This window comes from Streptomyces phaeolivaceus (genome assembly GCF_009184865.1).
GTDB classification, from domain to species: domain Bacteria; phylum Actinomycetota; class Actinomycetes; order Streptomycetales; family Streptomycetaceae; genus Streptomyces; species Streptomyces phaeolivaceus.
Genome location: NZ_CP045096.1, coordinates 740,289 through 854,897, shown reverse-complemented (window position 1 = coordinate 854,897; position 114,609 = coordinate 740,289). Strand labels below are relative to the sequence as shown.

The 114,609-nt window shown below is 72.4% G+C and carries 95 protein-coding genes and 5 pseudogenes (1 of these 100 cut by a window edge); 46 read left to right on the top strand and 54 right to left on the bottom strand.

The genetic code is table 11. The annotated features are described in order from the left end of the window. Nucleotides 1-31: 31 nt before the first annotated feature. From F9278_RS04220 to F9278_RS04200, 5 genes are all read right to left on the bottom strand, one after another. Nucleotides 32-235 (bottom strand): hypothetical protein, encoded by a 204-nt coding sequence (locus tag F9278_RS04220; RefSeq protein ID WP_152167057.1) that lies wholly within the window; start codon nt 233-235, stop codon nt 32-34. Nucleotides 236-308: 73 nt separating this feature from the next. Further along, nucleotides 309-1,643 (bottom strand): Gfo/Idh/MocA family protein, encoded by a 1,335-nt coding sequence (locus F9278_RS04215; protein ID WP_226966625.1) that lies wholly within the window; start codon nt 1,641-1,643, stop codon nt 309-311. A 3-nt stretch (nt 1,644-1,646) separates the two neighbouring features. Then, the gene (locus tag F9278_RS04210) at nt 1,647-2,228 is read right to left on the bottom strand and encodes a hypothetical protein (RefSeq protein WP_152167056.1); all 582 of its coding nucleotides are present in this window, start codon (nt 2,226-2,228) and stop codon (nt 1,647-1,649) included. Between the two features lie 10 nt (nt 2,229-2,238). Next, on the bottom strand, nt 2,239-3,126 hold the full coding sequence (locus tag F9278_RS04205; protein ID WP_226966624.1) for a carbohydrate ABC transporter permease: 888 nt from the start codon (nt 3,124-3,126) through the stop codon (nt 2,239-2,241). After that, nucleotides 3,123-4,088: a carbohydrate ABC transporter permease gene (locus F9278_RS04200; RefSeq protein ID WP_152167054.1), complete on the bottom strand. Its 966-nt coding sequence runs from the start codon at nt 4,086-4,088 to the stop codon at nt 3,123-3,125. The genes F9278_RS04205 and F9278_RS04200 overlap by 4 nt, the downstream gene beginning before the upstream one ends. A gap of 226 nt (nt 4,089-4,314) precedes the next feature. On the opposite strand from F9278_RS04200, the gene F9278_RS04195 reads away from it, so the two are divergent. Further along, nucleotides 4,315-5,616 (top strand): ABC transporter substrate-binding protein, encoded by a 1,302-nt coding sequence (locus F9278_RS04195; RefSeq protein WP_193241363.1) that lies wholly within the window; start codon nt 4,315-4,317, stop codon nt 5,614-5,616. A 35-nt stretch (nt 5,617-5,651) separates the two neighbouring features. Next, nucleotides 5,652-7,010, top strand: a complete 1,359-nt coding sequence (locus F9278_RS04190; RefSeq protein WP_152167052.1) for an enolase C-terminal domain-like protein — start codon at nt 5,652-5,654, stop codon at nt 7,008-7,010. Nucleotides 7,011-7,050: 40 nt separating this feature from the next. On the opposite strand, the gene F9278_RS04185 is transcribed toward F9278_RS04190, so the two are convergent. Both F9278_RS04185 and F9278_RS04180 read right to left on the bottom strand, forming a co-directional pair. After that, entirely contained in the window at nt 7,051-8,049 is a 999-nt protein-coding gene (locus F9278_RS04185) for a LacI family DNA-binding transcriptional regulator (protein WP_226967261.1), read from the bottom strand. Between the two features lie 121 nt (nt 8,050-8,170). Then, on the bottom strand, nt 8,171-8,650 hold the full coding sequence (locus tag F9278_RS04180; RefSeq protein WP_193241362.1) for a hypothetical protein: 480 nt from the start codon (nt 8,648-8,650) through the stop codon (nt 8,171-8,173). 90 nt (nt 8,651-8,740) lie between these two features. On the opposite strand from F9278_RS04180, the gene F9278_RS04175 reads away from it, so the two are divergent. The 5 genes from F9278_RS04175 (at nt 8,741) to F9278_RS04155 (ending at nt 12,992) form a co-directional block, all read left to right on the top strand. Next, complete coding sequence (locus F9278_RS04175; RefSeq protein WP_152167050.1) at nt 8,741-9,313, top strand: substrate-binding domain-containing protein; 573 nt, start codon at nt 8,741-8,743, stop codon at nt 9,311-9,313. Between the two features lie 138 nt (nt 9,314-9,451). Next, nucleotides 9,452-10,174 carry a dienelactone hydrolase family protein gene (locus F9278_RS04170; protein ID WP_152167049.1) on the top strand — a complete coding sequence of 241 codons (723 nt, stop codon included), beginning with the start codon at nt 9,452-9,454 and terminating at the stop codon, nt 10,172-10,174. 189 nt (nt 10,175-10,363) lie between these two features. Beyond that, nucleotides 10,364-12,049, top strand: coding sequence for an MFS transporter (locus F9278_RS04165; RefSeq protein ID WP_152167048.1), 1,686 nt, complete (start codon nt 10,364-10,366; stop codon nt 12,047-12,049). Nucleotides 12,050-12,122: 73 nt separating this feature from the next. Next, a complete protein-coding gene (locus F9278_RS04160) occupies nt 12,123-12,674 on the top strand; it encodes a hypothetical protein (protein WP_226966623.1) in 552 nt (183 codons plus the stop codon). Between the two features lie 120 nt (nt 12,675-12,794). Continuing rightward, nucleotides 12,795-12,992: a hypothetical protein gene (locus tag F9278_RS04155; protein ID WP_152167047.1), complete on the top strand. Its 198-nt coding sequence runs from the start codon at nt 12,795-12,797 to the stop codon at nt 12,990-12,992. Nucleotides 12,993-13,038: 46 nt separating this feature from the next. On the opposite strand, the gene F9278_RS04150 is transcribed toward F9278_RS04155, so the two are convergent. Continuing rightward, nucleotides 13,039-14,454, bottom strand: coding sequence for a DUF2252 domain-containing protein (locus tag F9278_RS04150; protein ID WP_152167046.1), 1,416 nt, complete (start codon nt 14,452-14,454; stop codon nt 13,039-13,041). 195 nt (nt 14,455-14,649) lie between these two features. On the opposite strand from F9278_RS04150, the gene F9278_RS04145 reads away from it, so the two are divergent. The 4 genes from F9278_RS04145 to F9278_RS04130 all read left to right on the top strand — a co-directional run bounded on the left by F9278_RS04145 (nt 14,650) and on the right by F9278_RS04130 (nt 17,728). Beyond that, entirely contained in the window at nt 14,650-15,282 is a 633-nt protein-coding gene (locus F9278_RS04145; RefSeq protein ID WP_152167045.1) for an HdeD family acid-resistance protein, read from the top strand. Between the two features lie 26 nt (nt 15,283-15,308). Beyond that, nucleotides 15,309-16,718, top strand: a complete 1,410-nt coding sequence (locus F9278_RS04140; RefSeq protein WP_152167044.1) for a hypothetical protein — start codon at nt 15,309-15,311, stop codon at nt 16,716-16,718. A 115-nt stretch (nt 16,719-16,833) separates the two neighbouring features. Next, a complete protein-coding gene (locus F9278_RS04135) occupies nt 16,834-17,289 on the top strand; it encodes an SHOCT domain-containing protein (RefSeq protein ID WP_152167043.1) in 456 nt (151 codons plus the stop codon). A gap of 4 nt (nt 17,290-17,293) precedes the next feature. After that, nucleotides 17,294-17,728: a DUF7144 family membrane protein gene (locus F9278_RS04130; RefSeq protein WP_152167042.1), complete on the top strand. Its 435-nt coding sequence runs from the start codon at nt 17,294-17,296 to the stop codon at nt 17,726-17,728. On the opposite strand, the gene F9278_RS04125 is transcribed toward F9278_RS04130, so the two are convergent. Together F9278_RS04125 and F9278_RS04120 are read right to left on the bottom strand one after the other, a co-directional pair. Further along, complete coding sequence (locus F9278_RS04125; protein WP_152167041.1) at nt 17,694-18,401, bottom strand: hypothetical protein; 708 nt, start codon at nt 18,399-18,401, stop codon at nt 17,694-17,696. The two genes, F9278_RS04130 and F9278_RS04125, sit on opposite strands and share 35 nt — an antisense overlap. 9 nt (nt 18,402-18,410) lie before the next feature. Beyond that, entirely contained in the window at nt 18,411-18,986 is a 576-nt protein-coding gene (locus F9278_RS04120; protein ID WP_152167040.1) for a TerD family protein, read from the bottom strand. Between the two features lie 218 nt (nt 18,987-19,204). Here F9278_RS04120 and F9278_RS04110 point away from each other — a divergent pair, with 218 nt between their 5' ends. The 3 genes and pseudogenes from F9278_RS04110 (at nt 19,205) to F9278_RS04100 (ending at nt 22,087) form a co-directional block, all read left to right on the top strand. Continuing rightward, nucleotides 19,205-19,591 (top strand): BlaI/MecI/CopY family transcriptional regulator, encoded by a 387-nt coding sequence (locus tag F9278_RS04110; RefSeq protein ID WP_152167039.1) that lies wholly within the window; start codon nt 19,205-19,207, stop codon nt 19,589-19,591. A gap of 6 nt (nt 19,592-19,597) precedes the next feature. Further along, nucleotides 19,598-20,529, top strand: a pseudogene (locus F9278_RS04105) (M56 family metallopeptidase). A gap of 172 nt (nt 20,530-20,701) precedes the next feature. Continuing rightward, nucleotides 20,702-22,087, top strand: a complete 1,386-nt coding sequence (locus F9278_RS04100; protein WP_193241361.1) for an LCP family protein — start codon at nt 20,702-20,704, stop codon at nt 22,085-22,087. A 261-nt stretch (nt 22,088-22,348) separates the two neighbouring features. Here F9278_RS04100 and F9278_RS04095 read toward each other — a convergent pair. Together F9278_RS04095 and F9278_RS04090 are read right to left on the bottom strand one after the other, a co-directional pair. Then, nucleotides 22,349-22,634: pseudogene (locus tag F9278_RS04095) on the bottom strand (sporulation protein); the annotation flags it as partial. 158 nt (nt 22,635-22,792) lie between these two features. Continuing rightward, a complete protein-coding gene (locus tag F9278_RS04090; RefSeq protein ID WP_152167037.1) occupies nt 22,793-23,656 on the bottom strand; it encodes a DUF4394 domain-containing protein in 864 nt (287 codons plus the stop codon). A gap of 325 nt (nt 23,657-23,981) precedes the next feature. On the opposite strand from F9278_RS04090, the gene F9278_RS04085 reads away from it, so the two are divergent. The 4 genes from F9278_RS04085 (at nt 23,982) to F9278_RS04070 (ending at nt 31,213) form a co-directional block, all read left to right on the top strand. Further along, nucleotides 23,982-25,226, top strand: coding sequence for a PucR family transcriptional regulator (locus tag F9278_RS04085; RefSeq protein ID WP_193241360.1), 1,245 nt, complete (start codon nt 23,982-23,984; stop codon nt 25,224-25,226). A 71-nt stretch (nt 25,227-25,297) separates the two neighbouring features. Continuing rightward, nucleotides 25,298-25,942, top strand: coding sequence for a phosphoribosylanthranilate isomerase (locus F9278_RS04080; RefSeq protein WP_152173686.1), 645 nt, complete (start codon nt 25,298-25,300; stop codon nt 25,940-25,942). A gap of 162 nt (nt 25,943-26,104) precedes the next feature. Further along, nucleotides 26,105-27,535 (top strand): cytochrome P450, encoded by a 1,431-nt coding sequence (locus F9278_RS04075; protein ID WP_152167035.1) that lies wholly within the window; start codon nt 26,105-26,107, stop codon nt 27,533-27,535. A 270-nt stretch (nt 27,536-27,805) separates the two neighbouring features. Beyond that, nucleotides 27,806-31,213 (top strand): S8 family serine peptidase, encoded by a 3,408-nt coding sequence (locus F9278_RS04070; RefSeq protein WP_152167034.1) that lies wholly within the window; start codon nt 27,806-27,808, stop codon nt 31,211-31,213. Nucleotides 31,214-31,278: 65 nt separating this feature from the next. Here the strand turns inward: F9278_RS04070 and F9278_RS04065 are convergent, their stop codons facing one another. The 3 genes from F9278_RS04065 to F9278_RS04055 are packed head-to-tail and all read right to left on the bottom strand — an operon-like array spanning nt 31,279 to nt 34,744. Further along, a complete protein-coding gene (locus F9278_RS04065) occupies nt 31,279-32,184 on the bottom strand; it encodes an amidohydrolase family protein (protein ID WP_152167033.1) in 906 nt (301 codons plus the stop codon). Beyond that, complete coding sequence (locus tag F9278_RS04060) at nt 32,181-33,746, bottom strand: aromatic amino acid ammonia-lyase (RefSeq protein ID WP_152167032.1); 1,566 nt, start codon at nt 33,744-33,746, stop codon at nt 32,181-32,183. Before F9278_RS04060 ends, F9278_RS04065 begins: the two co-directional genes overlap by 4 nt. Continuing rightward, a complete protein-coding gene (locus F9278_RS04055; RefSeq protein WP_152167031.1) occupies nt 33,743-34,744 on the bottom strand; it encodes an ornithine cyclodeaminase family protein in 1,002 nt (333 codons plus the stop codon). The genes F9278_RS04060 and F9278_RS04055 overlap by 4 nt, the downstream gene beginning before the upstream one ends. Before the next feature lie 184 nt (nt 34,745-34,928). Between F9278_RS04055 and F9278_RS04050 the strand changes: the two genes are divergently transcribed. From F9278_RS04050 to F9278_RS04030, 5 genes are all read left to right on the top strand, one after another. Continuing rightward, on the top strand, nt 34,929-36,233 hold the full coding sequence (locus F9278_RS04050) for an ABC transporter ATP-binding protein (protein WP_152167030.1): 1,305 nt from the start codon (nt 34,929-34,931) through the stop codon (nt 36,231-36,233). Beyond that, nucleotides 36,230-36,895, top strand: a complete 666-nt coding sequence (locus F9278_RS04045; protein ID WP_152167029.1) for an ABC transporter permease — start codon at nt 36,230-36,232, stop codon at nt 36,893-36,895. The genes F9278_RS04050 and F9278_RS04045 overlap by 4 nt, the downstream gene beginning before the upstream one ends. Beyond that, nucleotides 36,892-37,581, top strand: a complete 690-nt coding sequence (locus F9278_RS04040) for an ABC transporter permease (protein WP_152167028.1) — start codon at nt 36,892-36,894, stop codon at nt 37,579-37,581. The genes F9278_RS04045 and F9278_RS04040 overlap by 4 nt, the downstream gene beginning before the upstream one ends. A gap of 86 nt (nt 37,582-37,667) precedes the next feature. Further along, nucleotides 37,668-38,594 (top strand): glycine betaine ABC transporter substrate-binding protein, encoded by a 927-nt coding sequence (locus F9278_RS04035; RefSeq protein ID WP_152173685.1) that lies wholly within the window; start codon nt 37,668-37,670, stop codon nt 38,592-38,594. Nucleotides 38,595-38,717: 123 nt separating this feature from the next. Further along, nucleotides 38,718-39,560 carry a MurR/RpiR family transcriptional regulator gene (locus tag F9278_RS04030; RefSeq protein ID WP_152167027.1) on the top strand — a complete coding sequence of 281 codons (843 nt, stop codon included), beginning with the start codon at nt 38,718-38,720 and terminating at the stop codon, nt 39,558-39,560. Between the two features lie 27 nt (nt 39,561-39,587). Here the strand turns inward: F9278_RS04030 and F9278_RS04025 are convergent, their stop codons facing one another. Then, nucleotides 39,588-41,450, bottom strand: coding sequence for a serine/threonine-protein kinase (locus F9278_RS04025; RefSeq protein WP_152167026.1), 1,863 nt, complete (start codon nt 41,448-41,450; stop codon nt 39,588-39,590). Nucleotides 41,451-41,564: 114 nt separating this feature from the next. Continuing rightward, nucleotides 41,565-44,777: a family 78 glycoside hydrolase catalytic domain gene (locus tag F9278_RS04020; RefSeq protein WP_152167025.1), complete on the bottom strand. Its 3,213-nt coding sequence runs from the start codon at nt 44,775-44,777 to the stop codon at nt 41,565-41,567. A gap of 248 nt (nt 44,778-45,025) precedes the next feature. Here F9278_RS04020 and F9278_RS04015 point away from each other — a divergent pair, with 248 nt between their 5' ends. After that, nucleotides 45,026-46,720 (top strand): serine/threonine-protein kinase, encoded by a 1,695-nt coding sequence (locus tag F9278_RS04015; RefSeq protein ID WP_152167024.1) that lies wholly within the window; start codon nt 45,026-45,028, stop codon nt 46,718-46,720. A gap of 233 nt (nt 46,721-46,953) precedes the next feature. After that, nucleotides 46,954-50,328 (top strand): pyruvate carboxylase, encoded by a 3,375-nt coding sequence (locus tag F9278_RS04010; protein WP_152167023.1) that lies wholly within the window; start codon nt 46,954-46,956, stop codon nt 50,326-50,328. Here F9278_RS04010 and F9278_RS04005 read toward each other — a convergent pair. The 15 genes from F9278_RS04005 to F9278_RS03935 all read right to left on the bottom strand — a co-directional run bounded on the left by F9278_RS04005 (nt 50,276) and on the right by F9278_RS03935 (nt 67,938). Further along, nucleotides 50,276-51,472, bottom strand: coding sequence for a C45 family autoproteolytic acyltransferase/hydolase (locus F9278_RS04005; RefSeq protein WP_152167022.1), 1,197 nt, complete (start codon nt 51,470-51,472; stop codon nt 50,276-50,278). The two genes, F9278_RS04010 and F9278_RS04005, sit on opposite strands and share 53 nt — an antisense overlap. Nucleotides 51,473-51,520: 48 nt before the next feature. Beyond that, complete coding sequence (locus tag F9278_RS04000; protein WP_152167021.1) at nt 51,521-52,066, bottom strand: hypothetical protein; 546 nt, start codon at nt 52,064-52,066, stop codon at nt 51,521-51,523. 46 nt (nt 52,067-52,112) lie between these two features. Continuing rightward, on the bottom strand, nt 52,113-53,780 hold the full coding sequence (locus F9278_RS03995; RefSeq protein ID WP_226966622.1) for an ABC transporter ATP-binding protein: 1,668 nt from the start codon (nt 53,778-53,780) through the stop codon (nt 52,113-52,115). Further along, the gene (locus F9278_RS03990) at nt 53,777-54,568 is read right to left on the bottom strand and encodes an ABC transporter permease (RefSeq protein ID WP_152173683.1); all 792 of its coding nucleotides are present in this window, start codon (nt 54,566-54,568) and stop codon (nt 53,777-53,779) included. The genes F9278_RS03995 and F9278_RS03990 overlap by 4 nt, the downstream gene beginning before the upstream one ends. Before the next feature lie 110 nt (nt 54,569-54,678). After that, nucleotides 54,679-55,638 carry an ABC transporter permease gene (locus F9278_RS03985; protein WP_152167020.1) on the bottom strand — a complete coding sequence of 320 codons (960 nt, stop codon included), beginning with the start codon at nt 55,636-55,638 and terminating at the stop codon, nt 54,679-54,681. After that, the gene (locus F9278_RS03980; RefSeq protein ID WP_152167019.1) at nt 55,635-57,227 is read right to left on the bottom strand and encodes an ABC transporter substrate-binding protein; all 1,593 of its coding nucleotides are present in this window, start codon (nt 57,225-57,227) and stop codon (nt 55,635-55,637) included. The genes F9278_RS03985 and F9278_RS03980 overlap by 4 nt, the downstream gene beginning before the upstream one ends. A gap of 29 nt (nt 57,228-57,256) precedes the next feature. Beyond that, entirely contained in the window at nt 57,257-58,048 is a 792-nt protein-coding gene (locus F9278_RS03975) for a class I SAM-dependent DNA methyltransferase (RefSeq protein WP_152167018.1), read from the bottom strand. Then, entirely contained in the window at nt 58,045-59,307 is a 1,263-nt protein-coding gene (locus F9278_RS03970) for an MFS transporter (RefSeq protein WP_152167017.1), read from the bottom strand. Before F9278_RS03970 ends, F9278_RS03975 begins: the two co-directional genes overlap by 4 nt. Continuing rightward, nucleotides 59,291-60,373: an enolase C-terminal domain-like protein gene (locus F9278_RS03965; RefSeq protein ID WP_152167016.1), complete on the bottom strand. Its 1,083-nt coding sequence runs from the start codon at nt 60,371-60,373 to the stop codon at nt 59,291-59,293. The genes F9278_RS03970 and F9278_RS03965 overlap by 17 nt, the downstream gene beginning before the upstream one ends. After that, nucleotides 60,370-61,497 (bottom strand): PLP-dependent cysteine synthase family protein, encoded by a 1,128-nt coding sequence (locus F9278_RS03960; protein ID WP_152167015.1) that lies wholly within the window; start codon nt 61,495-61,497, stop codon nt 60,370-60,372. The genes F9278_RS03965 and F9278_RS03960 overlap by 4 nt, the downstream gene beginning before the upstream one ends. Continuing rightward, a complete protein-coding gene (locus F9278_RS03955; protein ID WP_404818853.1) occupies nt 61,494-62,393 on the bottom strand; it encodes a Rossmann-like domain-containing protein in 900 nt (299 codons plus the stop codon). Before F9278_RS03955 ends, F9278_RS03960 begins: the two co-directional genes overlap by 4 nt. After that, the gene (locus F9278_RS03950) at nt 62,390-63,646 is read right to left on the bottom strand and encodes an ATP-grasp domain-containing protein (protein ID WP_193241359.1); all 1,257 of its coding nucleotides are present in this window, start codon (nt 63,644-63,646) and stop codon (nt 62,390-62,392) included. Before F9278_RS03950 ends, F9278_RS03955 begins: the two co-directional genes overlap by 4 nt. A 144-nt stretch (nt 63,647-63,790) precedes the next feature. After that, a complete protein-coding gene (locus tag F9278_RS03945) occupies nt 63,791-65,023 on the bottom strand; it encodes a vWA domain-containing protein (RefSeq protein WP_152167014.1) in 1,233 nt (410 codons plus the stop codon). After that, a complete protein-coding gene (locus F9278_RS03940; protein WP_152167013.1) occupies nt 65,020-66,306 on the bottom strand; it encodes an AAA family ATPase in 1,287 nt (428 codons plus the stop codon). Before F9278_RS03940 ends, F9278_RS03945 begins: the two co-directional genes overlap by 4 nt. A 189-nt stretch (nt 66,307-66,495) precedes the next feature. Further along, the gene (locus F9278_RS03935; protein ID WP_193241358.1) at nt 66,496-67,938 is read right to left on the bottom strand and encodes a hypothetical protein; all 1,443 of its coding nucleotides are present in this window, start codon (nt 67,936-67,938) and stop codon (nt 66,496-66,498) included. 107 nt (nt 67,939-68,045) lie between these two features. Between F9278_RS03935 and F9278_RS03930 the strand changes: the two genes are divergently transcribed. The 4 genes and pseudogenes from F9278_RS03930 (at nt 68,046) to F9278_RS03915 (ending at nt 70,861) form a co-directional block, all read left to right on the top strand. Further along, nucleotides 68,046-68,237, top strand: coding sequence for a hypothetical protein (locus F9278_RS03930; RefSeq protein WP_226966621.1), 192 nt, complete (start codon nt 68,046-68,048; stop codon nt 68,235-68,237). 187 nt (nt 68,238-68,424) lie between these two features. Beyond that, nucleotides 68,425-69,906, top strand: coding sequence for an MFS transporter (locus F9278_RS03925; RefSeq protein ID WP_152167012.1), 1,482 nt, complete (start codon nt 68,425-68,427; stop codon nt 69,904-69,906). 36 nt (nt 69,907-69,942) lie between these two features. Beyond that, a pseudogene (locus F9278_RS03920) lies at nt 69,943-70,437 on the top strand (XdhC family protein); the annotation flags it as partial. A gap of 70 nt (nt 70,438-70,507) precedes the next feature. After that, complete coding sequence (locus tag F9278_RS03915; protein WP_152167011.1) at nt 70,508-70,861, top strand: hypothetical protein; 354 nt, start codon at nt 70,508-70,510, stop codon at nt 70,859-70,861. On the opposite strand, the gene F9278_RS03910 is transcribed toward F9278_RS03915, so the two are convergent. Continuing rightward, nucleotides 70,805-72,190 carry an RICIN domain-containing protein gene (locus F9278_RS03910; RefSeq protein WP_152167010.1) on the bottom strand — a complete coding sequence of 462 codons (1,386 nt, stop codon included), beginning with the start codon at nt 72,188-72,190 and terminating at the stop codon, nt 70,805-70,807. The two genes, F9278_RS03915 and F9278_RS03910, sit on opposite strands and share 57 nt — an antisense overlap. Before the next feature lie 230 nt (nt 72,191-72,420). On the opposite strand from F9278_RS03910, the gene F9278_RS03905 reads away from it, so the two are divergent. Continuing rightward, complete coding sequence (locus F9278_RS03905; RefSeq protein WP_152167009.1) at nt 72,421-73,395, top strand: peptidoglycan-binding domain-containing protein; 975 nt, start codon at nt 72,421-72,423, stop codon at nt 73,393-73,395. 64 nt (nt 73,396-73,459) lie between these two features. Here the strand turns inward: F9278_RS03905 and F9278_RS03900 are convergent, their stop codons facing one another. The 10 genes from F9278_RS03900 to F9278_RS46830 form a co-directional block, all read right to left on the bottom strand. After that, nucleotides 73,460-74,524 carry a family 2 encapsulin nanocompartment cargo protein terpene cyclase gene (locus tag F9278_RS03900; RefSeq protein WP_152167008.1) on the bottom strand — a complete coding sequence of 355 codons (1,065 nt, stop codon included), beginning with the start codon at nt 74,522-74,524 and terminating at the stop codon, nt 73,460-73,462. Continuing rightward, nucleotides 74,521-75,948 (bottom strand): family 2B encapsulin nanocompartment shell protein, encoded by a 1,428-nt coding sequence (locus F9278_RS03895; RefSeq protein ID WP_152167007.1) that lies wholly within the window; start codon nt 75,946-75,948, stop codon nt 74,521-74,523. The genes F9278_RS03900 and F9278_RS03895 overlap by 4 nt, the downstream gene beginning before the upstream one ends. 468 nt (nt 75,949-76,416) lie before the next feature. Then, entirely contained in the window at nt 76,417-77,652 is a 1,236-nt protein-coding gene (locus F9278_RS03890) for an enolase C-terminal domain-like protein (RefSeq protein ID WP_193241959.1), read from the bottom strand. Nucleotides 77,653-77,720: 68 nt separating this feature from the next. Next, nucleotides 77,721-78,629 carry a 5-dehydro-4-deoxyglucarate dehydratase gene (locus F9278_RS03885; protein WP_152167005.1) on the bottom strand — a complete coding sequence of 303 codons (909 nt, stop codon included), beginning with the start codon at nt 78,627-78,629 and terminating at the stop codon, nt 77,721-77,723. A gap of 40 nt (nt 78,630-78,669) precedes the next feature. Then, entirely contained in the window at nt 78,670-79,644 is a 975-nt protein-coding gene (locus F9278_RS03880; RefSeq protein ID WP_152167004.1) for a carbohydrate ABC transporter permease, read from the bottom strand. Further along, nucleotides 79,641-80,582, bottom strand: a complete 942-nt coding sequence (locus F9278_RS03875) for a carbohydrate ABC transporter permease (protein ID WP_226966620.1) — start codon at nt 80,580-80,582, stop codon at nt 79,641-79,643. Before F9278_RS03875 ends, F9278_RS03880 begins: the two co-directional genes overlap by 4 nt. Next, a complete protein-coding gene (locus tag F9278_RS03870; RefSeq protein WP_152167003.1) occupies nt 80,579-81,904 on the bottom strand; it encodes an ABC transporter substrate-binding protein in 1,326 nt (441 codons plus the stop codon). Before F9278_RS03870 ends, F9278_RS03875 begins: the two co-directional genes overlap by 4 nt. Nucleotides 81,905-82,172: 268 nt before the next feature. Next, nucleotides 82,173-82,412, bottom strand: a complete 240-nt coding sequence (locus F9278_RS03865; protein ID WP_152167002.1) for a hypothetical protein — start codon at nt 82,410-82,412, stop codon at nt 82,173-82,175. Nucleotides 82,413-82,891: 479 nt separating this feature from the next. Next, entirely contained in the window at nt 82,892-85,063 is a 2,172-nt protein-coding gene (locus F9278_RS03855; protein WP_152167001.1) for a TerD family protein, read from the bottom strand. 76 nt (nt 85,064-85,139) lie between these two features. Further along, nucleotides 85,140-85,742: a hypothetical protein gene (locus tag F9278_RS46830; protein ID WP_226966619.1), complete on the bottom strand. Its 603-nt coding sequence runs from the start codon at nt 85,740-85,742 to the stop codon at nt 85,140-85,142. Between F9278_RS46830 and F9278_RS03840 the strand changes: the two are divergent. Further along, nucleotides 85,659-87,267: pseudogene (locus tag F9278_RS03840) on the top strand (amidohydrolase); the annotation flags it as partial. The gene F9278_RS46830 and the pseudogene F9278_RS03840 overlap by 84 nt on opposite strands. Nucleotides 87,268-87,296: 29 nt before the next feature. Here the strand turns inward: F9278_RS03840 and paaK are convergent. Then, nucleotides 87,297-88,616, bottom strand: coding sequence for a phenylacetate--CoA ligase PaaK (paaK, locus tag F9278_RS03835; protein WP_152166999.1), 1,320 nt, complete (start codon nt 88,614-88,616; stop codon nt 87,297-87,299). A 223-nt stretch (nt 88,617-88,839) separates the two neighbouring features. Between paaK and paaA the strand changes: the two genes are divergently transcribed. The 5 genes from paaA to paaE are packed head-to-tail and all read left to right on the top strand — an operon-like array spanning nt 88,840 to nt 92,638. Further along, the gene (gene paaA / locus F9278_RS03830; protein ID WP_152166998.1) at nt 88,840-89,847 is read left to right on the top strand and encodes a 1,2-phenylacetyl-CoA epoxidase subunit PaaA; all 1,008 of its coding nucleotides are present in this window, start codon (nt 88,840-88,842) and stop codon (nt 89,845-89,847) included. Then, the gene (gene paaB / locus F9278_RS03825; protein WP_152166997.1) at nt 89,844-90,140 is read left to right on the top strand and encodes a 1,2-phenylacetyl-CoA epoxidase subunit PaaB; all 297 of its coding nucleotides are present in this window, start codon (nt 89,844-89,846) and stop codon (nt 90,138-90,140) included. The genes paaA and paaB overlap by 4 nt, the downstream gene beginning before the upstream one ends. 16 nt (nt 90,141-90,156) lie before the next feature. Continuing rightward, a complete protein-coding gene (gene paaC, locus F9278_RS03820) occupies nt 90,157-90,984 on the top strand; it encodes a 1,2-phenylacetyl-CoA epoxidase subunit PaaC (RefSeq protein ID WP_152166996.1) in 828 nt (275 codons plus the stop codon). After that, complete coding sequence (paaD, locus tag F9278_RS03815; protein WP_152166995.1) at nt 90,978-91,493, top strand: 1,2-phenylacetyl-CoA epoxidase subunit PaaD; 516 nt, start codon at nt 90,978-90,980, stop codon at nt 91,491-91,493. The genes paaC and paaD overlap by 7 nt, the downstream gene beginning before the upstream one ends. After that, the gene (gene paaE / locus F9278_RS03810) at nt 91,493-92,638 is read left to right on the top strand and encodes a 1,2-phenylacetyl-CoA epoxidase subunit PaaE (protein WP_152166994.1); all 1,146 of its coding nucleotides are present in this window, start codon (nt 91,493-91,495) and stop codon (nt 92,636-92,638) included. Before paaD ends, paaE begins: the two co-directional genes overlap by 1 nt. A 197-nt stretch (nt 92,639-92,835) precedes the next feature. On the opposite strand, the gene F9278_RS03805 is transcribed toward paaE, so the two are convergent. After that, nucleotides 92,836-93,894, bottom strand: coding sequence for a heme/hemin ABC transporter substrate-binding protein (locus F9278_RS03805; protein ID WP_226966618.1), 1,059 nt, complete (start codon nt 93,892-93,894; stop codon nt 92,836-92,838). Nucleotides 93,895-93,986: 92 nt separating this feature from the next. On the opposite strand from F9278_RS03805, the gene F9278_RS03800 reads away from it, so the two are divergent. From F9278_RS03800 to F9278_RS48085, 5 genes are all read left to right on the top strand, one after another. After that, nucleotides 93,987-94,790 carry an LPXTG cell wall anchor domain-containing protein gene (locus F9278_RS03800; protein ID WP_152166992.1) on the top strand — a complete coding sequence of 268 codons (804 nt, stop codon included), beginning with the start codon at nt 93,987-93,989 and terminating at the stop codon, nt 94,788-94,790. A gap of 96 nt (nt 94,791-94,886) precedes the next feature. Beyond that, the gene (locus F9278_RS03795) at nt 94,887-95,876 is read left to right on the top strand and encodes an HtaA domain-containing protein (protein WP_152166991.1); all 990 of its coding nucleotides are present in this window, start codon (nt 94,887-94,889) and stop codon (nt 95,874-95,876) included. Nucleotides 95,877-96,000: 124 nt separating this feature from the next. Further along, on the top strand, nt 96,001-96,540 hold the full coding sequence (locus F9278_RS03790) for a hypothetical protein (RefSeq protein WP_152166990.1): 540 nt from the start codon (nt 96,001-96,003) through the stop codon (nt 96,538-96,540). A gap of 101 nt (nt 96,541-96,641) precedes the next feature. Next, complete coding sequence (locus F9278_RS03785) at nt 96,642-96,830, top strand: hypothetical protein (RefSeq protein ID WP_152166989.1); 189 nt, start codon at nt 96,642-96,644, stop codon at nt 96,828-96,830. A gap of 88 nt (nt 96,831-96,918) precedes the next feature. Then, nucleotides 96,919-99,528 (top strand): immunoglobulin I-set domain protein, encoded by a 2,610-nt coding sequence (locus F9278_RS48085; RefSeq protein ID WP_152166988.1) that lies wholly within the window; start codon nt 96,919-96,921, stop codon nt 99,526-99,528. Nucleotides 99,529-99,609: 81 nt separating this feature from the next. On the opposite strand, the pseudogene F9278_RS03775 reads toward F9278_RS48085, so the two are convergent. Beyond that, a pseudogene (locus F9278_RS03775) lies at nt 99,610-100,297 on the bottom strand (HAD family hydrolase). Between the two features lie 20 nt (nt 100,298-100,317). After that, a complete protein-coding gene (locus tag F9278_RS03770; protein ID WP_152166987.1) occupies nt 100,318-100,806 on the bottom strand; it encodes an Lrp/AsnC family transcriptional regulator in 489 nt (162 codons plus the stop codon). Nucleotides 100,807-101,088: 282 nt separating this feature from the next. Between F9278_RS03770 and F9278_RS03765 the strand changes: the two genes are divergently transcribed. Both F9278_RS03765 and F9278_RS03760 read left to right on the top strand, forming a co-directional pair. After that, complete coding sequence (locus F9278_RS03765) at nt 101,089-102,579, top strand: FUSC family protein (protein ID WP_152173678.1); 1,491 nt, start codon at nt 101,089-101,091, stop codon at nt 102,577-102,579. A 167-nt stretch (nt 102,580-102,746) separates the two neighbouring features. Continuing rightward, nucleotides 102,747-103,826 (top strand): lactonase family protein, encoded by a 1,080-nt coding sequence (locus tag F9278_RS03760; protein WP_152166985.1) that lies wholly within the window; start codon nt 102,747-102,749, stop codon nt 103,824-103,826. 211 nt (nt 103,827-104,037) lie between these two features. On the opposite strand, the gene F9278_RS03755 is transcribed toward F9278_RS03760, so the two are convergent. The 4 genes from F9278_RS03755 to F9278_RS03740 all read right to left on the bottom strand — a co-directional run bounded on the left by F9278_RS03755 (nt 104,038) and on the right by F9278_RS03740 (nt 108,056). Further along, entirely contained in the window at nt 104,038-104,961 is a 924-nt protein-coding gene (locus tag F9278_RS03755; protein WP_152166984.1) for a sirohydrochlorin chelatase, read from the bottom strand. 193 nt (nt 104,962-105,154) lie between these two features. Beyond that, nucleotides 105,155-106,171, bottom strand: coding sequence for an N-acetylglucosamine kinase (locus F9278_RS03750; protein ID WP_152166983.1), 1,017 nt, complete (start codon nt 106,169-106,171; stop codon nt 105,155-105,157). Then, nucleotides 106,168-106,845: a uracil-DNA glycosylase gene (locus tag F9278_RS03745; RefSeq protein WP_152166982.1), complete on the bottom strand. Its 678-nt coding sequence runs from the start codon at nt 106,843-106,845 to the stop codon at nt 106,168-106,170. Before F9278_RS03745 ends, F9278_RS03750 begins: the two co-directional genes overlap by 4 nt. 125 nt (nt 106,846-106,970) lie before the next feature. After that, nucleotides 106,971-108,056, bottom strand: a complete 1,086-nt coding sequence (locus tag F9278_RS03740) for a WD40/YVTN/BNR-like repeat-containing protein (protein WP_193241357.1) — start codon at nt 108,054-108,056, stop codon at nt 106,971-106,973. 259 nt (nt 108,057-108,315) lie between these two features. Between F9278_RS03740 and F9278_RS03735 the strand changes: the two genes are divergently transcribed. Then, nucleotides 108,316-108,897, top strand: coding sequence for an Rv1733c family protein (locus F9278_RS03735; protein ID WP_152166980.1), 582 nt, complete (start codon nt 108,316-108,318; stop codon nt 108,895-108,897). Nucleotides 108,898-109,020: 123 nt separating this feature from the next. On the opposite strand, the gene F9278_RS03730 is transcribed toward F9278_RS03735, so the two are convergent. Both F9278_RS03730 and F9278_RS03725 read right to left on the bottom strand, forming a co-directional pair. Further along, entirely contained in the window at nt 109,021-109,803 is a 783-nt protein-coding gene (locus tag F9278_RS03730) for a pectate lyase (RefSeq protein WP_152166979.1), read from the bottom strand. Nucleotides 109,804-109,847: 44 nt separating this feature from the next. Further along, complete coding sequence (locus F9278_RS03725) at nt 109,848-110,825, bottom strand: pectate lyase family protein (protein ID WP_152166978.1); 978 nt, start codon at nt 110,823-110,825, stop codon at nt 109,848-109,850. Nucleotides 110,826-111,168: 343 nt separating this feature from the next. Here F9278_RS03725 and F9278_RS03720 point away from each other — a divergent pair, with 343 nt between their 5' ends. Both F9278_RS03720 and F9278_RS03715 read left to right on the top strand, forming a co-directional pair. Beyond that, on the top strand, nt 111,169-112,509 hold the full coding sequence (locus tag F9278_RS03720) for an extracellular catalytic domain type 1 short-chain-length polyhydroxyalkanoate depolymerase (protein WP_152166977.1): 1,341 nt from the start codon (nt 111,169-111,171) through the stop codon (nt 112,507-112,509). A 281-nt stretch (nt 112,510-112,790) separates the two neighbouring features. After that, entirely contained in the window at nt 112,791-114,095 is a 1,305-nt protein-coding gene (locus tag F9278_RS03715) for an SGNH/GDSL hydrolase family protein (RefSeq protein WP_152173677.1), read from the top strand. Here the strand turns inward: F9278_RS03715 and F9278_RS03710 are convergent. After that, nucleotides 114,044-114,609, bottom strand: the end of a protein-coding gene (locus F9278_RS03710) for a nucleobase:cation symporter-2 family protein (RefSeq protein ID WP_226966617.1). Its footprint extends 826 nt past the window's final position; the window shows 566 of its 1,392 coding nt (coding positions 827-1,392); the start codon falls outside the window, past its right edge; it ends in the stop codon at nt 114,044-114,046. The genes F9278_RS03715 and F9278_RS03710 overlap by 52 nt on opposite strands.

The window sequence follows — 114,609 nt, the reverse complement described above, 5'->3', positions numbered from 1 at the left end:
GCAGCCGCTTCGAGGAGGCCGGAGACCACGCCTACGCGTGCGCGGAGATCGAGGGCGGGGTCATGCTCCACCTGGCCCGCGACACCGAGGGCGGCTTCGAACTCCGCAGCCGCTTCATCTTCGACAGGGGCCCGCCCTGGCCCCCGAGGACGAGGCCGGCCGGGCGGGCGGGCGAGCGTTCAGTCTGTCCATCGCCCTCGAACTGTTCTTCCACCTCCAGAGCGAGTTCACCCACCTGTCGACGTTCCTCGCGGACCTCTACGGCGAGTTCGGCCCCCAGGCCTCCTGACCTCGTGGCCGGCCCCCGCTCACACGTCGAGCAGGTCCCGTGTCCGTACCGGCCGTCCCGACTCGAAGGACCGGTTCGCGGCCAGGCCCGTGACCAGCGAGCGAGCGCCGTCGGTGGCGTTCGCCGCCCGCCCCAGCGGATCGGGCGCGGGCTCACCGAACAGGTCCGCGAGCATCCGTACGTCACCGCCGCCGTGTCCGCCCTCGCCGGTCCGCACCTCAAGCGCGCGCGGCGGCTCCCAGAACCGGCGCAGCAGCAGCTCCGTACGCCCCGCCGTGTCGCCCACCGACTCCCCGTGCAGCACCGCGCTGTCACCCGGCACGATCACCTCGGACCGGGTCCAGGTGGACTCCTCGACGAGCAGTTCGAGACGTCCTTCGCTGCCGTTGAAGGCGATCCGGTAGCCCTCCCAGGGGGCGTACGCGGTGAGGTGGTAGGTGAGGCTGGCGCCGGAGGCGTAGCGGACCAGGACCGCCATGTCGTCCTCGATCGTCACCCCGGGGCCGAAGACGTTCTGGTCGCGGTGGTAGCCGTCCTCGGTCTCCGCGTCGAGGTACAGCGCGGAGAGCAGCGGTGAGTCGGCCAGCCGTACGGCGAAGGGGTCGTCCGCCGCCGAGGGGGAGCCGTGGGCGCGGGCGTAGTCCCGGGCCAGGCCGCGGCGCGCGCCCGCCCGGTCGCCGTAGAAGAACAACCCTCCCTGCGCGTACACGGTTTCGGGCTCGGTGCCCAGCCACCAGTTGACGAGGTCGAAGTGGTGGGTGGCCTTGTGGACCATGAGGCCACCGGAGTTGGCCTTCTCGCGGTGCCAGCGGCGGAAGTAGTCGGCGCCGTGCCGCAGGTCGAGCAGCCACTCGAAGTGCACCGAGCCGACCTCGCCGATCCCGCCGTCCGCGAGCAGCTCCCGTACGGCCGAATGCACCGGGTTGTAGCGGTAGTTGAACGCGACCCGCACCTCGCGGCCGGTGCGTCGCCGGGCGTCCAGGATGCGGCGGGCCTTGTCGGCGTCGGTCGTCATCGGCTTCTCGGTGACGACGTCGCAGCCGGCCTCCAGGGCCTGGACGATGTAGTGGTCGTGGGTGTGGTCCACGGTGCAGACGACGACGAGGTCGACGCGTTCGCGGCGCAACATCTCCGTGAAGTCCTCGGCGGCGTACGCCGGGACCGAGGCGCCGATCCACTCGTTGTGCACCGCCATTCTGCGCGGGTTGACATCGCAGAAGCCGACCAGGTCGATCCGGTCCGCGTAGGGACCGGCGAGCGCCTGGGCGAAGAGCCGGGCGCGGGCGCCCAGTCCCACCACGGCGCAGCGGCGGCGTGCGGTGTCGGCGGGCATGCGTACTCCGATCGGTTCCATGGTTCAACGGGGGGACGACTCGGGGGAGGGGGCGGCGGGTGACAGCGGTCGCCAGGCGTCGGCGGCCGTGGCCGCGAGCGCGAGCGGGCCGAGGACGACGATCAGCAGGACCGGGGACATGGCGAGCAGCGCGGCGACCGCGACCGTCGCCCCCGCCAGCAGCACGGGGACGAGAGGCTGTTCCGGCATCGAGCGGAACGCCGCGACGACGACCGCCCGCCAGGAGGTCCCCTCCCGCCAGCCGGCGGCGCACCGCAGCCCCAGGGCGGCCAGGACCGTGCTCGCCACGGCCACCGGAACGCCCATGCCGGGCCCGTGCGCGTCCAGCGCCACGGCGTCCAGCCACAGCAGCGCCCCCGCCCCCGTCGGCACCAGCCAGACCGCCCGCCCCGAACGCAGTACGCGGCGCAGCGCGGCCAGCATCGTCGCGGGGGTCACCCCCGGCCCGCCATGGGCCTGTTCCCGCAGCACCGCGCAGCCGGCGACGAACGCGGGGAACGCGGTGACGACGGGGAGCGCGCAGACCAGCAGGAACACACCGAGGAGCAGACAGTCCGCGAACAGGTGGAACCACGCACGTCGCATGCCGCCCCGCCTATCCCTTCAGCCCGGACGTCTGGACACCCTCCACCAGCAGGCGCTGGAAAGCGAGGAAGAACAACACCACCGGTACGAGCGTGAGCACGGACATCGCGAACATCGGGCCGAACGCGGCGCTGCCGGACTGGTCGACGAACATCCTGAGGCCCAACTGCAGCGTGTAGGTGTCCGGATCGGCCAGATACATCAGCTGGGGGAGGAAGTCGTTCCAGCTCCAGATGAACGAGAAGATCGTCGTGGTCACCAGCGCGGGCTTGAGCAGCGGCATGACGACGTGCCAGAAGGTGCGGTACGGGCCGCAGCCGTCGATGATCGCCGCCTCGTCCAGCTCACGCGGCAGCGAGCGGATGAACTGGACGATCAGGAAGACGAAGAACGCCTCGGTGGCCAGGAACTTCGGCAGGATCAGCGGCAGATACGTACCGACCATGCCGAGCTTCTGGAAGATGACGTACTGCGGGATCAGCACCACGTGCAGCGGCAGCATCAGCGTGCCGATCATCAGCGCGAAGTACAGGCCACGGCCGCGGAAGCGCAGCCGTGCGAAGGCGTAGGCGGCCAGTGAGCAGGACACCACGTTGCCGACGACCGTCCCCGCCGAGATCAGCAGCGAGTTGCCGAACATCCGCCACAGCGAGATACCGCTGACCCCGTCGATCGCGTGGGTGTAGTTGCCCGGGGTGAAGACCTCCGGGACGGGGCTCAGATTGGAGATGATCTCGGTGCCGGACTTCACCGACGCGGTGAGCAGCCACAGCACCGGATAGAGCAGCACCAGGCCGATCGCCACACAGACGAGATGCCACAGCGCCGCACGCAGGCGGCCCGCGGGCGAGTCGGCGACCGGGGCCGGGACCGGGGGCGGGGGTGCCGTGGTCGTCACGAGGCGTCCTCCTGGCCGTAGTGGACCCACATGCGGGAGGTGCGGAAGACGATCGCCGTGACCAGCGCGATCACGATCAGCAGGACCCATGCCATCGCGGAGGCGTACCCCATGTGGAAGTTGGTGAAGGCCTGTTCGTACAGGTAGAGGGAGTACAGCAGGGTCGAGTCGGCCGGTCCGCCGCCGCCGTTGCTGATCACGAACGCGGAGGTGAAGGACTGGAACGAGTTGATGATCTCCAGGACCAGGTTGAAGAAGAGGACCGGGGACAGCATCGGCAGGGTGATGGAGAGAAAGGTGCGCGCGCGGCCCGCCCCGTCGAGGGACGCCGCCTCGTACAGCTCCCTCGGGATCTGCTTCAGCCCGGCGAGGAAGATCACCATGGGGGCGCCGAACTGCCAGACGGTCAGCGTGATCAGCGGATACAGGGCGTAGTCGGGGTTGTCGGTGAAGCCGCCGAGGTGGATCCCGAGCGAGCCCAGGGTCTTGTCGGTGAACCCGTCGGTGGCGAACAGCGACCGCCAGACCAGCGCGACACTCACGCTCGCGCCGAGCAGTGACGGCGCGTAGAAGGCGGCGCGGTACAGACCGACCCCGCGGCGGGCCCGGTTGAGCAGCAGCGCCACGGCGAGTGCGGCGGCCAGCTTGAGCGGGGCACCGACGAAGACATATCTGAGGGTGACGCCGATGGAGGCGAGGAACCGGTCGTCCTCCAGCATGTAGCGGTAGTTGGCGAGGCCCACCCATTTCGGGCTGGTGAACAGGCCGTAGTCGGTGAACGACAGATACAGCGAGGTCAGCATCGGGCCCAGGGTCAGCGCGATCATGCCGATCAGCCAGGGGGCGAGGAAGACATGCGCCGACAGGGCCGTCGAACGCCGGCGCCGTGCCGGCCGGGCGTGATCGGTGGCGCCGCCGCGCGGGCGGGGCAGAGGGCGGGGCGGGGCGGTCGCCTGGGCCATCGTGTACGGCTCCTCCACATCGAGGATGGATGACGGCGGCAACGTTTGCATGCGATCTCGGCCATGCGCAAGAGGCGAGGAACCCCATGATTATTTGGTGTGCGGCATTGACTTGGGTCAGGGGCCGCGCGTAGCTTCCGGGCCAGTTGGAAACAGAGTGGGAACGTTTGCAGTCGTTCCTTCCTGCTCACTCGACCCGCCGAGCGAAGGGCCGCCGATGTCCCCGATGCGCCGACCCCGTGTCCTCCCCTCGCCCTCACGCCGTCGGCTGCTCGCCTCGCTCGGCGCCCTGGGTGCGGGCGCCGCCCTCGCGGGATGCGGCGGTGAGGACGCCTCGGCCGACGGCGAGGCGCACCTGAACTTCCAGTGGTGGGGCGGCGACGAGCGCAATGTGGCCACCCAGAAGGCGGTCCGGCTCTTCGAGCGGCGCAACCCGAGGATCAAGGTCTCGGTCTCCTTCACCGGGTACGACTCCTACTTCCAGCGGCTCGCCACCCAGGTGGCCGCGGGCACCGGCCCCGACGTCCTGCAGATGGACTACTACCAACTGCGGTCCTACGCCGCCAACGGACTGATCGCCGACCTCGGCGGCCCCGACTTCTCCGGCATCGGCATCGACGAGATCCCCCAGGTCTATGTGGACGCCGACCGGCTGGACGGCGATCTGTGGGCGGTGCCCACGGGCATCTCCACCCAGGCGCTGCTCGTCGACCCCGCGATCTGGCGCAAGGCCGGCGGGCTCCCCAAGCCCGGCTGGACCTGGGACGACCTCATCGAGGACGTCGGCCCCGCCCTGAGGAAGGCGGCCCCCGACCGGTCCCCGCTCACCGACTTCGGCCGCTACAGCGAGACCTTCGACCTCTGGCTCGTCCAGCGCGGCAAGTCCCTGTACAAGGACGACGGTTCACTCGGCTTCACCCAGGCCGACCTCACCGCGTTCTGGGAACTCACCGCACGGCTGCGCGACAAGGGCGTCTTCACCCCGCCCCCTCTCACCGCCTCCTACGACGGTTCGACCGCCAGCTCCCCGCTCGTACGGAAGCTGTCCGCCGCCGAGTTCAACCTCACCGGCACCGTCATGCCCTACTTCGAGGCGTACGGCGACATCTCCCTCGTCCCCTTCCCCACCGCCTCGGCCGGCGCGCCACTGGGACTGACCGCGCAACCCGGAATGATGTGCGTACGCCGCAGCAGCGCGCACCGACGGCAGGCCGCGCTGCTGATCGACTTCCTCCTCAACGACCCGGCGGCCGGCGCCGCCCTCGGTGTGGTGCGCGGACTCCCGCCGAACCGGCGGACCATGAACCGCATCGCCCCCGGACTCGGCGAGGGCGACCGGGTGGTGTACGAGTATGTGAGCGCGCTGGAGCGGCGGTTCACGGCGTCCGCGATCCCGCCGTCCGGTTCCGACGAGGACAAGCTGGAGTTCCGGCGCGTCAACGAGGACGTCCTCTTCGGGAAGAAGACCGTACGGGAGGCCGCGGCCGAGATGTTCGAGAAGTACAACACCACCGTCCCCCAGGGCTGAGCCCACCACCGGCGGCCCCCGGAAGGCTCTCGCACATGATCGTCCAGGAACTCCGTGTCACCCCCGTGGCCTTCGCCGACCCCCCGCTGCTCAACGCCGACGGCGTGCACCAGCCCCATGTCCTGCGCGCCGTCGTCGAACTGGTGGTGGCCGACGGCCGCGGCGGCGAGGTGACGGGACTCGGCGAATGCGCCGGGCACGCCTGGCAGTTGGACTGGCTGGAGCTGGTCGGCTCCCGTCTGCCCGGCACCAGCGTGTACGAGACGGGCGAACTGGCCTCGCGGGTGAGGGAGTTGCTGTCCGGGCACGCGGACGGGGTCGACTACGGGCCCGACGCGCCCTGGCGCCGCTGGTCCGACCGCACCGACCCGCCCGAGTCACGCGGACCGGCGCCCGTCCCCGCGCCCGCCTTCGACATCCGGCGGGTGTACGCGGCGCTGGAGGTGGCCTGCCTGGACGCGCAGGGACAGTTGGCGGGCGTACCGGTGGTGGATCTGCTGGGCGGCCGGGTGCGGGACGCGGTGCCCTACAGCGGCTATCTGTTCTACAAGTGGGCCGGGCACCCGGGCGCGGACGGGGAGTCGGGCGCGGATGGCGACCCGGGTGCGGACGAGTGGGGCGCGGCCCTGACCCCGGACGGTGTCGTGGCCCAGGCCGTGCGCATGGTGGACCGCTACGGCTTCCGCTCGCTCAAGCTCAAGGGCGGCGTGTTCCCGCCGGAGGAGGAGATCGCCGCCCTGCGCGCGCTGCGCGCCGAGTTCCCCCGCCATCCGCTGCGCCTCGACCCCAACGCGGCCTGGAGCAGGCAGACCGCGCTGTCGGTGGTCGGCGAACTGGCGGACCTCCTCGAATACCTGGAGGACCCGGTGGCCGGCGTCGAGGACATGGCCGAGGTCGCCGCCCGGACGACCCTCCCGCTCGCCACCAACATGTGCGTGACCTCGCTGGAGGACGTCGGGCCTGCCGTGGCGCGCGGTGCCGTGCGGATCGTGCTCGGCGACCACCACATCTGGGGCGGTCTGCGGGCCACCGTGGCGCTCGGGAACGTCTGCCGGGCCGTCGGCTGGGGGCTGTCCGCGCACTCCAACTCCCACCTCGGGATCAGCCTCGCCGCCATGACCCACGCGGCGGCGGCCACGGCCTCGCTCGACCACGCCTGCGACACGCACTACCCGTGGAACGCGGCGGAGGACGTCGTGGTGCCGGGCGCGCTGTCGTTCGTCGACGGCTCGGTCCCGGTGCCTCAGGGCACCGGTCTCGGCGTCCGGCTCGACCGCGCCGCCCTGGACCGGCTCCACGCCAGGTACCTGCGCCTGGGGCGTGAGCATCGCGACGACACGGCCTATCTGCGAAGGGTGCGCCCGGGGTTCGATCCGACGATGCCGCGCTGGTAGGCGCCGTCGGTACGGCCCGTGCCCGCCGGGGGCGGCGCGGCTACCGGGGCTCGATCGCCGCCGTCGACCCCCGGACCACGAGATGCGTCGGCAGCACCCGCTGCGGTGGCTGGGCGCCCGCTTCCGACGGCGTCCCCAGGATCCGGAACAGCAGATCCACCGCCGCCCGCGCGGCGTGCGCCTTGGGGACGCCGACGGTGGTCAGCGGCGGGGCGGCCATCCCGGCGAGGGCGATGTCGTCGCAGCCGACCACGCTCATCTCCTCCGGGACCCGGACCCCCCGCGCGGTGAAGCGGCTGATCAGGCCGAACGCGACGATGTCGTTGAAGGCCACCACCGCGCTCGCGCCGCTGGCCAGCACCACGTCGGCGGCGCCCGTGATACCGCCGTCGAAGTGGGGGGCGACGCTGCCGACGCGCACGATCTCGACCTTGCCGGAGTCCGCCACCGCCTCGATGCCGGCGGCCCGCTCCTGAGCGGTCCAGGTGCTGCGGGGGCCGCCGACATAGGCGATCCGGCGGTGGCCGAGGGCGTGCAGATGGGTGAGCGCGTCGGTCATGCCCTCGACCATGTCGGCGGTGACGCTGGCGAAGCCCGGCTCCTTGCGGTGCAGCAGCACGATCGGCCGCTGCGTGATCTGGTCCAGGGAGCGCAGTTCCTCGCTGCTCAGATGCGGGGCGCACAGCACGATGCCGTCCACCTCCGACGCCATCGTGCGGATCGCGTCCAGCTCCAGGCCCTCGTCGCGCTCGGCGTCGCTGACGAACACGGCGTGGCCGAGGCCCCGGGCGCGGGCCTGCACGCCCTTGCAGATGTCCGCGAAGAAGGGGTTGAGCAGGTCGGGGACGATCACGCCCAGATGGCCCGTACGGCCGGTGATGAGGCCACGTGCGGCCCGGTTCGGCTGGTAGCCGAGCCGGTCGGCGGCGGCCTGGACCCGCTCCCGGGTCACCGCGCTCACCGTTCCGTCCGGCGCCAGCGCCCGGGAAACCGTGGACGGGGACACCCCGGCCGCCTTCGCAACTTCTCGAATCGTCACCTGCACGTGCCGAGGTTTACACCCCTGTCTACGAGCGTCAATGCGAGCCGGGGAACGGCCGCCGGGCGGGTGGCGCCGGACACCCGGCACCACCCGCCCCCAGGGCCTGACCGACCGGTGGTCAGGGCAGCTTGACGACCGTGAGGTCGTCGCAGTACCCGGCCGCGGAGCCGGAGTTCTTGTAGCGGTAGGCCTGCGCCGAGGTGACGGAGGCGCCGGTGGTGAAGAAGACCGGCTGCTGGGCGTAGGCCGTGGCCGAGGTCCGCAGATACGTTTCTGTACCGCCGAAGCCCTTCACCCCGACCGCCACCTCCTCACCGGCGGTGGCCGCCTTGGCCCAGCCCGCCAGCAGACAGGTGCCGCTGGAGGCGGCCACGCTCGACGCCGTACCCGTGCTCTGGCTCCACCGGGTCAGCGCGCCGGTCTCGAAGCCCGGGTCGGTGACCGCGTCGGTGGCGGACGACAGACGCTCGACCGCGGGATCGTCGCGGTTGCCCGCGCCTGTGCCGCCGGTGTCCTTCCAGCAGTGGATCTGCGCGGAGGTGTGCGAACCACCGGTCGTGAACAGCACGGCCGCCTGGGAGTACGAGGTCGTGGCCACGTCGGCCGAAGACCGTGTTGTTGCGGAAGAAGAGGGTGCCGGTGACGCTCGATCCTCGCCGTGGGTCGGGGTGCCGTACGGCGCCGCCGTATGCGCGTCGGCACCCGGCATCTGATCGACCTGGGCCACACCCGCATCGGCCACCTCCGCGGCGAGGAGGATCTGAAGAGCACATCCGTCCGCTTCCAGGGCTTCGAGGACGCGATGCGGCTGGCCGGAATCGAGGTCGATCCGCGTCTGGTGGCCTCCTGCGACTTCTCCTACGCCTGCGGCTTCCGCACCGCGACCCGGCTGATCACCGAGCACGCCCCCACGGCGATCGTCGCCGGCGCCGATCTGACGGCCCTCGGCGCGATCGACGCGGCACGCGCCCTCGGCCTCAACGTGCCCACGGACTTCTCCGTCGTCGGCTTCGACGACCTCCCGCAGGCGGCCCGGAGCTTCCCCGGCCTGACCACCGTGCGCCAGCCCCTGCACGACATGGGACAGAAGGCCGCCCGCGCGCTGCTGTCCCTCATCGAAGGACAGAAGCTGCTCATGGAACACCTGGAGGTCGCCACCGAGCCGGTCCCGCGCGACGCCACGGCCCCACCGGCGCCCGCCGCCGGGCGGAAGGCCACGGGCGGGGAAAACCCGTTGGCGGGCCGGGGCGACCGCTGCTAGCTTGCTGGAGGCCGTGCGAGAGAACGAGGAGGTGGTACCCGTGAACGCTGTATCGACAGGGGTGCTTCCCTCCGGGGTCACGGTCGGGCGATAGGTCGCCCGGGAGCGCCGCACGCGCACTCCCGAAAGGGCACGACCATGCACATCACCTCCGAGCGCCGCCTCGACGACGGCGTCCTCGTACGCGAGTTCACCCTCGGCGAGATCCCCGGCACCCTGTGGACACCCGCCTCCGCCGCACCGGCCCCGCTGATCCTGATGGCCCACAACAACGGCCTGCCCAAGGCGGATGCCCGGCTGGTGGCCCGCGCCCGGCACTGCGCGGCGGACGGCTACGCGGTGGCCACCGTCGACGCCGCCGGGTGCGGTGACCGGCCCCGTTCCACCGCCGACGAGCAGGCCCGTGCCGACCTCCGGCGGGCGCTGCGGGCCGGTGAGCCGGTCGACGAGATCTTCGAGTCCGTCGTCGGCCCACTGGTCGAGAACGCGGTCCCGGAATGGCGGACCACCCTGGACGCCCTCCTCGCCCTCCCCGAGATCGGCGGCCCGGTCGGATACTCGGGCTGGCTGGCCCTCGGCATCCGCCTCGCGGTGACCGAGCCACGCATCGCGGCAGCCGGTTTCTTCGCCGGGGGCTTCGTCCCCCGCGCCCAGCGCGAGGAGGCCCGGCAGGTCACCGTCCCGCTGCTGCTCCTGCTCCAGTGGGACGACGAGGGGAACCCCCGGCAGCGGGCCCTGGACCTGTTCGACGCCTTCGGCACCGAGCAGAAGACACTGCACGCCAACCTGGGCGGGCACACCGGCACCCCGTGGTTCGAGGCGGAGGACGGGAACCGGTTCTTCGGCCGCCACCTGAGGTGACGCCGGTCGTCCCGGTGTGATGCCGGTCGTCCCGGCGCGGCGCCGGGCGCGCGGGCGCCGCCTCGCCCGTGGCGGGTGAGGCGGCGGCCGGGCTTCTGAGCTGGGATGGAGGTGGCGGCCGGTCGGCGGAACGGTCGCCGTCCGGCCGCCCCCACCGGCGTGCCGGGCCGACCGGGTGAGGTGGACGCCGTGAAGCACTGGCGCGCTCTGATCGTCCTGGGGACGGCCCAGTTCCTGATGGTCCTGGACACGAGTGTCATGAACGTGTCGATCAGTCAGCTGGTCGAGGACTTCGACACCGAGGTCACCGCCATCCAGGCCGTCATCACGTTGTACGCGCTGGTCATGGCCGCCTTCATGATCATCGGAGGCAGGCTGGGCGACATCTTCGGCCGCCGCCGCCTCTTCTTCCTCGGCCTCGTGGTCTACGGCATCGGCTCGGCCCTCACCGCCGCGGCACCCACCCTGTGGGTCCTCGCGCTGGGCTGGTCGGTGATCGAGGGCCTCGGCGCCGCGATGGTGCTGCCCGCCATGGCCGCCCTCGTCGCCGAGTCCTACCGGGGCCGGGACCGGGCCGTCGCCTACGGCGTCATCGGCGGACTGGCCGGCGCGGGCATCGCCGTCGGCCCGCTGCTGGGCGGCTGGGTGACCACGTATCTCACCTGGCGGCTGGTCTTCATCGGGGAGGTCGTGGTCGTCCTCGCCGTGCTGTGCTTCCGCCGGGTCATCACCGAAGAGCCCCGCACCGGACCCCGCCCCACGATGGACGCTGTCGGCGCCGCGCTGTCTGCCGCCGGCCTGGGCCTCGGCGTCCTCGGTGTGCTGCAGAGCAGCACCTGGGGCTGGGTGCAGCCCCGCAACCCGCCCTTCACCGTGATGGGCTTCGCCCCGACCCTGTTCGTCATCGGCGCCGGAGCACTCGTCCTCGCCGGCTTCGCGCACTGGGAGCACCGACGGGCCGCCCGCGGCACCGACCCCCTCGTGCATCTGCCCCTGCTGCGCCGGCCCGCCCTGCGCTCGGGACTGTCGGCGCTGCTCTGCCAGAACCTCATCCTGCTCGGGCTGTTCTTCACCATCCCGCTCTATCTCCAGGTCGTACAGGGCTTCGACGCCTTCGAGACCGGGCTGCGGCTGCTCCCGGTCTCCGTCACCATGCTCGCCGCCTCCCTGGTCGCCTCCCGGCTGGGCCGCCTGGCGGGACCGCGCCGGGTGGTGCGGATCGCGCTGGCGACCCTGGCCGCCGCCATCGTCTGGCTGCTGGCCACCATCGACCCCGTCATCGACGACACCCAGTTCGCCCTGGCCATGGCCCTGCTCGGGGTCGGCATGGGGCTGCTCGCCTCCCAACTGGGCAATGTCGTGCAGTCCAGCGTGGGCGAGGAGGAACGCAGCGAGGTCGGCGGGCTGCAGTTCACGGCCCAGAACCTGGGCTCCGCCCTCGGCACCGCGCTCATCGGCTCGCTCCTCATCGGCTCCCTCGCCCATGCCTTCACCGCGCAGGTGGAGGACGATCCGAGGCTGTCGCAGGAGACCCGGCAGCAGACCGGTGTCGCGCTGGAGGCCGGGATCAGCTTCGTCCCCACCGACCAGGTGCGTACGGCGGCCGAGCGCGCCGGGCTGCCGCCGGCCGAGGTCGACGCCGTCACCGACTCCTACGCCTCGGCCCAGCTGGACGGACTGAAGGCGGCGATCCTCGCCACCGGTGGCATCACCCTCGCCGCCTTCCTGGTCACCCCCCACCTGCCGAGCGGACGGTCGGACCGAACACGCGCGCCCGCGAACGGGACCGGGCCCGGAACGGGGACGGGGAGGGGCGGTCCGAAGCCGCCCGGCAAGGATGCCCCGGCCGCCACCGCGCGCCGCTCGCGGCACTGAGACGGCGACCGACGGCCGTCCAGGAGCAGTGGAACGCGGCTCCACACGCCGACAGCGAGAGGAGGCCGAGACGATGCCGACGACCGGGCCCGGTACATCCCCCGCATCCCCCACACCCCCCGTGCCCTCCGCCGGGCGGGGCGGCGGTGAGCGGCGGGCCCGTGCCGACTACACCGGCGGTGTCTACGGATCCATGCTCGCCTCCTCCGTGATCATCGGAGTCGGCTCCCTGGGCGACTCGCCCCGTCTGGAACTCGTCCTCCTGCTGCTGCTCACCGGCCTGGTGTTCTGGGTCGCGCATGTGCACGCCCAGCTGTTCGGGGCCCGGCTGGCGCAGCGGGGGCTTGACCGCCGGGTAGTGCGGGAGGTGTGCCGCGACGAGTGGCCGATCGTCAACGCGGCCGTCCCGCCCGCCCTCGCCGTCGCGGTGAGCCCGCTCCTCGGCCTCGATCTGTCGGGTTCGCTCTGGCTGGCGCTCTCGGTGGCCGTGGCGGGACAGGTGGGCTGGTCGGCCGCCGCGGCCCGCCGGGCCGACGCCTCGTGGGGACTGGTCGCTGTCACCGCCTCGGTGAACCTGTTCCTCGGCCTCCTGATCATCGGCTTCAAGCTCTATCTGACCCACTGACTCACCTGCCCGGGGTGAGGCCCGCCCGGTGCTCCTCGGCGGACCATCCCAGAGAGGGACGGCGTGCGACCCGCCCCTACTCGGCCACCCGCCCGTACCAGGCATGGGGGAACACCGCTCATGCGCTATGAGATTCGCGTCGAGGGACAGCTGTCGAAGGCGCTCACCAGCGCTTTCCCCGAGCTGGAACATGTGCTGATGTCCGGCCACACGGTCCTGTTCGGGCAGGTGATCGACGAGGCGCATCTCTACGGGCTGCTGGCCCGCTGTCAGTCCCTGGGCCTGCGAGTCCTGGAGATGCGCCAGCTGCCGGAGTGACCGGAGTGACCTGAGCGCCGAAGTGCCGGAGTGATCGGAGGAGGGCTCAGAGGGTCTCGGTCCGGACCTTGCCCGTGCGCGCCGCCGTGCCCAGCGCCTCGAAGTCCCGCTCGTTCCGGTCGGCGTAGGCCTGCGCGAACTCGGCGAGGGCGCGGTCGAAGCGGTCGCTGCCACCGAGGTAGGCGGCGATGGCGACGGGGTCGCCGGAACGGGCGTGGGCCCGCGCCAGGCTGGCACCGCACAGCCGCGCGAAGAGCCGCAGCAGGGAGGGCTCCATGGTCTCCGGCCGGGCGATGCCCTTCCAGTCGCGCAACTGCCGTACGTAGAAGTCCCGTTCGCGTCCGTCCAGTCCGACGACATGGGTGTAGCCCAGGAAGATGTCGCTGGTCGTCTGGATCAGCCGCTGCCCCGACACCACCCGGCGGCCCTGGTTGTCCCAGCGGTCGCCGCCGAGCTGGGCGGAGAGGACGGACTCCTGTGCCTCCTTGGCCTGGAGCAGCAGCGGGTCGGTGTCGTCGCGGCCGAGCAGGAGGACGATCCAGCAGCGCGTTCCGACGCTGCCGACGCCCACCACCTTCCGGGCCATGTCGGCGACGTGGTAGTGGCGCAGCAGATGCCGGCGCTCGGAGGACAGGGTGCGTACGTACTGCTCCAGGACGTTGTGGAGCTCCTTCTCCTGGCCCTCTGCGGAGGGGTCCGCCAGCAGGTCGCGGAGCGGGGTGATCAGAGGCGGGTCGGGTGCGATGAGCCGGCCCTCGGCCGTGACGCGGGTGAGCTTCTCGAAGGCCTGGAGATGGGTGCGTGTACGGGCCTTCGCGGTCGCCCGCTCGGTCCGGCGGCGGCTCTCCTTGTCCATCGACGAGGCCATCAGCTCCCGCAGACGGTCGGCGTCGTCCTGCGCGTACCAGATGTCCAGGGTGGGCATGCCGGCGAACTCGCGCATCCGCCGCCGGTACGCCTTCACACAGGTCAGGACCGCGCTGTTCTGCTCTGCGGTCGAGAAGCCGTTGGCGCGGCCCGCGATCACGAAGCTGGCCGCCAGCCGCTTCACATCCCATTCGAACGGTCCGGCCAGCGTCTCGTCGAAGTCGTTGATGTCGAAGACGAGATGGCGTTCGGGCGAGGCCAGCAGCCGGAAGTTGAGCAGATGGGCGTCGCCGCAGAGCTGCGCCTTCAGACCGGTGTTGGGCAGCGGCCCGAGGTCGGAGGCCATGATCGCCGCCGCGCCGCGGTAGAAACGGAACGGCGATTCGAGCATGCGGCCGTAGCGGATCGGGACCAGGTCCTGGAGCCGGGTGGCGGACTGGCGCTCGATCACCTCGATCGGGTCCGTGCGTCCCGCGTCCGCGTCCGCCTCGAACCAGCCGTGGCAGGACCGGGAGGCGCGCTTGCGCGCGTCGCGGCCGTACGCCGCCCTCTCGGATACGGACAGTGACACCGTCGTCGCGCTCGATCCGGTCATGGCACATACCTCCTGAACCGCCGGCCAGACGTACCCCCACCTCACCACCTCATCGCGGCTCCGGCGCGCGGGGATCACCCGCCGGGGGTGATCCGGCGGGCGGCGGGCGGCGGGACGCTGACCGGGTGAGGTCACCGCACACCGTCGTACGCCGGCGGTGCGGAAGCGGCCCGTCCGGCCGCGCGAGGAGGAGCCATGACCGAGTCCCGGGGTCCCGAACCGCTGACCGGAGCCATGGGTGATCCGGCGGAGGCGCTGGCGCGGGTCGGGCGGTCCTGGAAGTGGATCCTCGGCTCGGCCGTGGCCACGCTGGTGCCCGGCATCATCGTCCTGGTGTGGCCGGACGGGACGCTGCACGTCCTCGCGGTCCTGATCGGGCTGTATCTGCTCGCGATGGGCGCCTTCCGGTTCGTCGACGTCTTCGCCCGGCGGGAACCGGGCGAGCGGCTGTCCGGGCTGCTGCTGGCGCTGCTGTACGTCCTGGCCGGTGTGCTCTGTCTGCGCAACCCGCTGCAGACGATCGCCGCGCTGTCGCTGATCGTCGGGATCGTCTGGCTGGCGAGCGGCATCCTCACCCTGTACACCGCCCTCGCCGCCAAGGACCTGCCCCACCGCGGCTTCGTGCTCGGCGCCGCCGTGCTCGGGATCGTCGCGGGGATCGTGGTGCTGGCCCTGCCCACCGAGTCGGCCACGGCACTGACCCGGCTGCTCGGGCTGTGGCTCGTCCTGCTCGGCCTCGGCGAGGCGGCGGTGGCCCTCGCCTGGCGCGCCGCCCTGCACCGGGCGGGTCTCACGGGCGCACGGGGGCCGACCGCCGGGACCGCCTGAGCCGTCCGCCCGACCGAGGAGGAGCCATGGCCCCGGGCAAGGACTCCGTACCGCCCCACTCCGGTTCGAGACCGCCGGACTCCGGTTCGGGACCGCCGGATTCCGGTCCGGGCGGCGCGCCCCCGCCCCCACCGGCGCCTCCGCATCCGCTGAGCGCCGAGGAGCGTGCCGAGTACGAGCGGCTGCGGCGGCACGCGGGGGTACGCCACCGGCGGCTGCGCAAGGCCGGGGCCGCCGTCCTGCTGGTGGTGACCCTGCTTCTCGCGCCCCTCGCCGTCGTCGCGGCCTGGGTGCAGGACACGGTCGCCGACACCGACCGGTACGTCGAGACGGTCGCCCCGCTGGCGTCCGACCCGGCCGTCCAGCAGGTGGTGATCAACCGGCTGACCGACGAGGTGGTCAAGAACGTGGACGTCGCGGCGGTGACCGACGCCCTCACCAAGGTGCTCAAGGACAACGGCGCCCCGCCGGCCGTCGTCACGGGGGCCGGGGCCCTCGACGGCCCGCTGCGCGACGTGGTGCGGACCGTCGTGGACCGCAATGTCACCCGGGTCGTCACCAGCGAGATCTTCCGGCAGACCTGGGAGGGCGCGAACCGGCAGGCGCACGCCGCGGTGGTGCACATGCTCACCGGCGAGCGCGAGGGCGCCCTGCGCGCCACCGGCGACACGATCCAGCTCGACCTCGGCCCCGTCGTCGACCAGGTACGGGAACGTCTCGTCGACGCGGGCTTCGACAAGGCCGCCGCCATCCCCGACACCGACCGGACGGTCACCCTGTTCCACACCGACGAACTGGGCAAGGCACAGGACGCCATGCGGCTGCTGGACATCCTCGGCACCTGGCTGCCCGTGCTGACCGTCGCCCTCGCCGCCCTGACCGTGTGGACCGCGCCGGGCCACCGGGTGACGCTGCTGATCACGGCGCTCGGGCTCGGCCTGATGATGGTGGTGCTGCTCGTCGCGCTGGCCGTCGTCCGCCGTGTCTACCTGGACGCCGTACCTTCCTCGGCGCTGCCGCCCGACGCCGCCGGGGCGATCTTCGACACCTTCCTGCGCTTCCTGCGCGACAGCACCCGCACCCTCCTCGTCGTCTTCCTGGCCACGGCCCTCGCCGCCTATCTGTACGGCCCCGGGCGGGTGGCCCGGTGGGTGCGGGACCTGGCCCGGCGCGGCACCACGGCCGCCGGGCGGGCGCTGCGGAGCGCCGGGCTGTCCACCGGACGGGCCGGCCGGCTGCTGGCCGCCCACCCGCGGTGGACGACCGGCGTCGTCCTCGGGGCGGGCGCCCTGGCCCTGCTGCTGTGGAACCGCCCCACGGTCGGCGCGGTGGTCCTCGTCGCCGTCCTGGTCGTCGCCGCGCTGGCGCTCGTGGGGGTGGCCGCCGCGGCGGCGGATCCCGTGCCGGACGAGAGCGGCCTCACCCGCCCGGGGTGAGGCCGCCCGGCCCTTGCCGTGGGCACGCTGAGAACGGTGCCGGGTCCGGTGCCGTGGACGCGCCGAGCGCGGCGGAGAACACCTGCCGGGCGGTCGTCCGGAACGGAGGAGAGAGATGAGTGATCAGACGTACCTCGCCTACGACTTTCCGCTGCTGAGCGTCTTCTGGTCGATGCTCTGGCTGTTCCTGTGGATCATGTGGTTCGTGCTGCTCTTCCGGGTCGTCGTCGACATCTTCCGCGACGACGACATGAGCGGCTGGGCCAAGGCGGGCTGGCTGGTCTTCACGGTCCTGCTGCCGTTCCTGGGCGTCTTCGTCTATGTGATCGCCCGGGGCAAGAACATGGGCCGCCGGGAGGTGGCGCAGGCGAAGGCGCAGCAGGCGGCCTTCGACTCCTACATCCGCGAGACGGCCAAGGGCGGCGGCGGACATCCCGGCCCCAGCAGTGTCGACGAACTCGCCAGGCTGTCCGAGATCCGCTCGCGCGGCGACATCACGGACGACGAGTTCCGCCGCGCCAAGGAACTGGTCCTCAGCGGCCACGGAACGCGCGACACCGAATCGAGGTAGCGGTATGACAGCCACACACACCGGGCATGTGCGTTCGACCAAGCAGTCACGGCCCGTCGCCGAGGGGCTGACGGTCTTCGCGGCCATCATGCTCATGATCGCGGGCATCCTCGCGGTGTGCCGGGGCATCATGGCGATCGCCGAGGACGAGGTCTTCGTCAGCACCCGCAACTACGTCTTCGAGTTCGACCTCACCGGCTGGGGCTGGGTCCATCTCGCCCTCGGCGCCGTGGCCGTCCTCGTCAGCCTGGGCCTCTTCCAGGCGTCGCTGTGGGCGCGTGTCGCCGGCGTCGCCATCGCCGGCCTCATCATCATCGCCAACTTCCTGTCCCTGCCGTACTACCCCGTCTGGTCCATCGTGATGATCGCCTTCTCCGCGTTCATCATCTGGGCCCTGTGCGTGGTCAAGCGGGACGGTTCCCGGGACCAGGTCCGCTGAGGGACGGGTCCTCGTGCAGACAGCGCCGCAGATGCGGGAGCATGCCGCGGTGCAACAGGGCCTCCTGCCAGGCGAGTCGGGCCTGTTCCGGTCCGCCGGGGCAGGCCGGGTCGCCGGGGCCGCGCAGGGCCGTCCGGAACAGCGCGGCGAACGCCAGGAGCACGCTCACGGCGGCGAACAGGGTGAGGGTCCAGCCGGCGGCTACCAGCGAACCGGGCAAGGTGCCCCGCACACCGGTCAGTCGGAGCAGATGGCCGAGGACGAGCACGACGGCGGCGGAGGAGGCGGCCAGCGACGGAGTGAGCACCGCCACCAGCGGCAGCAACTCCGCGTCGGTCGCCCGCCGCCATGCCCGCCCCTCGGAGTCCTCCACCGCCCGCGCTTCCCACGCCCCGCCGGTGTGCCGGGCGTCCGCCGAGTCGCCGCCGGTGCGCGCGGCCCCGGCGGCGGTCGTCAGCGCGGCGAGATACGCGGCGTACTCGACGTGCGCCGCCGCCACGATCGTGTCCGCGTCCGCCGCCGCCCGGACCCGCAACCGCCGTACGGCCAGACCGTTCGCGTCGGCGCGCAGGGCGTCCCGGATGTCCGGGGCGTCCAGCGCCAGCCGCAGTACGGCCTCGAAGTCGGCCCGGTCCTCGGGGCGCAGGCCGGTCGGGCGATACCGCCCCTTCACCCCGCCTCCTCAGACGTTGACACCGAAGTCGGCGGCGATTCCGGCCAGCCCGGAGGCGTAACCCTGCCCGACGGCACGGAACTTCCACTCGGCGCCGTTGCGGTACAGCTCGCCGAAGACCATCGCCGTCTCCGTGGAGGCGTCCTCGGACAGGTCGTAGCGGGCGATCTCGGTGCCGCCCGACTGGTTCACCACCCGGATGAAGGCGTTGCGGACCTGGCCGAAGCTCTGGCCCCGGTTCGCGGCGTCGTGGATCGAGACCGGGAAGACGATCCGGTCGACCTCGACGGGCACCGCCGACAGGTTCACCTTGACCGACTCGTCGTCGCCCTCGCCCTCACCGGTGAGGTTGTCGCCGGTGTGCTCGACCGAACCGTCCGGGCTGGTCAGATTGTTGTAGAAGACGAAGTGCCGGTCGGAGAGGACCTTCCCGGCGGTGTCGAGCAGCAGTGCCGAGGCGTCGAGGTCGTAGTCGGTGCCGGTGGTCGTCCGCACGTCCCACCCGAGACCGATCAGGACGGCCGTCAGGCCCGGTGCCTCCTTGCTGAGCGAGACGTTGCCGCCTTTGGACAGGGAAACTCCCACGGCGCACTCCTTCTTGGTGTTGTCGGCGTTGCGGATTCCTGAGAAATCTACAGCACTGTAGAAGATGGCGGGGGTCGTTCGGCAACTCTCCTTCTACAATCCTGTAGATCACGAGGCGGATGCGGATGCGGATGCGGATGCGGATGCGGATGCGGATGCGGATGCGGTCGCGGACGTGATCGCGGCTCGCGAGCACGGCGAAAGAAAGGGGACGGGGCGTGACGGACCGGCAGCGCTCCCGGCGCCGGGGGCAGGGTGAGTTGGAGGCGCTCGTCCTGTCCGCGCTGCGTGAGGCGGACGGCCCCCGGAGCGCGGGGTGGGTGCAGGCACACCTGGGCGGGGACCTCGCCTACACGACGGTGATCACCATCCTGACCCGGCTGCTGGCCAAGGGCGCCGTGACCCGGGAGCGTTCCGGCCGCTCCTTCGCGTGGACCCCTGCCTCCGACCAGGCGGGCCTGGCCGCGCACCGGATGCGCCGGGTCCTCGACGGCGAGAGCGACCGCGAGGCGGTCCTGGCCAGCTTCGTCACCTCCCTGGAGCCGGACGACGAACGGCTGCTGCGCGAACTGCTCGGGCGGACCAGGGGCGAAGGGGACGACTGAAGCCTCATGGGGGTGTTCGTCTCTCTGCCGCTGATCCTGCCGCTCACCGCGTGGCCCGTCGCGCGCCTCGCCGAACAGCGGCTGCACCCGCGCACCGCCACCCGGCTGCTGACCGGTGTGGCCGTGGTGATGGCGGTGTGCGGCACGGTCTGTCTGGCCCTGCTGATGGTGGTCGGCACGGCCCAACTGCCCGGCAGCCCCTTGCCCGACGGCTGGTCCGACCCCGAGGTGCGCGCGGCCGTCCCGTACGACGAAATCGCCGGACGCCTCGCCATCCCGGCACTGTTCGCCGTACTGCTGGCCTGCGGCCGGACCCTGCGGCGGCACGGCCGGGTGCGGCGCCGCGCCCACCGGGCCCTCGCCGGGCTGCCCGACACCGAGGTGGCGGTGCTGCCCGACGCGGCGCCGTACGCGTACGCGCTGCCCGGTGGCCGCCGCGACCGGGTCGTGGTGAGCACGGCGCTGCCGGCGTGTCTGGAACCGGCCGAGCGGCGGGCGCTGTTCGCCCATGAGCGGGCCCATCTCGCCGCCCGGCACCACCGGTTGCTGCCGGCCGTCCGGCTGGCCGCGCGCGCCAACCCGTCCTGCGGCCCCTGGGCACGGCCGTGGCGTACACGGCGGAGCGGTGGGCGGACGAGGACGCGGCGCGCACCGTGGGCGGCCGTCGGGTGGTGGCGCGCGCGATCGGCAAGGCGGCGCTGGTGTCCGCCGGTTCACCGGTGGCGACGCTCGCCGGCTTCGCCGCGTCGGGGCCGGTGCCGCGCCGGGTGGCGGCCCTCCTCGGCCCGGCGCCCGCGGTGCGCGGCTGGCCCTCGGTGTTCACCTCGGTCGGACTGGCCGCGTGGGCGGCGGCCGTCGGCGCGGCGGTCTCGGCCATGTCCTCGGCGAACTCCGCCGTGACCATGGTCCTGATTCTGTACGCTGCGACGCCTTTGTGACGTTAGTGAACGCCGTGCGCGACGTTCGTGAACACGGGGCGTGGTGAGACGTGTGCGGCACCGATCCGTATATCTACATGCATGTAGAGTCCTGCGGGTTCGGTGATCACGACCACCGGACGTCCAGGGGGCAGTCGACCGGCCGGATGCGGCCGAGGCGGGGGCAGGGCCGGTGAGCGGTACGGGAAGGCGGCGCGCGGGTGCCGGAGGCGGGGGGACGCGGCTGACGCGCCGGGGCCGGACGGTGAGCTGGCTCGCGGGTACCACGGCCGTGCTGGTCCTCGGCGCCGGCGGTGTCGGTGCCTGGGTCTACAAGGACCTGAACGACAACATCACGGGCGCGGACGTGGACGGCAAGCTCGGCGGGGACCGCCCGGTCAATCTCAGCCCGGGGTCGAAGAACATCATGGTCGTCGGCTCGGACAGCCGCGACGGGGCCAACGCCAAGTACGGCAAGGACCTGACCACGATGCAGTCGGACACGCTGATGGTGCTGCACATCCCCGCGAACCGGGAGTGGGCCACCGTGGTGTCGTTCCCGCGTGACTCCTGGGTCGAGATATCGGCCTGCGAGAAGGGCGACGGCACCACGTCCGGCCCGCATCTGGCGAAGATCAACGAGGCGTTCGCGATCGGCGGTTCGACCGGTGAGGTCGCCGGGGCCGCCGCCTGCTCGATCAGGACGGTCGAGGCCAACACGGGGCTGCGCATCGACAGCTTCATGTCCGTCGACTTCCAGGGCTTCAAGGGCATGGTCGACGCCCTGGACGGCATCGAGGTCTGCCCCGAGCAGGCCATCAAGGACGACAACGCCCATCTGGAGATCGACGCCGGATGCCAGACCGTCAGGGGCGAGCAGGCCCTCGGCTACGTCCGGACCCGCTACGCGGTGGGCGACGGCTCCGACATCGGACGCATCGGCCGCCAGCAGGAGTTCATGGAGGCGCTGGCCGCCAAGGCCAAGTCCAAGCTGACCAGCCCCACTTCGCTCTACGACTTCCTGCAGTCCGCCACCAAGTCCCTGACCACGGACGAGGATCTCGCCGGGATCGACCCGCTCTACGACCTCGCGTCCGAGTTGAAGGGCATCCCCAGCGACCGGCTGACCTTCCTGACCGTCCCCAACTACCCCCGTGAGGCCGACGTCCCCACCGACAAGGCCAACATCGTCTGGCAGTACCCGCAGGCCGCCGATCTGTTCACCTCGCTGGCCGGCGACAAGGAGGTGGACAAGGAGAAGCTCCAGGCGCGGGCCAAGAACGACCTGATCTACGCCTCCGACGTGCGCGTCCAGGTCCTCAACGGCACCGGGGTCACCGGGCGCGCCGCCGCCGTCGCCGAGAAGCTGCGCGTGGCCGGCTTCACGGTCGTCGGCACGGGCAACGCGCCCGAGACCACCGACACCACCACGGTCGCCTACCCGGACGACCTCACCAAGCGGGCGAAGGTCCTCGCCTCACGGCTGCCCGACGCCAAGGCCGCGCGGTCGGCGGACGCCGCCGCGGGGGTGGTGACCCTGGTCGTCGGGTCGGACCTGGACCTGGAGAAACTGCGCTGACCCGACGGGCCGGTCGGCCCGTCGGTCCACCGCGGGCCCTCGCCAGGGCCTCTCGCCGTCAGTTCTCCGCCTACGCTTCTTCCTCTTCTTCCTCTTCGCACCGAACTGGCCGTCACCGACGCACGGGACAAGGGCGACCTCGACCAGCCGAACGTCACCCTGGGAGACCCCGATCACCGAGCTGTACGGCCAGGCCCTCGGCATCGTGCTCGGCGTCCGGCGCGGGGGTCAGCTCGATCGCCGCCGAAGTCGTGGACGCGAGGGTGAACGGGACCTCGCGCAGTTCGCCCGCCGCGAGCCGGAAGCCGCCGCCGACCGTGGTCCGGTCGAAGACGGCGACGCCCTCGCTCTCGCCCTCCTCGTGCTCGGCCTCGACCCGCGCCACCAGCTGCAGGGTGATGTGCTCGATCTCGAAGTCGGCGTCCCCGCCCTTGAGATGGACCCGGCCGGTCAGCGTGGCGCCGGGGCGGACCGCGCCGGGGTCGAGCACCGTGTCGACCGTGGGGCCGCCCACACCGAGCGAACCGAGCAGCCGTTTGAACACCATCGTGGCGTCCACTCCTCAACTCGCGACTCGCGTACGTACAGGGCCTGTTGAGAGCCCATTCCCTCTACAGGCGTGTAGAAGCATAGGGGACGTACGCACGCCGACCCGCCGCGGTCCGATGGTTTCCGGACCGCGGCGAGGAGAGCTGGAGGCGGGGATCAGCTGCCGGTGAGGGAGACGGCCACGTCCGTGATGTTCAGGGGGAACTTGGACTTGGCGGCGTCGTTCACGAGGGTGGCCTGCCCGGTGAAGACGTTGACGGTGTAGAGGGAGGGCGTGCTCGCGCCGTAGGCGGTGAGGCTGGCGAAGGCGGTGTTGTCGACCGTCTTGCCGCCGCTCAGGGTGGAGTAGATGTCCATGCCGGCGTTGATCTGGGCGTCGAGGCCGAGGTTGCCGGTCGGGGCGAGCGTGCCGTTGTTGGCCGGGGACTGGATGACGACCTGGTCCGTGGTCGTGTTGATGTCGAACAGGGTGGTCGCGGTGGACCCGTCGAGGTCGTTGTTGGTGTAGGCGGCGGCGGAGACGCCCTTGGTCGTGCCCTCGATCGGCGGGGTGGTGAGGTTCAGGTCCTGGATGGTCGTGTGGTCGTTCAGGTTGTGCCGCAGATTCTGGCCGTTGTCGCTGATCACGCGCAGTCGGTCGGCCGCCGGGTTGAAGTCGACGCCGAAGTTCGCGCCGGCCAGGGCGTACTGCAGCTGGGACACCTTGGTGACCACGACGTCCTGACTGCCCGTCGGGATCGTGATCGTGTAGATGCCGCCCTTGTTGCCCACGCCGTACAGCACGCGGTTCTGCACCCGGAAGTCGATGCCGATCAGGCCCGTGTCGCCGCTGAGGCCGGTGACGGCCCTGACCCAGTTGAGCACGTCCGCCCGGTCGGTCCAGAACGCGGCCATCAGGGTGCCGTCACCGGTGATCCCGTAGGCGCGGAGGCTGGGAGCGGCGGCGGGGGCGGCCGAAGAGATGCCCGGGGTGCCGAGCATGAGCGCCGTCGAGGTGACCACGACCGCCATCGCCGCCATGATTCTCTTTCGCGTGCCTGCTTTCATCGGGGTTTCCCTCCCGTTTGGGCCTGCGCCATTGCGTGGCGCCCGGCCGAGAAATTGCGTACCCGTGCCCGTACTGATTTTCGCGGTGTTCCCCCACGGGCGTGTACGCGGTTCTCATTAAGGCTGCTTTACGACTCCTCCACAAGCGGAGAAGGTGACGGGAACGCCCCGATCCGGGAATTTTGCGCATGGTGACAAAAACCCTGTCGGCCCGCTTGCCGCCGATTTATGCGAAGTGATGAACGCCGTCCGGATCTCGTCTGTCGGCCCGTTCGTCCGGAATGACATGCTCGCGTCCATGGGGAGCCTGTTCGCCGAACTGGCCCGTCAGGCGTCGACCAACGCCCGCCGGGAGGTCGAGACCTACGCACGCGAGATCCCGGAGTTCGGGTTCCTCGACAAGGACGCCCGGGCCCGTGCCGAGACGCTGGAGCACTCGGTGTGGCTCCGCCATCGGACCGTCGAACTCTCGCCGGACAACAGTGAGTTGACCGATGACGATCTTGGCTGCATCGCGTCCATGGGAGAGCTGCGGGCCACCAACGGGATGTCCCTCGACGCACGGCAGGGGGTGCTGCGCGTACACACCGCGCTCATGCTCCGCGAGATCAACGAGGCGACCGACGCCCAGCGCGGCGGCGGGGTCGACGAGCTGATGCGGATGATGATCTGGTTCGCCCCGCAGGGCGAGCGGGGTATCGGCGCCTACCGTCAGGGATTCGTCCGCGTACTGCGCCGCCGAATGCCGTACGCCGAGCAGATCGCCCTGCTGGCCCGGTCATTGCTGAAGGGTGATCCGATAGCCGCGGAACTTGCCGCGGCCGTCGACATGGAACTGCCGGATCGCTGTGCCGTGACGGTGTTCCGGCTGCCGGACCCGCCCGTCGTCGACCGATTCCTGGAAAACGAGATCGAGACACTCGTGAAGGCCCACCAGACACCGGTCATATGGGGTCCCGAGGACGGCGACGGGAGCGCGGAACTGATCGCCCTGGTGCCGCTGGTCTCCGACGCCACGACAGCGGAGCACGCTCCGCCGCACACCGTCCCGGACCTCTTACCCGACCTGGCCCCCGACCATGTGCCGGATGTCGTACGGGACTTCGCCCGCGCCCTGGGCCGCCCCTGCGCCGTCGGCACCGCCACCGCACCGCTGCCGGAGCTGGCCGAGGCGCTGGAACGGGCCCGGCGGATCGGCCGGGCGGCCCCGCTGCGCCGGGCCTCCGCCGGACTGAGACCGTACGCCCTGGCCGACGTCTTCGTGGAACTCGCGGTCGCCGACGTGCCGTTCGTCGACTCCTGGCTGCGCTCGCTCGCCCGCACCCTGGACTCCGGCCCCGACCTGCTGCTCACCCTTGACGCCTACTACCGCCACGACATGCACCGCGGCACCACGGCCACCGCCCTCAACGTCCACACCCGCACCCTGGACTACCGACTGCGCCGCGTACGCGAACTCACCGGCATCGACCCCGGCTCCACCCAGGGCGTACGCACCCTCTCCGCGGTCGTCACCCGCCACCTGTCGGGAGCGTGGCGCTGACGGGGCCGGGTACCGGTGGCCGCGTCCCGGGAGAGCCGGACCTGGTGTCCGCCGTCCCCGGGGTCGCGCCGATGCGGCAGGCTGGGGGTGTGAGCAACTCCAGTGACAGTGACCTCCTCTTCGTCAAGATCTGCGGTCTGCGGACCGAGCAGGACGTCGACACGGCCGTCGAGGCGGGTGCCGATGCCGTCGGGTTCGTCTTCTCCGCCAGTCCGCGCCGGATCGACGCCGCCCTCGCCGCCCGGCTGAGCCGCCGGGTGCCCGAGCACGTCCTGACCGTCGGTGTGTTCCGCGAGGAACCCCTGGCCGACGTACGGGCCGTGGCCGCCGAGTCGGGGATCCGCGCGATCCAGCTGCACGGCCCCGACGACCGCGCCTACTACGACGAACTGGCGAGCGACGACCTGACCCTGATCCGCGCCGCCGCGTTCGGCGACGCGGTGCCGCGCTGCGGCGATTTCGGCGAGGACATGCTCCTCCTCGACGCGCCCGTCCCCGGCTCGGGCATCGCCTGGGACTGGGCGAGCAAGCCGCTGGTCGCCGCCGGGGAGAAGTGGCTCCTCGCGGGCGGACTCACCCCGGAGAACGTGCGGGACGCCGTCGCCGCCACCAGCCCCTGGGGCGTCGACGTCTCCAGCGGTGTGGAGCAGCGCCGGGGCGTCAAGGACCACGGTCTGATCAGGGAGTTCGTCAAGGCGGCCCGCGCCGGCAGGTGACGGACGGCCCGGCCGCCGCCGGGCACGCGGCTGTGAGTCACCTGATCGGAGCTGTGAGTGGTGATGCCCGGCGTTCCCCCGGAAGTGACCCTGGGGTAGGGTCCCCACGGTTCCGGCTACCGGCTGAAGGTGCGCCGGTACGGGGAGTGTCGGAGGGGCGGCATGGTGAGGGAAACCCAGTCGGGTGAGGGTGTGTCCGTGGAACCGGACGGCGCGGGGTTGGAGGCGATGTCTCCGGAACCGCTGCTGACCCGGGACTACGAGACGCGCCCCTCGCTGGTGTACGAGCGGCTGCGGCAGCGCCACGGGGCGGTGGCGCCGGTCGATCTGCTGGGCGTACCCGCCTGGCTGGTGCTGGGCTACCGCGAGGCGCTCCAGGTGCTGCAGGACGACGCCGGCTGGCCCAAGGGGCTGGAGAACTGGCGGGCCAGGACCGAGGGCAGGGTCCCGGCCGACTGGCCGCTCGGCCCCTCCCTGGAGGTCAACCACGTCCTCATCCAGGGCGGCCCCGGCTATCCGGCGCTGCGGTCGGCGTGGGACCAGGCGCTCAAGCCGTTCCAGGACCCGCGCAACCCCCAGGCCAAGCGGCTCAAGTCGGCCGTGACCGTCTACGCCGACGAACTGATCACCCTGATGGGGCAGGCGGGCGGCACCGGGCTCGCGGACCTGTCCGCGCAGTTCTCCCGCCCCCTGCCGCTGATGGTGGCCAGCCATCTGCTCGGCTTCCCCGGCTCGCAGGGCGACGACGCCCTGATGGACATGTGGCGGGTGCTGGACGCGGGACCCGACGCGGGGCCCGCCCTGGACCGGCTGCTCGGCGCGCTCGCGGAACTGGCCGAGCTGAAGCTGAAGACCCCGGGCGAGGACTTCCCCTCCTATCTGCTGGCCGCCCACCCGGACCTCTCCCTCGACGCGCTGGCCCGCGAACTGTTCATGCTGCTCGGCATGACCTCCGACCATGTCGGCATCCTCGTCTCCAACACGGTCGTCGAGGTCCTGTCGGGCGAGGACAGCGTGCGGGCCAGCCTCTCCGCCGGCATGGTCCGGGAGGCCATGAACCGCGTCGTCATGCGCAAGCCGCCGCTGGTGAACTTCGTCCCGAGGTTCGCCGCGAGGGACACCCGGCTCGGCGAGTACACGATCCGCGCGGGCGACCCGGTCTGGGTCTCCTCGGCCGCCGCGCACGCCGACCCGCTCTTCGCCGACCATGTGGCGCCCAGCACCACCACGGTCAGCACCCGGGCCCATCTGTCCTGGGGCGCCGGCCCGCGCCAGTGCCCGGCCCGTGAACTCGCCTCGACGGTCGCGGCCGTCGGAGTGGGCCGGCTGTTCGAGCGGTTCGCCCATCTCGACCTCGCCCTCCCCGTCGACCAACTGCCCTGGCGTTCCTCGCCGTTCATGCGGGGCCTGCGCTCGCTGCCCGTGCGCTACGAACTCGCGCCGGACGCCGAACAGCCGCCGGACCCGGCGGGTGCGGGTGATACTGACGCGGGTGACACGGACGCGGCGGGGGCGGTGACGCCGGACGTCTCCGCCCGGCAGCGTTCCTCGCTGTGGCGCTACCTCACGGGGCTGATCCGCTCCGGCCGCTGAGCGTCTCCGGCCGCGGGCCGGTGGGGCTTCTCGCGCAGTTCCCCGCGCCCCTGAAAAGCAGGGGCTGCGCCCCGTGCTTTTCGCCCCTGATGGGCCGTAGGCCCTCAAGGGGCGCGGGGAACTGCGCGACCAGCGCCCACCGGACCCGCGGTCGCAGGCGATCTGGCGGCCACGCGGTTACCGTTGGTACGTTGCATGGGCACGACAACCTCGCCTGTGGAACGCCACCGGTCGCGAAGGCCCGCGTTCCATCCCCACCAGGAGGAATGCTTGCCGCGCCCCAGACGTGCGGCGGGTTGCCTCGTCCTGCTCACGCTCACCCTGAGCGTGCTGCCAGGACAGGCCCCGTCCGCAGCGACATCCCCGTCCACGTCCACCTCTCTCTGGGAACCCGGGGGCACGGCGCCGGCCACCGCCCCGGCCGTCCGCACCGTCACCCTGCTGACCGGCGATCAGGTCGCCGTCGCGGAGGCCGAGGCGGGCGACACCGTCTCCGTCACCCCCGGCGAGGGCCGCGAGCGGCTGGCCTTCACCCGCTACGAGGACTCCGGCCACCAGTACGTGGTCCCGGACGACGCCCTCGCCCTCGTCGCCTCCGGCGCCCTGGACCGCCGACTCTTCGACGTGACCGGCCTGGCGGACGCCGGGTACGACACCGCGCACGGCGTCCCACTGATCGTCAAGTACCGGGCGGGGGAGGGGAGTTCCGGGCGACTGCGGGCCGGTGTGCGCGCGGCGGGCGCCCGGGTGACCCGTACCCTCCCCGGGCTGCGCCTGACCGCCGTACGGGCCGCTTCCGACGCCGCGACCCCGCTGTGGGACGAGCTGACCGAGCGGGACGCGGACAGCGGTGAGCGGGAACTCGCCGCCGATGTCGCCCGGGTCTGGCTGGACGCGCGGCTGACCGTCAGCGACGACGTCAGTGTGCGCCAGATCGGCGCGCCCGCCGCGTGGGAGGCGGGCTACACCGGCACCGGGGTGAAGGTCGCCGTCCTGGACACCGGTGTCGACGACACCCACCCCGACATCGCGACACGTGTGGTGGAGAAGGAGAACTTCACCACCGCGCCCGACACCACCGACCTCGTCGGCCACGGCACCCATGTGGCGTCGATCGTCGCGGGCGACGGCGCCGCGTCCGCCGGCCGGTACACCGGGGTCGCCCCCGGCGCCTCCCTGCTCGTCGGCAAGGTCTGTGTGGACCGGGGCTGCGAGGAGTCGGCGATCCTGGCCGGCATGGAATGGGCCGCGCCGCGCGCCCGGGTGGTCAACATGAGCCTGAGCGGCGCCGACGCGCCGGGGACCGATCCGCTGGAGGAGGCCGTCGACACGCTCAGCGCCAAGTTCGGCACGCTCTTCGCGGTCGCGGCGGGCAACTCCGGCCGGGACCAGGACGTCCGCAGCCCCGCCAGCGCCGACGCGGCGCTCGCCGTTGGGGCGGTCGACGCCGATGACGCGCTCACCGACTTCTCCAGCCGGGGCCCGCGCGTGGGCGACGGCGTGATCAAGCCCGACATCACCGCGCCCGGCGAGGCGATCGTGGCCGCCCGCTCCCAGGACAGCGACCTCGAACCCGTCGCGGACAACCCGGCGTACACCCCGCTGTCCGGCACCTCCATGGCCACCCCGCACGTCGCGGGCGCCGCCGCGCTCCTCGCCCAGCGGCACCCCGACTGGACCGGCGAGCGGCTCAAGCAGGCGCTGATGGGCTCGGCGAAACCGAACCCCGCCCTGAGCGTCCACGCCCAGGGCGCGGGCCGCGTCGACATCGCCCGCGCCGTCGGCCAGGACGTCACCGTCTCCCCGCCGAGCCTGTCGCTGGGCACCCACTCCTGGCCGCACGACGACGACCGGCCCCTCACCAGAACCCTCACCTACCGCAACTCCGGCCCCACGGACCTCACCCTCGACCTCACCACGACCGCCACCGGCCCGGACGGCAGTGCCGCGCCCGACGGCCTGTTCACGGTCGCCCCGGCCCGGCTGACCGTCCCCGCCGGGGGCGCCGCCGAGGCCGTGCTCACCGCCGACACCCGCGTCGACAGCGTCACCGGCCTCTTCACCGGCGCCGTCCTGGCCCGCGCCGGGGACACCACGGTCCGCGGCGTCCTCGCCGTCACCAAGGCGCACGAGACCCACCCGCTGACCGTCAAGGTCCTGGACCGCGACGGCCGACCGGCCGCCGGAAGCTTCGTGAACGTCCTCGACATCGACCGGGGCGAGGGACGGTACGTCTACGGGGCCCAGGGCACCGGCACGGTCGAGGTCCGCCCCGGCCGCCACCACCTGGACGTCCATGTCGCCACGGCCGCCCCGGACGGAAGCTACGACCACACCGTGGTGGCCCTCCCGCTGAAGCGGATCACCGGCGCGGAGACGATCGTCCTCGACGCCCGCGAGGGCAGACCCGTCACCGTGGCCCCGCCCCGGAAGGACGCCACGAGCGCGCTCGCCGCCGTCAGCCTCCTGCGGACCACCCCGTCCGGGGCGGGCGTCTCGTCGCTGGTGACGGCCGGCTCGTTCGCCCGGCTCCAGACCGCCGACCTGAGCGCGGGGAAGGGGAGGCTGCCCGCCGACGCCGGTACCCTCACCGCCGTGGTCCGCAGCTCCTGGGCGAAGCAGGCGCCGGACGGCACCTTCACCGACACCCCGTACGACTACGAGCTGGCCTGGGTGGTGCGGGGCCGGATGCCCACCGACTTCCACGGCCGGGCCCGGCGCGGCGACCTGACGAAGGTCACCCACACCTTCCACAACGACCGCCCCGACGAACCCACCGCCGGACTGTGGACCTACGCCTTCCCGCCCGAGGGCGGCACCGCGCCCAGCCCCGACATCAAGTTCCGGGCCGCCGGGAAACGCACCGTCCACTACTCGGCACGCGGCCTCACCTGGACCCTCGTCTACAACCGGCTCAACTCGCGCGGCCAGAGCGAGTTCCAGCAGTGGGGCGCGCCCGTCGGCTTCGCGGCGGGCGGCAAGGACGGACTGCGCTGGGGCCACGGTCCGCTCGGGCCGAGCTTCGCCGACCAGAGGTCGCGGACGTACGGCAGTGTGCGGCGGCAGGGGGACACCCTGATGTTCCACACGCCGCCGTTCGCCGACCAGGACCCGGGGCACACCGGCTTCTCCCTCGGCGACTCCGGCCGCACCCGTCTGTGGCGCGAGGGCAAGCTGCTCGCCGATGTGCCGTACCCGTTCTACGACGCGCAGGGCCCGGTGCCGGCGGCGGAGTCCTCGTACCGGCTGGAGACCTCCGTGGACCGGGGCGGGCAGGGGTATCTCACCTCGACCTCCGTCCGGGCGGCCTGGACCTTCCGGTCGGGGCGCACCGACGGCGGCGGCTGGACCGCGCTGCCGGTGACCGCGATCCGGTTCACCCCCGAACTCCGCCAGGACGAGTCCGCCCGCGCCGGCCACCGGATGACCCTGCCCGTGGAGCTGCGACGGCAGCCCGGCGCACCGGAGTCGGCCGTACGGGACCTGAGCGTGGAGGTGTCGTACGACGACGGGGCCACCTGGACCGCCGTGGACGTCCGGCGGACCGGTGACCCGGCGCGCTGGCGGGCGGAGCTGAGGAACCCGCGCGGCGGCTTCGCCTCCCTGCGGGCGAAGTCCGTCGACGCCGACGGGAACACCGCCGAGTACACGGTGATCCGCGCGTACCGGCTGCGCTGAGCGGGGGGCAGGGGAGGAGGGGGCACGGGCTCGCGGAGCCCGTGCCCCCTTCCGGTCTTCCGGTGTCAGCCGTCCGTGCCGGTGAGCAGGCGTCGTGGATTGGTGATGCGGAAGGCGTACGCCGCCGCCCCGCCCAGGCCGAAGCCGGGCTGCTGCGGGGGCTCGGCGTAGGGGCGGTCGGAGCCCTGGACGACGGCGTCCACACCGAGGGCCCGGACCACGGCCTCGACGGCGGTCGGGCCGTAGGAGGACGTCTCCACGAAGACACCCGGGTCCGCTCCGGTGTCGGCGCCGCCGCCACGGGCGGCGAACCGCTCCCCGTGCAGCGGGGCGAGCCCGGCCAGCAGGGCGAAGCAGACCCGCAGCCGGGGATGGCGGGGGCGGCCGAAGGCACGGAAGGCGAACCAGGCCGAGTGCATCTGCTCCACGTACGGGACCATCGCGGGCCACCAGCCGGGCCCTCCGGCGCCGCCCGGAGCGGGCCCCGGGTGCACGAACAGCGGCAGATCGCGCTCTTCGAGGAGGTCGAGGAGCGGGGCGCAGCGGTCGTAGCCGGCCGCGTCGACGAGGGCGTCCGCCGGGAGCTGGAGGCCGACGAAGCCCCGGTCGAGGTCCTCGGCGGTCGCCTTGGCGTCCACGTCCCGGACACAGGCGGCGGCCCAGGCGCCGAACGGTTCGGGCAGCCCCGCCGCCCCCTCGTGGTAGGCGTCGAGCAGGGGGCGGGCCTCGGTCGCGGGCAGCCACTCCACCCCGATCGGGGAGGAGAGCGAGACGAGGGCCCGGCCCAGGCCGTCGGCGCCGGCCACCTCCGTACGGCGGGCGATGTCGTGGTCGGCGGGCGGCAGCCGGAAGGGCGGCTCGCCGTCGAGGTGGAGGGTCCAGCCGTCCAGGAACGGTGGTTCGCGGCGTGACCGCAGGGCCGTCACCAGCGAGGGGGTCCACAGATGCTGGTGCACGTCGCAGTTGGTCATGCCGCTCCTTCCACGAAGGCCGACGCTTCCCCGGACAGGGAGCGCAGGGTGCTCCGGACATCGTCCGACTCCAGGATGTCGCGGCGCACCCGCTCCACGTCCACCCCGCACGGCCGGTCGTCGTCCAGGCGGGGAACAACTGCCCGGATCGCGCCCCGCAGGAACTCCGGTCCGCGCCCCAGTACGGCCGGTGCCGCCAGATCCACCGCCTGCGCGGCGACCACGGCCTCCACGGCGAGCACCTGCCGCAGCCTGGTGAGCGTCGTCGTCAGCCGCCGGGCGCCCAGGGACGCGTTGGTCGAGTCGTCCTCCACGGCCGCCGCGCCATGGCGCGGGTCGGTGGAGACCGGCACGGACAGCATGCGGATCTCCGCGACGAGCGCCTGCGCCGTCTTGGTCAGCGGCGCGAAACCCGACCGCTCCGGACCGTACGGCGACAGGTTCGCCGGCAGTCCGCTGACGGCGGGGTCGAGCAGCCGGCGCATGCGCTCGGCGGAGACGGCCGCGGTCTGGGTCAGCGCCAGCGCGAGCGTGTCGAGGGCGAGCGCCAGCGCCGGGGTGTGGAAGTTGCCGGAGGAGAGGATCTCGTCCGGGTCGGCGAGGACCACCGGGTTGTCGCCGCAGCCGTTCAGCTCGGGGTCCAGCGCGGCGGCGGCGAAGTCCAGCGCCGCGTACGCGGCCCCGTGCACCTGGGCCGTGCAGCGGAGGCTGACGGGGTCCTGGACGCGCCGCGCGTTGCCCGGGTCGGTCAGCTCCCCGCCGTCCAGCAGGGCGAGCAGCGCCCGCGCCGCGCGGGACTGGCCGGGGGCGGGGCGCAGCGCCAGTACCCGCGCGTCGAGCGGACTGGTGTTGGCCCGGAAGCCCTCGTACGTGAGTGCCGTGACCGCCTGCGCCAGCGCGAGGACGGCGGCCGTCTCGTGCAGGACGAGAGCGCCGTGCCCGGCCGCCAGCGGGCTCGCGCCGCACAGCACATGCCCGTCCCTCGGCCCCAGCCCGACGGGGGCGAGCCCGGCCCGCCGCAGGGCCGTGGCACCGTCGAGCACCTCGCCGCCGTACTCGGCCTCGCCCTCCCCGATGACGACCAGCCCCACATGGGCCATCTGGCACAGATCGGACGCCCCGATCGACCCGACCTCCGGGATCACCGGATGCACCCGCGCGTTCAGCATGTCCACCAGCAGCCGCGGCACCTCGGCCCGCACCCCGCTGCCGCCGCCCGCGATGCCGTTGACCCGGGCGAGGAGCGCGGCCCGTACGACGGGCACCGGCAGCGGATCGCCGACCGCGTGGGCCCGCCCCCGGACCGTGCGGACACTGAACGCCTCCAGCTCCTCGCGCGGCAGCGCGTACGAGGAGCGGGCGCCGAGGCCCGTCGTCAGGCCGTACGTCGGCACCCCGTGGTCGACGACGTCCTCGACCACGGCCCGGTCGCGGGTCAGCCGGGGGAGCACCTCGTCCGCGAGGACGACCGGGGCTCCGTGACGGGCGACGGCCACGACCTCGTCGTACGACAGTGTCCGCCCGTCGACGACGGCCTCCGCACCCTCGGCGGTCCCCGTCACGAGAACCGCAGCCTCTGGCCGAGGCCGCGCTCCTCGGCCTTGCGGAGCATGGCGGCGCCCAGCGCGATGTCCGACAGGGACAGGCCCCGGTGCCAGAACAGGTTCGTCTCGTCGGGGCTCTCCCGGCCGGGCTTGAGACCGGCGACGATCTCGCCCAACTCCCCGTGCAGAGTGGTCTCGTCGAGCCTGCCGGAGTCGACGTGCGCGCGCAGGGCGCCGAACGGTCCGGCGTGGGCCTGCCCCCAGTCGTCGACGACGATCTTGTCCATGATGTCGGTGAGGCTCAGCTCGACCGCGCTGTTCGTCCCGTAGGGCACGACCAGGGCGCCGGGAGCGATCCACTCGGTCCGCAGCAGCGGCTCCGGCCGCTCCAGCCGGGACGCCTCCACCACGATGTCCGCGTCCTCGACACAGCTCCGCCAGTCGTCGGTCACGATCACCGGCTTGCCCAGCTCCCGTTCCAGCCGCTCGGCGAAGGCGGCACGGCTCTCGGGGCGGCGCGAGTGGACCCGGATCTCGGTGAGGTCGAAGAGCCGGTCGAGCAGCCGGACGTTCCAGTACGAGGTGGCGCGGGCGCCGATGTGGCCGAGCACCTTGGCGTCCGGGCGTGCCAGATGGCGTGCCCCGAGGGCGGTCAGCGCGCCGGTGCGCATCTCGGTCAGGGCGGTGGCGTCCACCACGGCCACCGGCATTCCGGTGCGCGGGTCGAACAGGTTGAGCAGCGCCATCTCGGAGGGCAGGCCCTGTTCGTAGTTGCCGACGTAGTCGCCCACGATCTTGACGCCGGCCAGGGCGAGCGGGGCGACGTAGCCGCGCAGGACGTTGAAGTGGCCGTTGAAGGCGGGGTCGGGCACGAGATGGACGCGTGGCTCGACGACCGTCTTCCCGAGGCCCTGGGCGCGCAGCCCGTCCTCGACGGCGTCGAGTATCTCGGTGTCGGTCAGTTCGAGCCGGGCGATGTCCGAGCCGTTCAGAAAGCTGAACCAGACCGGTTGCATGGGGTGTCTCCCTATGTCTGAGCCGCCCCATTATGAAAGGGGAAATAGAGAACAAAGCGATCATCAATGGGCATCTCCGGCCCGGCGTAGTGTGAACGTAACGTGCCGTTCACGGAATTCCATTGACTGTCATTCACTCACCGACGACTCTGAATGGCCATATGCAGTCGGGTAAGGGGCAGTCTTGATCAGATTCGACGCGGTGAGAAAAAGTTATCCCAACGGCACAACAGCGGTGGACAACCTGTCGCTGGAGCTGGCCGAGGGTGGCATCACGGTGCTGGTCGGTCCTTCCGGCTGCGGCAAGACCACCACCCTGCGCATGATCAACCGCATGGTGGAGCCGACCTCCGGCACGGTGAGCCTGCGCGGCCGGGACATCCGGGAGGTCAACGCGCCCGAGCTGCGCCGGGGCATCGGCTATGTGATCCAGCACGCGGGACTGTTCCCGCACCGCACCATCCTGGACAACATAGCCACCGTTCCCCTGCTGTTGGGGTGGGGCAAGAAGAAGGCGCGGTCCCGGGCGGCGGAGCTGCTCGAGCTGGTCGGTCTGCCCGCCGACATGGCCAAGCGCTATCCGAACCAGCTCTCCGGCGGCCAGCAGCAGCGCGTCGGGGTGGCCAGGGCGCTGGGCGCCGACCCGCCCGTGCTGCTGATGGACGAACCGTTCAGCGCGGTCGACCCGATCGTACGGGCGGAACTGCAGGCCGAGTTCATCCGGCTGCAGAAGGAATTGCACAAGACGATCGTGTTCGTCACCCATGACATCGACGAGGCGATCAAACTCGGCGACAACATCGCCGTTTTCCGGACCGGCGGCAAACTCGCCCAGTTCGACACGCCCGAGCGGCTGCTCGCCGATCCGGCCGACGACTTCGTGGCCGACTTCGTGGGCCAGGACCGGGGCATCCGCCGGCTCTCCTTCGTCGACGCGGCCGAACTGCCGCTGCGCGACGGCCCGGTGCTACCGGCCAGCTCGTCCGTCGCCGAGGCGCGGGCGGCGGACGCGCCCTGGGTACTGGTCGTCGACGAGGACCGCCGGCCGCTCGGCTGGGTGGCCGCCGCCGGACTGCCGGACACCGGCACCCTCGCGGACGCGCCCCTGACCCCGCTCGGCCACACCTTCAGCCTGGTCGGCGACTCCGCACGGGCCGCCCTCGACTCGGCCCTCCTGTCACCCGCCCGCCTCGCGATCGCCGTCGACGCGCGGGGCGCGGTCGCGGGCGTCGCGGACGCGCACGAAGTCTCCACCACGGCGGCCACCGCGAAACGGACGGCGGAGACGACCGCCGCCGAAGCGACCGCCGCCGAGCCGGCCGAGTCCGAGACGACTGCCGCCGAGTCGGCCGAGTCCGAGCCGGCCGCCGCCGAGCCGACCGAGTCCGAGGCGACCGCCGCCGAGCCGGCCGAGTCCGAGGCGACCGAGCCCGCCCCGGCCGTGGAGAAGTCGGCGCCCGCCGACTCCCGGGGCGGCGGTGAACGATGAGTGACGACGAACCGCTGATCCGGTGGCAGTGGATAGCCGACCACACGGCCGAACTCGCCGAGTACACCGGCATCCACCTCAGACTCGGCCTGCTGCCGGTGCTGTTCGGACTGATCATCTCCGTACCGCTCGGCATCGCGTGCCACCGCTGGCGCTGGCTCTACCCGCCGGTGCTGACCGTGTCGAACATCCTGTACTCGATCCCGTCGCTCGCCCTGTTCATGATCTTCGTCCGCTACACCGGACTGACCGAACAGACCGTGATGATCCCGCTGACGCTCTACACCCTGTCGGTGCTGGTGCCCAACGTGGTCGACGGCCTCGCCTCGGTCCCCGAACCGGTACGGCTCGCGGCCACCGCGATGGGATTCGGCGCCGTACGCCGGGTCGCGCAGGTCGAGTTGCCGATCGCCGTCCCCGTCGTCATCGCCGGCGTACGCGTCGCCGCCGTGTCGTCCATCAGTCTCGTCGCCGTGGGACAGCTGATCGGGCAGGGCGGCCTCGGCTACTACATCACCCGCGGCCTCCAACTCGACTTCCCCACCCCGATCGTCACCGCGATCCTCCTGATCATGCTGCTCGCGCTCACCACCGACGCGCTGCTGGTCCTGGCGCAGCGGCTGCTCACCCCGTGGTCCCGGAACAAGGTGAGGTCGGCATGAACGACTTCCTCAACCAGATGGAGCTCGTGGGGGACTGGCTGACGTCCTCGGCGCAGTGGCACGGCGACGAGGGCATCCCGAGCCGGCTGGTGGAGCATCTCACCTACAGCGGACTGTCGTTGCTGTTCGCGGCCCTCATCGGGCTGGCGTTCGGGCTGCTCGTCGGACACACCGGCCGGGGCGCCTTCGCGGTGGCCAGCGTGGCGAACCTCGCCCGCGCCATCCCCACCTTCGGCCTGGTCGTCCTCGTGGTCACCCTCGCCGGGCTCAGCACCACGCCCGTCCTGGTCGCCCTGGTCGCGCTCGCGGTACCGCCGATCCTCATCAACACCTTCGAGGGCGTACGGGGCGTGGACCCCGCCACCCGGGACGCCGCGCGCGGGGTCGGCATGACCGAGTGGGAGGTCCTGATCCGGGTCGAGGTGCCGATGGCGCTGCCGCTGATCCTCCTCGGACTGCGGGTCGCCGCGATCCAGGTGGTGGCCACCGCGACCGTCGCCGCCTACCCCGGCCTCGGCGGCCTCGGCCGCTACATCGTCGACGGACTCTCCCGCAACGACTACGGGCTGGTCATCGGCGGCTCCGCGGTCGTCGTCGCCCTCGCGCTCGTCGTGCAGGTCGTGTTCACCGCGCTCCGGCGCGTCGTCGTCTCACCGGGTCTCAGGGTCTCGACGGCGAAGTCCTGAATTCCCGGACAGCAAGTTCCCGAGTACGGACGTACTGAGTTCTTTCGAGCCCCCGGGCTCGCCAGAGAGGAAAACCCATGCGAGGCATGTACAGAGGCGCCGCGTTCGGCCTGATCACCGCACTCACCCTGACCGCCTGCGGCGGTGGCGGCGACAGTGACGACAACCCGCTGACCGGCAGCGGCGGCGACAGCGACAGCGGCAAGACCATCGTCGTCGGTTCCGCGAACTTCCCCGAGAACCAGCTGCTCGCCGAGATCTACTCGCAGGCCCTGGAGAGCAAGGGCCTGAAGGTGACCCGGAAATTCAACATCGGGGCCCGCGAGGTCTACTACGACCAGGTCGTCAAGGGCGGCATCGGTGTCTTCCCCGAGTACAACGGCGCCCTGCTGTCGGTGGCGGTCGACAAGAACAGCACCGCGACGAGCACCGCGGACGTCAACGCCGAACTGAAGGAGAAACTCCCCTCGTCGGTGGAGATCCTCGACTCCGCCGCCGCCGAGGACAAGGACTCGGTGACCGTCACCGCCGAGACCGCCGCCAAGTACGACCTCAAGACCCTCGCCGACCTCAAGCCGGTCGCGGGCGATCTGATCATCGGCGCCGGGTCCGAGTTCAAGACCCGCACCCAGGGCGGCGTCGGCCTGGAGAAGGTCTACGGCGTCAAGTTCGGGAAGTTCCAGCCGCTCGACGCGGGCGCCCAGACCACCCTGGTGAAGCTGCTGAAGGACAACAAGGTGCAGGCCGCCAACCTGTACACCACCGACCCCGCCATCGTCGCGGACAAGCTGGTGGTCCTGGAGGACCCGAAGAACCTCTTCTCCTCGCAGAACGTCACCCCCCTCGTCTACAAGGAGGCGGTGAACGACAAGGCGAAGGAGGCGCTCAACGCCGTCTCCGCCAAGCTCACCACCGAGGACCTGCTGGACATGATGAAGAAGCTGGTCAACGACAAGGAGGACGCCGACACCGTCGCCAAGGACTGGCTGTCGTCCACCGGCCTCGTCAGCTGACCCCGGGGTCGGCAGGCCACGCCATCACCGTCCGCCCCCGCTCCCGCCCGGCACCGCGCACCGACCACGCGCACCGCCGGGCGGGGGGAGGGGACCGAGCACGACCACCGGCTGGGGGACCAGATGACGGACGCCGTCGGCGCCGCCGCACGGTTGCAGCAGCTCTTCGAGGGGCGCCGGCTCACCCCGACACAGCGCCGTATCGCGCACTGCCTGGTACGGCAGGCGGCGGACGTGCCCTATCTGTCGAGTGTGGAACTGGCCCGACTGGCCGGGGTCAGTCAGCCGTCGGTGACCCGCTTCGCGGTCGCCCTCGGCTTCGACGGCTATCCGGCCCTGCGCGACCGGCTGCGGGCGGTCGCACCCACCGGGCACGGCATCGTCGAGCGGTCGGCCAATCCGTACCAGCGTGCCGTGCAGGCCGAGATCGACAATCTGACGCATCTGGCGTCCCTGCTCACCGACCCCGAACCGGTCGAACGCGCGGGCCGGTTGCTCGCCGCCTCCCGGCCGCTGCCGGTGCTCGGGCTGCGCGCCTCCGCCGCCCCGGCACGCGGCTTCGCCTACTTCGCGGCGAAGGTCCACACCGACGTACGGCTCCTCGACGAGGGCGGCTCCCTGCTCGCCGACCGCATCGACACGGCCCGGCGGGCCGGGGCGAGCGCGCTGCTCTGCTTCGCGCTGCCCCGCCACCCGAGGGAACTCCTCGACGCCCTCGCCCACGCCCGCGCCGCCGGGCTCACGGTGGTGACCGTCGCGGACGGCACCTTCGCCCCGGTCGCCGCCCACAGCGATCTGCTGCTCCCGGCCGCCGTGGGCACCGGTCTGGTCTTCGACACCGTCAGCGCCCCGATGCTGCTGGGCCAGGTCCTGCTGGAGGCGATGTGCGACGCCCTCCCGGAGGCCCAGGCCCCTCTGGAGGAGTTCGACGCGCGGGCCGCCGCGCGCGGACTGTTCGTCGACTGACGGACCCGGGCCCGCGAACCGCCCGCCTCACTCGGCGGAACGCAGCGCCTTCCAGACCCGTGGACGTACGACACCGTCGGTGACCTGCAGTCCCTTGTCCCGCTGGAAACTCCGCACGGCGGCCTGCGTGCCGGAGTCGAACTCGCCGTCCACGCCGCCGCCCCCGAGGCCGTAGCCCCGCTTGGACAGCATGCACTGCGCCTGGAGGACGCGTTTGCCGGTGTCGCCCAGGCGGGTGCGTCCGTTGCCGTAGTAGTAGGTGCAGTCCGTGAGCCAGGCCGGGGTGGCGGGCTCGGTGGACGCGTCGGACGGGGTCGGTGTGGGCTCGGAGGGCGCGCTCGTCCCGGTGGCGGGCGCGGACGAATCGGTGTGCGGGTCGTCGTCGGAGGACCCGGTACCGGAACCCGTGCCGGAGTCGGAGCCGCTGTCGGGGTCGGACGCGTCGGGATGTGCGCCGTCGTCGGCGGCCGAGGGCCGGTCGTCCTCGCCGGACACCTCCGCGACCCCCGACCCGCCGTCCGGATCGGCGTCCGCGCCGTTCGCACGCGCGGACGCCGACACCGAGGGGGCGTCGTCCGGCAGCGCGTCGGAGGACGCCGCCGCACCCCGCGGCGGCGAGGCCGTGGTGGTGACGGGGTTCAGGAGCATGAGGGCGCCGACGCCGGCGGCGGCGAGGCAGAGGGCCAGACCGGCGGCCCCGATCAGCACCCGTCGGTGCCGGTTCCGGCCCCGGGGCGCGGCCGGCGGCGACGGCTGGGCCGGCCCGTCGGCGGGCGGCCCCGGTGGCGCGTCGGTGGCGGCCGGGGCCGCCGCCCTCACCAGCGGTCCGGGGCCGGGCTGTTCGAGAGGGAGACGGCACAGCGTCTCGTACGCCCGCTGCCGCTCACGCACCCGGCCGGCCAGCGGTTCGGGCCAGCCGAAGGTGTCGGTCGCGTCGGTCGCCCCCGTCGCGGTGGACGCGGCGGTCGGCGAGGCGGGTGTGGCGGGTGCGAGGGGTGTGGCGGGTGCGCCGCCCTCGATCAGCTGCTCCGGTGTCGGTCGACGACCGGGCTCCTTGGCCAGGCACGCGGCCAGCAGCGAGGCGAGCGGGGCGTCGGCCGTCGCGATCTCGGCGAGCACCTGCGCGTTGGGTTCCTCGAACGCCACCCGGTGCATGACGTCCACCCCGGTGCCGTCGCCGAACGGGGCGCTCCCGGTCGCCGCGAAGACCAGGGCGCAGGCCAGGGAGAACACGTCCGACGCGGTGTCGCAGGTGCCCGTCCGCAGATACTCCGGGGACATGTAGGCCGGGGTGCCGACCCGATTGCCCGTGCCGGTGATCGCGCTCGCGTCGGCGGCCTTGGCGATCCCGAAGTCGATGACATGCGCGCCCCGGGCGGACAGCAGCACATTGGACGGCTTCAGATCCCGGTGCACGATCCCGGCGGCGGACAGGTCGGCGATGGCCCGGCCCAGCTCCGCCACCAGCCGCCGCACGGCGGCGACCGGCAGCGGTCCGTCCTCGTCCACGGCCGCCGCCAGGTCGAGCCCCGGCAGATACTCGGTGGCCATCCACAGCAGTTCGTCCCGGAAGCCCGTACCGGCCAGGCGCGGCATACGCGCGGTGCGCACCTTGGCGTGGACCGCCGCCTCCTGCTCGAACCGGCGGCGGAACCGGACGTCCTCCGCGTACTCGGGCCTGATCACCTTCACGGCGACGAGGTCGGGCCCGCCGTCCGCGGGGCGCGCCAGATAGACGCGCCCCATCCCGCCGCTGCCGAGCAGCCCCAGTGGCACATAGGGACCGATACGGTCCGGGTCGCCGGGGCGCGGGGGCAGGGCCCCCGCCTGCCGCAGCGCCGGAGCCCGGTCCGCCGATGACGATGGCGGCACCGGCCGCTGGTCTGACACAACACCCCCGAAGTGACTTTTGGCGTACGTCAGTTCGCCCCCAAGAAAGCTGAGGCTAGCTCAGCGTGGGCCCCGCGTTACGGGTTATCGGTCACTTCCGTGTCAGGGAAGGGTTCAAGTGGTCTTGCGTCGCACCTCCGTGGTACCGGAACCGATCTGGCCGATCCGCAGCACCGTGCCCGTGAGGTCGGTGAACGACTCGACCTTCGCGCTTCCCTCCCCGCGCGGCGTGGCCGCCGTCACCCGGTACGCCTTCGGGGAGGCGTTCCCGATCTCCACCTCCAGCACGGCACGGGAGTTGGGCGGCAGGGTCACCAGGGTGGTGTGCGTGTCCGCCGAGCGGCGCACGGTGACCGAGACCGGCCCCCGCAGCGAGGGCACCGTCCCGTCGACCTCGGTCAGTGACCCGGTCCTGGGCCGGATCCGGAACCCGGCCGCGCCGGGCTCGCTGACCTGGACACCGAGGACGTGCCGGGCCACCACGTTGGCCGGCGCGGACGCCCAGGCGTGCGAGAGCGTCATGTTGGACTTCAGCGCGGGGTCCCACGCCTCCGTGACGATCGTCGCCTTGAGCGCGTCCAGCATGTGCAGCCACGAGTTGGTGGCCGTGGAGGTGAGCAGGGCGAGGGCGGCGTCGGAGCGGCCGAGCCGGAACAGCGCGTCGAGCAGGAACTGCGACCCGTAGACGCTCACCTTCATACCGCCCGCGGCCAGGGTGTCGCCCAGCTTGGAGAGCACCTCGTCGTCGAGCGCGTCGGCGACACCGAGCGCCACCGGGAAGGCGGTGGCGTGCTGGGCGCTGTGCGTGGTGCCGACGCCGTCGAGGAAACGCCCGCCCGCGCTGTCGAGCAGAGTGGCGCGCATGGACGCGGCGAGGGTGTCGGCCCGGCCGCGCAGAACGGTCGCGTCGGCGTCCTTGCCGAGGGCCGCCGCGCACTCGGCGAGGGCCTGGAACGCCGCGTACTGGAAGGCGTTGACGACCGTGTTGACGTTGGTGAAGACATATCCGTCCCGGCTGGCGGCGGGCCAGTCGACCAGATCGCCCAGGTCCTGGCTGGTGTTGCCGGGCGCCTTGCGGACCAGCCCGGCGGAGTCCAGGTACGAGGTGAGGTTCTTCGCCGTCAACAGGTCGTAGTCCTTGGCGAGTTGCCGGTCGTCGCCGGTGGCGAGGTAGTCCTCCCACGCGGAGATCGCGCACATCAGCCGGTACTCGGTGGGCCAGGTGCCCTTGCGGACCAGATAGTCGTTCGAGAAGCGGGCGAGGGCGTAGGAGCGCTGGACGCCGTACTCGGAGAGCTGGTTGATCAGCGCGTCGCCCTCGTACGGGCCGCGTTCACGGGTGGGGGTGTCCGTGTAGAGGTCGCCGCGCGTGGCCTCGATGGAGTAGCGGCACAGCTCCCAGACCCGGTCCAGGTCGGCGTCCGAGCTGCGGAACGAGGCCTGCGAGTCGTCCCAGTCGAGCTTCCAGGCGCGGCCGGTGACGACCGCCTCCGACAGATCGAGCGTGGTGCGCAGTTCGGCCCAGCGGAAGCCCCGGTAGCCCCAGTGCTCGAAGCGCTGCTCGCCGTCGCGCAGGGTCCACACCTCGCGGTAGGTGTTGGTGGCGCGCAGCTGGTACCGGACCGTGCCGTCCGTGTTCAGCTCCTCGCCGAGCCGCACCTCGACGGTGTCGCCCGCGCTGCCCGTGATCTCCAGGGCGAGCCCGCCGACGATCTCCCGGCCGAGGTCGACCAGCCAGCGCCCGTCGGCGACCTTGGTGACGGAGGCCGGGGTGACGTCGTGCGGCCGTATCGCCTCGATCGGCGCGGGCACGAGCCCGTCGATCGCCGTACGGACCACCGGCGTCAGCCACTCGCCGTCGTCGAAGCCGGGCTTCGTCCAGCCCACCGGCTCGCGGCGCAGGTCCCAGTACTCCTGCGGGACGGTGAAGTAACTGCTGCCCGCACTGCCCTTCGACGGCAGCAACCCGGCCTGGCGGCGCGCCGTCCAGTGGTCCCCGGAGGCGACCGTCGACCGGCTGCCGTCGGTGTACGTGATCTCCAGCTGGGCCAGGAACTTCTGCTGCGAGGTCGTCCAGCACAGCGCGGCCAGCGCGTTGGGCTTGCCGTCGGCGTGGAGCGTGGAGGTCACGTCGAAGGCCTGGTAGGCCGTTCCGGTGCCGGAGCGGACGGAGGCGTAGCCGACGGTGCGGCCGTTGCTCCACACCTTCGCGACGTACTGCCGGGCCGGATCGGGCGAGGTGGCCGCGACGTAGAGGACCGCCGCGGCTATCTCCTTGCCGGACTTGGTGTCGTACTCGTGGCGCAGCAGTGCCCAGGTGTCGTCGGCGCCATAGGAGGAGAGCGAGGAGGCGCCGGTCGGGAAGGTGAGGACGCCGCCGGAGACCGTGCCGGTGGCGAAGGTGCCCTTGTCGGAGGCGAAGTCGTCGTCGAGGAGGACCGTGCCGTCGGCGGCCGTGAAGGTGACCCGGTCGTAGGTCTGCGACTCGGTGCTGCCGTTGCGCAGGCCGATGTTGCCGGAGGCGTAGCGGCTGTCGGTGGTGGTGTCGACGACGGTGCCGTTGACGGTGGTGGTGAAGGTGGAGCCGGTCATGGTGAAACTCAGGTCCACCCATTCCCCGGTGTTGACCGCGAACGGCAGCCGCACCTCGGCGAGGACGGTGTACGTGCCGTTCACACAGATGTGCTTGCGCAGCACACCGGTGGTGCCCGCGCGCAGCTGCCACATGTAGTTGTTGGCGGTGTTCGTGGCCCGGAACCACACCCCGGCCGCCACGGCGGTGATCTTCACACGGACGGTGAGGGTGCCGTCGGTCATCACGGGCCCGGCGGGTACCCAGATCGGCTTCGCCTCCCACTCGTCCTCCACCGACGTGGCCAGGAGGACGGGTTTCGACCATTCCGAACGCTTGTTGCACCAGTTCCGGACCCGCCACCAGTAGGCCGTACGGGGCCGCAGCGCCGGTCCGCCGTACGGTACGGCCGTGGAGTCGGCGGAGTCCCGCTTGCCGGAGTCCCACAGCAGCAGCTCGTCGTCCTCGAAACCGTCCGGGGTGGTCGCCACCTGGAGCTGGTAGGCGCGCTGCACCGTGCCCTCGCGGAAGTCCGGCACCTGCCAGCTGAAACGGGGGTTCCGCCCGGCCTCGGTGGCGAGCGTCCGCGGAAGCAGATCCGTGAGCATCCCGGTCGGCACGAGCGCCCCCTCCGCGGTCGCGGCCGTAGCGGTCGAGCCGGAGGCGGCGAAGGCCCGGGGCCCGGACAGGACGACGGAGGCCGTCGCGATACCGCTGAACTGGAGGAGTCTTCGCCGTGAGAAGTCCTGTGCCATGGCGCACCTTCGGATCGAGGGGAGGGATGCGGTGGAGGAGCTGTGGTGAGAGCTGTGGTGAAAGGTTTCAATTCGATTGCCCGGAGGTTAGGGTTCCGCGTCGAATCCGGTCAATAGGTCGGATGCGATGGAGTCCAGCGGAAATGAAACGATTTAACCGGCGGTATGGTCATCGGGCTCGGCTAGAGTCTCGCCTCACCTCGGTCGGACGTCCTGACCAGGGCTGTGCGCTGGGGGTACGGCAGACGATGGGGCCCGAAAGAACGGAACTGCCCGGTTACGAGATCCAGGAAGTCCTGGGCCAGGGCGGCTTCGCCACCGTCTACCGGGCCCGGCAGCTGGCCGTGGGCCGTGAGGTCGCGCTGAAGGTGGACAGCAGGGTGCTCTCCACTCCCCGCGACCGCCAGCGCTTCCTGCGCGAGGTCACCGCCGCCGGACAGCTCTCCGGACACCCCCATGTGGTCCCGGTGTACGACGCCGGGGTGCTCGCCGACAACCGCCCCTACATGGTGCTGGAGCTGTGCCCCGGCGGCTCGCTCGGCGAACGGCTGCACCGGCAGGGCGCGCTCCCCGCCAAGGAGGCCCGCGACATCGGGGTGGGCCTCGCCGACGCGGTGGCCGCCGCCCACGCCGCCGGGGTGCTGCACCGCGACATCAAGCCCGGCAACGTCATGGTCAACCGGTACGGCGGTGTCGCCCTCACCGACTTCGGCCTCGCCGCCATGCCCCAGCCGGGACGCGAACTGTCCGTGACCCGCGAGGCGTTGACCCCCGCGTACGCGCCGCCCGAGGCCTTCCACATGGCCGACCCGACCCCGGCCGGTGATGTCTACTCCCTCGCCGCGACCGTCTACGCCCTGCTGTGCGGGCGCCCGCCGCACTACCCGGAGGACGGCACCCAGCTCAGCCTCGCCGAGCTGATCGTCCGCCACACCTGGCCCTACGCCGACCTCCCCGGAGTGCCGCCCGCCCTCAACTCGGCGCTCCGGTACGCCCTCGCGCCCGACCCCGCCCACCGCCTGTCCGACGCGGGCGCGTTCCGCGACGCCCTCGCCGCGGTCGACCTCGACACCGTGGATCTGGGAGGCGGCGGGGGTGGTGGCTTCGGGCCGCCGCCGAGCATGACGACGGCCCCGGGCTACCGGGGCGGACCGCCGACGACGATGCCGCCGTACGCGGTGACACCGCCGACGACGATGCCGCCCTACGGGGAAGCGCCGCCCACCACCATGCCGCCGCCGTACCGGGACGCGCCGACGGCGGGCGGCGGGGGCGGTACCACCGTCGTCCCCGGGCCCGACCGGGACGGGGAGGGCGACGGCGGGCGGAAGCGGGTGCGGCGCCGGCCGGCCGTCCTCGCCGTCCTCGCGGCCGTGGCCGTCTCCGTGAGCGTGTCGGTCACCGTGGTGACGTACCAGAACGGCGAGGACGACGCCGGCGGTGCGGGCGGCTCCTCCGCCACCGCCTCGCCGTCCTCCGGCGCCACCGCCGAGGCCGAGGGCGCCTCGGGGTTCGGGGTGGCGACCACGACGGAGGACTGCGCCGCGACGAGTGTCGCCGGTGTGGGCGGCCGATGCGTCGAGACCCCCGAGTGCTGGAGCGGGATCGTCGACATCTCCGGCATCGTCACGGTCAGCCGCGCCGACTGCCAGGCCAAGCATGTGTGGGAGACCTTCGCCGTCGCCCCGCTGCCGAAGGACGGACAGACCAACAACGCCCGCGACCTGGTCAAGCACCCCGATGTGAAGGCGCTCTGCTCCCAGAAGGTCATGTCCGCGTCGATGACATCCGAGGGGCGACGGGTCGCCGAGGAGTGGAGCGTCGACATCATTCCGCCGAGCGCGGCACAGTGGGACGACGGGCTCCGGGTCTTCCGCTGTGTCGCGGCGGCACGGACCGACGACGGCGAGAAGACGGGCAGCCAGTTCGCGGTGGGAGGGTGACGGGTGGTCGGTGGACGTCGACGGCTCATGTGGCACTGAGGGTCACACGAGCCGGGATTTCGTACGGGCACGACGGTCGGTGGGCGCGCCGGCCGGGTGGAATGTCCGGCGATCGCATGGTCCGGCCCGGGAAGTGACCGGGCTCACATGGCACTGAGTGACACGATTCCTGTGGTGCGACGGCATCATGGCCGGGACCATGGTGTCCTCATGGCAGCTCGAAGGGATCAGAGATGCTCCGCAAGGTACTGGTCGCCAACCGTGGCGAGATCGCGATCCGCGCGTTCCGCGCAGGCTACGAAGTGGGTGCGCGGACGGTCGCCGTCTTCCCCCACGAGGACCGCAACTCGCTGCACCGGCTCAAGGCCGACGAGGCCTACGAGATCGGCGAACCGGGACACCCCGTGCGGGCGTATCTCTCGGTCGAGGAGATCATCCGCGCCGCCCGGCTGGCGGGCGCCGACGCCGTCTACCCGGGCTACGGCTTCCTCTCCGAGAACCCCGAGCTGGCGCGCGCGTGCGAGGAGGCCGGCATCACCTTCGTCGGCCCCAGCGCCCACATCCTGGAGCTGACCGGCAACAAGGCGCGCGCGGTCGCCGCCGCCCGCGCCGCGGGCGTCCCCGTCCTCGGCTCCTCCGAGCCCTCCACGGACGTGGACGAACTGGTCCGCGCCGCCGACGAGATCGGCTTCCCCGTCTTCGTGAAGGCCGTCGCGGGCGGCGGCGGGCGCGGGATGCGCCGCGTCGAGGACCCGGCCACGCTGCGCGAGTCCATCGAGGCCGCGTCCCGCGAGGCCGCCTCCGCGTTCGGCGACCCGACCGTCTTCCTGGAGAAGGCCGTCGTCGAGCCCCGCCACATCGAGGTGCAGATCCTCGCCGACGGCCACGGCGATGTCATCCACCTCTTCGAACGCGACTGTTCGGTGCAGCGCCGCCACCAGAAGGTCATCGAGCTGGCCCCGGCCCCGAACCTCGACCCGGTCCTGCGCGACCGGATCTGCGCCGACGCCGTCCGCTTCGCCCGCGAGATCGGCTACCGCAACGCGGGCACCGTCGAGTTCCTCCTCGACCGCGACGGCAACCATGTCTTCATCGAGATGAACCCCCGGATCCAGGTCGAGCACACGGTCACCGAGGAGGTCACCGACGTCGACCTCGTCCAGTCCCAGCTGCGGATCGCCGCCGGGGCCACCCTCGCCGACCTCGGCCTCTCCCAGGACACCGTCACCCTGCGCGGCGCCGCCCTGCAGTGCCGTATCACCACCGAGGACCCGGCCAACGGCTTCCGCCCCGACACCGGCCGGATCAGCGCCTACCGCTCGCCCGGCGGCTCCGGTATCCGCCTCGACGGCGGCACCACCCACGCCGGTACGGAGATCAGCGCCCACTTCGACTCCATGCTGGTCAAACTGACCTGCCGGGGACGGGACTTCACCACCGCCGTCAACCGGGCCCGGCGCGCGGTCGCCGAGTTCCGCATCCGGGGCGTCTCCACGAACATCCCGTTCCTCCAGGCGGTCCTCGACGACCCCGACTTCCAGTCCGGCAACGTCACCACCTCCTTCATCGAGCAGCGCCCGCATCTGCTGACCTCCCGGCACTCCGCCGACCGGGGCACCAAGCTGCTCACCTACCTGGCCGACGTCACGGTCAACAAGCCGCACGGTGAGCGCCCCGCCCTGATCGACCCGTCCACCAAGCTGCCGCGGCCCACCGTCGCCGAACCCCCGGCCGGCTCCAAGCAGAAGCTCGTCGAACTGGGCCCGGAGGGCTTCGCCCGCTGGCTGCGCGAGTCCCCGACCATCGGCGTCACGGACACCACGTTCCGCGACGCCCACCAGTCGCTGCTGGCCACCCGGGTCCGTACGAAGGACATGCTCGCCGTCGCCCCCGTGGTCGCCCGGACGCTGCCGCAGCTGCTCTCCCTGGAGTGCTGGGGCGGCGCCACCTACGACGTCGCCCTGCGCTTCCTCGCCGAGGACCCCTGGGAGCGGCTGGCCGCCTTCCGGGCCGCCGCCCCGAACATCTGCCTCCAGATGCTGCTGCGCGGCCGCAACACGGTCGGCTACACGCCGTACCCGACCGAGGTGACCGACGCCTTCGTGCAGGAGGCCACCGAGACCGGCATCGACATCTTCCGGATCTTCGACGCGCTCAACGACGTGGGCCAGATGCGGCCCGCCATCGACGCCGTACGCGCCACCGGAACGGCCGTCGCCGAGGTCGCCCTCTGCTACACCTCCGACCTGTCCGACCCGGGCGAGCAGCTCTACACCCTCGACTACTACCTCCGGCTGGCCGAACAGATCGTCGAGGCGGGCGCCCACGTCCTGGCCGTCAAGGACATGGCGGGCCTGCTGCGCGCCCCCGCCGCCACCAAGCTCGTCACCGCGCTGCGCCGCGAGTTCGACCTGCCGGTGCACATCCACACCCACGACACGGCGGGCGGCCAGCTCGCCACCTATCTCGCCGCGATCCAGGCCGGCGCCGACGCCGTCGACGGGGCCGTGGCCTCCATGGCGGGCACCACCTCGCAGCCGTCCCTGTCGGCGATCGTGGCCGCGACGGACTACTCCGACCGGCCCACGGGACTGGACCTGCGGGCCGTCGGCGACCTGGAGCCCTACTGGGAGAGCGTCCGCCGCATCTACGCCCCCTTCGAGGCGGGCCTCGCCTCCCCGACCGGCCGCGTCTACGACCACGAGATCCCCGGCGGCCAGCTCTCCAACCTGCGCACCCAGGCCGTCGCGCTCGGCCTCGGCGACCGCTTCGAGGACATCGAGGCGATGTACACCGCCGCCGACCGCATCCTCGGCCACCTGGTGAAGGTCACCCCGTCCTCCAAGGTGGTCGGCGACCTCGCCCTGCACCTCGTCGGCGCCGGAGTCACCCCCGCCGACTTCGAGGCCACGCCCGACCGGTTCGACATCCCCGACTCCGTGATCGGCTTCCTGCGCGGCGAGTTGGGCACCCCGCCCGGCGGCTGGCCCGAGCCGTTCCGCAGCAAGGCCCTCCAGGGCCGCGCCGACGCCAAGCCCGTGCGGGACCTGAACACCGAGGACCGCTCCGGACTGGAGAAGGACCGCCGCGCCACCCTCAACCGGCTCCTGTTCCCCGGCCCGACCCGCGAGTTCGAGACCCACCGCCAGACCTACGGCGACACCAGCGTCCTCGACAGCAAGGACTTCTTCTACGGCCTCGGCCCCGGCAAGGAGTACGCCGTCGACCTGGAGCCCGGGGTGCGGCTCCTCATCGGTCTGGAGGCGGTCGGCGAGGCCGACGAACGCGGCATGCGCACGGTCATGTCCACCCTCAACGGGCAGCTCCGCCCCATCCAGATCCGTGACAAGGCCGCCTCCTCCGACATCCCCGTCACCGAGAAGGCCGACCGCTCCAACCCCGGCCATGTCGCCGCCCCGTTCGCCGGCGTGGTCACCCTCGCGGTCGCCGAGGGCGACGAGGTCGCGGCGGGTGCCACGGTCGCCACCATCGAGGCCATGAAGATGGAGGCCACCATCACCGTCCCGAAGGCCGGCCGGGTCTCGCGCCTCGCCATCAACAAGATCCAGCAGGTGGAGGGCGGCGACCTCCTCGTCGAGATCGTCTGACCCGCACACGCTCGGCGGACAGGCCCTGGGCCCCGGGCGCGACACCTCGTACGAAGTCGGACAGCGGCAGTTCGGCGGTGTCGCCCCGGGGGCCGCGCACGAGGACGCGGTCGGCGGTCAGATCGGCCACCGCCGTGCCCAGGGTCATCAGCGGATCGCCGTCCGCGGCCGTGCGATGGACGCCGTGGGGGAGCGGGGCACCGGTCAGGGCGTCCAGGAACCAGGCGCCCGAGGGTTCCGGTTCCCGGCCCCCGGTGCGCAGGGAGTCCAGCGCGCGGCCCCGGGCGACGCTCTCCTCGTACCGGCCGAGGGAGTCGGCGGACGCCCCCGGCCCGGCCGGCTCCAGGGGGTCGGGCAGATGGCGCAGATGGTTCGTGTGCCAGTGCAGCGGCTCGGCGGGGGTGGCCTCCACGACGGCGGTCCGGCCGCCCGCCGCCTCCGCCACCACGACCCGGCCGGTGGCGCGCTCCCCGATCGCGTACGAGAAGCCGCCCGCGCCGGGGTGCGTGCGCAGATGCTCCAGGGCGGTGTCCAGGGTCGGGACCTGCTGCATGGCACGGGCGACGAAATGGCGTCCGGCGCCACCGGCCGCCGGACGGGCCACCTGGAGGTGGTTGATGCCCCAGACCAGGCCGTGCCCGGTGGCCGTGAACGCGTTCGCCGGCACGAACCCCGGATACCACTGGACCGTCACCGGCACGAGACCGTCCAGCACCAGCGTGAGCAGCGTCAGCCGCCCGTCGAGCGTGGGCGCGCCGTCCTCGTTGTGGGCGACGAAGGAGTGCTCGCCCCGCCAGATCAGGTCGGAGCAGCCGGTGCCGTCATCGGTGCCCAGGTCGCCCCGGAGATTGGCGAGGAGCAGATCGTCGAAGGGGACCCCCGCGCCCTCGGCCAGCGCCTCCAACTCGGCCAGTTCCCAAGGGTGTCGCTCCCGTGTGGCCCGAAGCACCCGGTCCAGCAGGGCGGCGCCCTCCTCGGTACGGACCCGGCGGCGCAGCGCCTCCCGCTCCGGCATCGTCTCCCGTACGACCCCGATGTCCGCCCGCGCGCTCTCGCCGAGCGCCCGGAACGCCTCCCGCCGGGGCCCGGACACCACGAGCCAGCGCAGCCCGGCCAGCCGCTGCTCCCGTACGACGACGCTCATCCGCCCTGCCTCCCCGCGCACTCGGCACCCGGTCACTCGGGCGGTCGCTCAGGCGCGGGGGAAGAACTCCAGCACCGCCGTGCCGCCTTCGAGGGACTCTACGCGGAAGCCGAGGCCGTTCAGGCCGCCGGTGCCGCCCTCACCGAGCGAGGAGCTGAGGAACGTTCCGGCGCCCGAGGACTGGAGCACCACGGTGTCGTCCGTGACCTTCGTGACGCGCAGCTCCCCGACGCCGAACCGGCTGTCGACGTCGATGGACAGGGGCTTGGACACGGTGAGCCGGCAGCGCCCGTCGAAGCACGCGGCTGTGTCGGGGGCGGTGCCCGAGTCGGGTTCGGTGCGGTCGGTGCGGGTGGGGGAGGGCTTGGGCGGGGTGGGCGGATCCGTCTCGGACGGCCCTGTGCGCGTGCCGTCACCTCCGCCCTCGCCCGTTGCCCTCGCTCCGGACGGGGTGCGGGTCGCGGACGACGGCTGCGGCCTCGCTCCCGAGCCGTCGTCGTTGTGATCGCCGTCCCCGGCCCCGCCGCAGCCGGTGAGGACCACCGCCAGGGCCGCCGCCACCACGACGCCGAACCTGCCCTTGCCCGTACCCATAGGCCAACCCTTCACTTCACTTCGACTCGCGACTTGTCCTCTTGAACTACGAGCGCTCGGCGAAGTTACTGCGTGTGGCGACGAGCGAGGCCGTGAAGGGGTGCCGTGGACTGGTGAGGAGCTGCCGGGCGGGCCCCTGCTCGACGATCTCGCCCGCGTCCATGACCGCGACGCGATCGGCGACGGCGGCGGTCTCCAGGTCGTGCGTGATCAGCAGAAGGGCCGGTCCGGGGCCCGTGTCGCCGCCGAGCAGGCCCGTGAGGACGTCGAGGATGCCGCGTCGGGTGACCGTGTCGAGGCCCGAGGTGATCTCGTCGCAGATCAGGACGCGCGGGTGGGCGAGGAGGGCGCGGGCCAGGGCGGCGCGCTGGAGTTCGCCGCCGGAGAGCCCGGTGGGGCGGCGGCCCACCACATCCGGCGGCAGGCCCAGGCGGGTCAGGGTGGTCAGGGCCTCGGCCTCGGCGGCAGCCGCGTCCACTCCGCGCAGCCGGACCGCCGTGCGGGCGACCTGGTGGAGGACCGGGCGGTGCTCGTCGAAGGCGGCGCGGGCGTCCTGGAAGACGTACTGCACCGCCGCCAACTGCCCCCGGCCACGGTCCCGCAGGCTGCGCGGCAGGGGAGTGCCGTCGAGCAGGATCTCGCCGTCGTGGTCGCGGTGGAGCCCGGCGAGACAACGGGCGAGAGTGGTCTTGCCACTGCCCGAGCGGCCGACGAGTGCCAGCAACTCGCCCGAGTAGAGGGAGAGTTCTGGTGCGTGTACGGCTGTGGTCGTGCCGGTCGTGCCGGTCGTGCCGGTCGTGCCGGTCGTGCCGGTCGGGCCGCGTGGGCCGTCGCGGTGGCGGGCGGTGAGGGCGCGGACGCTCAGTACCGGTCGTACGGCTCGGTCGGTCTCGGGTCCGTGCCGGTCGCCCGGGTCCGTCGTCGGCGCGGCGAGGAGTCGGCGGGTCCACTCGTGGCGGGGCTCCGACCACACCCGTTCCACCGGCCCCGACTCCACGACCCGCCCCGCTCGCATGACATGCACCTCGTCGGCGAGGGCGCGGACCACGTCGAGGTCGTGGCTGAGCAGGACGACCGCGATGCCGCGCGCCGCGACCGCCGCCAGCTGCTCGACGACGAGGCGTTTGGTCAACGCGTCCTGTCCGGTGGTGGGTTCGTCGGCGACCACGACCCGGGCGCCGAGCAGCAGGGCCTGGGCGAGCACGACACGCTGCTGCTGGCCGCCGGAGAGCTGGTGCGGGTAGCGGCGCAACAGCTGTTCGGCGTCGGGGAGTCGGGCGTCGGCCAGGGCCTGGAGCACGCGTGCGCGGGCGGTCGCCCGGCGGCTGCCGCGCGGCAGATCGCGTACCTGGGTACGGGCGATGTCGGTCAGCAGGGCGCTGATCCTGCGGGCCGGGTTGAGGACGGCCGCAGGATGCTGCGGGACGTATCCGACGAGACCGCCGGCCGCCACCCGCACCTCACCGGTGACGTGCGCGCCCGCCGGGAACTCGCCGAGCAGTGCCAGCCCGGTGGTGGTCTTCCCGCTGCCGGAGGCACCCACCAGCGCGGTGACCCGGCCGGGCGGCACCCGCAGACTCACCCCGTCGACGATCGCCCGGCCGCCCACCTCGACCCGCAGATCCGTGACCTCGACCAGCGGCGCCGAGGCGGGCGGTGCCGGGACGGACGGTGCCGAGGCGGACCGGCCGCCTTCGTGGTCGTACCGCTTCACGCGTGTCGTTCCTTCCGTCCCCGGCGGCGGCCGGGCCGCTCCAGCGCGGCGTCGAAGAGCAGATTGGTCCCCGTGGTCAGCGCCACGATCAGCAGGGCGGGCACCACCACCGCCCATGGCTGTACGAACAGACCGGTGCGGTTGCGGTCGACCATCACCGCCCAGTCGGCGGCGTCCGGGTCCACCCCGACACCGAGGAACGCGGCCGTGGCGACCAGATACAGCACCCCGGTCAGCCGGGTGCCGGCGTCGGCGCCGAGCGTGCGCAGGATGGCGCGGCCGACACAGCCGACGGCCGTGCGCCACCAGCTCTCGCCCTGGAGCCGGAGCGCCTCGACGACCGGCCGGGCGGCGGCCTCCGTGGCGGCGGCGCGCACGAGACGGGCCGCGTCCGGCACATTGACCAGCGCGACGAGCAGGGCCAGGCCGACGGCTCCGGGCGTGAACACGGAGGCGACCAGCAGGATCAGCAACAGCGACGGGATCGCGATCAGGACGTCCAGTGGCCGCATCAGCGACTCCTCCAGCCATCGCCGACGGGTCAGCGCGGCGACGAGTCCGACCGGCAGTGCGACGAGATAGGCCAGCAACCCGGCACCGAGCGCGGTCAGTACGACCGGCCGACCGCCGTGCAGCACCTGCAGCCACACGTCCCGGCCCACGAAGTCCGTACCGAGCCAGTGCCCGTCGCCGAGCGCGAACGACGCGGCCCGCGCCCCCGGCTCCCCGGCGAACACCGGTCCGAGGAGGGCGAGGAGAAGAGGTACGGCGATGATCGCGACGCCCAGCGCGAAGCGGCCCGTACGCCGACGGGACCCCGACGCGGCGGCCGGTGCGCCGGGTTCCCGCGCGGTGCCCGGGGTGCCCGGGGTGCCCGACGTGGTCGGCGCCCGCGTCGTCACGCCGCCACCCCCGCCCGGGGTGCCAGCCGCCGGGCGACCACGTCCGCGCCCAGGTTGAGGACGACGGTCAGGACGCCGAAGACGACGGCCAGGCCCTGGACCACCGGGACATCGCGTTCGGCGACGGCGTTGAGCAGGACGGTGCCGAGTCCGGGGATCACGAAGAGGGCCTCCACGACGATGACTCCGCACAGCAACCAGTCGACGGTACGGGCGAGTTGCTGGGCGGCGGGGGCGAGGGCGTTGGGCAGGGCGTGGGCGTACCGGACCCGGACGCCAGGGACGCCGTACCGGCGGGCATGGGCGGCGTACGGGGAGGCGAGGGCGTCGACCATGCCGGCCCGGACCAGCCGGACCAGGGAGCAGACCGGCCGGGCGAGCAGGACGAGCACGGGCAGCACGAGCGCCGCCGGGTGGGCGAGCAGATCGGTGCCGTAGCCCAGCGCGGTCGGCGGCAGCCAGGCCAGCTTCAGCGCGAACACGGTCACCAGCAGCACCCCGAGGGCGAACTCGGGGACCGCGTACACGGCGAGCGTGACGGAGCTGATCAGCCGGTCGACGGGGCCGCCCTCGTGCCGGGCGGCCAGTACGCCGAGGCCGAAGCCGATCGGCACGAGCAGGGCCACGGTGAGCGCGGCCAGCAGCAGGGTCGGGCCGAAGCCGTCGGCGAGGTACCCGGCGACCGGGCGGCCGGAGGTCAGCGAGGTCCCGAAGTCGCCGTGCGCCAGGCCGAACGCCCAGTCGGCCAGCCGCTCGTGCACCGGCCGGTCGAGACGCATCGCCTCACGGATGGCGGCGATCCGCTCCGGGTCCGGCTGGTCGCCGGCCAGGGCGACCGCCGCGTCGCCCGGCAGCGCCTCGGTGAGCGCGAAGACCAGCAGCACGACGGCCACGGTCTGCGCGACACCGAGAAGCAGCCGCCGGACGACGAAGGCACGCAGACTGGCTCCGCTCACCCGAGCCACACCTTGTCGAAGCGTGCCCAGTCGAGTGTGTTGGCGGGAGCCTTCGCCTCAACTCCCTTGACGGTCTTGGCCGTTCCGATGATCCAGTCGGCGAACCCCCAGATCAGGAAGCCGCCCTCGGCGTACAGCCGGCGCTGCATCCGCCCGTAGACGGCGGCCCGTTCCGTCTTGTCGCGGGTGGACTGCGCCTGCCGGTACAGCGCGTCGAAGTCCTTGTGCCGCCACTGGGTGGCGTTGGTGGTGGAGTCGGTGAGCAGCCGCTGCGAGAGGTGTGCCTCGATGGGCATGGCGCCGGAGCGGTAGCAGGAGAGGGTGCCGGAGTCGAGGATGTCGCTCCAGTAGGAGTCCTTGCTGCCCATCCGCACATCGATCGTGACGCCCGCCTTGGCGGCCTGGTCCTTGAAGATGCTGGCGGCCTCGGTGAACCCGGCGGCCACGGCCGAGGTGTCCAGCGTGACCTTGAGCTTCTCGGCACCGGCCTGCTTGAGGAGGGCCCGTGCCCGGTCGAGGTCCTGCTCGCGCTGGGGGAGGTCGGCCGCGTAGTACTCGTAGCCCTTGCCGAACAGGTCGTTGCCGATCACGCCCGCCCCGGAGAGCGCCCCGTCGACGAGTTCCTGACGGTCGGCGATCAGGAAGAACGCCTCCCGCACCCGCTTGTCGTCGAAGGGCGCACGGTCGGTCTTCATGCAGAACGCCTGCATGGCGCTGTTGCGGAGCCGGACGATCTCGATCTGCCCCTTGCCCTCGTGGGCGCGGGCGGTGGTGGGGTTCAGCTCGTGGGCGTACTCGACCTGGCCGCCGAGGAGCGCGTTGACACGGGCCGACTCCTCGCCCGCGACCACGATCTCGAGTTCGTCGAGACGCGCGGCGCCCTCCCAGTAGGCGTCGAAGCGGCGGAAGACGGCGGAGCGGCCGGGGGAGAAGGACACGAAACGGAAGGGTCCGGAGCCGATCGGCTTGGTGTCGAAGTCGGCGGCGTCGTCCTTCCCCGCGTTCTCCGGCACGATGTACGCTCCGAACGCGGCCAGCACATTGGGGAATTCGGCGGTCGGCCGCTTCAGCACGAACTCGATGCCGCGCTCCCCGGTGGCCCGGCTCGCGTCGAGGTCGATGGGCTCGAGCGACGCCTTCGCCCGGAACGCCTTCTCCGGGTCGGCGATCCGGCGGTAGCTGTACAGCACGTCCTTCGCGGTGACGGGCCTGCCGTCGTGGAAGGTGGCTTCGCGCAGGGTGACCTGCCAGCGGTCCAGGGCCTTGTTCGACTCCCACTTCGCGGCCAGCCGGGGCTGTGCGGACAGGTCGGCGCCGTAGTCGGCGAGCTTGTCGTACAGCGCCTTGGCTCTGGCGACATCGGCGAACAGACTGGCCAGATGCGGGTCGAGGGTCTCGCTGGCGCCGCCGCCCGCGAACGCGGCCCGCAGCCGTCCGCCGCGCTTCGGTGTGCCGTCGCCGCCGTCCGCTGCGCTGTCCGTGCCGCCGCTCCCGCCGCATCCCGTCAGGGCGAGGGCGCCGAGCGAGGCGGCGCCCGTGGCGGCGAGGAAGCCGCGTCGGCGCAGACCGGGGAAGAGTTCTTCGTGCATGAGGGTTCCTTGGGTGAAGGGGGGAGGGGTCAGCGGGCGGAGGTGAGTCGCGCGACGACGTGCAGCCGGTCCGCGTCCGTCGAGAGGCGGGGCAACTGCCCCTCCCTCCACAGCGGTTCGGTGCGCGGCCCCGGACCGTCGTGCAGTTCGAGTACCTCGAAGCCGTGCGTGGTGAGGACGTGCCGCAGCTCCAGCGGGAACAACAGCCGCCAGGCGGACCGCTGTTCGACGGGCGTGGTGCCGTCGTCCGACGTCCAGACCCGTGTACGGCGCAGGAGTTGGGCGGTGCGGTCGACGGTGAGGGTGGTGGTGGACCGGTGGGCGGTGCCCTGCCAGGTGAAGGCGTTGACGGTCGGGGTGTCGAGGAGGTCGGAACGGCCCAGGAAATAGGCGCCGTTGCGCATCTCCGCCACCAACAGCCCACCGGGTGCGAGGGCTTGACGGCAGGAGGTGAGGAAGCCGTCGAGCTGGGCGTTGGTGTGGCAGTACAGCAGGGAGCTGTCCAGGCACACGACCGCGTCGAACGCCGCCCGGCCCAGGTCGAAGCCGTGCAGGTCCGCCCGTACGTACGTCGGCCCGGGGTGCCGCTGCCCGGCGTGGGCGAGCATCGCCTCGGAGAGGTCCGCGCCGGTCACCGTACGGCCGGCGTCGTGCAGATGGGCGGCGTCGCGGCCGGTGCCGCAGCCCATGTCCAGGACCCGGGGCCCGGCACCGTGGCGCCGCAGACAGTCCTCGGCCCAGCGCCCGGCCAGCCGCTCGGCGTCGGGGAAACGGGCCTCGTACAGCTCCGGGTTGTCGGTGAGGAGGTTGCCGTGCGTCATGCGCCGCGCCCCGCTCCGGCCGTGGCGGGGGCGACCGCCGGAGGGTTCGAGGGCAGTGCGCCGAGCCGGTGGAGCCGGCCGATGCCCGCCGCCGAGAGCAGTCCGAACAGGGCGCAGCACACCCAGGGGAGCCAGGTGTGGCCGCCGTGGTCCCCGGCGTCCATGGCCCACCCGACGAGGGTGTTGCCGAGGGCCGCCGCGGCACCCGAGACGACGTAGAAGATCCCGAAGTAGGTGCCGGTCAGCTCGGGCCGGCCGAAGCGGGGGATCAGCTCCATGACGAACGGTGAGGCGATCATGAGGCCGAGGTAGAGGAGCAGCGCGCCCAGCAGGACGGCCGCGCCGGCGAGCCATCCGGAGGCGCCGAGCCCGGTCGCGACGGCCGGTGGCAGGAACGCCAGTGCTGTCACGGCGAGGCCCAGAGCGATCCAACGGGCCCTGTCGCCACGCGACTTGAGCGCCTTGGTGAGACGGAGTTGCAGCGCGAGGTTGGCCAGGGTGCCGACGAGGAAGACGAGACCGGCGGCGCCGTCCCAGCCGGTGGCGTCCCGGGCCCCGGCCGGCAGCAGCAGATACAGCTGGGCCTCCAGGGTGAACATGCCGACCATGGCGAGCGCGAACGCCAGGAACGCCCGGTTCCCGAGGACCTCCCGCCAGTCCCCGAGGACTCCGCCGCCGCTCGGTTCGACCGCCCGCGCGGGCAGCACGAGGGCCTGTGCGACGGTGAGGACCGCGAAGATCCCGGCGGCGGTCAGCGCGGAGGTACGGAAGTCCACGAGCAGCAGCACACTGCCCAGCAGGGGCCCGATCAGCGCACCCGTCGTCGCGAAGACGTTGAACAGCGCGAACGCCTCCGCCTTGTGCTCCCCGGCCTCCTGTGCCAGATACGCCCGCACCGCCGGATTGAACAGTGCCCCGGCGAGCCCGCTCAGCACGGACGCGGCCAGCAGCACCGGCAGCCCGTCGCCGAGCGCGAACAGCCCGAACCCGAGGGTCCGCAGCGCGCACCCGGCGATGATCACGCCCCGCGCGCCGAGCCGGTCCGAGGCGGAGCCGCCGATGATGAACAGGCCCTGCTGGCTGAGGTTGCGGACGCCCAGGACGACACCGACGACAGCCGCCGACATACCCAGGTTCTCCGTGAGGTGGGTGGCCAGGTAGGGGATCAGAAGGTAGAAGCCGATGTTGACGCCGAGCTGATTGACCAGGAGCAGCCGCACGGCGAACGGGAAGCGGCGTATCTCATGCCACGTCCGCACGGCGTATCCCCTCCGTGTCGTCGGCCGCGCGGAGTCGGACTCCCAGCCCCGGCAGGTCGGTCGTCCGTACGAAACCGTCGGTGCCGCCGATGCCGGTCCACGGGTCGTCGGCGAGCAGCAGATGCCCGTCGAGGTCGACCCAGCGGGCCCGGTCGGCGAGGTGGACGGCGGGCGCGAGCCCGAGGCTGCTGGCGGTGAGACAGCCGAGCATCAGCTCGGTGCCGCTGCCCTCGATCGTCTCGGCGATCCGCAGGGCCGCCTGGACGCCGCCGCACTTGGCGAGTTTGACGTTGACCCCGTGCACCCGCCCCGCCAGGCGTCGTACGTCCTCCAGCCCGACCGCGTCCTCGTCGGCGATGACCGGCAGCGGCGCACGCGCGGCGAGGGCGGCCAGCGCCTCCGGATCACCGGGGGCGAGGGGCTGCTCCACGGCCTCCACACCCAGGTGCGCGAAGCGTGGCAGCAGGGCGTCCGCCTGGGCCGGTGTCCACGCGCCGTTGGGGTCCAGGAGCAGCCGCAGTCCGGGCGCCGCGTCACGGATGACCCGTACCCGCTCGATGTCGTCCTCCGGGTCGGGTGTCCCGGCCTTGACCTTGACGATCGCGAAGCCGCTCGCGGCGAGGCGGCGCGCCTCGGCCGCGGCACGTGTCGGCGAGGTGATGCCGATGGTCCGGGCGGTCGCCGCCACCGGGGCGGTCGGAGCGCCCAGCAGCCGGTGCACGGGGCTGTCCGCCCGCTTGCCGACGAGGTCGAGGAGCGCGGCGCCGACGGCGGCCGTCACGGCGGGCGGCGTCTGCGCGGAGCCCGCCAACTCGCCTTCCCGCAGGGCCTCCCAGGCGCTCTCCGGGTCGCGGAAGCGTCCGAGGTCCGTGGCGACGGCCGCGAACCGCCGTCCCAGGGTGGCGGCGTCGAGGCCGTAGTAGACGCTGGTGACGGCCTCGCCATGGCCGGTGAGCCCGTCGTGCTCGACGGTCAGCCACACCGCGTCGCGCGCGGACATGGTGGAGCGGGAGATGCGCAACGGCTCGGCGAGTGCGAGACGTACGGTGCGCCGGGTGACCTTCACAGTCTCTCTTCCGAAGGGGGAACCTGGTGGGGGACCTGGGGGACTTGGGGGACCTGGGGGACCTTGAGGGGGTCGGTGACCCTGCCGCAGCGCACCCAGCCGACCGCCTCGGCCGCGCCGGGGTGGGGGATCTCCACGGGCCGGGCGGCGGCGGAGGCCGGGTCGAGGCCGTGCGCGGTGGCGAAGTCGTCGTCGTAGACACTGCCGAGGTAGCGGTGCGGGCCGTCCGGGAAGACGGTGGCGACGACGGCGCCCGGGTGGACGCGGGCCGCCCAGGCGGCGACGAGCGCGACCGCTCCGGTGCTCCAGCCGCCGCTGACGAAGCTGCCCCGCGCGAGCCGCCGACAGCTGTCGACGGCCTCCGCCGGGCCGACCCAGTGCACCTCGTCGAAGGCGTCGTAGGCCACATTGCGCGGATGGATGCTGCTGCCCAGGCCGCGCATCAGCCTCGGCCGGGCCGGCTGGCCGAAGATCGTCGAGCCGGTCGAGTCGACGCCGATCAGCCGCAGTGCGGGCCAGTGCCGCCGCAGCGGGCCGATGACGCCCGCGCTGTGACCACCGGTGCCCACACTGCACACCAGCACGTCCAAGTGGTCCAGCTGGACGGCGAGTTCGGCGGCGAGCGAGGCGTAACCGGCGGTGTTGTCGGGGTTGTTGTACTGGTCGGGCCAGTACGCCCCCGGCAGCACGGCCAGCAGCTCCCGCAGCCGCGCCAGCCGTGCCGCCTGCCAGCCGCCCCGGGGCGCCGGACGGTCCACCAGCTCCAGCCGTACGCCGTGGGAGCGCAGCAACTGCCGCATGGACGGCTCCAGTTCACTGTCACCGACCAGCACGACCGGATGGCCGAGGGCCTGCCCCGCGAAGGCCAGCCCGATGCCCAGTGTCCCGGACGTGGACTCCACCACGGGTGCGCCGGGCCGCAGTTCCCCGCGCTCCCGGGCGCCCAGCAGCATGGAGACGGCGGCCCGCGCCTTCATCCCGCCCGCCGCGAGGCCCTCCAGCTTGGCCCAGAACCCCGGCTGCGGACCGGGCAGATCGGCGGTGATACGTGCGAGGGGCGTCCGCCCGACCAGGGAGAGCAACTCCGGCCGGGCGACGGGTCGGAGGGCGGTCGACGCGGTCATCGGCCACCGTCCGGTCCACGGCCGGGCAGGCCGTAGCGGTGCAGCGTGCCCGCCCCCGCGTCCAGCCAGAAGAAGGGGTACGGCTCCGCGCACACCGCGCTCACCCCGTGCCCGAGGAACCGGGGCAGCACCGCGCTGCCCGTCTGCGCGAACATCACCAACTGCTTGCCGTGTGCCCGCGCGTGCCGCCGCAACGGCTCGAAGCTGCCGTTGCCCAGGGTCATCCCGGAGACCAGCAGCGCGTCACAGTGTTCGGCCGCCCCGAGCGCGTCGGTGACGACCTCCTCGCCCCACTCCGTGACCCCGCCCTTGAGATCGCAGGGCACAGGGCGGAGCCCGCGTGAACGCAGTGCCTCCAGCAGGGAGTTGACGACGCCGACCACGAGCACGGTCGCGCCCGTCGGCAGATCGAGCAGCTCGACGACGGCCCGCGCCCGCGCCCGGGACTTCTCCAACGAGGTACCGGCAGACAGCGGGAAGGGGCGGGCCCCGTTCCGCGGAGTGTGCGGGCCGACGTGCAGCAGATAGGCGTCCAGCGCGGCCACCCGTACCGGGAGCAGCGGATGCTCCAGCAGCCGGGCGACATCGGCCCCCACACAGTCGTCGATCGCCGCGTCCGGCAGGGCGCCGGGCTCCACCGCGCAGGACCCCACGGCACCGGCGAGCCGCAGGCTCAGCACCTCGTTCCGATAGCCGGTGCCCCGCCCGTCGTGCCGCACGGCCTGCCGGGTCACGAACGCCATCGCGATCCGCGACGTCCGTGGATCCGGGCCGAGTCCACCCGCGAGAACGCGCTCCACCAGGCCCTCGTACGAGAGTCCCTCAGGGGTGGGTTCCTCAGGTGCGGGTTCCTGGTACGTGGTGGCCGTGACGGTCACCGGCGCGAGGGCGGTCACCGGATCACCAGCCCGGAGCGCAGTTCGCCCAACAGGGTCTCGACCCGCTCGCGCGCACCCGGTCCGGCCGGGTCGCCGACCATGACATGGCCGAGATACTCGTTGTTGCTGCCGGCGGCCCTGACCGGCCGTCCGGGCTCGGCGAGCTGCACCTCCAACACGCCCTCCCTGTCGGCGAGATGACCGCCGTCCAGCGCTTCGAGGGTTCCCGTTGTCCCGGGTACGAGGAAGCCGACGGCGGCGCTGCGCAGCCCGGTCTCCCGGCGCCGCAGATCGGGTGCGCGGCCGAGGGCGACCTCCACGGCCGCCGCGGCGAGGTCGATGCCGGTGACATGGCGGACCAGTTCGGTGATGCGGTTCCCGGCGGGCCGGGGGTTCACCTCGACCACGCGCGGTCCGGCCGGGGTCAGCTTGATCTCGGTGTGGGCCACGACGCCGTCGGTCAGCCCCAGCGCCTTGAGCGCGCCCAGCGCGGTCTGCTCGGCGGCATCCGCGTCGGCGGCCGTCAGCGCGGCGGGGAACATGTGCCCGGTCTCGATGAACGCGGGCGCCCCGCCGACACTCTTGTCGGTCACCCCCACCACATGCACGGCCCCCGCGTACGACACCGTCTCGACGCTCACCTCGGGCCCGGTCAGCAGCTCTTCGAGGAGGACGGCCGGCACCCTGCGCTGGCCGCGTGCGTTCAGTGGGAAGTCGGCCAACGCCCTTACGGCAGCCATGAGTTCGGTCTCGTTGTCCACGCGTCGTACGTACATGCCCGCGCACAGGTCGACGGGTTTCACGACCAGCGGATAGCCGATCTCCCCGGCGGCGCGGGCGAGGTCGGCCCATTCCTCGTGGAGGGCGAACCGGGGGCCGGGCACGTCCGCGTCGGCGAGGACGCGACGGGTGGCGTCCTTGCGGCAGGCGTTCGCGACGGCCTTCGGGGCCGGCCCGGGGAGCCCGAGGTGTCCGGCGATCCGGGCCACCGTCGGCAGGTAGTAGTCGCACGACGAGATCACCCCGTCGAAGCCGAACGCCGTGTGCAGCCGGTCGGCCTCCGGCAGCAGGGCGTCGATGTCGTTGGTGTCGGCGGTGACGACGTTCCGCGCGCCGAGCAGCGGATGGGATGTGCCCTCGGGAGCCGCGCGCAGGTAGTGGTGCAGGTCGCGGGTGAGGAACGTGAACTCGTGTCCGCCCTCCCGGATGGCCCGTGGGAGCAGCCTGCTCATCGATCCGACCCAGCTCTCGACCACCAACAGATGAGCCACGGCTCCCCTTTTCGTGCGGTGCGTTCAGGCGTCAGGGCAGCCCGACGACACCTCGACAAGGAGGTGGCCGGGTTGACATGTGCACCTTATCGATAATCGTTTTCATTGTCATGGGGGGGGGTGAGGCGGCCGGGCGGGGGCGGTCTACCCGATGTGGACCACACGGGCCCAGTCGGGCGGGGTGTCCGGTACGTAGTCGGGGTCGTCCTCGTCCCATCCGCTGTGCCGGTGCTGCCGGGGGAACAGGCCGACGACTGTCCGGCACGGCGGCCGTGAGTCGGGCCAGGGGGTCTGGCCGTCGGTGAGGACCACGATGACGTCGGGCCCCGGGTGGCCGCGGAGCGCCTTGGCGAAGCCGGTACGGAGGTCCGTACCGCCGCCGCCCAGCAGGGGGATGCCCTCGGCCCGGCACAGCGGATGGGCGATCCGGGCCGCCGCGTCGCACGGGACGACGGTGACGAGATCACGTCGGCCGCCCACGGCACGGGAGATCGCCGCGACCTCCAGGAGCGCGCTACCCAGTTCCGTGTCACTCACCGACCCGGAGGTGTCGATGATCACGGAGACATACGGCGGTCTGCGCCGCAGGCTCGGCAGCACCGCGCCCGGCACACCGGCCGAGCGCCGCGACGGCCGGCCGTAGCTGTAGTCCTCACCCGCGCCGGGCGCCGACGCCGCCGAACGGACCGCCGCGCCCAGCAACGCCCGCCACGGCTGCGGCGGATGGAACGCCTCCTCCGCCCAGCGCTGCCAGCCCTCGGGCGCGGACCCCGGACGGCCGGTGATGCCCTGCGCCACCCGGAACCGCACCGCGTCCCGCTCCTGCTCGCTCAGGCCGTGCGCCCCGTCCGGCCCCAGTTCCCACTCTCGCTCCAGCCCGTCGGCGCCACTGCCGCAGTCCAGCCATGCCAACTCCAGCGTCCGCGAACCCAGTTGGAACCGGCGCAGGTAATCCTCCATCAACTGTCCGGTCGGCAGGCCCAGGAGCGCCGGTTCCACGGCCCCCGCGGGCTTGACCAGTCCGTCGCCGAACGCGTCGTCGTTGATCTCGCAGTCGGCGGCGATGTTCATCCGCAGCCGCTCCCCGGGACCGGTCAGCCCCCGTTCCTCGGCCACCCGGTCGCTGCGCCCGTGATGGTCGCGCAGCAGATGCGACACCTCGTGCACCCACACCCCGGCCAGTTCCTCCACCGGCGTGCGTTCCACGAAGCGGGGGGAGACATAGCACCGCCAGTACCGGTCCACGCCCATGGTCGGTACATGCCGGGACTCGACGGCGTGCAGCGCGAACAACGCCGTGGCGAGATAGGGGCGGGCCCGCGCGGCCTGCAACCGGGCGGTGAAGAGCTTGTCGTAGTCGAGGCTCGGGGCGCTCATCGGCGGGCCCTCGCGGCCGTCCTGGTGGCCTCTTTGGCGCGGGCCGCCGCCTCGTCCGCGCGGCGGGACAGGGTGACGACTCCGGCGAGGTTCTCGATCTCCGTGGGAACGTCCCAGTCGTCGCGGCGCAGGGAGGCGAGGGTGGTCGCGGGGACGACCACCAGGTCCGGCGCCCCGGTCTCCAGCGCCCGGACCAGCAGTGCCCACGCCGCGTCCCAGCGGACCTTCCCGGGCCGTGCCCGGACCGCCGCCACCACACCGTCGAGCACGGCCTGCCGCAGATCGCCCCGCTGAGGCAGCTCCGCCGCCGTCGGGTCGGCGAGCAGCACCTCCGGATCCGGGAGGTCCAGCCGGTCCAGACCCGCCAGCAGCTCCAGCCCCGGACCGTCCCCGACGGTGCCCCTGACCAGCAGGGAGAGCACTTCGCGCGAGACTCCGGAGGCGGTGGCGAAGGCGATCAGACGCAGCGACATCTCCCAGCTCCGGGGCGAGGGCCACGGCCCGCCCCGCCGGGTCTCGCTGTTGGGCAGCTGATGCGTGAGTTCGGGGCGTGCGGCGAGCATCGTGCACACCGCCCGCCGGGCGAAGTCCACCGCCTCCGACAGCCGTTCGGGCACGAGCCGGGGCAGGGTGGCCCGCGGCCAGGTCCCACCGAGACCCCGTACGACGACCTCGTGGTCGTGCGTCCACCGCAGATGCACGAACCTGTTGGCCAGCGGCGGGCTCAGTTCCCAGCCGTCGGCCGCCGAGGAGCGCGGGTTGGCGGCGGCCACGATCCTTACGCCGGGCGGCAGTTGGAGCGCGCCGATCCGCCGCTCCAGCACCAGCCGCAGCAGCGCGGCCTGCACGGCCGGCGGCGCCGTCGACAACTCGTCCAGGAACAGCAGGCCCCGGCCCGCCCGCACCAGGCGCACCGCCCAGTCCGGCGGGGCCATCGGCACGCCCTGCTCGGCGGGGTCGTCGCCCACGATCGGCAGCCCCGAGAAGTCGGACGGCTCGTGCACGCTGGCGATCACGGTCGTCAGCGGAAGGTCCAGGGCGGCGGCGAGCTGGGTCAGCGCAGCCGTCTTGCCGATCCCCGGCTCGCCCCACAGCAGCACGGGCAGATCCGCGGCGACGGCGAGGGTCAGCGCCTCCAGCTGGATGTCCGGGCGCGGTTCGGTGGTCGTGCAGCGCAGCAGGCTCAACAGGTCGCCCGCTATGTCGAGTTGGGAGGCGGTGTCGGCGGTGGGGCCGGGTTCGGAGGGGAGGGTGGGTACGGCGAACGGGGTGTGTGTGGGCATGTTTGATCACCTTGGGGTGTAGAGGGCCTGAGCCGGGAGCGGGCCGAAGCCGGAAGAAGCCGGAAGCCGGAAGAAGCCGGAAGCCGGAAGCCGGAAGCCGGAAGAAGGCGGAAGTCGGAAGCCGGAAGCAGGTCGAAGTCAGAAGAAGGTCGAAGTCAGAAGAAGGTCGAAGTCAGAAGAAGGTCGAAGTCAGAAGAAGGTCGCGATGCGGGGGCGGCGGTGCCGGGTGGGGCGGCGGCCGACGTTGGAGCGGACCCGGTCGCGGGTGAGATCGGTGAGGCCGGCCCGGTACAGGCCGTAGGCGATCCGCCCTCGGGCCGCCGACTCCAACTCGTCCCGCAGAGCGCCGTCACGCAGGACCGCCTCGGGGCCGAGGAGCCCCTCGACGACGGCCAGCGCACCGGCGATGTCCCCGTGGTCCAGGCGTTCGCGCACACCGGAGAGACAGTCCGGACGGCGATGTGCCTCGTCGATGGCGCGCAGACAGGGGAGGGGGGTGCCGGTCAGCTCGACGAGCAGTTCCTCCCGCCGGAGTTCGGCCGGGTCGTGGTCCAGGGCGACCAGTGCGCCGTCGACCAGGCCGATCCGGTGCCGCTCTCCCCGGCAGTCCACGATCCGGGGGCGCCCCGCACCCTCCGGTGGCTCAACCGGGCCTGATCGCACGTGGTCCGGCACCAGCGCCGACGCGACCAGCGGATGCAGCCGGTCGGCTTCGATCGCCCCGGCACGGATCAGCTCCAGGTCGGGCAGCGGCCAGGTCGCGGCGTCGGGCAGGACGGGCAGCGAGCCGAGGGCACCGTCGTCGCCGTCAACGGCCGTGATCCGTAGCGCGGTTGATCCGCGACCGGGTCCCAGCCCCTGTTCCAGATCCAGGTGCAGGTCCAGGTCCAGGTCCAGAAGGAGGCGCTGCCGGGCCCCGCACCGTACGAGGACGGTTCCGCTGGAGCGCCCCTCGGCGCGCAGCACGATCGCCGCCTCGTCCGCCCACCGTTCGACGGCACAACCACGCTCCGAGGCCGCCACCACAGGATCGTCCGGCCAGGACCACCCCAGCCGAGACCCGCCCGATGCCGCTCCCGAACGCTCCCGCAGCTCACCCACCCTGCGCGCGTCCCAGAGATGGCGATGCAGATCGAGCCGGTGGCGACGGCTGGGGCGCGGATGCGGATGCCCGCGGCCCCCGGCCTCGGGACGGACCCCGTCGCGGGACCCGTCCCACAGCGCGAGCCCGATCCGCTGTCCGGCGTCGGCCCAGGCGGGCGGGGTGCGGGCCACGAGGTGCACGGGATACGGCCCCGCGCGCCCCACCGCGTGATACCGGGCCAGTGTGAGGGTCAGGCCCGGCCGCAGCAGCCCGTCGGGAGCGATCCTCGGCATGTGCCAGCGCAGCAGATCCGGGGCCAAGTGCCGCAGATCGGCCCGGACTTGGGCCGCCAGCCCTCGCCCGTGTGCGCTCGTCAGGGAACGCATGTCGAAGTCGATGTCGATGCCCGCGGCGGCACATGCCCCGGCCCAGTCGCCGACGGCACGGCGGGCGGTCGCGGTCTCGATCATGGAGGGTGGCACGGCGAACTCGCGCACGCGCGACCAGAGGGAAAGCCGGGAGTCCCCGTTCACGACATCGGTGAGCATCAGCACTCACCTTGCGTGGACGAGACCCCCGATCTGCCGAGGGAAGGAGTAGTCATCGCGGTGAGCGTAACGCCGCCCCGCCGGTCCCGCATCCGCTTTTCGACCTGGTGTGCGGACGCACCGCGCTGGCCCGCGGCTACGGCTTCGGCGGGGACGCGGCCACCGTCCGCGTCCCCGCCGACCTCGAACCCCTCAAGGACTGGCTCACCGGCCCCCGCGCCACCCCCTTCCTCCTCGACGCCAAGGTCACCCGCGACCACGGTTCCTGGTGGCTGGAGGAGGCGTTCCGCGGGCACTGACCGGGCCGGTGCCCGCACCGGCGCCCAAGTGGTGACGGCCGGGGCACCGGCGTACGGTCGAACAGTGAACTCGGCGGTGGACGGAACCGTCCACCGGACTCTGCCTCTGCGAAACGCCATGAGCAATCCTCGGCCGACGTCCCCATCGCCTGCCACCACCTCGGAATCAGGTGGTGGTGGCAGTGCGATGGCACTGTTCGTCATCGCGTCCTGTCAGTTGATGGTGGTGCTGGACATCACCATCGTGAACATCGCGCTCCCGGACATCCAGCGTTCGCTGGACTTCTCCACGACGAGCCTGGCGTGGGTGGTCAACGCCTACACGCTGACCTTCGGCGGGCTGTTGCTGCTGGGCGGGCGGGCCGGGGACATCCTCGGCCGGCGGCGGGTGTTCGTCTTCGGTGTGCTGCTGTTCGTCCTGGCCTCGCTGCTCGGCGGTCTCGCCCAGAACGCGGGCCAACTCCTCGCCGCCCGCGCTCTCCAGGGTGTCGGCGGCGCCATCGCGTCCCCGACGTCCCTCGCGCTGATCAGTACGACGTTCCGTGAAGGCCCGGAACGCAACCGGGCGTTCGGGGTGTTCGCGGCCGTCTCGGCGGGCGGCGGCGCGATCGGACTGCTCGCGGGCGGCATCCTCGTGGAGTGGCTGAACTGGCGGTGGGTGCTGTTCGTCAACGTGCCGATCGGACTGCTGATCGTGCTGGCGACCCCGCGCTGGATCAAGGAGTCCGAACGCCACCCGGGGCACTTCGACATCACCGGCGCGCTGACCTCCACCCTGGGCATGGTGCTCCTGGTGTACGGCTTCATCCGGGCCGCGCAGGAGGGCTGGCGGGACGGGCTGACGCTGGCCTCGTTCGCCGGGGCCGTCGTCTTCCTCGCCCTGTTCATCCTGGTCGAACGGCGGTCCAAGCAGCCGATCACCCCGCTGCACATGTTCCGCGACCGCAACCGGGCGGGCACCTACGGCATCATGCTGTGCCTCGCCGCCGCGATCTTCGGCATGTTCTTCTTCCTGACGCTGTTCGTGCAGAACGTGCTGGGCTTCAGCCCGTTGCAGGCCGGACTCGCCTTCCTGCCGGTCAGCGCGGTCATCGCGGTCGGCGCCGGACTGGCCTCGAAGTTCCTGCCCACCTACGGGCCCAAACCGTTCATGGTGGTGGGCGCGATCCTGTCCGCGGCCGGGCTCGCCTGGCTGACGCTGACGGACATCCACTCCACCTACGCCGGCAGCGTCCTCGGCCCGATGCTCGTCTTCAGCCTCGGTATGGGCATGGAGTTCGTGGCACTGACCCTGATGGCGCTCTCCGACGTCCCGACCCCGGAGACCGGCGCGGCCTCCGGCCTGCTCAACGCCACCCAGCAGGTGGGCGGTTCGCTCGGCCTGTCCATCCTCGTCACGATGTACGGCACGGCCAGCACCAACGAGGCGGAGGACCAGGTCCCGGACTTCCTGTCCCAGGCGACCCCGGCCGAACGCCTGGAGTTCGAACGGACCGGGCAGCTGCCACCACCCTGGTCCCACGAGGTGCTCACCGCGGGTGTCTCGGCCGCCTTCGTCATGGCCGCCATCTTCACCGTGGTCGCCGCGCTGATCGCCGTACTGGCCATCCAGGTCCGGCCCTCCGACCTGGAGCGACTGAAGGGCGGCGTCGGGCCGGGCCCGGGATGAGATCGTCGTTACGAGGAGGCCGCGGCCCGTGCCGTGCACCCGACCGTCGCCGAGGGTGTCCCGGCCGTCGTGGACGTGGTGGCGACGAACCGTGCCCTGATCCCGCACCCGGACCTCGCCACCCTGCCCGCCGCGCACCTCGACCGCAACGGTCACGGCTATCTCCGCCGGACGGCGACCGACCCGCGCACGGTGCTGTGCGTGCTCACCCATGACGCCAAGTTCGACATCCCGCTGCTGACGGCGGCGCTGCGGACGCCGGTCGCGTTCGTGGGCGCGATGGGCTCCCGCCGCACCCATGCCGACCGTGAGCGGCGGCTGCGCGAAGCCGGGCTCACCGACCGGGAGCTGGCCCGCCTCAGGTCCCCGATCGGCCTCGATCTCGGCGCCCGGACGCCCGAGGAGACCGCTCTGTCGATCGCGGCGGAGACCGTCGCGGCCCGGCGCGGCGGCACGGGCGTACCGCTGACCGGATCGGGGACACCGATCCACCGGGACACGGCGGAGCGGGGAGCCGTGGTGGCGGCCTGAGTACCCGGGCCGGGGCGACTGAGTACGCGGCCGGATGCGCGGCGCAGGGTCCCGCTGGTGCACTGTCGTCATGGACACGCACCCCTCGCGCCCGCGCCCCCTCCGCAACGTCACCGCCACGGCCACCGCCACCGGTTCGGCCCTCGCGGTGGTGCTGCTGCCGCTGGTGGTCGGGGCGCTGGTGGCACGGTCGGCCGGCGCGGACCCGATGGCGTCGGTCAACGCGCTGATCGCGGGCGGCGGGGAGCGGGCCAAGCTCTCCCGGAGCCATCTGCCCGCCCTGCGGGACATCCGCAGGGCGCCCCGCAGGGCGGTCGGGCACCTCACCCGGCGGCCGTCGCCGCACGGCCGCCGGGCGAGGCTGCGGCTACTGGCCGGCCGTGAGGACGTACGTGTTGAGGTTGCCCACGGTCGTGAGCGGTGACGGCGAGCCCAGCTCGTAGCGGTCCACGGCGAGGTAGTTGGGCTTCTTGCGGGCGGCCGGGGTGCAGAAGTTCTGCGCGCGGTTGCCCAGCTTGGCGTTGTCCGTCTCGGCCGTGCCGCCGATCGTGTAGTCGCGGAAGTGGTTCATCACGAACAGCGGGTGGAAGGCGGTCGAGTCCGTGGTGAGCGGGCGGCTCGTGCCCCAACGGCTGTAGCAGGACCAGTCGGAGCCGCCGAGCCCGCCGCCCATCGACCAGTAGTTCTCCACCGTCCACTCGCGCTGGTACATCACCCCGAACGTGTTCCGGGTGGCGTACCCGGCGGAGACGTCGCTCGCGCGCGTACGGTCGCTGAAGACCAGCAACTGCTTGCCCCGGGCGGCGAGATCGGCCATCGTCGGCCAGCCGCTCGTCGCCACGCCCTCCTGGTCCGGCCGGTACAGCACGTCCGACAGACCGCTCACCGAGGCCAGCGACGACTTCAGTACGTCGGAGGAGGTGTAGTCCTCCAGGAAGACGGTGACGAACTGACCGGGACTGGCCTTCAGGAAGTCGACCACGCGCTTGAGATCGGTGGCCAGCGGAACCGGGCCGCTCACTCCGTCACAGCTGTTGTGACAGAGCACGGCCTGCCCCGACACGGTGTAGGCGTCCAGCATGAACCCCCGTACGCCGTCCGTGAGTTGCTGACTCACACCGCGCGCCTGGTTGGGGAAGAGACTGACCGGGAACGAGGCGAAGTTGCCGTCGACACCGTTGGCGTAGGCGTTGTGCGAGGTGAGGAACGCGACCTGGTCGAGGGTGCGGGTGTCGGCGGACGGCATGGCCGACGTCGCGTAGCCGACCGGCGTCAGGTACCAGCGGGCGTAGTCGCCGCTCGACCCGAGCTGTACGAGGGCGGAGTCGGCGGACGAGCCGGTCAGATACTGCGAGGTGCCGGGCACACCGATGGTGTAGGTGCTGTTCGCGGCCTCGGTGATCGTCCAGGTGGTGCCGTCCGCGCCGCACGTCGTGGTCACCGCCGAGGTGCCACTGCGTCCGAGACAGATCCCCGACTCGTCGAGGTTCCGCAGCTGATGGCCGCCGCTGACGGCGACGGGCGTCCACTGCTGGTGGTCCTCGTTGCCCTTGGGATTGTGCGCGGCGACCGTGCCGCCGCTGTCCGCCGCGTTGAGGCCGGTGACGGAGTTCTGCAGATAGACCGAGTACGTCGGGACCGCCGCGGCGGCGGGGCCGGAGAACACGACGGGCACGCCCAGGGCGAGCGCGGCGACGGTGCACAGGGCGCGGGCACGTCTGCGGGTACGGGGTCGGGGACGGGTCAGGCTCACGGGGGTCCTTCCACTCCGGCACACCGGGGTGCGGATGCGGGTTGATGTCAGAGGCATGACACACGAGCACCGGGTCGCGCACCAGTCCCGTCACATGAAGACATCGTGAGCCGAACTCGTTCTCGCGGCGTAGGGCTTGGCCGGGAACGGTTTGAGATTCAAGCAAGTCTTGGGGATTCTGTGCAGAAGATCTGTTTGAATTCTGGAATCCGCTTGAAGAGAGACCACGCGTGAGTGAACCGACAGCCTCCGTCTGCCCGCAGTGCGGTACGCCCCGGGCGACGGACGGCACCCCGGCCTGCGCCTGCGGGCGCCTCGCGTCGGAGGCTCACCGGGACGATCGCACGGCCCAGGCCGAGGCGGCGGAGGACTTCGACCCGGTCCGTATACGGCCGTTCGTGAAGGTCGGCGACGGGACCGGTTCCCCGGAGGCCGCCGAGAGGGAGCGCGCCGACGCGACGGAGGCCCCCGTCGACGAGGACCCCGCCGCCGACGTGGCCCCGCCCCTCGCCGAGGAGGATGTGGACGACGAACGGCCTGCGGTTGACGAACGGCCTGCGGTCGACGAAGGGCCCGTGGTCGACGAGCGGCTTTCGGCCGAGCGTGGCGGCGGCGGTCGGCGGCGACGCCGGGTCGTGCTGGCCGCCGGGTCCGGTGTCGTCGCGGCGGCGGCCCTGGTCACCGGAGGGATCATCGGCGGCCTCTTCTCGTACGAGGCGCCCTCGCGGGACGGTTCGGGCCCCGGCGACGTCAGGGCGGACCTCCCGGAGGCGGCGGCCGGTGCCGAGACTTCGGCGGCGACGGTGACGCCCTCCGGCACCGCCTCCTCGGCCTCCCCGTCCACCACACCGCAGGAGGCGACCCCCACCGAGAGCGAGAGCCGGGCCACCCCCACCCGCTCCGGCACCCCGACCAAAGCCCCGTCCGACAGCGACGCCACGGTCACGGCGGCCCCCGCGCCCACCCGGACCGCCGGGCGACCCCCGGTCCTCGGCCTCGGCGACCAGGGCGCGGAGGTCACCGAACTCCAGCTCCGCCTGGCCCAGATCGGCTTCTACGGCGGCGGGGCCGACGGCGACTACGACCCGGAGGTGCAGAGCGCCGTCCGGGGCTACCAGCTCACCCGTGTCCTCCTGGAGGACGAGCCCGGCGTCTACGGCGAGGCCACCCGCGCCTCACTCGAATCCGAGACGTCGGAGCCCTGACCCTCGCCCGTCGCCCGTACCTGGGGTGCTGTGGGGTCTCGGCCGTGTCGGGCGTGTCGGGGCGTCACCAGTAGTCCGGCAGGCTGTAGCGGTCGGTGTGGGTGGCGTGCCACTCGTGGTTTCCGGCCACCCACGCGGCGAGACCGGCGGCATAGCGCTCGATCGGCGGGGAGGTCGCCGACAGGGCCGCGGACTCCTCCTCGAAGATCTCCATGATCCGGTTGTGGATCTCCACGGCCTCCAGATAGGCGGCCTTCAGCCCGCACCGCTCATTGGCGGCGATCACCACGGGCAGATTGAGGTGGCCGGGGTCGTTCGCCAGCTCCTTGGTGAAGGAGTAGAGGTCGTTGACGATGGTGGCCGCGTTCCCGGCCAGCGCGGTGATCCGCTGGACCTCGGGCCGGGCGTGCAACTGCTCCGGCAGCTCCCAGCCGTCCACGGCGTCGACGACCGTCAGACAGGGCCGGAAGTTGTTGAACTGCCGCATCACCAGGTACTCCCACACCTGTGGCATGTGATCGGTCTCGGCCCAGGCCGCCTCGCCGAGATACCCCAGATGCAGCCGGGCGAGATCGTGGACGAGCCGGTCGGTCTGGCTGGGCGAGGCGAGGACGGCGTAGTCCCGCAGCGCGAAGTGGTACGAGCGCAGCGGCCCGTCGGCCCGTACGCCGCGGCCCCACCGCTCCTCCGCCTCCGGGGTGCCGTGCAGCGGGTCGAGCGCCGACTGCGCCAGGATCAGCCGGCCGCCGAGACCGTGCGGCGAGCCGCCCTTGCCCTCGTCGACCTCGCAGTAGAGGTTGTCGACCAGATTCTCGGCGAGCAGCAACTTCCCGGCGACGACGAGGTGTTCGAGGCTCGCGCCGCCCGGATACGCCAGCACGATCGCCCGGCCCATGCCGAACCCCGCGAACTGTCCCTTCCACTCCCGGGGGAACAGGTCCAGCCGCTCCGCCCAGGCCTCCAGCCGCCGGTCGACCTCGGCGGCCTTCGCGGGGTCGGCGGGCACGGCCGGCCGGTACAGCAGCCCGGGGACCGCGCCGCCGCGCCGGTCCCGCCGGGCACGGGCGAGGCTGGGCGGCCCCGGGAGCCGGGTCCGGGGCGGCGCGTCGGCCGCTGACGGCCCGCTCATTCGGGCATCCACCCGACCTGCACGTTCTCCAGGATCCCGGCCGCGTCGGGCACCAGTACGGCCATCGAGTAGTAGGCAGTGACCAGATAGCTCATGATCGCGGTGGAGTCGATGCCCATGAACCGTACGTTCAGCGACGGCTCGAACTCCTCGGGGAGGCCCGTCTGATGCAGTCCGACGACGCCCTGGTCCTTCTCGCCGGTGCGCAGCGCGATGATGCTGGTGGTGTGCTGCGGGGTGATCGGGATCTTGCCGCACGGGAAGAGCGGCACGTCGCGCCACGCGGGCACCTCGTGCCCGTCGACGTTCACCGTGCCGGGCACCAGACCGCGCCGGTTGCACTGCCGGAAGAACGCCGCGATCGCCTTCGGATGGGCGAGAAGGAGCCGGGTCCTGCGGCGCATGGACAGGAGTTCGTCCAGGTCGTCCGGGGTCGGTGGCCCGGAGAAGGTGCTGACGCGCTGGCCGTAGTCGATGTTGTGCAGCAGCCCGAACTCGCGGTTGTTGACGAGTTCCCACTCCTGGCGCTCACGGATCTCCTCGATGGTCAGGCGGAGTTGCTGCTCCGTCTGGTTCATCGGGTTGTTGTAGAGGTCCGCGACCCGGGTGTGGACGCGCAACACCGTCTGGGTGAGGGAGAGTTCGTACTCGCGCGGTGCGAGGTCGTAGTCGACGAAGCCGCCGGGCAGCGTCAACTCGCCGATGTGTCCGGCCTCCAGGGGCACATCGGCCTCGCCCTTGCGGTTCATGGGCTTGCGCTGCCGCTCGGTGAACGCCTCGAAGTGGGCCGCGAGGGACGGTGTGCGCTCCACGAACGCCATCAGCACGTCCCAGTTGAGCGCCAGCACCACACCGGCCGTGTCGGCCCGCACCGAGCTGAGCCACAGCGGGTCGGCGTGCCCGATGGCCTCGTCGCCCAGTCCGTCACCGTCGCTGATGACGCCGAGGACCTCCTCCTCGCCGTACTTGCCGGTGGTGTACCGAGTGAACCGGCCGTGCACCACGAGATACGCCTCGGTCACCGGCTGCCCGGCGTCCACCAGTACCTGGCCGGCCCGTACCTCCCGCACCCGGAACTTCGTGGAGATCTCCCTGAGGGCCGCGAGGTCGGTGTAGCCGCGCAGCGCCGGGAGTTCGGTGAGGGTCTCCGGGATGACCTTGACGTCGTCGGCGCCGTTCTGGTCGAACTGCACCCGGCCCCGGCCGATCCGCAGCTGGAGCCGGCGGTTGACCCGGTAGGTGCCGCCCTTGATGTCCACCCACGGCAGCGCCTTGAGCAGCCACCGCGAGGTGATGGCCTGCATCTGCGGTTCGGACTTGGTGGTCGTCGCGAGCTGCCGCGCGGCCCGGGTGCTGAGGCTGGTGAACTGCGGTTCGTCGGCGGGTTCCGGTGCGCTTGCGAAGGAGCTTACGGGGGCGGTCACATTCCCTCCCGATCGGTGAGCGGAGGTGCGGGGACGTACGGCCACGTACGGGGACGTACGACGTGCGAGGACGTGCGAGGACGTGCGAGGACGCGCCCGGTCACGGGCGGACACGGGCGGACACGGGCGGACGTCGGGTGCTGTCGAGACGGGGAACTCGGGTGGCGCGCTTACGACGTGGTCGTGGGCGGATTCCGAGGCGACGGCCGCCGGAAGACGGCTGTGGGGCGACGCGTGCGGATGGGTGGCGCGTGTCGCAGTCACAGCCAAACAGGCGGGACGGCCGGTCGGGCACCGCGTGAAAGGGGCGACTTCGCGTCCTGGGGATGCGGAAACCACCGACCGAGGCAGACCGCCCGGCGCCGCGTGCTCGCGCGCCCCTCGCTCGCCCCCGGAGACCGGCGCGGAGGGCGCACGGCCGCGCAGCAGAAAGGGGCCGCCCGGAGGCGGCCCCTGATCAGCCCCTGCTCACCAGCGCGGCAGCCGCAGCTCGTACCCCGGCCGGATCCGGCGCATGTACCCGGTGTCGTCCCGGGAGCGCATCCCCGAGTCGATGTACAGCCTGTGCAGTCGTTCGAGGGCGTCGTGGTCCAGCTCCACACCCAGCCCCGGGCCCGTCGGCACCGCGACCTCCCCGTCCCGGAACTCCAGGACGCCCGGCACGATCACATCGTCCGCCGAGTTCCACGGGTAGTGCGTGTCGCAGGAGTGGTCGAGGCGGGGGACGGCCGACGCCACATGGGTCATCGCGGCCAGACTGATGCCGAGGTGCGAGTTGGAGTGCATGGACAGCGCCAGCCCGAACGCCTCGCAGACGGCTGCCAGTTCACGGGTGCGGCGCAGCCCGCCCCAGTAGTGGTGGTCGGTGAGCAGCACCTGGATCGCGTTCTGCTCGATGGCCGGCCGCAGATGCTCCCAGGCGACCACGCACATATTGGTGGCGAGCGGCATCGGCGAGTCCTTCGCCACCTCCGCCATCCCGGGGATGGTCGCGGTCGGGTCCTCCAAGTACTCCAGGAGGCCGTCCAGTTGACCGGCCACGTACGCCGAGGTCTCCACCGTCCAGGCCGTGTTGGGGTCCAGCCGCAGCGGCTGTCCGGGGAAGGCCTCCGCCAGCGCCGCGATCGCCGCGATCTCCTCGTCCGGCGGGAAGACACCTCCCTTCAGCTTGAACGAGCGGAACCCGTACCGCTGTTGCATGAGCCGCGCCTGCTCGACCACACCGGCCGGATCCAGGGCCTCGCCCCAGTCGTCCCCGACCGCCGGGCGGCCGTCGAGCGCGGGGTGTTCGGCCCACTTGTAGAAGAGGTACGCGGCGAAGGGCACGGAGTCGCGGACCCGGCCGCCGAGCAGATCGCTGACCGGGCGGCCGAGCAGCCTGCCCTGCGCGTCGAGACAAGCGACCTCGACCGCCGAGGTGGTCCAGCCGCGCTCGTGGGAGCCGGGCACGGTCGGCAGCAGCACGGCGTCGATCGCGGCGGCGACGGCCGTGGTGTCGAAGACGTCCAGACCGACCACCGCCTTCGCCGCCGCCTCAAGTCGCTCCAGGCGGACGGCGCCGCCGGTCGACTCGCCGAGCCCCACCGTGCCGTCCTCCAGGACGAGTTGGAGGATCGTCCGCAGGGCGAGGGGCTCGTGGACGCCGTTGGAGTTGAGCAGCGGCGGGTCACGGAAGGCGATCGGGGTGACGATCAGCTCCCGGATCCGGGTGCCCGGGGTGCCGGAGCGGCTGGGGGTGTCTGTGCGGCTGGGGGTGCCGGCGCGGTCGGGGGTCACGCGCCCACCACCGCCAGACCGTGGTCGATCAGCTTCGCCAGTCGGGCGACATGCTCGGGCGTCGGGTCGACGAGCGGTGCCCGTACGCCGCCGACGTCCTGGCCGCGCAGGGTCACCCCGGCCTTGACCAGCGCCACCGCGTATCCGGGGACCTCGTCGCGCAGGGCGACCAGCGGACCGTAGAACTCGTCGAGGAGCGTGGCGACCAGTGTCTCGTCGCCCTCGGCGAGGGCCCGGTGGAAGGCGAGGGCGATCTCCGGGGCGAAGGCGAACACGGCCGAGGAGTACAGGCCGACGCCGATGCCCTGGTAGGCGGGCGCGGTCATCTCGGCGGTGGGCAGCCCGTTGAAGAACTGGAAGCCCTCCGTGCCCGGCACGGCCCGTACCGCGCGGACGACGCGGTGCATCCGCTCGATGTCCCCGATGCCGTCCTTGAGGCCGACGACCCCGGGCAGGGCGGCGATCTCGGCGGCGGTGTCCGCGGTGAGGCGGGCGGTGCCGCGCTGGTAGAAGACGACCGGCAGCGCGGTGGCCTCGGTGACCTCCTTCACATACCGCACCAGCCCCTGCTGCGGGGCGCTCACCAGATAGGGCGGCAGCAGCAGGATGCCGTCGGCACCGGCGCGTTCCACTCGGGCGGCCTGGTCGCGGGCGACCGGGGGCGGGCCCCCGGCGGCGGCCAGCACGGGAACCCGTCCGGCCGTCACCGCCACGGCGACCCGGGTGGCCCGCTCGATCTCCTCGGACGTCAGCGCGTGGAACTCACCGGTGCCGCAGGCGACGAACACGCCCCCGGCACCGGCCGCGACCCCGGCCTCGATGTGCTGTGCGAGCCCTTCCTCGTCCAGCGAACCGTCCGCCGCGAACGGCGTGACCGGAAAGAACAGCACTCCTTGGAACTTCATGTCTCCCTCGAAGATGGGGGGTTGGGTCGGCTTCGGTGGTTCAGCCCTTCGTGGCCCCGGCGGCGATGCCGGTGACCAGCGAGCGCTGGAGGAGCAGATAGACGACAAGGCTGGGCACGAGCGCGACGACCGCGCCCGCGAGGACCACGCCCGAACCCACCTCGGGATCGGTGCGCAGGATGGACAGGGCCACGGTGACCGTGTAGTCGGTCGGGTCCTTGGCGGCGATCAGCGGCAGCAGGTACTGGTCCCAGATCATGATGAAGCCGAGCACCCCGGCGACACCGAGCGCGGGCTTGCACAGCGGCAGGATCACCTGACACAGCATCCGCAGCTCACCGACCCCGTCGAGACGGGCGGCCTCCTCGATCTCGTTCGGTATGTCCTTCATGAACTCGGTCAGCAGCATCACCGAGAAGCCCCAGGCACCCAGCGGCAGGATGACGCCCCACACGGTGCCCTTCAGGTCGATGCCGACCACCGGGACATGGCCGAGGACCAGGGACAGCGGGATCGCGATGACTTCCTCGGGGAGCATCATCGTCAGCATGAACAGGGTCATGATCAGCGCCTGGCCCCGGAACCGGTGCCGGGCCAGCGCGTACGCGGCGAGCACGCACACCACCAGCTGCAACAGCAGTCCGCCGCCCGCGATGACGAGCGAGTTGGTGAAGTAGTCCCAGATGCCGCGCTCCCCGGCCACCCGGAAGTTGAGCAGGGTGCTGTCGTGCGGCAGGAACGTCAGTGACGAGCCGCTGGGGTGGGTGCTGAGGGCGCCCGAGAGGATGGTCAGGAAGGGCACGGCGAAGACGCCGAGCGCGAGCGCGCACAGCACGATCCGCAGGGCCCAGGAGACACCGGGCCGGTCGTTCCAGCCGAGCGCGGTGTCGAAACGGGCGGGAGTGGTCCGGGCCCGCCTGGCCGCTCTCCTGCTCGACGCGCCGGCTGCGGATGATGTGTCGGCCCGGTCGGACGAGGACGGCGTCCGGACAGGACCGAGGGCGGGTGCGCTCATCGCACGTCTCCCCTCTTGCGGAAGTGGTTGACGGAGACGGTGAGCAGCAGCGTCACCGCGAGCAGGACGACGGAGGCCGCCGACGCGCCGCCGATGTCGTTGCGGGTGAAGCCGAGGGTGTAGGCGCGGGTCATCCACACCTCGGTGGACCCGGCGGGCCCGCCGCCGGTGAGGACGTACACCTCGGTGAAGACCCGCAGACCGCGGATGGCGGCCAGGGTGAGGACGATCCCGATGGCCGGGCGGATCGCCGGCAGGGTCACGTACCGCAGCCGCTGCCACAGCGAGACACCGTCCATCGCGGCGGCCTCGTACAAGGTGCGGTCCACGCCCGCGAGTCCGGCGAGGATGATCACCATGTTGTAGGGGGCGGCGATCCAGACGCCCATCACCATCGTGGCCCACAGCGCGGTGTCCGGGTTGTCGAGGAACGGGGTCGGGCCGAGGCCGAGGAGGCCGAGCGCGCTGTTCACCAGGCCGTCGGAGGTCGGGTAGTACATCAGCCGCCACAGCTCACCGACGACGGCGGTCGCGGTGACCACCGGCAGGAACACGGCCGTACGGATGATCTTCAGCGAACGGGCCTGGCCCTCCAGCAGCAGCGCCAGGAAGAAGCCGACGACGATCGCGCCGAGCGACTGCCCTATGCCGAGCAGCAGGGTGTGGCCGACCGCGTCCTGGAAGCGGTGGTCGGTGAGGACCCGGGTGTAGTTGTCGAGGCCGACCCACTTGTCGCCGAGGAACGGCCGTACGTCGAAGAAGCTGAGCCAGATGCCCTTGCCCATCGGCAGGAACTTGAAGACGAGGGCCAGCAGCAGCCCGGGGGCCAGGAACAGCCAGGGCAGGACGGCCTTCCTGCCGGGCCCTCTGCGCCGCCGGGGCACGAGGGTCGTCGCTGTCGTCGCTGTCGTCGCGGTGGTGGCGGTGGTGGCGGTCATTTCAACAGGTCCTGGTCCTTGAGGTCACCGGCGAGGGTGTCGTTGAGTTCCTTGAGACCGGCGCCGACATCGCTGCCGCAGTAGGTGAAGACCGCGTTGAGGGCGTCAGCGGTGTCCTGTTTGATCGGCGCGAAGTCGGGCGCGTTGGGGAACTGCTCGGAGGCGTCCTCGTACGCCCTCTGCACGACGCTCCAGCGCGGGTCGTCCCGGACCTGGGCCGCGTCGAGCGTGGAGTTGACGGGGATGCGGACGACGGGCTGGTTCTTGCCGGTCATGGCGAGCCGCTGGCCCTCGGGGGAGATCAGGAAGGCGGCGAGGGCCTGTTCCTGCTTCGCCTTGCCGGTCCTGGCGCCGAAGTACACGTTCTCGCCGTCGGCCAGCACGGTCGACCCGGCCGGGCCCGCCGGGAACGGGACGACCTCGTACGTGTCCTTGCCGGGGGTCGCGTCGTAGGTGGCGATGTTGTAGGGGCCGGTGAGGTACATCCCGGCGTTGCCGTCCTGGAAGTTGGTGGCCGTGCCGGTGATCGCGGAGATGGCGCCGGGCTGGATGACACCGTTGTCACCGCAGAAGAGGTTGTCCTTCATCCAGGTGACCGTGCGGACGGCGGCGGCCGAGTCCATGGCGGGGCGGTAGCCCGTGCCGTCCTTCTCGATGATCTTCGCGCCGCCGGACCAGAGGAAACTGGCGCCCCACCAGGCGGCGTAGCCGTTCTGGGCGCTGCCCGGGACGACCATGCCGTAGGTGTCCTTCCTGCCGTCGCCGTCCGGGTCGCGCTCGGCGAAGGCCTTGGCCACGCTCAGCATCTCCGCCCAGGTGGTGGGGGTCCTGAGGCCGAGCTTCCGCAGCCAGTCCGTGCGGATCATCAGGGTCTGCGCCTGGCGGGAGTACGGGATGCCGTAGTGCTCGCCGTCGGTGCCGACGGTGGAGGCCCAGGTCTTGTCGGTGATCTGGTCGTGGCCCTCGATCGAGGCCGGATCGATCGACTTCAGCAGGCCCTGGCTCTGGTAGCTGCCCATCAGCGCCGTGTCGTTGATCATCACGTCGGGGAGGTCCTTGGTGGACGCCCGGCTCTGGAGCTGCTGGTCGAAGTTGATGACCGGCTGGTAGTCGATCTTGATGCCGGTCTTCCTGGTGAAAGCGGCGAACACCCGCTCGTACGTGGCGGCCGGGTCCGGATTGCTCCGGGTCCAGACCTCCAGCGTGTTCGGGTCACCACTTCCGGCGCTGTCGGACCCCGATCCGCAGGCCGCCGCCCCGAACGCGAGGCCCGCGACGGTGATCATGGCGGCCAGGCGGCGACTTCGTCGGCGAACGCCCATGGGCACACTCCGTTGTTCTCCCGGGCCGTCCCGCCCGGCTGTTCATATCCGTGAACGTATTTCACGAATCTAAATGATCGGCCAAGCTACGGAGCGTTTCGTTCGCATGTCAAGACGTGAGCGGGATATTTCACCGGGGTCACACCCGACCCGTGCGGCATCCTGCGGCGACCCGGCTCGGCGCCGACTTGGCCGCCCTGTATGCGGAGCCGGGTCACCTCGCGCCCGCGGGTCCCGGCGCGTCCCTTCGAGGACCAGCGGTTCCCTGTCAGATCACCGGCCGACCGGCGAGCGCGGCCACTTCGGTGAAGTAGGCGCGGAACAACGGCTCGTCACCTCGGGGCACCCGGACCGCCAGGGTGGAGCGGTACCCGAAGGAGGCCAGGTCGGTGCCGTAGAGGGCGGCGCGCGGATCGTCCACGGCGCCGAAGATCAGCTCGCCCGGTCTGCCCGGCTTCCTGTAGTGCACCAGTGCACCAGTGCCCCGAGCCAGGGCGGCGGGATCCATGGGGCCGGTCCTCCGGTGCGTATCGTCCGTCGCGGGGTGTCACAGCAGTGCCGCCCCGACGACGACCGCGGCCACGCCGAGGAGCAGTGCCACGGTGGCGCAGGTGATGTCGAGCGCGCGGGAACGGTCTTCGGAGGCGAGGTCCGGGGTGAAGACGGCGGGGTCGTCGGGGTCGTAGTGGATCGTGAGGTCGCGGCCCCGGGAGGTGGCGGGCTCGGGCAGGTCGTCGGCGCAGTAGGCGGTGACGGCCGTGCCCTCGCGGGTGGTGCCGGGAACGCCCCCACGGTCGGGGTGGCGGCGGCCAGTTGGGCGGGGTTACGCGGAACAGGCCCGGGAGACGCCCCGGGCGGCGCTCGCGCGGTGAGCGCGGGCGCCGCCCGGGGCGATGTCGGTGGCGAGGAGAGCGAAGGAACTCGGTTTCATTTGGAGTGAAGGAGAAGGAAGCCCCTTCATGGCCTCGCCGTCGGCAACGCTAGCACTCAGCCCGGGATCAGGTCGCGCAGATTTCCGGGGGTGATGACCCGGGACTCCGGGTGCAGTCCCTCGGGGCGTTCGAGACCGATGTAGGTCACGGGCTCCGCCGGGACCGGCCCGCCGTCCCACAGGTCCATGACCGTGGTGCCGTCGGACATCAGGTCGATCAGATACCCGACCGTCAGCTGCTCGCGCTCCACGAGGGCGCGCACCACCGTGGACACCGACGCCTGGTTCTCCTCGACCCGGTTGCCCGACGAGATGCCCCGCAGATACAGGTGCAGCCACTTCGCACGCCACCGGCCGTCGTCCCCGCGCCGGAACACCAGCGGCAGCGCCACCCGGCCCGCTCCCCGCAGCTCCGACTTCATCCGTACCGTACGCGGCTCGAACGGCCGGCCCTTCTGCTCACCGTCGCGCACCATGAACCCGAAGAAGGACTCCTCGACCTCCTCGAAGCCCTCGCCCGCGTAGACGTTGACCTGCGGCACGATGAACGCCCCGCGCACCCGGTCCAGGGTCAGATCGATGAACTCCGAGGCCCCGTCCGGCGCTTCGGTGACATCGCCCGAGTGCCGGCCCCCGATGGCCGTCAGGGACGTGTAGGACAGCCAGGAGTCGGTGCTGTAGTCGGAGCGCAGCAGCAGCGCCGACAGGTCGAAGTCGGTGCGGTGCTCGGTCTCCTTCCAGTACACGAAGAAGCGCAGCCGCTCGCCGTCGACCTCCGAGGCCGAGCCGCGCGGCAGCACACCGAGCCCGGCCGCGGTCGCCCGGCTGCTGAGCGGGAGCGCCACATCGACGACGTCGGGGTCGATCAGCAGCCGGCCGGGCGCCGGAAGCCGGCGCCCCAGCTCGGTGTCGAGGGCGGCGATCAGCCGGTCGCGGTCGGCGGCCGGTACGGGCGGCCGGGCGTCGGGGGTCACCCAGGCCCGGCCCCGGCGGTTGACGAAGACCCGGAGTTCGTCGCTCTCCCGCGCCCGGTTGTGGAAGTGCTCGCGCACCGCCAGCACGACCCGGCCCGAGACCTGCGGCGCGACCTCCACCGCGGCGGCCAGCACCGCGTCCCGCTCGGCCTGGTCGGCGGCGATGCGCAGCAGCAGGTCCAGGGCGCGGAACAGCTTGCCGGGAGCGGACCGCAGCAGCGTCGCCGCCCCCACGACGTCGCACGCGTCGAGCAGCTGCTCGACCCGGCTGTCGAAGGAGCGTGCCTCCTTCTCGCCGCGCGCGACGGCGAACACCTCGGCGGCGTGCGGGCGGCCCGGGTACTCGTGCGGGTGCAGCCGCTCGCCGAGCCGCTTGAACGGCTCGCGGTGCGCGTGCGCATCGGCGAGCTTCGCCGGGTTCGCCGCGACCACGGCGTCGAGGCCCGCGAGCAGCGCCCGGCGCACAGGCCGCGACAGGTTCCGGAACCGGGTCGGCTCCTGGAGTGTCACATCGCCGCCGGACAGCGCGCAGGCCAGCCGCAGCACATCGGTGACGGTGTCGAGGAGGAGGTCCGCGCCGACGCCGAGCCGGGCCTCGTTGACGACCGCCCGGTTCTCCCGGACCGGGATCCGCTCCGGCTGGGGGCCGAGCGCGCACCGCCCGGCGAGCACCTTGAGATCCGCCAGGTGCGCGTCGCCCAGCGGGGTCGTGCTGCCCGCCAGGGCCAGATACAGGGCGGAGACCTCGTCCTGCAGTTCCCCGCCGAGATGCAGCACGGTCACCCGGTCGCCCGCCGAGGCGATCAGCTCGTCCTGCGCCGCGAGCAGCTCCTCGTAGGTGTGCTGGTAGCGGCCGTACGTGGGCAGGCTCAGCAGGTCCAGGACGCCGTTCGCCAGCTGTGTCAGGACGCCCGCACGCGCCTTCTCGTCGCCGAGCGCCTTCGCCACGCACCGCATCCAGAACTCCTCGGTGTCCGGGACGTTCGCCGGGAAGTCGATGAAGTAGGAGTTGTGCCGGACGTGGTCGCCGACCATCTCGGTCACGGTGCGCAGGGTCCGCCGGGCGGTGTGCAGGACCGCGGCCTCGGACAGCCCGGACAGCCGCTCCAGCAGCTCCGCCGAGAGCTTGAAGCCCTCGTCCATGAGGGCGGCGTCGAACCGCCGCGCGGCGGCGGCCCCTTCGCCCGCGGACCCCTGGGGGGCGGGAACGCGGTGGGTGTGCCGGAGGACCAGCGATTCCAGACTCTGAGCCATTCCGGGATGATCGCAGAGGTGTACGAATCGGTGCACGGGAGTTTTTCCGTACACCGGGCGGAGCACGTCCTGCTCGCTACACCCCCACGTGCGTCTCCAGCCTCCGTCGCGCATGGGCGAGGAACCCGGCGAGGGCCAGTTCGAAGGCGGCGTCCGCGCGGCCGTCGCCCACCGCGTCCAGCGCCTCCGCCAGGCGCGGGGTCGCCGACGCGTCGGTGATCTCCCACCTGGCGACGGGGGCGGCGAGGTCCAGGGCCGAGCCGAGGACGACGTTCTCCAGGGCGACCAGCACCGGCATCACGTCCGGGAGGGGGAAGCCCGTGTCCAGGAGCAGGGTGACGGCCCGCTCGGCCCCGGCCCTGCGCACCGGCACGCTCGGCACCGGCGACATCGCCTTCGTCGTCGTCTCCGCCGCCGCCCCGCTCACCGTGATGGCCGGCGCCGCCCCGCTCGCGATCTCGCGTGGTGGCTGCGCCGGGCCCGGCCCGAGGTCTACGCGAACTTCGCCGCCGGACCACCGGCCGACACCGGCGACTGACCCCCGCCCCAGCCGACCGCCGCCCCCCACCTCACCACCGGAGGAGACCTCTCCACGCCCACCGCCGACCTCGTCGTCACCGGCGCCCACGTCCGCACCCTCGACCCGGAGCGGCCGTACGCCACCGCGGTCGCCGTCCACGACGGCCTGATCGCCGCCGTGGGGGAGACGGCGGACGTACGGGACTGGCGCGGGCCCGGCACCGAGATCGTGGACCTGGGCGGCGGCCGGCTGGTGCCCGGCCTGGTGGACAGCCACAGCCACCCCGTGTGGGGCCTGGACATGGCCACCGGCATCGACCTCACCGCCGTGACGGACCTCCCCGGACTGCGGGCCGCGCTCACCTCGGGGACCCGGACCGACGGCTGGGTCATCGGCCACGGCCTCGACCACAACGTCTTCGGCGGGCGCCCCATCGACCGCGCCCTCGTCGAGGACGTCCTCGACGGCGCCCCCGCCTTCCTTCGCCTGTACGACGGCCACTCCGCCCTCGCCGGCGGGGCCGCGCTGAAGGCCGCCGGCATCACCGGACCGCGCGCCTTCGCCCAGCGCTCGCACCTCGCCGTCGACACCGACGGACGGCTGACCGGCCACCTCGTCGAACACGCCGCGATGGCACTCCTCGAACCCGTCCTGCCCCGGCCGTCGTACGCCGAACGCCGCGCCCGGCTCGGCGAGTTGCTCGCCGAGATGGCCGCCACCGGACTCACCGGCGCCCATGTCATGGACCTCGGCGACCCCGACCTGGTGGGCGCGGTCGCCGAGGAGTCGCCGCTGCCGCTCCGGCTGCGCTTCGCGCCCTGGTGCATGCCCGGCGCCGACAAGGACGACCTCGCGGAACTCGTCGCCCTCCAGAGCCGGGGCGGACGGCACTGGCGGGTCGGCGGGGTCAAGTTCTTCATGGACGGCACGGTCGAGGGCGGCACCGCCTGGCTCGACCACCCCGACTGCCACGGACAGGGCACCGACGCGTTCTGGCCGGACCCGGCCGCGTACAGCGACGCCGTACGGCGGTTGCACCGGACCCGGCCGCGTACAGCGACGCCGTACGGTGGCTGCACCGGGCCGGGGTGCGTACGGCGACCCACGCGATCGGGGACGCGGCCGTGCGCCATGTCCTCGACACCGTCGCCTCGTCGGGGCCCGGCGGGCGGCTCGCGCACCGGGTGGAGCACATCGAGGCGGTGCCGGACGAGCTGGTGGCGCGGTTCGCGGAGGTGGGGTGATCGCCTCCATGCAGCCGCCGCACACGGACTTCACCCGGGCCGACCTGTCCGACGAGTGGTCGGTGCGGCTCGGCGGTGAACGGGCCGTGCGGGCCTGGCGGTTGAGGGATCTGCGGGACGCGGGCGCGATCGTCGCCCTCGGGTCGGACTGGCCCATCGCCCACCATGACGCCCGGGGTGTGCCGGCGACGGCCAGGGCACCGAAGGGGGCGGCGGCGTCGGGGCTCGGGCTCACGGGGCTGGAGGCGCTGGAGGGCTGTACGACTCACGCGGCGCTGGCCGCGGGGGAGGGGGATGTCGCCGGTCGTGTCGCCCCGGGGCTGCGGGCCGATCTGACGGCCTTGGGGGTCGATCCCGTGGAGGCGCCGGCGGACGAGGTCGCCGACGCGGCGGTGCTTCTCACGGTGACCGGTGGGCATGTGGTGCACCGGGGGCTTTGAGGGGGCGCGCCGGCCCTGGCCCGGAGTCGTCAGGTCTCGGCGTCGCGTAGGTCCTTGACCCGCTTCAGCTTGCCCACCGAGCGCTCCAGGGTCTCCGGGTCCACGATCGTCACCTCCACCGTGACGCCCACGTTGTCCTTGACCGACCGGGCGATCGCCGTGGCCGCTGTCTCGCGCCGGTCCGCCGCCGTGCCGGGGCGGGCCTCGACCCTGACCGTCATATGGTCCAGGTGGCCCCGGCGGGTCAGCTGGATCTGGAAGTGCGGGGCCACGGCCGGGGTGCGGAGGACGATCTCCTCGATCTGGCTGGGGAAGACGTTCACCCCGCGCAGGATGATCATGTCGTCGCAGCGGCCGGTGACCTTCCGCATCCGGCGGAAGGCGGGGCGGGCCGTGCCCGGGAGCAGCCGGGTCAGGTCGCGGGTGCGGTAGCGGATGATCGGCAGGGCCTCCTTGGTGAGGGAGGTGAAGACGATCTCGCCCTCCTCGCCCTCGGGCAGGACGGCGTCGGTGAGCGGATCGACGATCTCCGGAAAGAAATGATCTTCCCAGATGTGGAGACCGTCCTTCGTCTCCACGCACTCCTGGGCGACACCCGGGCCGATCACCTCCGACAGACCGTATATGTCGACCGCGTGCAGACCCGCCCGCTCCTCGATCTCCCGGCGCATCTCCTCCGTCCAGGGCTCCGCCCCGAAGATGCCCACCTTCAACGAGCTGGTGCGCGGGTCGATGCCCTGCTTCTCGAACTCGTCGAGCAGGGTGAGCATGTAGGACGGGGTGACCATGATGATCTCGGGGCGGAAGTCCTGGATCAGCTGTACCTGCCGGGCGGTCATGCCACCGGAGGCCGGGATCACCGTGCATCCGGCGCGCTCGGCCCCGTAGTGCGCGCCGAGGCCGCCGGTGAACAGGCCGTAGCCGTAGGAGATGTGCACCTTGTGCCCGGGGCGCCCGCCGGCGGCCCGGATCGAGCGGGCGACCACGTCCGCCCACAGGGAGAGGTCGCGCTCGGTGTAGCCGACGACCGTGGGGCGCCCGGTGGTGCCGCTGGAGGCGTGCACGCGCCGTACGTCCGCCATGGGCACGGCGAACATGCCGAAGGGGTAGGTGTCCCGCAGATCGGCCTTCGTGGTGAAGGGGAAACGGGCCAGGTCGGCGAGGGTGCGGCAGTCGTCGGGGCCGACCCCGGCGGCGTCGAACTTCTTCCGGTACGGCTCCACGTGGTCGTACGCGTGACGCAGAGTGGCGCGCAACCGGTCGAGTTGCAGCTCCCGCAGTCGCTCCGGGGCGAGGCGCTCGCCGTCGTCGAGCAGATCGTGGGGGAGGGGTTCGCCGAGGCTGCTCATCGCGACTCCTTCGTGCTCACCACCGCGCCCACCGTCCCGTGGGCCGACCGACCATTCGGTCGCCGTGTGTCACCGTCATGTAATCCAGGGAGCTCGTCGCCTGTCAAGAAGGCGCTGATGGCGGGAGGGGGCGTGCGGGTCTTGCCCGGCCGCTCGAATCACGTCACACTGGTACCGAACGAATGGTCGGTTGGTGGCTTGGTCGGTTGGGAAGCTGGTATCGATGACGACGACAGACTCCGCCGGGGCGGCGCCGTCGCAGGGCGGCGAGAGGCCTTTGGGCACTGAGGACGCTCTCCGGGAGCACTTCGACGCGACGATCGCGCGGGACCAGCGGATCGAGCCGCGCGACTGGATGCCCGAGGGCTACCGGAAGACGCTCGTCCGGCAGATCGCGCAGCACGCGCACTCGGAGATCATCGGCATGCAGCCGGAGGGCGAGTGGATCACCAAGGCGCCCTCGCTGCGCCGCAAGGCGATCCTCTTCGCCAAGGTCCAGGACGAGGCCGGGCACGGGCTCTACCTCTACTCGGCGGCGGAGACCCTCGGCGCGGACCGCGCGGACCTGACCCGGCGGCTGATCGAGGGCAGGCAGAAGTACTCGTCGATCTTCAACTACCCGACGGAGAGCTTCGCCGACGTCGGTGTCATCGGCTGGTTCGTGGACGGCGCCGCGATCTGCAACCAGGTGCCGCTGTGCCGGAGTTCGTACGGGCCGTACGCGCGCGCGATGGTGCGGATCTGCAAGGAGGAGTCGTTCCATCAACGGCAGGGCTATGAGCTGCTGCTGACGATGATGCGCGGCACCGAGGCCCAGCGCGCGATGGTGCAGGACGCGGTGGACCGCTGGTGGTGGCCGTCGCTGATGATGTTCGGCCCGCCCGACGACGCCTCGCCCAACTCCGCGCAGTCCATGGCCTGGAAGATCAAGCGGCACTCCAACGACGAACTGCGGCAGCGCTTCGTCGACATGACCGTCCCGCAGGCCGACAAGCTCGGCGTCACCCTCCCCGACCCGGAGCTGCGCTGGAACGAGCAGCGCGGCCGGCATGACTTCGGCACCCCCGACTGGGCCGAGCTGAAGCGGGTGATCACCGGCGACGGACCCTGCAACGACCAGCGGATGGAACGGCGGCGCACCGCCCACGAGGAGGGCGCCTGGGTGCGCGAGGCGGCCACCGCCCACGCGGCCAGGCGGAGCGAGCGAGCCCGGAAGGGGACGGCGGCATGACCGGCACGAACAAGGGCGACTGGCCGCTGTACGAGGTCTTCGTACGCGGCAAGCGCGGCCTGAACCACGTCCATGTGGGCTCCCTGCACGCCGCCGACGACCAGATGGCCCTGACCCACGCCCGGGACCTCTACACCCGCCGCAACGAGGGCGTCTCCCTGTGGGTGGTGCGCTCCGAGCACATCGCCGCCTCCACCCGCGACGAGAAGGACCCCTTCTTCGACCCCAGCGCCGACAAGGTGTACCGCCACCCCACCTTCTACGACATCCCCGACGACGTCCCCCACATCTGAGAGCGAGGAGCAGGGTATGAGTGACGACCACGTCTACCTGACCCTCGCCGAGGGACACGAGGACGACGCCCGCTGGGCCTACGGCACCGGCTTCGAGGACCCCCTGCACGGCGTGGACACCACGGTGCCCGAGGGCGTGGACGCCGCCGAACTGGCCGCCGACTGCGTCGCGTTGGCCGACGACGCCCTGGTCTCCGCCCAGCGGCTCGCCGAGTGGACCACCCGCGCGCCCGAGCTGGAGGAGGAGGTGGCCCTCGCCAACATCGGCCTCGACCTCCTCGGCCAGGCCCGGCTGCTGTACTCCCGCGCCGGGCAGGCCGACGGCACCGGGCGCGACGAGGACGCGTACGCCTACTTCCGGGACGCCGACGACTTCCGCAACGTCCGCCTCGCCGAACTCCCGTGCGGCGACTTCGCGTTCTCGATCGTCCGGCTGCTCGTCCTGTCCAGCTGGCGCCTCGCCCACTTCGAGCGGCTCAGCGGCCACCCGGACCCGGTGCTCGCGGCGATCTCCGCCAAGGGCGTCAAGGAGCTGACGTACCACCGGCAGTACGCCGCCGAATGGGCCGTGCGGCTGGGCGACGGCACGGCGGAGTCGCACCGGCGGATCCGCCGCGCGATGGACCGAGTGGCCCCGTACTTCGGCGAGTTGTTCACCGCCCACGACGTACGTGACGAGCTTGCCGCCGTGCTCCGCCAGGTCACCGAGGCGGCCGGGCTGCCCATGCCGGTGTACCGGCCGCTGGCCGGCGCGGGCCGCACCGGCGACCACACCGAGCATCTGGCGCCGCTGCTCGCCGAGTTGCAGAGCGTGGCCCGCGCCCACCCGGAGGCGACATGGTGACCACGCCCACCGAAGCCCGGTCCGTCCGCCGCGCCCGGCACATCGCCGAGCAGGTGCCGGACCCCGAGCTGCCCATGCTGACCCTGGCCGACCTCGGCGTGCTGCGGGACGTGGCGCTGACCGACGACGGCACGGTGGTCGCGAGCCTGACCCCGACCTACTCCGGCTGCCCGGCGATGGCGGAGATGCGCGCCGACGTGGCGGCGCGACTGCGCGCCGCCGGATACGAACGGGTGGAGATCCGCACGGTCCTGAACCCGCCCTGGACCACCGACTGGATCACCGAGGCCGGCCGCCGCAAGCTCACCGAGCACGGCATCGCCCCGCCCGGAGCGGCCCCCCGGGGCCCGGTGCCCCTCCTTCTGTCACCCACCCGACGCACGGTGGACTGCCCCCGCTGCGGCTCGGCGGACACCGAGGAGACCTCCCGCTTCGCCGCCACCTCCTGCAAGTCCCTGTGGCGCTGCCGCACCTGCCGGGAGCCGTTCGAGCACGTCAAGGAGATCTGATGGAAGGCACGCTCTCGGCGGACGCCACCGGGAAGCCCGCCCCGGCAGGCTCCGCCCTCGCGGGGGCACGATCGCGCGCCCGCCGCCGGCCGGCCTTCCACGCCCTGCGGGTCGCGTCCGTGCAGCCGCTCTGCGAGGACGCCGTCGCCGTCGGGTTCGAGATCCCGGCGGAGCTGGCGGAGGAGTTCGCGTTCGCGCCGGGCCAGTCGCTGACGCTGCGGCGCGAGATCGACGGACGCGACGAACGCCGCTCGTACTCGATCTGTTCGCCCGCCGGTTCCGCGCCGCGCATCGGGGTGCGGGTCGTACCGGGCGGGCTGTTCTCGTCGTGGCTCGTCGGTGACGTACGCCCCGGTGACACCGTCGAGGTGATGGCCCCGACCGGATTCTTCACCCCGGACCTCACCGCCCCGGGCCACCATGTGCTGATCGCGGCCGGCTCCGGCATCACCCCCATGGTCTCCATCGCCGAGTCCGTGCTCGCCGCCGACCCCCGGTCGACCGTGACCCTCTTCTACGGCAACCGGCGCACCGGCACGGTGATGTTCGCCGACGAGCTGGCCGACCTGAAGGACCTGTACCCGGCCCGCTTCCAGCTCGCCCACGTCCTGTCCCGCGAACCCCGCGAGGCCGAGATGCTGTCGGGCCGCCTCGACGCCGACCGGCTCTCGGCGCTGATCGGTGCCCTGGTCGACGTCGGCACGGCGGACCACTGGTGGCTGTGCGGCCCGCACGGCATGGTCCGCGACGCGCAGCGGGTCCTGACCGGGCTCGACGTCCCCGCCGACCGTGTCCACCAGGAGCTGTTCCACGCCGACGACGAGCCCGTCCGGGAGACCCGGCACGAGGAGGCCGTGGCCGAGGGCCCGGTCAGCGAGGTCACCGTCACGCTCGACGGCCGTACGACGACGGCGGGCCTGCGGCGCGATCGCAGCGTGCTCGACGGGGCGCAGCGGACCCGGCCCGATCTGCCCTTCGCCTGCAAGGGGGGTGTCTGCGGGACGTGCCGGGCGCGGGTCACCTCCGGCAAGGTGGACATGCGGCGCAACTTCGCGCTCGAACCGGCGGAGGTCGATGCGGGCTATGTCCTGACGTGCCAGTCGTATCCGGTCTCGGAGAGGCTGACGGTGGACTTCGATACGTGAGGTGGGGGGTCGGGTGCGGGTCCGGTGGGGGCCGATCGCGCAGGTCCCCGCGCCCCTGAAAAAGCAGGGGCCGCGCCCCGTGCTTTTTCAGCGGCCCGCAGGGGCCGTTGCTTTCAGGGGCGCGGGGAACCGCGCGAGAAGCCCCACGCACCCGCACCCGCACCCGACAACGCACCCCACCCGCCGCACCCGTCCCCTCACCCCTGATGCAACCGCTCCACCAAGATGTCGATCACCAACGGCGTACGCGGCCCGAAGCTGAGCAGTACCCCGTCCTCAAGGTCCACCACCCGCCGGTCCAACCCCGCAGGCGTCTCCTTGATCCCGGGAATCTCCACCAACCCATCGATCCCACCCACCGATTCGAGCCCCTTGCTCATCATCAGGATCACATCGGGCTGGGCCTTGACGAGCGCCTCACTGGTGATCGGGGTGAACGGTTTGTCCATCCCCGCCGCCACCCCCGCGTCCTCCGCCCCGGCCGCGTCGATCAGCGAGTCCGCCCCCGATCCCTTCCCGCCGATCAGATAGACCGCCGCCGACCCCCGCATGTACAGGAACGCCACCTTGGGCCGGTTCCCCTCGGGCACGGCCGCCCGCGCCGCCTTCAACTCGTCCGCGAAACGGTCGTTGACGGCCTTGCCCGCGGCGGGAACCCCGAGCGCCTCCGCCACCCGGGTCGTCCGCGTGCTCACGTCGGAGAGTTCGTTGGCCGGATCGAGGACGACCACGGGAACCCCGGCGTCACGGATCTGGTCGACGGCCTCGCTGGGCCCGGTGTCGGTGTCGGCGAGCACCACGGTCGGCTCCAGCGAGAGCACGCTCTCCGCGCTCACGTCGTGCGCCTTCGTCACCTGCGGCAGGCCCCTGGCCTCCTCGAAGGTCGCGGTGATGTCCCGGCCGACCACCTTGTCACCGAGGCCCAGCGTGAACACGATCTCCGCGATGCCCCCGTTGAGCGGGAGGATCCGTGAGGCGTCCTCGACGGTGACCTTCCGTCCGTCGGAGGAGTCGACGGTGACCGGCAGCTTCGGCGTCGGCGCCGCGCCCTCCAGCGGGACGAGGGAATTCGTCTTCAGCTGTTTCTCGGCCGCCGCCGCACGGGCGCTCGCGGACGACGGCGAAGGCTTCGCCCCTTTGCCTTCGCTGCCCCCGTCGCCGCCTGCGCATCCGGCCGCCAGCATCGCGAAAGCAACGGCGAGTGCGGCAACTCCCCTTCGAGCAATGGTGAGTTGAGGTCTTCCGGACCTACGCATCGAACCGCCTTCCATGTCTACCGTTTGAACCAGGTCTTCGTTACTTTAGGTTAGCCTTACCTGAGTTTCCTATGGTGGGAGTGCTGACACCGATGCACAGATGCGGCCTACGAGCCCTGCGCGCGGCCCCGGCGGCGGTCGCCGTCGCGAGTGCCCTGATCCTCTTCCCGGCCCCCTCGGCGGTGGCCGCCGGCGGCTCCGCGACCGGCCCCGAGGGCCAGAAGCTGACCGTCTCCAAATCCGCCGGGCTCGCCGCGGACGGGGAGACGGTCACCGTGTCCGGCACCGGTTACAACACCGAGAAGGGCATTTATGTCGCCTTCTGCGTGGACAACGGCGCCGGTAAGACCCCCACGCCCTGCATCGGCGGTGTCGACATGTCCGGCGACTCCGGTGCCTCGGTGTGGATCTCCTCCAACCCGCCCTCGTACGGGGAGGGGTTGGCCGAGCCGTACAAGGGCAGCGGGCACAAGGGCACGTTCTCCGTGCAGCTGAAGGTGCGGGCCGAGGACACCAACACCGACTGCGCCGAGTCCGGTGTCACCTGCTCCGTGATCACCCGCAACGATCACACCCGGGGCGGCGACCAGAGCCAGACGGTCCGCATCCCGGTGACCTTCGCCGGCGCCGACGGCGGCAGCGGTGACGACTCCGGCACCGACAGCACGGCGACCCCGTCGGCCGGTGCGGGCGCCACGGCGACCGGGGGCACCGGCACGACCGGCGGAACCTCGGGCGACGCGAACACGTCGGACGACCCGCTGGCCGACACGGGCAGCGCCGCGGTGCCGCTCGGTATCACCGCGGCCGGGCTGGTCGCGGCGGGCGGGGCGGCCTGGTTCTGGGCGCGCCGACGCCGTACCGCCGGAGCGTCCGGTGGCGCGGACGCGAGCTGACGGCATGTCGACGACAGCCGTCCGCAGGACGGTCGACGCCCCCGAGGCGGGGCGTTCCGTCGGCCGTGTGGCCGACGTTCCAGGGAGGACTTCGAGGTGACGAACAGACCTGGTGCCGCCGTGACGGCGGCGGGCGCGCTGCTCGCCCTGCTCTGCCAGGGCGCGGCGACGGCACAGGACACGAGCGGGTCGCCACGGGAGGTGTCCGGTGGATTCGCGAGCTGGGGCCCGACGTTCGGGGCGTCCACCGGCGCCGACGCGACGGTGACGGCCGAGGCGCCCGCGGTGCGCGGCTCCGGCGGCCGGACCTGGTTCCCGGTCGACGGCGGCAGCGCGACCCCGAAGGCCGGGGACGCGGACGTCGGCTTCGACGGCTCGATCCGGCTGACCGCCGGCACGGACACCCTGACCCTCGGCGCGCTGCGCCTGCGGCTCGACGGCGGCACCGGCACCCTTGAGGTGCGGGCCGAACGGGCGGGGGAGAGCGGTGACCTGACGCTGGCCGAGGTCGGTACGGGGGTCGCCGCGCCGACCGTACGCGGCGGCGGCGCGACCTGGTCGGGCCTCACCGTGTCGCTGACGGCCGAGGGTGCCGAGCTGCTCGCCGAGTGGAGCGGGCGGGCGTACGCGGCGGGGGACGAACTCGCCCCGCTCGACGTCACCGTGGGCACCGGCGCCTCCGAGGCCGGGCCGTCGGAGGACACGCCGGCCGACGCGCCCGGCGACGACACCGCCTCGCCGACCCCGGACACGGACGACGCGGCGACGCCCGGCACCGAGGGAGACGGCGGGCAGGAGTCCGAGGCGGCCCGGCCCTCCGCGGAAGTGAAACTCACGAGCCTCGCCGCGGGCGCCGGACAGCAGGTCACCGGCGCGGGCTTCGAGCCGGGTGAGGTCGTGCTGGTCGCGATCGACGACGACACCCGCTACCAGGCCGTGGCCGACGAGTCGGGCGCGGTCGCCCGGGAATTCCCGGTGTACGAGACCGCGACCGAGGGTGCGCACACCGTGCGGCTGTACTCCGTGAGCGGAGGCCGTGAGGCCGCCGCGGAGTTCACCGTCCTCGTCGGCGAAACGCCGTCCTGAGCAACGTACTTGAGGCGCTCTTTGCCTTCTGTTGACAAAGAGATCATGAGCAAGGTTAGGTAAGCCTTACCTAAGAGTTGACGGGTGTTTCCCGGCAACCGCTGACGAGAAAGGTCCTCTCCCGATGAGAGTCGTTCCTTCCGCCCGTACCGCCGCCCGCGCCGGCTTCGCCGCCGTCGCCGCCTCCGCCCTGACCCTGGGCCTGGCCACCTCGGCCTCCGCCGCCACCTCGACCCGCACGATCGTGGACGGCACCACCACGTACAACCTGTCGCTGACCGCGCCGAACCCGCTCTCCTCGGCCGGCCAGGTCGTCAACGTCACCGGCTCCGGCTACAACACCAGCCAGGGCATCTACGTCGGCCTGTGTGTCGTCGGCGGGGCGCAGGGCGCGGCCAAGCCCACCCCCTGCCTGGGCGGCCAGGACGAGACCGGTGCCACCGGCGCCTCGCACTGGGTCAACAACACCTTCGGCGGTCTGTTCGCCAACAGCTCCAAGTTCGGCACCGGCGGCACCCTCGACGTGAACATCTACGTGAACCCCGACCTCGGTCACGGCAACGTCTGCGGTGACAACGTGACCTGCGCGATCGTCACCCGCGCCGACCACTTCGACACCAACGACCGCAAGTACGACGTCCACGTCCCGGTCACCTTCAACTAGGCGCCGCCAGCTCCGACCTGGTCCACGGGCCGGCCCTGCCGGCCGGCCCGTTCCGGCACGTCCGACAGTGCGAGGCAGCCGAGAAGGGTGTCCAACCCCCCATGAGATCCGCACCGTTCGCCCGCGCGGGCCTCGCCACCCACAGCCTCTCCCTGACCGCGCCGAACACGGCCGCCGCGTCAGGCGGGACGATCACCGTCTCGGGCACCGGCCACAACCCGAACCGGGCCGACCTCCAGGACACCAACCACCGCAAGTGCGACGTCCACATCCCGATCACCTTCCAGTAGGCGCCCGCCGGACCGGGCTCCTCCCGCGTGGGGCCCGGCTCTCGCACCACCGGAGTGCCGGGCGCACCCGACAAGTGAGGTCCCTTTCATGACAGTTGACAGTCCGGACGGGACGGGCGGACGCCGCCTGAGACGTCCTGCGGCGCTGCTGGGTGCCGCCGCGCTGACGGCCGCGGTGGTGACGGCCGTCACCGTCCCGCCCCCGGCCCAGGCCGCCGACACCCCGAAGACGGCCCTGGGCAAGAACGGCCAGAAGCTCTCCGTCTCCGCCTCCGCGAACCTCGACCCCGACGGCGACACGATCCAGGTCACCGGCGAGGGGTACGACGCGACCAAGTCCATCTACGTCGCCCTCTGCAAGGACAACGGCGACAACCGCGTCCCCACCCCGTGCCTGGGGGGTGCCGACCAGAGCGGCACCGGCAGCGCCTCGCAGTGGATCACCTACGAAGGCGACACGTACGCGGGCGAGATGGCCGTCCACTGGGGCGCCGGCGGCACCTTCGACGTCGACATCGCGGTCAAGTCCAAGGACAACAGCCTGGACTGCACCCAGGTCACCTGTTCGGTCGTCACCCGCGTCGACCACCGCAACGCCGGCGACCGCTCCCAGGACGTCCGTATCCCGGTCACCTTCGAGGGCCAGGACGGCGGCGGTGACGACGGCGGCGACGGCGTCGACGTGCCCCCCGGCACCGTCAGCTATGTGAAGGCCGCCGAGTTCACCACCGCGGGCCGCCCGCAGGATCTCCTGCTGCACCCCGACTCCGGCAAGCTGTACGTCGGTTCGAACGACATCCTCGACACCTCCGATGTCAAGGAGCAGGGCCTGTACGCCCTGGACCCGAAGGACGGCAAGCTCCTCAGCCACGTCCAGCAGGCCCCGGGTTCGACCGGCGCCCTCGCCAACCGGGTCGTCCGCTGGCTCGCGGCCCCCCTGGCCGGCGACGGCGTCGTCTTCCACTACCCGCTGCGCGGCCTGGGCACCGCGAAGGACGGGGACACGACCGCCAAGGGGGTCTGGCTGGCCGGCGGCACCGTCACCGGAGTCGGCCCCGGCACCGACGCGACCACGACCCTGGTCGCCCAGGGCGCCACCCTCTCCGAGGTCGAGACCGCCACCGGCACCGTCAAGCGGACCGTCACCCTGGAGGGCGGCGACCAGCTCGGCGTGGACACCGCACACGCCGCCGCCTGGTCCCTCGGCACCGCCGAGGACAAGCGGGTGCTGCGCCGCGTGGACACCGCCTCCTTCGCGGTCACCGCCACGGCCGCACTTCCCGACGACGGCTTCCTCACCATGGTCGAGGCGGACCCGACGACGGGCAACGTCTGGGTGGGTGTCGGGACGTCCGTGCTCGTCTTCGACAAGGACGCGAAGCCGCTGAAGACGCTGGCGGGCACGGACCGGCCGATGGCCGCCGCGTTCGACAAGACCTCCGGGCGGGCCTTCGTGCTGCGTGAGGACGTCTACGACGGCTCCACGGACGCTGTCGGCTCCCTCGACATCCTCGACGGCGCGACCTTCGAGAAGACGGCCGAGCCCATCGCGCTCCCCGGCAGCATCACGAGCACCGCGGGCGCGCTCGCCGTGACCCCGGGCGCCACGTCCGTCCACGTCACCGCGCAGGCCGAGAGCAAGGTGCTCAAGTACGACGTGCGGGTCTCCCCCAAGGTCACCCAGTCGCCCACCGACCAGACCGTCGCCCCCGGCGACGAGGTCACCTTCGTCGCCGCCGCCGAGGGCACCCCCGAGCCCACGGTGACCTGGAGCGTCAGCCCCGACGGCGGCCAGACCTGGTCGAAGGTCGAGGGTGCGACGAAGAAGGCGTACACGTTCACCGCGAAGGCGGCGCAGGACGGCTACGAGTACCGCGCCGAGTTCACCAACGCGGCGGGCACGACCCGCACTTCGCCGATCACCCTGACGGTCGTGGAGGACGACGACAGCACCACCCCGCCGCCCACCGACGGGGAGGGCGACGAGCCCTCCGGCACGAAGACCGTCACCGGTTCCGACGGCCAGAAGCTCACCGTCACCCCGGTCAACAACCTCGCCACCGAGAAGCAGACCCTCAAGGTCACCGGCTCCGGCTACGACGAGGACAAGGGCATCTACGTCGCCCTCTGCGTCGACAACGGCGCCGGCGAACTGCCCACCCCGTGCATCGGCGGCGTCGACATGAGCGGCGAGTCGCACTCCTCCGCGTGGATCTCCTCCAACCCGCCGGACTACGGCGAGGAGTTGGCGACCCCGTACGAGGACGGCGGCAAGTTCGAGGTCGAGCTGACCATCGACGCCGAGGACGAGTACACCGACTGCTTCAAGGCCACGTGCGTCCTCGCCACCCGCGCCGACCACACCCTGTCCGGCGACCGCTCTCAGGACGTCAAGGTCCCGGTCGCCTTCGTCGGCCAGGACCCGGTGGACACCGACGACGGCGGCGGTGACACGACCACCACCGGCGGCACCACCACCTCCGGTGGCTCCAGCGGCGGTTCGACGTCCGGCGGCAGCACGTCGAGCGGCACGAGCGGCAGCAGCACCAGCGGTACGACGACCACCGGGGGCGGGGGCAGCCTCGCCTCCACCGGTATGACCGTGCTCGGGGTGGCCGCCTCCGCCGCGGCGCTCACCGTGACCGGCTGGCTCCTGCACCGGCGGGCCCGGAAGGCGGGACACGGCACGGCGGTCTGATCCCGGCACCGGAGAGCACGGGCGGAGCCCGGTCCACCGACATCCTCGGCGGACCGGGCTCCGCCCGTTCCGGCCCGCGCCTCAGCCCGACGCCACGATCCAGTCGTACGCCTCCCGCGCGCTGAACTCCCCCTGCCCGCCCCGCACCAGCAGCCCCGCCGTCGCGAACTCCGGGTCACCGGCCCGCTCGGCGAGACAGGGGACGGCGACGCACCGCATCCCGGCCGCATGGGCGGCGGCGGCACCCGGCGCCGCGTCCTCCAGCACCACACAGTCCGCCGGGTCGGCCCCCAGCCGGCGGGTGGCCTCCAGGAACACATCGGGCGCCGGGCTTGCCGCGGTCGACCTCCTCCGCCGACACGACGGTCCGCAGGTGCGTGTCGAGCCCGGTGCCGCCGAGGATCACCTCGATCGCCTCCCGGGACGACCCCGACGCCACGGCCATGGGTACGCCGTCGGCCGCGAGCAGTTCCACGAACGTCCGCATCTGCGGGTGGACCCGGGTGCCGGTGCGGGCCGGCTCCGGATAGTGGCGGTGCTTGGCGGCGGCGATCGTCTCCACCGGTGCGGCGAGACCGTACCGCTCACGCCAGTCGGCGACCGTCTCCTGGATGCTGATGCCGACGTACCGCTCATGGTCCGCCCAGGTGAAGCCGGTGACACCGTGCTCGGCGAGGATACGCAAGCTCGCCTGGTAATAGTTCGGTTCGCTGTCCACGAGCGTTCCGTCGAGATCGAAGATGACCGAAGTGCTGCGGATGGTGCTCATGGAATCCAGGGTGCCAGGCGTCAGTCGCCCGCCGACCGGCCCGCCGCCGAGCCGATCGACTCCACCAACGGCGACAGCCGGTACGGCACCCGCTCCCGCAGCGCCACCTCCGTACGGGTGCGCACCACGCCCGGCAGGCTGATCAGCGCCTGGATGACGTCCTCCAGATGCGCGTTGTCCCGGGCCACGACCCGGGTCAGGAGATCGCCGCCGCCGGTGATCGAGAACGCCTCGACGATCTCCGGTACGGCCGCCAGCGCGTCCCCCACGTCGTCGAGATGCCCCTGGGTCACCTCGATGTGCACGAAGGCCAGCACGGGGTGGCCGAGCGCGGCGGGGGAGAGCGACGGACTCGTGCCGGTGATCACCCCGTCCCGCTCCAGCCGCTCCAGGCGGGCCTGGAGCGTGCCCCGGGCGACGCCGAGGATCCGGGCGCACTCCCGCACGCTGGTGCGCGGCTGCTCCAGGAGCAGCCGCAGGATCCGGGTGTCCAGCTCGTCCACGGCCATGGTCCGTCGCCTCCCCTGTTCCGCTGGCCTACCAGATGTCGGATGTTCGGCGCCAAGACTGTACCAATGGCTCAGCTCTGAGAGGCCCGGTTGAGCCATTGGGGCAGAAGGTGGTACCTCTGCCGTACTCACGTAATTCACGGCGCCGCGCGGTGCCGGACGGCGACGAGGCCGGTCCGGAGCGCGGCGCCTTCGCCGTGCCCGCGGCCCACCGGAGACCCCGGACCCGCCGCGGACCCGGCGGGCACCACGGCAAGGGGGCGGCACACGGTCATGAAGAGGATGTTCACGGCTCCCGATCCGGGACTGCTGCGACTGCGGACCGGACTTCGCGCCGTCATCGGGGTGGGCGCCGCCGTGGCCGCGTCCGAACTCTGCGGCCTCTCGCTCCCCGCCTCGATCACGGCGGGGCTCGCGGCCCTCCTCGCCCTGTTCACCGTCACCGACGCGAGCGTCCCGGCCCAGCGGCTCACCACCGCGCTGCTGCCGGCGGCCGGATTCCCGGTGCTCGCCCTGGCCGCCGCCCTGCACGACCGCACCGCCGCCCGGGACATCGCGTTCGTCGCCACCGTCCTCTGCGGGGTCTACGCCCGCCGCTGGGGGCCGCGCGGACAGGCGCTCGGGATCTTCGCGTTCATGAGCTTCTTCGTCACCCAGTTCCTGCACGCCGTCCCCGCGCACCTGCCCGAGCTGTACGCCGCCACCACCCTCGCCCTGCTGGTCGCGGGCGCGGTCCGCTTCGCGCTCTGGCCGATCGAACGCTCACTGCCGCCCGTCGCGCTCCCCGCCGGGCCGCCCGGGACCGGGCTCGCGCGGCCCACCACCCGGCAGGCCTGTCAGGCGGCGGTCGCCTGCTGCGCCGCCCTGCTCGTCGGCCAGGCGCTCTCCGAGGACCGCTGGTACTGGGCCGTCGGCACCGCCTGGTGGATCTTCGTCAACACCGCGTCCCGGGGCGAGACCCTGGTCCGCGGGTTCCGCCGTGTCCTCGGCACCGTGATCGGTGTCGCCGTCGGCCTGCTGGTCGCCGTCCCGCTGGACGGGGCGCCCGCGCCGTCGGCCGCGCTGGTCGCGGTCTGCGTCTTCGGGATCTTCTACACGGCGGCGGTCTCGTACTCCTGGATGATGCTGGCGGTCACCGTCATGGCCAGCCTCCTCTACGGCCTGCTGGGCGTCCTGGACCCCGGCCTGCTCGCGCTCCGCCTCGTCGAGACGGGGGTGGGCGCGGTCTGCGCCATGCCGGCCGTGGTCCTCGTTCTGCCCGTCACCACGCACGCCACCAACGACGCCTGGATCCAGCGGGCCCTGCACTGTGTGCACGCCGCCGCGACCGCCACGGCCGCCCGGCTGGAGGGCGTCCCCGGGGCCGACCCGACCCCGCACGCCGCCGAGCTTGAACTTCTGTTCGGCAGAGCGCGGATGGCGCTCGCCCCGCTGGTCCACCCCCTGAACCCCCACCGGGCCCGCAAGGCCCGCGCCCGCGAGGCCATCCGGCTGCTCGACCACTGTGTGCAAGAGGTGCGCGCCCTGGTCCGCGCCACCGCCGACCCGGCCGGATCGCGCGAGGCCGCCCTGATCGCCGCCTGCCGACAGGTGAGGACGGCTGTGGAGGCCCTCACGGCGACCGGCGGACGAGCGGCCGTCGTCGGCCCGGAGACGGCCACGCGCACGGAGGCCGGACCCGCCCTGACCCATCTGCGCAACCTGGAGAAGGCGCTGTCCGAGCTGGCGATGCCGCTCGGCGCCGCCCCGGGCTCGCGGCCCGCCGGTCCGTAGGCCGACACCCGCCGGGCGCCCCCGGAGCACGCCCTGGGCGCCGTGTGCGGTGGAGCGGGAAGCACTGATGGGGCGCGCGCGTTCCCGTCCGCGCCACCGCTGCGGACTTTGGTCTAGACCTCCTGCTACTGTTCGCCCGCACACCAGGCGAGCGGGAGGGGTCGGCAATGACAGTGGAAACGGGCGCGGCGGGCGGGCCGCGACGACGACGGGCCTACATCGGGTCGTTCACCTCGGCCGGCGGCCTCGGTGTCCTCGTCGCCGCCGTCGACGAGGCGAGCGGCGCGCTCACCGTCCTGGGCGGTGCGGACGACGTCCCCGACCCGTCCTACCTCGCCCTCTCGCCGGACGGGGACACCCTCTACGCGGTCAGCGAGCGGCCCGAGGGAGCCGTCGCCGCCTACCGGGTGACGGGCGACAAGCCCGAGTTGACCGGGCCCCCGGTGGCGGTCGGCGACGGCCCCACCCACCTCGCCCCGCACGCCGGCCACGTCCTCACCGCCGACTACGGCTCCGGCGGCGTCACCGCCGTCCCCCTGCGGGCCGACGGCACCCTCGCCGCGCCCGCGTCCGGCACGCTCTGGCACACCGGATCCGGGCCCGACCCGCGCCGTCAGCAGGAACCGCACGCCCACCAGGTGCTGCCCGACCCGAGCGGGCGCCGCTTCCTCGGCGTCGACCTCGGCACGGACTCGGTGCGGGTGTGCGCGCTGGAGGGCGGCGTCCCCGTCGTCCACCACGAGACGCCGCTGCGACCGGGCTCGGGCCCGCGCCACCTCGCCTTCCACCCGGGCGCGAACGACCACCCGGACGGCGAACCGGGCGGATCGTACGCCTATGTGCTGAACGAGCTGGCCCCCACGGTCACCGTGTGCCGCTGGAACGCCTCTGACGGCCTGCTGGAGGCGCTGGGAGAGACCTCGGTGCTTCCGGGCGCCCCGGAGGGCGACGCGTACCCCTCGGGCCTCGCGGTGTCCCCCGACGGCCGCTTCGTGTGGACGGCCACCCGCGGCACGGACGTCCTCTCCGTGCTCGCCGTCGAGGGCGACGGGCTGCGCCTGATCACCACCGTCCCCTGCGGCGGCCACTGGCCCCGCGCCCTCGCCCAAGCCGCCGGGTTCCTGTACGTGGCCAACGAGCGCTCCGGCGACGTCACCTGGTTCACGATCGACCCCGACACGGGCGTACCCGCGCGAGGCGGCTCGATCGAGGCCCCCGCGGCCTCCTGCGTCGTCCTGGACCTCTGACCCCGACCTCCCGGAACGCCCGCACAGCACCGCCCGCACACGCCCGAGGGCCCGCTCCTGCGAGAAGAGCGGGCCCTCGGGCTGTCGTCACATTCCCGTCTGCCCCGCGACGCCTGGCACGCACTCTCACCGCAGACGCCGCTGGCCCGCCCGCCGGGCGACGACGGGAATGTGACGACAGGCCCGAGGCCGTACGGGTCGCGGTCCGGGCTCAGCGGACCGGCATGCCCTGTGGCTGCTGCGGTGCGATGCCGAGCGCCGTCGTGTACTTGCCGAGTGCCAGCTTGCCGATCGCCGGGTAGGGGCCGAGCGCCTCGGCGGCGGAGCAGCCCGCCTCCGACGCCGCCGCCTCGATCAGACCGGCGTCGATCTCCGGCCCTATCAGGTACGGCGCGAGCGCCAGCTGCTGGGAGCCGGAGGAGCGCAGCTGCTCGGCGATGGAGGTGATCGAACCCTCCTGGTCGAGGGCGGCGGCCATCACCGGCACGGCGAGGCGCGCGGCCAGCAGCATGCCCGTGATCCCGGCGGCCTGCACGGCCTCCTCGCCGCCCACGGTGGCGAGGACGATGCCGTCCGCCGCGGTGGCGACCGTGAACAGCCGGGCCCGGTCGGCGCGCGCGAGACCGGCCTCGGACAGCCGCACGTGCAGCGCCTCGGCGAGCAGCGGGTGCGGACCGAGGACATCGGTCAGCTCGGCCGCGATCCGGCTCTCCATGACGGCCTGGCGGACCTGGCGCAGCGTGGCGCTGTCCGGACCGGCCAGCAGGGGCACGACGACGGCGACGGGGCCGTCCGGCTCCTTGACGTCCAGACCGGCGGCGCGTGCCTGCTCATAACGGGCGGTGCGCTCCTCGGCGGCGCGCGTGAGCACCGTCTGCAGTGTGGGGAACTCGTCGGCACCACCGTCGACATAGCCGATGCGGGCGTCGAGGCCGGGCAGCTCGGAGCGCGCGATGCTCACGACCTCCTCGGCGAGGCCGCGCGTGGCGGCGCTGGGCGTGCCGGGCACCGCGAGGACGAGCGCGGGCGCGCCCTCGGGAGCCGCCAGGGGCTCCGGGCGGCGGTGCCGTCCGGGCTGGCGGGGTCGCGGCATTCGTACTGGCAGGCCGGACGCGGGCCCAGTGGGGGAGCTCATGGCGCCGCATGTTACTGGCTTCCTGGGCTCCCCTGTTCGGGGAGGGTGCAGGTGAGCGGTATCCGTCCTGTTTTGTCTGATGAGTTACGGGCCGATCAGGGCCGATCGATACCGCATTTATCTGCTGAACGGTGCACTTGGGTGACCACGGTGCTGCTTGTCCGACAGCCGGGATTAATCCCTGTTTCAGGTACTATTTTTCAGCCATCACGTACAACATCCGCTCGTCGTACGGCAATCCGAGCCGGTCGGCCGCCAGCGCCGCCGCGATACGCACGGCACCGGTCAGCGGATCCCCCTCCGCCGGCACCCGTCGCGCGTACGGCAGCCGCTGCGCCAACTCGGCCTCCAGAGGCCCGACCAACGGGTCACCCAGCTTGAACAGACCGCCGGTCAGCGCCACTCGGGGTTCACCGCCCGCCCCCGAGGCAGAGCCCGACGCCGGGGCGGGGTCCGGGGCCGGGCAGACGGCCGCCGCCGCGTCGGCCATGTGCCGGGCCGCCGCGCGCAGCAGGTCCGCCGCCACCGGATCGTCCCCGGCGCACGCGGCCACCTCGGGCGCGAAGGACGCGAGGACCGCCGGGCGGTCGGGCCTCGGGTAGAGCCGGCCGGGCAGCCCCTCCATCGGGCCGAACACCGTCTCGGCGCGCGCCAGCAGTGGCGCCGAACCACCGGTCCGTCCGTCGTGCGCCCGCAGCGCCGCCTCCAGCCCGGCCCGCCCGATCCACGCGCCGCCGCCGCAGTCCCCGAGCAGATGGCCCCAGCCGTCCGCCCGGCGCCACGCCGTCAGATCCGTGCCGATCGCGATCAGGCCCGTACCGGCGGCGATCACCACACCCGGCCGTGCCCCGAGAGCCCCGGTGTACGCGGTGACCGCGTCGGCCGCCAGCGCGACCCGGCGCACCCCCAGCTCGCGAGCCAGCGCCGACGGCAGCTCGGCGCGCAGCTCCTCGCCGAGCGTCGCGAACCCGGTGGCCCCGAGGGCCACCGCCGCCGGACGGTCGAGACCGGCGGTGTCGAGAAGGCTCCGCGCCATGGGCAGCAGCCGCTCCAGCAGCTGCCCGGCGTCGATGCCGCGCGCCCCGGTCCGTACCGGCTCCCCGGACACCACCGGCTCGCCGAGCACCTCGGTGCCCCGGGCCAGCACCGCGCGGAGCCCGGAACCGCCGGAGTCCACGGCGAGGACGACGGGGGGCTCGGCGCCGGTCATGGCAGGCGCCAGTCCACGGGAGCGCCGCCCTGGCGGGTCAGCAGGTCGTTGGCCCGGCTGAACGGGCGGGAGCCGAAGAAGCCCCGGTCGGCGGACATGGGGGAGGGGTGGGCGGACTCGATGGACGGCAGGTCGCCGAGGAGCGGGCGCAGATTCCGGGCGTCGCGGCCCCAGAGGATGGAGACCAGGGGGCGCCCGCGCGCGGCCAGCGCCCTGATCGCCTGCTCGGTGACCTCCTCCCAGCCCTTGCCCCGGTGCGCGGCCGGTTTGCGCGGGGCCGTGGTGAGCGCTCTGTTGAGCAGCAGCACCCCCTGCTGGGTCCAGGGCGTCAGATCGCCGTTGGACGGCTGGGAGACCCCCAGGTCGGTGTGGAGCTCCCGGTAGATGTTGAGCAGGCTGCCCGGCAGCGGCCGTACCTCCGGGGCCACCGAGAACGACAGCCCCACCGCGTGCCCCGGGGTCGGATAGGGGTCCTGCCCGACGATGAGGACGCGGACGTCGTCGAAGGGCTGTTGGAAGGCCCTCAGGACGTGGGATCCGGCGGGGAGATAGGTGCGTCCGGCGGCGATCTCCGCGCGCAGGAAGTCGCCCATCTCGGCGATCCTCCCGGCCACGGGTTCGAGGGCCTTCGCCCAGCCGGGTTCGACGATTTCATGCAACGGTCGTGGTGCCACGGCGTCACCCTACTGCCGTAACGGCCATGACGATCAACTGGCGGTCGCCGTCCGATCGACCACGACCGTTTCGGCACCGAACAGGGCCGGTTCCAGAGCGACTTGATTCCCCCGTCCTCCTCATCTCAGCCCACGACCGCCGCTCGCACGCACAGCACGTCCGGCAGATGTGACACCAACTGCCGCCAGCTGTCGCCGTCGTCGGCCGACGCGTACACCTCGCCGTTGCGGTTGCCGAAGTAGACGCCCGCCGGGTCCGCGTCGTCCGTGCACATCGCGTCGCGCAGGACCGTGCCGTAGTGGTCCTCGGCCGGCAGCCCCGCCGTCAGCGGCTCCCAGCCGCGGCCCGCGTCCGCCGTGCGGAACACCCGGCAGCGGTGGTCGGCCGGGACACGGTCCGCGTCGGCGTTGATCGGGAAGACATAGGCGGTGTCCCCGCGATGCGGATGGGCGACCGCGGCGAACCCGAACGTGGACGGCAGATCCGCGCCGATGTCCTCCCAGTGCGCGCCCGCGTCGTCGCTGCGGTACACCCCCCAGTGGTTCTGCAGATACAGCCGGTCGAGGGCCGCCGCGTCCCGGGTCACCTTGTGCACGCACTGGCCGAACTCCGGGTTCGGGTCCGGCAGGAACACCGCGGAGACACCGGAGTTGGACGGCGACCAGCTCGCGCCGCCGTCCTCGGTGCGGAACACCCCGGCGGCGGAGACGGCGACGGTCACCGCCCGTGGGTCGCGGCGGTCGGTGAGGATCGTGTGCAGCCCCTCGCCACCGCCACCCGGCTCCCACCTGTCACGGGTCGGGTGCTCCCACAGCGGTCGTACCAGCTCGAAGGTCTCGCCCCGGTCCTCGGAGCGGTACAGCGCGGCCGGTTCCGTGCCCGCGAACACCACGTCCGGCTCGGCGACCGACGGATGCAGCTGCCACACCCGTTCCAGCGAGGCCCCGGTGTCCTTGGGGAACTTCACGGCAGGCCGCGCGGGCTCGGTCCAGGTGCGGCCGAGGTCGTCGGAGTGGAAGACGGAGGGGCCCCAGTGGGCGCTGTCGCCGCCGACGAGCAGCCGGGGGGTGTCCGTACGGGTGTCGACGGCGACCGCGTAGACCGCCTGCGCGTTGAAGTAGGGCGTCTCGTCGAACTCCCAGGCGCCCCCTCGGCGCCGCCCGATGAACAGCCCCTTGCGTGTGCCCACGGTGAGCAGTACGTCAGCCATCCCGGCCACCTCCCGGACATCGTCGTCCCAGTCACCGGCCAGTCTGCACCTCATCACTGACAGTCACCCCTCGGGAGATCTCCGCCGCAGGTCAGCGGGTGTGCGTGCGGCCGGGCGGGTCGTCCGGAGGACGTCCCGGGGTGGTCCGGGAGCCGTCCGGATCCGGTGGGGTGACCCACGTCGCATGAGCAGGGGCGCGACCGCCGCCGTATGGGAGAGCGGTCCGGCAGTCCTGCGTGTGCGAGGGAGGGTGCCCCCGATGGTGGCATTCCGTGGTCCGAAGGTGTGGTTGTGGCGATGGCGGCGCAACCCGCTCAGAAGGCGCAGCGACCGGCTGGAGTCCTGGGTCGTGCTGATCGCCTGGGCGCTGACCCTGGCCGGTGGGGTGGTCACCGGTGTGCTGGCCGCCGACTCCGTCGAGTCGGGCCTCGCCCGGCAGCGCGCCGAGTGGCGCCCGGTCGGCGCCGCCCTCACCGAGGACGCGCCGGAGCCGTCCGGCCCGAGCGGTACGGGCACGGAGAAGGTGTGGGCGAAGGTCCGCTGGACCGCCCCGGACGGCTCGGCCCGCGAGGGCCAGGCCCGGGTCGATCCCGCCAGCCTGATGGGCGCCCCGGTCACCGTCTGGACGGACGCCGAGGGACTGCTGGTCACCAAGCCCGCCAGCGAGTCGCAGGCCCGGCTGCGGGCCACGCTCGTCGGCGGTCTCGCGGGCTTTTTCGTGGCGGCCGTGCCCTTCGTGGGCGGCCGGCTGGTGCGCGGCCGTATGGAGCGGCGGCGGATGGACCAGTGGGACGAGGAGTGGGAGCGGATCGGGCCGCTCTGGGAACGCAAGATCTGGTGAGGCCGGGCGGGGCGCGCACGTGACGGTGACCGCGCCGCGCGCACGGCCGACGGCCGGACGAGGCCCGTGGGGGGAGGCTCCGTCCGGCCGTCGGGGGGACTCACCGGTGGGTGACGAGCGGGCTCACCTGTAGGTGATGTCCGAGGCGGAGTACAGGCAGTTGGTGCTGTCGGGGCCCGTACCGACGGCGGTGTTGTTGTTGTACTTCTGGCACGGGATGACCTTGCGGCCGCTGTCGTTGAGGATCGTGATGCCCCGCAGGGTCGCCACGTCGCCCCGGTTGGTGTTGATGCCGACGAGCCGCGTGGTGGAACCGGTCCCGGTCACCTCGATGTTGCTGAGGTTCACCTTGCGCGTGTACTGCGTGGAGCAGTCGCCGCACGAGCGGTACAGCGTCTTGAACTCGCTGACCGCGAAGTTGGAGATGTTCAGGGTGCCGGGCCCGTTGTGCTGGAAGACCTTGTCGGCCGCCTTCCTGGCGCCGCCGCCGGTCACCGTGTAGGTGGACCCGCCGCGGAAGGTCGCCGCGTCCTCGCCGACGTCCTCCCACCACACGTTCTGCAGCGTGCAGTTGCCCTCGCAGTGGATGCCGTCGGCGCCGGGCGCGCCGATGATGACGTTCTTCAGCGTCGCGCCGGCCGCGAGCTTGAAGATCGGGTCCTGGCCCTCCTCCTGGCCGTCGCCGGCCAGGGCGCCGCTGCCGTAGTAGCGGACCATGCCGCCGTCCCTGGTGCCGGAGACCGAGATGGTGGAGGACACCGGCTGGCTGCCGTTGGCCGACGGCCAGGTGGCGGCGTTCGCCGGAGTGGCCCCGCTAGTCATGATCATGCCAAACGAAAGGCTGAACGCGGCGAGTGTGCCGGTCAGCGCGCGCGTGCGGGCACGCGGACGTACCGCAGAAGTCATGTCCCGATTCCTTCTGTTGTCCGAGCGGATGGGGGGGCGGGTTCTCAGAGTTTCCCGGTGCCCGCACCCGACGTCACCGAGGCGACGACCGAGGAGGCGGACTCGGCGGTGTAGCCGTAGGGCGGGGCGGTGAAGCTCCCCGTCCGGGAGATCTCGGTGGCGGCCCCACCGAGGTCGTTGCCGCGCAGATTCGCGTAGCCGTCCACGTCACTGCTGCGGTTCGTGGTGACCGCGACTCCGGTGTTCCGGAAGACGTTGTTCTCCACGAGCATCTGGGCGCCCATGCGCGAGTGGCAGGCGGTCTCGGCGCCGTCCACGTAGTTGTTGTAGAAGTGCCCCGTGCCGAAGCGCAGGCTGGGGATGCGCGAGTACACGTCGGCGAAGTGGTTGTGGTGGTACGTCACCTTCAAGTGGCCGGTGTCCTCGGCGGCGTTGTTGTCGCTGTGGCCGACGAGCGAGCCCTTGAAGTGCTCCTTGAAGGTGTTCCAGGACACCGTCACGTTGTCCGAGCCGTGGTTGATGTCCAGCAGACCGTCGTAGTGGTCCTTGTCGTGGGTGCGGTCCGCCGAGAACGCGTTGTGGTCGATCCACACCCTCGTGGACTCCTGGACCGTGATGCCGTCGGCGGGCGCGACCGGCTTGCTGATGTTCAGATTGCGCACGACGACATTGGTCTCCTCCTTGATCCGCAGACCGCCGCCGGTGAACCCGGACGACGAACCCACGCCGAGGACCGTCGTGTTGGAGCCGAGGTCGACCTGACCACTCAGCGGGATCAGGCCGTTCACGCGGACGACCTTGGCCGCGTTGCCGGTGACGGCGCTCTGGAAGGCGGCGAGTGTCGAGACCGTGACCGGGGTGGCGCCGCCACCGCCGGTGGTCCCGGCGCCGAAGCCGATCGGTGAGGTCTCCGCGGCGCCCGCCGTGTGCGGCAGGACGAGAACGGCGGCCGTCGCCAGGGCGGCAGCGGCGGCCACCAGGGCCGATCTTTGCGCGTGTGTACGTGGGGGGACGGTACGCATGCGGGTGCGTCCCTTCAGGCGAGAGCCGATGGGCCATGTATGTGAAGGAAGTTCACTGATCTGATCGCCGCGCGCGAGCGGGGGCGTTCGATGCGACGTCCGGTTCACATCGCTGAACGGAACGTAGGGGGCAAGCGCTTTCTGGTCAACGCTTTGCGCAAAAGACATTGCGTCGGGCCTGGTAGGGGCCCGGCCGGGGCGGACGACCGTGCGGGGCCGGTGCGCCCATCGGCCCCGACGGCCCGGTGCGAGCGAATTCTTTCGACGGGTGGGAGCGCTTCCATGGCCGCCATGCCCATGCCACGATGCCCTTCCCGCCGACCTCACGGGAAGGCACGACGACGTGACCCTCACCCCCCACGACGGCACGCGCGGACCACGGCGCCCGGTGCTCGTCGCCCTGCTGGGAGCGCTGCTGGCCTTGCTCGCGGCCACGCTCCTGACCGCCCCCACGGCCGCCGCGGCGGACCGGGGAACCGGGGCCGCGAGCGCCGGGGCCGCTCCCCGGGCCGCGCTCACCGAGATCACCGGCTTCGGCCCGAACCCCAGCAATCTGCAGATGTACCTGTACGTCCCGGACAGCGTCACCGCGAACCCGGCGATCGTGGTGGCCGTGCACTACTGCACGGGCTCGGGACCGGCGATGTACAACGGCACCGAGTACGCCCAACTGGCCGACCGGTACGGCTTCATCGTCGTGTACCCGTCCGTCACCCGCAGCAGCAAGTGCTTCGACGTCTCCTCCCCGCAGGCGCTGACCCGCGGCGGCGGCAGCGACCCCGTGGGCATCAAGTCCATGGTCGACTGGACCGTCCGCACCTACGGCGCCGACACCGGCCGTGTCTTCGCCACCGGCATCTCCTCCGGCGCGATGATGACCAACGTCCTGCTCGGCGACTACCCGGACGTGTTCGCCGCCGGCGCCGCCTTCGCGGGCGTGCCCTTCGCCTGCTTCGCCACCACCAACGGCTCCGAGTGGAACAGCGACTGCGCGGGCGGCACCATCACCCGCACCCCGGGGGCCTGGGGCGACCTCGTCCGCGGCGCCCATCCCGGCTACACGGGCACCCGGCCGCGTATGCAGCTGTGGCACGGCACCACCGACGACGTGCTGCGCTACCCCAACTTCGGCGAGGAGATCAAGCAGTGGACGAATGTGCACGGGGTGAGCCAGACACCGGCCGCCACCGACACACCCCAGACCAACTGGACCCGCACCCGCTACGGCGGCACCGGTGACCGCGCCCCCGTCGAGGCGATCAGCCTCCAGGGCACCGGCCACAACCTCTACGCCTGGGGCATGGGCGAGCGCGTCCTCACCTTCTTCGGCCTCAACAGCTCCGGCCCCGCGCCCCAGCCCCCGGCGGGCCCCTGCAAGGTGACCGTCACCACCAACGCCTGGAGCACCGGCCTGACCGCGTCCGTGACCCTCACCAACACCGGTACGACGGCGGTCAACGGCTGGAAACTCGCCTTCACCCTGCCCTCCGGACAGACCGTCACCAACGGATGGGGCGCCACGTACAGCCCGGCGAGCGGCGCCGTGACCGCGACCAACGCCACCTACAACGCGGCGATCGCACCCGGCGCGAGCGTCGGCATCGGCTACCAGGCCGACCACACCGGCAACAGCGCCGCACCCTCGGCGTACACGCTCAACGGGACGGCGTGCACGGTCGGTTGACATGCCGTACGGGAGGGCCGTCCGACCGGCCCTCCCGCTCGGCCCTCCCGCTGGGCGGGGCCGCCGCTTCCGCCTCCCACCCGGTCCGCCGCGGCTCCTCTCGGCCCGACCTCGCCGGCTACCGACTACCGGTGACCGGCTACCGCCCGACCGACCCCGGCATCCGTAGAAAGGCACCGCTCTTGCACCCGCCCACGCACCCGCTCAGCAGCCTTCGGTCCGCCGAGCCCGTCGAGTCCGCCGAGCCCGCCCGGCCGTCGAACCGGGCGGCGCTCGCGGGCGTGATCGCGGCCTGTGTTCTCGCGCTGGCCCTCGTGGTGGCCTCCTCCGCCGTGGTCGCCCTGGTCAGGAGCCCACAGCGGACCGACGGGGCGGGCGCGGGCGACCCGGCGCCGTCCGCCCGGCACTGGGTGAACACCTGGTCCGCGATGCCCCAGCTCACCGAGCCGGGCAACATGCCACCGGCGCCGTTCACCGGGGACCGGGCGGTGCTGGTCGACACCACCCTGCGGCAGACCGTGCGTGTCACCACCGGCGGCGACCGCGTCCGGCTGCGTTTCTCCAACGCCTTCGGCGGCAGCGCGCTGCCCCTGACCGCCGTGACGGTTGCCCTTCCGCTGGGCGGCCGGGCGGGGGTCGGGGCGGTCGAACCCGGCACCACCCGGCCGGTGACCTTCAGCGGGCGGGAGACCACGACCGTCCCGGTGGGCGCCCAAGTCGTGTCCGACCCACTGGAGTTCACGCTGCGGCCGGGCACCAACCTGACCGTGACGGCGTATCTGGCCGAGGGACAGGCCTCCCTCGCCCTCACCTCGCATCCCGGCTCCCGCACCACCTCGTACCTGCTGCGCGGCGACCACACCGAGGACACGGACCTCCCCGGCGCGACCCCGACCAACCACTGGTATCTGCTCAGCGATGTCGAGGTGCTGTCCCGGGCCGCCACGACCGCCGTCGCCGTCCTCGGCGACTCGCTCACCGACGGCCGGGGCTCCACCACCAACGGCAACGACCGCTGGCCCGACCAGCTCTTCGACCGCCTCCAACAGCGGCCCGGCACCCGGCACATCGCCGTGGTCAACCAGGCGGCCGGCGGCAACCGCGTCCTCAACGACGGCCTCGGCCCCAACGCCCTCGCCCGCCTGGACCGGGACGTCCTCGCCCACAGCGCCGTCGAGCGGCTGATCGTCTTCGAGGGCGTCAACGACCTGGGCACCGCCGAGGCCACCCCCGCCGCCCAACAGCGCGTCGCGGCCGACCTGATCGCCGCCTACGAGCAGATCATCGTCCGCGCCCACGCCCAGGGCATCCGGGTGTACGGCGCGACCCTGCTGCCCTTCGGCGGCAACACCCCGTACGACGACCCCGCCGGACACCGGGAGGCGGCGCGACAGACCGTCAACACCTGGATCCGCACCGGTGGCCGTTTCGACGCGGTCCTCGACTTCGACCGCGCGGTCCGCGACCCCGGCGACCCGAGCCGCCTCCTCCCCGGCCTCCACGACGGCGACTGGCTGCACCTCAACCCCGAGGGCTACCGCGTCCTGGCCGAGTCGGTCCCGGTCCGACTGCTCCAACGGCGGTGACCGTCACGGCCGTCAGCCCCGGCACCGGCCGAACCGGCCCTCGAACGACGGTGGTTGAAGAGCAGGTTCAGCGCGATCGCGGTCAGACAGCCCGCGCTGATGCCGCTGTTCATCACCGTCTGGAACCAGTCCGGGAAGCTCGCGTAGACCGTGGGCACCCCGACGGGCAGCAGACCCACCGCCACCGACACGGCCACGATCGTCAGATTGTCGTTGTCCTTGAACTCCACCCGGGCGAGCGTCCGCAGACCGCTCGCGGCGACCGTCCCGAACATCACCAGGCCCGCGCCGCCGAGCACCGGCGCCGGAATCGCCGCGACCACCGCGCCGAGCTTCGGCAGCAGCCCCAGCAGTACGAGCATCCCGCCCGCCGCCGCGACGACCCAGCGGCTGCGCACCCGGGTCATCCCGACCAGGCCCACGTTCTGCGCGTACGCCGTGTACGGGAAGGTGTTGAAGACGCCGCCGAGCACGGTGGAGAACCCGTCCGCGCGGAGCCCGTCGGCGAGCGAGC

What these genes read in the sequence shown, in the direction of transcription:
- F9278_RS03765 (WP_152173678.1), top strand. Translation starts at nt 101,089, where the DNA reads ATGTTCACGGCTCCCGATCCGGGACTGCTGCGACTGCGGACCGGACTT.
- F9278_RS04015 (WP_152167024.1), top strand. Translation starts at nt 45,026, where the DNA reads ATGGGGCCCGAAAGAACGGAACTGCCCGGTTACGAGATCCAGGAAGTC.
- F9278_RS04155 (WP_152167047.1), top strand. Translation starts at nt 12,795, where the DNA reads ATGCGCTATGAGATTCGCGTCGAGGGACAGCTGTCGAAGGCGCTCACC.
- F9278_RS03915 (WP_152167011.1), top strand. Translation starts at nt 70,508, where the DNA reads ATGGACACGCACCCCTCGCGCCCGCGCCCCCTCCGCAACGTCACCGCC.
- F9278_RS03885 (WP_152167005.1), bottom strand. Translation starts at nt 78,629, where the DNA reads ATGAAGTTCCAAGGAGTGCTGTTCTTTCCGGTCACGCCGTTCGCGGCG.
- F9278_RS03980 (WP_152167019.1), bottom strand. Translation starts at nt 57,227, where the DNA reads ATGCACGAAGAACTCTTCCCCGGTCTGCGCCGACGCGGCTTCCTCGCC.
- F9278_RS03855 (WP_152167001.1), bottom strand. Translation starts at nt 85,063, where the DNA reads ATGGCTCAGAGTCTGGAATCGCTGGTCCTCCGGCACACCCACCGCGTT.
- F9278_RS04215 (WP_226966625.1), bottom strand. Translation starts at nt 1,643, where the DNA reads ATGGAACCGATCGGAGTACGCATGCCCGCCGACACCGCACGCCGCCGC.
- F9278_RS03945 (WP_152167014.1), bottom strand. Translation starts at nt 65,023, where the DNA reads ATGAGCGCCCCGAGCCTCGACTACGACAAGCTCTTCACCGCCCGGTTG.
- paaA (WP_152166998.1), top strand. Translation starts at nt 88,840, where the DNA reads ATGACGACGACAGACTCCGCCGGGGCGGCGCCGTCGCAGGGCGGCGAG.
- F9278_RS04085 (WP_193241360.1), top strand. Translation starts at nt 23,982, where the DNA reads ATGGGGAGCCTGTTCGCCGAACTGGCCCGTCAGGCGTCGACCAACGCC.
- paaE (WP_152166994.1), top strand. Translation starts at nt 91,493, where the DNA reads ATGGAAGGCACGCTCTCGGCGGACGCCACCGGGAAGCCCGCCCCGGCA.
- F9278_RS03940 (WP_152167013.1), bottom strand. Translation starts at nt 66,306, where the DNA reads ATGCCCACACACACCCCGTTCGCCGTACCCACCCTCCCCTCCGAACCC.
- F9278_RS04065 (WP_152167033.1), bottom strand. Translation starts at nt 32,184, where the DNA reads ATGACCAACTGCGACGTGCACCAGCATCTGTGGACCCCCTCGCTGGTG.
- F9278_RS04160 (WP_226966623.1), top strand. Translation starts at nt 12,123, where the DNA reads ATGCCGACGACCGGGCCCGGTACATCCCCCGCATCCCCCACACCCCCC.
- paaD (WP_152166995.1), top strand. Translation starts at nt 90,978, where the DNA reads ATGGTGACCACGCCCACCGAAGCCCGGTCCGTCCGCCGCGCCCGGCAC.
- F9278_RS04135 (WP_152167043.1), top strand. Translation starts at nt 16,834, where the DNA reads ATGAGTGATCAGACGTACCTCGCCTACGACTTTCCGCTGCTGAGCGTC.
- F9278_RS03975 (WP_152167018.1), bottom strand. Translation starts at nt 58,048, where the DNA reads ATGACGCACGGCAACCTCCTCACCGACAACCCGGAGCTGTACGAGGCC.
- F9278_RS03960 (WP_152167015.1), bottom strand. Translation starts at nt 61,497, where the DNA reads ATGACCGCGTCGACCGCCCTCCGACCCGTCGCCCGGCCGGAGTTGCTC.
- F9278_RS03925 (WP_152167012.1), top strand. Translation starts at nt 68,425, where the DNA reads ATGGCACTGTTCGTCATCGCGTCCTGTCAGTTGATGGTGGTGCTGGAC.
- F9278_RS04210 (WP_152167056.1), bottom strand. Translation starts at nt 2,228, where the DNA reads ATGCGACGTGCGTGGTTCCACCTGTTCGCGGACTGTCTGCTCCTCGGT.
- F9278_RS48085 (WP_152166988.1), top strand. Translation starts at nt 96,919, where the DNA reads ATGACAGTTGACAGTCCGGACGGGACGGGCGGACGCCGCCTGAGACGT.
- F9278_RS04175 (WP_152167050.1), top strand. Translation starts at nt 8,741, where the DNA reads ATGCGCGTCGGCACCCGGCATCTGATCGACCTGGGCCACACCCGCATC.
- paaB (WP_152166997.1), top strand. Translation starts at nt 89,844, where the DNA reads ATGACCGGCACGAACAAGGGCGACTGGCCGCTGTACGAGGTCTTCGTA.
- F9278_RS03725 (WP_152166978.1), bottom strand. Translation starts at nt 110,825, where the DNA reads ATGCGTACCGTCCCCCCACGTACACACGCGCAAAGATCGGCCCTGGTG.
- F9278_RS03735 (WP_152166980.1), top strand. Translation starts at nt 108,316, where the DNA reads ATGGTGGCATTCCGTGGTCCGAAGGTGTGGTTGTGGCGATGGCGGCGC.
- F9278_RS04010 (WP_152167023.1), top strand. Translation starts at nt 46,954, where the DNA reads ATGCTCCGCAAGGTACTGGTCGCCAACCGTGGCGAGATCGCGATCCGC.
- F9278_RS04030 (WP_152167027.1), top strand. Translation starts at nt 38,718, where the DNA reads ATGACGGACGCCGTCGGCGCCGCCGCACGGTTGCAGCAGCTCTTCGAG.
- F9278_RS04130 (WP_152167042.1), top strand. Translation starts at nt 17,294, where the DNA reads ATGACAGCCACACACACCGGGCATGTGCGTTCGACCAAGCAGTCACGG.
- F9278_RS04090 (WP_152167037.1), bottom strand. Translation starts at nt 23,656, where the DNA reads ATGGCGGCGATGGCGGTCGTGGTCACCTCGACGGCGCTCATGCTCGGC.
- F9278_RS04195 (WP_193241363.1), top strand. Translation starts at nt 4,315, where the DNA reads ATGCGCCGACCCCGTGTCCTCCCCTCGCCCTCACGCCGTCGGCTGCTC.
- F9278_RS04170 (WP_152167049.1), top strand. Translation starts at nt 9,452, where the DNA reads ATGCACATCACCTCCGAGCGCCGCCTCGACGACGGCGTCCTCGTACGC.
- F9278_RS04045 (WP_152167029.1), top strand. Translation starts at nt 36,230, where the DNA reads ATGAGTGACGACGAACCGCTGATCCGGTGGCAGTGGATAGCCGACCAC.
- paaK (WP_152166999.1), bottom strand. Translation starts at nt 88,616, where the DNA reads ATGAGCAGCCTCGGCGAACCCCTCCCCCACGATCTGCTCGACGACGGC.
- F9278_RS03755 (WP_152166984.1), bottom strand. Translation starts at nt 104,961, where the DNA reads ATGAGCTCCCCCACTGGGCCCGCGTCCGGCCTGCCAGTACGAATGCCG.
- F9278_RS04005 (WP_152167022.1), bottom strand. Translation starts at nt 51,472, where the DNA reads ATGAGCGTCGTCGTACGGGAGCAGCGGCTGGCCGGGCTGCGCTGGCTC.
- F9278_RS03865 (WP_152167002.1), bottom strand. Translation starts at nt 82,412, where the DNA reads ATGGATCCCGCCGCCCTGGCTCGGGGCACTGGTGCACTGGTGCACTAC.
- F9278_RS03900 (WP_152167008.1), bottom strand. Translation starts at nt 74,524, where the DNA reads ATGAGCGGGCCGTCAGCGGCCGACGCGCCGCCCCGGACCCGGCTCCCG.
- F9278_RS03740 (WP_193241357.1), bottom strand. Translation starts at nt 108,056, where the DNA reads ATGGCTGACGTACTGCTCACCGTGGGCACACGCAAGGGGCTGTTCATC.
- F9278_RS03730 (WP_152166979.1), bottom strand. Translation starts at nt 109,803, where the DNA reads ATGACTTCTGCGGTACGTCCGCGTGCCCGCACGCGCGCGCTGACCGGC.
- F9278_RS04150 (WP_152167046.1), bottom strand. Translation starts at nt 14,454, where the DNA reads ATGACCGGATCGAGCGCGACGACGGTGTCACTGTCCGTATCCGAGAGG.
- F9278_RS04075 (WP_152167035.1), top strand. Translation starts at nt 26,105, where the DNA reads ATGGTGAGGGAAACCCAGTCGGGTGAGGGTGTGTCCGTGGAACCGGAC.
- F9278_RS03800 (WP_152166992.1), top strand. Translation starts at nt 93,987, where the DNA reads ATGCACAGATGCGGCCTACGAGCCCTGCGCGCGGCCCCGGCGGCGGTC.
- F9278_RS03760 (WP_152166985.1), top strand. Translation starts at nt 102,747, where the DNA reads ATGACAGTGGAAACGGGCGCGGCGGGCGGGCCGCGACGACGACGGGCC.
- F9278_RS03750 (WP_152166983.1), bottom strand. Translation starts at nt 106,171, where the DNA reads ATGACCGGCGCCGAGCCCCCCGTCGTCCTCGCCGTGGACTCCGGCGGT.
- F9278_RS04035 (WP_152173685.1), top strand. Translation starts at nt 37,668, where the DNA reads ATGTACAGAGGCGCCGCGTTCGGCCTGATCACCGCACTCACCCTGACC.
- F9278_RS04145 (WP_152167045.1), top strand. Translation starts at nt 14,650, where the DNA reads ATGACCGAGTCCCGGGGTCCCGAACCGCTGACCGGAGCCATGGGTGAT.
- F9278_RS04040 (WP_152167028.1), top strand. Translation starts at nt 36,892, where the DNA reads ATGAACGACTTCCTCAACCAGATGGAGCTCGTGGGGGACTGGCTGACG.
- F9278_RS04000 (WP_152167021.1), bottom strand. Translation starts at nt 52,066, where the DNA reads ATGGGTACGGGCAAGGGCAGGTTCGGCGTCGTGGTGGCGGCGGCCCTG.
- F9278_RS03880 (WP_152167004.1), bottom strand. Translation starts at nt 79,644, where the DNA reads ATGAGCGCACCCGCCCTCGGTCCTGTCCGGACGCCGTCCTCGTCCGAC.
- F9278_RS04080 (WP_152173686.1), top strand. Translation starts at nt 25,298, where the DNA reads ATGCGGCAGGCTGGGGGTGTGAGCAACTCCAGTGACAGTGACCTCCTC.
- F9278_RS04020 (WP_152167025.1), bottom strand. Translation starts at nt 44,777, where the DNA reads ATGGCACAGGACTTCTCACGGCGAAGACTCCTCCAGTTCAGCGGTATC.
- F9278_RS03805 (WP_226966618.1), bottom strand. Translation starts at nt 93,894, where the DNA reads ATGCGTAGGTCCGGAAGACCTCAACTCACCATTGCTCGAAGGGGAGTT.
- F9278_RS03770 (WP_152166987.1), bottom strand. Translation starts at nt 100,806, where the DNA reads ATGGCCGTGGACGAGCTGGACACCCGGATCCTGCGGCTGCTCCTGGAG.
- F9278_RS03935 (WP_193241358.1), bottom strand. Translation starts at nt 67,938, where the DNA reads ATGCTCACCGATGTCGTGAACGGGGACTCCCGGCTTTCCCTCTGGTCG.
- paaC (WP_152166996.1), top strand. Translation starts at nt 90,157, where the DNA reads ATGAGTGACGACCACGTCTACCTGACCCTCGCCGAGGGACACGAGGAC.
- F9278_RS03790 (WP_152166990.1), top strand. Translation starts at nt 96,001, where the DNA reads ATGAGAGTCGTTCCTTCCGCCCGTACCGCCGCCCGCGCCGGCTTCGCC.
- F9278_RS04055 (WP_152167031.1), bottom strand. Translation starts at nt 34,744, where the DNA reads ATGCAACCGGTCTGGTTCAGCTTTCTGAACGGCTCGGACATCGCCCGG.
- F9278_RS03785 (WP_152166989.1), top strand. Translation starts at nt 96,642, where the DNA reads ATGAGATCCGCACCGTTCGCCCGCGCGGGCCTCGCCACCCACAGCCTC.
- F9278_RS04140 (WP_152167044.1), top strand. Translation starts at nt 15,309, where the DNA reads ATGGCCCCGGGCAAGGACTCCGTACCGCCCCACTCCGGTTCGAGACCG.
- F9278_RS04190 (WP_152167052.1), top strand. Translation starts at nt 5,652, where the DNA reads ATGATCGTCCAGGAACTCCGTGTCACCCCCGTGGCCTTCGCCGACCCC.
- F9278_RS04200 (WP_152167054.1), bottom strand. Translation starts at nt 4,088, where the DNA reads ATGGCCCAGGCGACCGCCCCGCCCCGCCCTCTGCCCCGCCCGCGCGGC.
- F9278_RS03870 (WP_152167003.1), bottom strand. Translation starts at nt 81,904, where the DNA reads ATGGGCGTTCGCCGACGAAGTCGCCGCCTGGCCGCCATGATCACCGTC.
- F9278_RS03875 (WP_226966620.1), bottom strand. Translation starts at nt 80,582, where the DNA reads ATGACCGCCACCACCGCCACCACCGCGACGACAGCGACGACAGCGACG.